Source organism: Ruegeria sp. AA6 (assembly GCF_056542865.1).
In genome coordinates, this window is the sequence record NZ_JBQGAN010000004.1 from 56,054 (window position 1) to 169,346 (window position 113,293).

General features: G+C 58.5%; 110 protein-coding genes and 3 tRNA genes (1 of these 113 only partly in view). 70 read left to right on the forward strand and 43 right to left on the reverse strand.

Annotated elements, in window-relative coordinates:
- Positions 1-60, forward strand: the 3' end of a protein-coding gene (locus ACR0LN_RS07535; RefSeq protein WP_480428790.1) for an 8-oxoguanine deaminase. The gene continues 1,275 nt to the left of window position 1, outside the view; the window shows 60 of its 1,335 coding nt (coding positions 1,276-1,335); the start codon falls outside the window, past its left edge; its stop codon occupies positions 58-60.
- Here the strand turns inward: ACR0LN_RS07535 and guaD are convergent.
- The gene (gene guaD, locus ACR0LN_RS07540; RefSeq protein ID WP_480428792.1) at positions 57-1,346 is read right to left on the reverse strand and encodes a guanine deaminase; all 1,290 of its coding nucleotides are present in this window, start codon (positions 1,344-1,346) and stop codon (positions 57-59) included. The two genes, ACR0LN_RS07535 and guaD, sit on opposite strands and share 4 nt — an antisense overlap.
- Positions 1,347-1,485: 139 nt before the next feature.
- Here guaD and mgtE point away from each other — a divergent pair, with 139 nt between their 5' ends.
- Positions 1,486-2,880, forward strand: a complete 1,395-nt coding sequence (gene mgtE / locus ACR0LN_RS07545; RefSeq protein WP_480429062.1) for a magnesium transporter — start codon at positions 1,486-1,488, stop codon at positions 2,878-2,880.
- Positions 2,877-3,434: a 5-formyltetrahydrofolate cyclo-ligase gene (locus ACR0LN_RS07550; protein WP_480428793.1), complete on the forward strand. Its 558-nt coding sequence runs from the start codon at positions 2,877-2,879 to the stop codon at positions 3,432-3,434. The genes mgtE and ACR0LN_RS07550 overlap by 4 nt, the downstream gene beginning before the upstream one ends.
- Positions 3,435-3,436: 2 nt before the next feature.
- On the opposite strand, the gene ACR0LN_RS07555 is transcribed toward ACR0LN_RS07550, so the two are convergent.
- Entirely contained in the window at positions 3,437-3,664 is a 228-nt protein-coding gene (locus ACR0LN_RS07555) for a putative hemolysin (protein ID WP_480428795.1), read from the reverse strand.
- 88 nt (positions 3,665-3,752) lie between these two features.
- Between ACR0LN_RS07555 and ACR0LN_RS07560 the strand changes: the two genes are divergently transcribed.
- The 3 genes from ACR0LN_RS07560 to ACR0LN_RS07570 all read left to right on the forward strand — a co-directional run bounded on the left by ACR0LN_RS07560 (position 3,753) and on the right by ACR0LN_RS07570 (position 7,258).
- Positions 3,753-4,568, forward strand: a complete 816-nt coding sequence (locus tag ACR0LN_RS07560; RefSeq protein WP_480428796.1) for a TIGR00282 family metallophosphoesterase — start codon at positions 3,753-3,755, stop codon at positions 4,566-4,568.
- A gap of 75 nt (positions 4,569-4,643) precedes the next feature.
- Positions 4,644-6,422 (forward strand): SLC13 family permease, encoded by a 1,779-nt coding sequence (locus tag ACR0LN_RS07565; RefSeq protein WP_480428798.1) that lies wholly within the window; start codon positions 4,644-4,646, stop codon positions 6,420-6,422.
- A 95-nt stretch (positions 6,423-6,517) separates the two neighbouring features.
- Complete coding sequence (locus tag ACR0LN_RS07570; protein ID WP_480428800.1) at positions 6,518-7,258, forward strand: YbaY family lipoprotein; 741 nt, start codon at positions 6,518-6,520, stop codon at positions 7,256-7,258.
- A 10-nt stretch (positions 7,259-7,268) separates the two neighbouring features.
- Here ACR0LN_RS07570 and ACR0LN_RS07575 read toward each other — a convergent pair whose 3' ends face one another.
- The 4 genes from ACR0LN_RS07575 to ACR0LN_RS07590 form a co-directional block, all read right to left on the reverse strand.
- Positions 7,269-8,930, reverse strand: a complete 1,662-nt coding sequence (locus ACR0LN_RS07575; RefSeq protein ID WP_480428801.1) for an FAD-binding dehydrogenase — start codon at positions 8,928-8,930, stop codon at positions 7,269-7,271.
- An 11-nt stretch (positions 8,931-8,941) separates the two neighbouring features.
- On the reverse strand, positions 8,942-9,799 hold the full coding sequence (locus ACR0LN_RS07580) for a bile acid:sodium symporter family protein (protein WP_480428802.1): 858 nt from the start codon (positions 9,797-9,799) through the stop codon (positions 8,942-8,944).
- A gap of 72 nt (positions 9,800-9,871) precedes the next feature.
- Positions 9,872-10,606, reverse strand: a complete 735-nt coding sequence (locus tag ACR0LN_RS07585) for a glutamine amidotransferase (RefSeq protein ID WP_480428804.1) — start codon at positions 10,604-10,606, stop codon at positions 9,872-9,874.
- Between the two features lie 16 nt (positions 10,607-10,622).
- Positions 10,623-12,395 carry an SLC13 family permease gene (locus tag ACR0LN_RS07590; protein WP_480428805.1) on the reverse strand — a complete coding sequence of 591 codons (1,773 nt, stop codon included), beginning with the start codon at positions 12,393-12,395 and terminating at the stop codon, positions 10,623-10,625.
- Positions 12,396-12,505: 110 nt separating this feature from the next.
- On the opposite strand from ACR0LN_RS07590, the gene ACR0LN_RS07595 reads away from it, so the two are divergent.
- Together ACR0LN_RS07595 and ACR0LN_RS07600 are read left to right on the forward strand one after the other, a co-directional pair.
- A complete protein-coding gene (locus ACR0LN_RS07595) occupies positions 12,506-13,246 on the forward strand; it encodes a YebC/PmpR family DNA-binding transcriptional regulator (RefSeq protein WP_480428806.1) in 741 nt (246 codons plus the stop codon).
- A 146-nt stretch (positions 13,247-13,392) separates the two neighbouring features.
- Positions 13,393-14,667, forward strand: coding sequence for a permease (locus ACR0LN_RS07600; RefSeq protein WP_480428807.1), 1,275 nt, complete (start codon positions 13,393-13,395; stop codon positions 14,665-14,667).
- A gap of 10 nt (positions 14,668-14,677) precedes the next feature.
- Here the strand turns inward: ACR0LN_RS07600 and ACR0LN_RS07605 are convergent, their stop codons facing one another.
- The gene (locus tag ACR0LN_RS07605) at positions 14,678-15,562 is read right to left on the reverse strand and encodes a LysR family transcriptional regulator ArgP (protein WP_480428808.1); all 885 of its coding nucleotides are present in this window, start codon (positions 15,560-15,562) and stop codon (positions 14,678-14,680) included.
- Between the two features lie 86 nt (positions 15,563-15,648).
- Here ACR0LN_RS07605 and lysE point away from each other — a divergent pair, with 86 nt between their 5' ends.
- The 6 genes from lysE (at position 15,649) to ACR0LN_RS07635 (ending at position 21,412) form a co-directional block, all read left to right on the forward strand.
- Entirely contained in the window at positions 15,649-16,248 is a 600-nt protein-coding gene (gene lysE, locus ACR0LN_RS07610; RefSeq protein ID WP_480428810.1) for an L-lysine exporter, read from the forward strand.
- 40 nt (positions 16,249-16,288) lie between these two features.
- Positions 16,289-17,197 (forward strand): DMT family transporter, encoded by a 909-nt coding sequence (locus ACR0LN_RS07615; protein ID WP_480428811.1) that lies wholly within the window; start codon positions 16,289-16,291, stop codon positions 17,195-17,197.
- Positions 17,198-17,303: 106 nt separating this feature from the next.
- The gene (gene betI, locus ACR0LN_RS07620) at positions 17,304-17,861 is read left to right on the forward strand and encodes a choline-binding transcriptional repressor BetI (protein WP_480429063.1); all 558 of its coding nucleotides are present in this window, start codon (positions 17,304-17,306) and stop codon (positions 17,859-17,861) included.
- Positions 17,858-19,366, forward strand: coding sequence for a choline-sulfatase (betC, locus tag ACR0LN_RS07625; RefSeq protein WP_480428812.1), 1,509 nt, complete (start codon positions 17,858-17,860; stop codon positions 19,364-19,366). Before betI ends, betC begins: the two co-directional genes overlap by 4 nt.
- Positions 19,367-19,437: 71 nt before the next feature.
- A complete protein-coding gene (gene betA, locus ACR0LN_RS07630; RefSeq protein WP_480428813.1) occupies positions 19,438-21,096 on the forward strand; it encodes a choline dehydrogenase in 1,659 nt (552 codons plus the stop codon).
- Positions 21,097-21,172: 76 nt separating this feature from the next.
- Positions 21,173-21,412, forward strand: a complete 240-nt coding sequence (locus tag ACR0LN_RS07635; RefSeq protein ID WP_480428815.1) for an HP1242/YdcH family protein — start codon at positions 21,173-21,175, stop codon at positions 21,410-21,412.
- A 75-nt stretch (positions 21,413-21,487) separates the two neighbouring features.
- On the opposite strand, the gene ACR0LN_RS07640 is transcribed toward ACR0LN_RS07635, so the two are convergent.
- Both ACR0LN_RS07640 and ACR0LN_RS07645 read right to left on the reverse strand, forming a co-directional pair.
- Positions 21,488-22,888 (reverse strand): helix-turn-helix domain-containing protein, encoded by a 1,401-nt coding sequence (locus ACR0LN_RS07640; protein ID WP_480428816.1) that lies wholly within the window; start codon positions 22,886-22,888, stop codon positions 21,488-21,490.
- A 65-nt stretch (positions 22,889-22,953) separates the two neighbouring features.
- Positions 22,954-24,159 carry a multidrug effflux MFS transporter gene (locus ACR0LN_RS07645; protein ID WP_480428817.1) on the reverse strand — a complete coding sequence of 402 codons (1,206 nt, stop codon included), beginning with the start codon at positions 24,157-24,159 and terminating at the stop codon, positions 22,954-22,956.
- Between the two features lie 183 nt (positions 24,160-24,342).
- Here ACR0LN_RS07645 and ACR0LN_RS07650 point away from each other — a divergent pair, with 183 nt between their 5' ends.
- The 3 genes from ACR0LN_RS07650 to ACR0LN_RS07660 all read left to right on the forward strand — a co-directional run bounded on the left by ACR0LN_RS07650 (position 24,343) and on the right by ACR0LN_RS07660 (position 26,943).
- A complete protein-coding gene (locus tag ACR0LN_RS07650; RefSeq protein WP_480428818.1) occupies positions 24,343-25,875 on the forward strand; it encodes an acyl-CoA carboxylase subunit beta in 1,533 nt (510 codons plus the stop codon).
- Between the two features lie 251 nt (positions 25,876-26,126).
- The gene (locus ACR0LN_RS07655) at positions 26,127-26,459 is read left to right on the forward strand and encodes a DUF6497 family protein (protein WP_480428820.1); all 333 of its coding nucleotides are present in this window, start codon (positions 26,127-26,129) and stop codon (positions 26,457-26,459) included.
- Positions 26,460-26,589: 130 nt separating this feature from the next.
- Entirely contained in the window at positions 26,590-26,943 is a 354-nt protein-coding gene (locus ACR0LN_RS07660) for a hypothetical protein (protein WP_480429064.1), read from the forward strand.
- An 87-nt stretch (positions 26,944-27,030) separates the two neighbouring features.
- Here ACR0LN_RS07660 and ACR0LN_RS07665 read toward each other — a convergent pair whose 3' ends face one another.
- Positions 27,031-28,044, reverse strand: a complete 1,014-nt coding sequence (locus tag ACR0LN_RS07665; protein ID WP_480428821.1) for a DcaP family trimeric outer membrane transporter — start codon at positions 28,042-28,044, stop codon at positions 27,031-27,033.
- Between the two features lie 788 nt (positions 28,045-28,832).
- Between ACR0LN_RS07665 and ACR0LN_RS07670 the strand changes: the two genes are divergently transcribed.
- Both ACR0LN_RS07670 and ACR0LN_RS07675 read left to right on the forward strand, forming a co-directional pair.
- Positions 28,833-29,036, forward strand: coding sequence for a hypothetical protein (locus tag ACR0LN_RS07670; RefSeq protein WP_480428823.1), 204 nt, complete (start codon positions 28,833-28,835; stop codon positions 29,034-29,036).
- A 114-nt stretch (positions 29,037-29,150) separates the two neighbouring features.
- Positions 29,151-31,196, forward strand: a complete 2,046-nt coding sequence (locus ACR0LN_RS07675; protein ID WP_480428825.1) for an acetyl-CoA carboxylase biotin carboxylase subunit — start codon at positions 29,151-29,153, stop codon at positions 31,194-31,196.
- A gap of 76 nt (positions 31,197-31,272) precedes the next feature.
- Here the strand turns inward: ACR0LN_RS07675 and ACR0LN_RS07680 are convergent, their stop codons facing one another.
- Positions 31,273-31,719 (reverse strand): DUF4174 domain-containing protein, encoded by a 447-nt coding sequence (locus ACR0LN_RS07680; RefSeq protein ID WP_480428827.1) that lies wholly within the window; start codon positions 31,717-31,719, stop codon positions 31,273-31,275.
- Positions 31,720-31,850: 131 nt separating this feature from the next.
- Between ACR0LN_RS07680 and ACR0LN_RS07685 the strand changes: the two genes are divergently transcribed.
- The 7 genes from ACR0LN_RS07685 (at position 31,851) to ACR0LN_RS07715 (ending at position 38,092) form a co-directional block, all read left to right on the forward strand.
- Positions 31,851-32,663 (forward strand): hypothetical protein, encoded by an 813-nt coding sequence (locus tag ACR0LN_RS07685; protein ID WP_480428828.1) that lies wholly within the window; start codon positions 31,851-31,853, stop codon positions 32,661-32,663.
- Entirely contained in the window at positions 32,660-34,786 is a 2,127-nt protein-coding gene (scpA, locus tag ACR0LN_RS07690) for a methylmalonyl-CoA mutase (protein ID WP_480428830.1), read from the forward strand. Before ACR0LN_RS07685 ends, scpA begins: the two co-directional genes overlap by 4 nt.
- Before the next feature lie 104 nt (positions 34,787-34,890).
- Positions 34,891-35,493: a VOC family protein gene (locus tag ACR0LN_RS07695; protein WP_480428831.1), complete on the forward strand. Its 603-nt coding sequence runs from the start codon at positions 34,891-34,893 to the stop codon at positions 35,491-35,493.
- Complete coding sequence (locus tag ACR0LN_RS07700; RefSeq protein ID WP_480428833.1) at positions 35,490-35,978, forward strand: N-acetyltransferase family protein; 489 nt, start codon at positions 35,490-35,492, stop codon at positions 35,976-35,978. The genes ACR0LN_RS07695 and ACR0LN_RS07700 overlap by 4 nt, the downstream gene beginning before the upstream one ends.
- 45 nt (positions 35,979-36,023) lie before the next feature.
- Entirely contained in the window at positions 36,024-36,704 is a 681-nt protein-coding gene (locus ACR0LN_RS07705; RefSeq protein ID WP_480428834.1) for a TerB family tellurite resistance protein, read from the forward strand.
- A 4-nt stretch (positions 36,705-36,708) separates the two neighbouring features.
- The gene (locus tag ACR0LN_RS07710) at positions 36,709-37,683 is read left to right on the forward strand and encodes an endonuclease/exonuclease/phosphatase family protein (protein ID WP_480429065.1); all 975 of its coding nucleotides are present in this window, start codon (positions 36,709-36,711) and stop codon (positions 37,681-37,683) included.
- A gap of 37 nt (positions 37,684-37,720) precedes the next feature.
- Positions 37,721-38,092 (forward strand): hypothetical protein, encoded by a 372-nt coding sequence (locus ACR0LN_RS07715; protein WP_480428835.1) that lies wholly within the window; start codon positions 37,721-37,723, stop codon positions 38,090-38,092.
- Between the two features lie 3 nt (positions 38,093-38,095).
- On the opposite strand, the gene ACR0LN_RS07720 is transcribed toward ACR0LN_RS07715, so the two are convergent.
- The 5 genes from ACR0LN_RS07720 to ACR0LN_RS07740 all read right to left on the reverse strand — a co-directional run bounded on the left by ACR0LN_RS07720 (position 38,096) and on the right by ACR0LN_RS07740 (position 43,883).
- Positions 38,096-39,640, reverse strand: coding sequence for a Ppx/GppA family phosphatase (locus ACR0LN_RS07720; protein ID WP_480428836.1), 1,545 nt, complete (start codon positions 39,638-39,640; stop codon positions 38,096-38,098).
- 49 nt (positions 39,641-39,689) lie between these two features.
- Positions 39,690-40,379, reverse strand: coding sequence for a P-loop NTPase family protein (locus ACR0LN_RS07725; RefSeq protein ID WP_480428837.1), 690 nt, complete (start codon positions 40,377-40,379; stop codon positions 39,690-39,692).
- Positions 40,380-41,453 (reverse strand): AI-2E family transporter, encoded by a 1,074-nt coding sequence (locus ACR0LN_RS07730; protein ID WP_480428838.1) that lies wholly within the window; start codon positions 41,451-41,453, stop codon positions 40,380-40,382. It lies immediately after the preceding gene.
- A gap of 91 nt (positions 41,454-41,544) precedes the next feature.
- The gene (locus ACR0LN_RS07735; RefSeq protein ID WP_480428839.1) at positions 41,545-42,519 is read right to left on the reverse strand and encodes an isopenicillin N synthase family dioxygenase; all 975 of its coding nucleotides are present in this window, start codon (positions 42,517-42,519) and stop codon (positions 41,545-41,547) included.
- Positions 42,519-43,883: an FAD-dependent oxidoreductase gene (locus tag ACR0LN_RS07740; protein WP_480428840.1), complete on the reverse strand. Its 1,365-nt coding sequence runs from the start codon at positions 43,881-43,883 to the stop codon at positions 42,519-42,521. The genes ACR0LN_RS07735 and ACR0LN_RS07740 overlap by 1 nt, the downstream gene beginning before the upstream one ends.
- 168 nt (positions 43,884-44,051) lie before the next feature.
- Here ACR0LN_RS07740 and proS point away from each other — a divergent pair, with 168 nt between their 5' ends.
- Positions 44,052-45,392: a proline--tRNA ligase gene (gene proS, locus ACR0LN_RS07745; protein ID WP_480428842.1), complete on the forward strand. Its 1,341-nt coding sequence runs from the start codon at positions 44,052-44,054 to the stop codon at positions 45,390-45,392.
- Positions 45,393-45,537: 145 nt separating this feature from the next.
- Here the strand turns inward: proS and ACR0LN_RS07750 are convergent, their stop codons facing one another.
- On the reverse strand, positions 45,538-45,897 hold the full coding sequence (locus ACR0LN_RS07750; protein WP_480428843.1) for a hypothetical protein: 360 nt from the start codon (positions 45,895-45,897) through the stop codon (positions 45,538-45,540).
- Between the two features lie 367 nt (positions 45,898-46,264).
- On the opposite strand from ACR0LN_RS07750, the gene ACR0LN_RS07755 reads away from it, so the two are divergent.
- Together ACR0LN_RS07755 and ACR0LN_RS07760 are read left to right on the forward strand one after the other, a co-directional pair.
- Positions 46,265-47,560 (forward strand): lipoprotein-releasing ABC transporter permease subunit, encoded by a 1,296-nt coding sequence (locus ACR0LN_RS07755; protein WP_480428844.1) that lies wholly within the window; start codon positions 46,265-46,267, stop codon positions 47,558-47,560.
- Positions 47,553-48,239, forward strand: coding sequence for an ABC transporter ATP-binding protein (locus ACR0LN_RS07760; protein WP_480428846.1), 687 nt, complete (start codon positions 47,553-47,555; stop codon positions 48,237-48,239). The genes ACR0LN_RS07755 and ACR0LN_RS07760 overlap by 8 nt, the downstream gene beginning before the upstream one ends.
- Here the strand turns inward: ACR0LN_RS07760 and ACR0LN_RS07765 are convergent.
- Complete coding sequence (locus ACR0LN_RS07765) at positions 48,223-48,660, reverse strand: DMT family transporter (protein ID WP_480428848.1); 438 nt, start codon at positions 48,658-48,660, stop codon at positions 48,223-48,225. The genes ACR0LN_RS07760 and ACR0LN_RS07765 overlap by 17 nt on opposite strands.
- A gap of 92 nt (positions 48,661-48,752) precedes the next feature.
- Here ACR0LN_RS07765 and ACR0LN_RS07770 point away from each other — a divergent pair, with 92 nt between their 5' ends.
- Complete coding sequence (locus tag ACR0LN_RS07770; protein ID WP_480428850.1) at positions 48,753-49,157, forward strand: c-type cytochrome; 405 nt, start codon at positions 48,753-48,755, stop codon at positions 49,155-49,157.
- Between the two features lie 3 nt (positions 49,158-49,160).
- Here ACR0LN_RS07770 and ACR0LN_RS07775 read toward each other — a convergent pair whose 3' ends face one another.
- Both ACR0LN_RS07775 and ACR0LN_RS07780 read right to left on the reverse strand, forming a co-directional pair.
- Positions 49,161-49,847 (reverse strand): hypothetical protein, encoded by a 687-nt coding sequence (locus ACR0LN_RS07775; protein WP_480428852.1) that lies wholly within the window; start codon positions 49,845-49,847, stop codon positions 49,161-49,163.
- Positions 49,848-49,888: 41 nt separating this feature from the next.
- Positions 49,889-50,551 carry a DNA-3-methyladenine glycosylase I gene (locus ACR0LN_RS07780; RefSeq protein WP_480428854.1) on the reverse strand — a complete coding sequence of 221 codons (663 nt, stop codon included), beginning with the start codon at positions 50,549-50,551 and terminating at the stop codon, positions 49,889-49,891.
- A gap of 156 nt (positions 50,552-50,707) precedes the next feature.
- Between ACR0LN_RS07780 and ACR0LN_RS07785 the strand changes: the two genes are divergently transcribed.
- From ACR0LN_RS07785 to ACR0LN_RS07800, 4 genes are all read left to right on the forward strand, one after another.
- Positions 50,708-51,373, forward strand: a complete 666-nt coding sequence (locus ACR0LN_RS07785) for an NnrU family protein (protein WP_480428856.1) — start codon at positions 50,708-50,710, stop codon at positions 51,371-51,373.
- A 71-nt stretch (positions 51,374-51,444) separates the two neighbouring features.
- Complete coding sequence (locus tag ACR0LN_RS07790; RefSeq protein ID WP_480428858.1) at positions 51,445-51,966, forward strand: DUF2478 domain-containing protein; 522 nt, start codon at positions 51,445-51,447, stop codon at positions 51,964-51,966.
- 87 nt (positions 51,967-52,053) lie between these two features.
- The gene (locus ACR0LN_RS07795; RefSeq protein ID WP_480428860.1) at positions 52,054-53,301 is read left to right on the forward strand and encodes a D-arabinono-1,4-lactone oxidase; all 1,248 of its coding nucleotides are present in this window, start codon (positions 52,054-52,056) and stop codon (positions 53,299-53,301) included.
- Complete coding sequence (locus ACR0LN_RS07800) at positions 53,298-54,416, forward strand: alanine racemase (RefSeq protein ID WP_480428862.1); 1,119 nt, start codon at positions 53,298-53,300, stop codon at positions 54,414-54,416. Before ACR0LN_RS07795 ends, ACR0LN_RS07800 begins: the two co-directional genes overlap by 4 nt.
- Positions 54,417-54,450: 34 nt before the next feature.
- Here ACR0LN_RS07800 and ACR0LN_RS07805 read toward each other — a convergent pair.
- Positions 54,451-54,534, reverse strand: a tRNA-Tyr gene (locus tag ACR0LN_RS07805).
- A gap of 117 nt (positions 54,535-54,651) precedes the next feature.
- Here ACR0LN_RS07805 and rlmB point away from each other — a divergent pair.
- From rlmB to ACR0LN_RS07825, 4 genes are all read left to right on the forward strand, one after another.
- Complete coding sequence (gene rlmB / locus ACR0LN_RS07810; RefSeq protein WP_480428864.1) at positions 54,652-55,425, forward strand: 23S rRNA (guanosine(2251)-2'-O)-methyltransferase RlmB; 774 nt, start codon at positions 54,652-54,654, stop codon at positions 55,423-55,425.
- A gap of 13 nt (positions 55,426-55,438) precedes the next feature.
- Positions 55,439-55,720 (forward strand): hypothetical protein, encoded by a 282-nt coding sequence (locus ACR0LN_RS07815; RefSeq protein ID WP_480429066.1) that lies wholly within the window; start codon positions 55,439-55,441, stop codon positions 55,718-55,720.
- A 105-nt stretch (positions 55,721-55,825) separates the two neighbouring features.
- Positions 55,826-56,278, forward strand: a complete 453-nt coding sequence (locus ACR0LN_RS07820; protein ID WP_480428865.1) for a YHS domain-containing (seleno)protein — start codon at positions 55,826-55,828, stop codon at positions 56,276-56,278.
- Positions 56,279-56,476: 198 nt separating this feature from the next.
- Positions 56,477-56,947, forward strand: coding sequence for a CoA-binding protein (locus tag ACR0LN_RS07825; protein ID WP_480428867.1), 471 nt, complete (start codon positions 56,477-56,479; stop codon positions 56,945-56,947).
- A 3-nt stretch (positions 56,948-56,950) separates the two neighbouring features.
- Here ACR0LN_RS07825 and ACR0LN_RS07830 read toward each other — a convergent pair whose 3' ends face one another.
- The 4 genes from ACR0LN_RS07830 to ACR0LN_RS07845 all read right to left on the reverse strand — a co-directional run bounded on the left by ACR0LN_RS07830 (position 56,951) and on the right by ACR0LN_RS07845 (position 60,987).
- Entirely contained in the window at positions 56,951-57,517 is a 567-nt protein-coding gene (locus ACR0LN_RS07830) for a hypothetical protein (RefSeq protein WP_480428869.1), read from the reverse strand.
- A gap of 73 nt (positions 57,518-57,590) precedes the next feature.
- The gene (locus ACR0LN_RS07835; RefSeq protein ID WP_480428872.1) at positions 57,591-57,908 is read right to left on the reverse strand and encodes a phosphoribosyl-ATP diphosphatase; all 318 of its coding nucleotides are present in this window, start codon (positions 57,906-57,908) and stop codon (positions 57,591-57,593) included.
- Positions 57,905-58,666 (reverse strand): imidazole glycerol phosphate synthase subunit HisF, encoded by a 762-nt coding sequence (gene hisF, locus ACR0LN_RS07840; RefSeq protein WP_117872606.1) that lies wholly within the window; start codon positions 58,664-58,666, stop codon positions 57,905-57,907. The genes ACR0LN_RS07835 and hisF overlap by 4 nt, the downstream gene beginning before the upstream one ends.
- A gap of 107 nt (positions 58,667-58,773) precedes the next feature.
- Positions 58,774-60,987, reverse strand: a complete 2,214-nt coding sequence (locus ACR0LN_RS07845; RefSeq protein ID WP_480428875.1) for a transporter — start codon at positions 60,985-60,987, stop codon at positions 58,774-58,776.
- A gap of 248 nt (positions 60,988-61,235) precedes the next feature.
- Between ACR0LN_RS07845 and ACR0LN_RS07850 the strand changes: the two genes are divergently transcribed.
- Positions 61,236-61,682: a DUF302 domain-containing protein gene (locus tag ACR0LN_RS07850; RefSeq protein ID WP_480428877.1), complete on the forward strand. Its 447-nt coding sequence runs from the start codon at positions 61,236-61,238 to the stop codon at positions 61,680-61,682.
- An 89-nt stretch (positions 61,683-61,771) separates the two neighbouring features.
- On the opposite strand, the gene ACR0LN_RS07855 is transcribed toward ACR0LN_RS07850, so the two are convergent.
- The gene (locus tag ACR0LN_RS07855) at positions 61,772-62,857 is read right to left on the reverse strand and encodes a hypothetical protein (protein WP_480428879.1); all 1,086 of its coding nucleotides are present in this window, start codon (positions 62,855-62,857) and stop codon (positions 61,772-61,774) included.
- Positions 62,858-62,935: 78 nt separating this feature from the next.
- Positions 62,936-63,664: a 1-(5-phosphoribosyl)-5-[(5-phosphoribosylamino)methylideneamino]imidazole-4-carboxamide isomerase gene (gene hisA, locus ACR0LN_RS07860; protein ID WP_480428880.1), complete on the reverse strand. Its 729-nt coding sequence runs from the start codon at positions 63,662-63,664 to the stop codon at positions 62,936-62,938.
- 134 nt (positions 63,665-63,798) lie between these two features.
- Between hisA and ACR0LN_RS07865 the strand changes: the two genes are divergently transcribed.
- Complete coding sequence (locus ACR0LN_RS07865) at positions 63,799-64,200, forward strand: DUF2147 domain-containing protein (protein ID WP_480428881.1); 402 nt, start codon at positions 63,799-63,801, stop codon at positions 64,198-64,200.
- Between the two features lie 3 nt (positions 64,201-64,203).
- Here ACR0LN_RS07865 and hisH read toward each other — a convergent pair whose 3' ends face one another.
- Both hisH and hisB read right to left on the reverse strand, forming a co-directional pair.
- Positions 64,204-64,842: an imidazole glycerol phosphate synthase subunit HisH gene (hisH, locus tag ACR0LN_RS07870; protein WP_480428883.1), complete on the reverse strand. Its 639-nt coding sequence runs from the start codon at positions 64,840-64,842 to the stop codon at positions 64,204-64,206.
- The gene (gene hisB / locus ACR0LN_RS07875; RefSeq protein WP_480428885.1) at positions 64,843-65,430 is read right to left on the reverse strand and encodes an imidazoleglycerol-phosphate dehydratase HisB; all 588 of its coding nucleotides are present in this window, start codon (positions 65,428-65,430) and stop codon (positions 64,843-64,845) included.
- A gap of 154 nt (positions 65,431-65,584) precedes the next feature.
- On the opposite strand from hisB, the gene ACR0LN_RS07880 reads away from it, so the two are divergent.
- Complete coding sequence (locus tag ACR0LN_RS07880) at positions 65,585-65,824, forward strand: Lrp/AsnC family transcriptional regulator (protein WP_170383224.1); 240 nt, start codon at positions 65,585-65,587, stop codon at positions 65,822-65,824.
- Here ACR0LN_RS07880 and ACR0LN_RS07885 read toward each other — a convergent pair.
- From ACR0LN_RS07885 to ACR0LN_RS07895, 3 genes are all read right to left on the reverse strand, one after another.
- A complete protein-coding gene (locus ACR0LN_RS07885; RefSeq protein WP_480428888.1) occupies positions 65,821-66,687 on the reverse strand; it encodes a GNAT family N-acetyltransferase in 867 nt (288 codons plus the stop codon). The two genes, ACR0LN_RS07880 and ACR0LN_RS07885, sit on opposite strands and share 4 nt — an antisense overlap.
- Positions 66,688-66,772: 85 nt before the next feature.
- Positions 66,773-66,847, reverse strand: a tRNA-Gly gene (locus ACR0LN_RS07890).
- 35 nt (positions 66,848-66,882) lie between these two features.
- Positions 66,883-66,957, reverse strand: a tRNA-Gly gene (locus ACR0LN_RS07895).
- A gap of 148 nt (positions 66,958-67,105) precedes the next feature.
- On the opposite strand from ACR0LN_RS07895, the gene ACR0LN_RS07900 reads away from it, so the two are divergent.
- Complete coding sequence (locus tag ACR0LN_RS07900) at positions 67,106-67,258, forward strand: hypothetical protein (protein ID WP_480428890.1); 153 nt, start codon at positions 67,106-67,108, stop codon at positions 67,256-67,258.
- Between the two features lie 14 nt (positions 67,259-67,272).
- Here the strand turns inward: ACR0LN_RS07900 and ACR0LN_RS07905 are convergent, their stop codons facing one another.
- The gene (locus ACR0LN_RS07905) at positions 67,273-67,656 is read right to left on the reverse strand and encodes an MAPEG family protein (RefSeq protein WP_480428892.1); all 384 of its coding nucleotides are present in this window, start codon (positions 67,654-67,656) and stop codon (positions 67,273-67,275) included.
- A gap of 342 nt (positions 67,657-67,998) precedes the next feature.
- Here ACR0LN_RS07905 and ACR0LN_RS07910 point away from each other — a divergent pair, with 342 nt between their 5' ends.
- Positions 67,999-68,910: a hypothetical protein gene (locus ACR0LN_RS07910; RefSeq protein ID WP_480428894.1), complete on the forward strand. Its 912-nt coding sequence runs from the start codon at positions 67,999-68,001 to the stop codon at positions 68,908-68,910.
- A gap of 52 nt (positions 68,911-68,962) precedes the next feature.
- Here the strand turns inward: ACR0LN_RS07910 and ACR0LN_RS07915 are convergent, their stop codons facing one another.
- The 3 genes from ACR0LN_RS07915 to ACR0LN_RS07925 all read right to left on the reverse strand — a co-directional run bounded on the left by ACR0LN_RS07915 (position 68,963) and on the right by ACR0LN_RS07925 (position 75,510).
- On the reverse strand, positions 68,963-72,400 hold the full coding sequence (locus tag ACR0LN_RS07915) for a pyruvate carboxylase (RefSeq protein WP_480428896.1): 3,438 nt from the start codon (positions 72,398-72,400) through the stop codon (positions 68,963-68,965).
- 146 nt (positions 72,401-72,546) lie between these two features.
- Complete coding sequence (locus tag ACR0LN_RS07920; RefSeq protein ID WP_480428898.1) at positions 72,547-73,683, reverse strand: alpha-hydroxy acid oxidase; 1,137 nt, start codon at positions 73,681-73,683, stop codon at positions 72,547-72,549.
- Positions 73,684-73,722: 39 nt separating this feature from the next.
- Positions 73,723-75,510 carry a diguanylate cyclase gene (locus ACR0LN_RS07925; RefSeq protein WP_480428900.1) on the reverse strand — a complete coding sequence of 596 codons (1,788 nt, stop codon included), beginning with the start codon at positions 75,508-75,510 and terminating at the stop codon, positions 73,723-73,725.
- Positions 75,511-75,699: 189 nt separating this feature from the next.
- On the opposite strand from ACR0LN_RS07925, the gene ACR0LN_RS07930 reads away from it, so the two are divergent.
- Positions 75,700-78,093, forward strand: coding sequence for an ATP-dependent helicase (locus ACR0LN_RS07930; protein WP_480428902.1), 2,394 nt, complete (start codon positions 75,700-75,702; stop codon positions 78,091-78,093).
- Here ACR0LN_RS07930 and ACR0LN_RS07935 read toward each other — a convergent pair.
- On the reverse strand, positions 78,090-78,380 hold the full coding sequence (locus tag ACR0LN_RS07935) for a DUF1330 domain-containing protein (protein WP_480428904.1): 291 nt from the start codon (positions 78,378-78,380) through the stop codon (positions 78,090-78,092). The genes ACR0LN_RS07930 and ACR0LN_RS07935 overlap by 4 nt on opposite strands.
- Positions 78,381-78,576: 196 nt before the next feature.
- On the opposite strand from ACR0LN_RS07935, the gene ACR0LN_RS07940 reads away from it, so the two are divergent.
- Positions 78,577-78,810 (forward strand): hypothetical protein, encoded by a 234-nt coding sequence (locus ACR0LN_RS07940; protein ID WP_480428906.1) that lies wholly within the window; start codon positions 78,577-78,579, stop codon positions 78,808-78,810.
- 55 nt (positions 78,811-78,865) lie between these two features.
- On the opposite strand, the gene ACR0LN_RS07945 is transcribed toward ACR0LN_RS07940, so the two are convergent.
- Positions 78,866-79,090 (reverse strand): DUF1127 domain-containing protein, encoded by a 225-nt coding sequence (locus tag ACR0LN_RS07945; RefSeq protein WP_480428908.1) that lies wholly within the window; start codon positions 79,088-79,090, stop codon positions 78,866-78,868.
- Between the two features lie 902 nt (positions 79,091-79,992).
- Between ACR0LN_RS07945 and mraZ the strand changes: the two genes are divergently transcribed.
- The 9 genes from mraZ to ACR0LN_RS07990 all read left to right on the forward strand — a co-directional run bounded on the left by mraZ (position 79,993) and on the right by ACR0LN_RS07990 (position 89,674).
- Positions 79,993-80,496: a division/cell wall cluster transcriptional repressor MraZ gene (mraZ, locus tag ACR0LN_RS07950; protein ID WP_480428909.1), complete on the forward strand. Its 504-nt coding sequence runs from the start codon at positions 79,993-79,995 to the stop codon at positions 80,494-80,496.
- Positions 80,497-80,500: 4 nt separating this feature from the next.
- Positions 80,501-81,493 carry a 16S rRNA (cytosine(1402)-N(4))-methyltransferase RsmH gene (rsmH, locus tag ACR0LN_RS07955; RefSeq protein ID WP_480428911.1) on the forward strand — a complete coding sequence of 331 codons (993 nt, stop codon included), beginning with the start codon at positions 80,501-80,503 and terminating at the stop codon, positions 81,491-81,493.
- Complete coding sequence (gene ftsL, locus ACR0LN_RS07960; protein ID WP_170331589.1) at positions 81,490-81,858, forward strand: cell division protein FtsL; 369 nt, start codon at positions 81,490-81,492, stop codon at positions 81,856-81,858. The genes rsmH and ftsL overlap by 4 nt, the downstream gene beginning before the upstream one ends.
- On the forward strand, positions 81,855-83,642 hold the full coding sequence (locus tag ACR0LN_RS07965) for a peptidoglycan D,D-transpeptidase FtsI family protein (protein WP_480428913.1): 1,788 nt from the start codon (positions 81,855-81,857) through the stop codon (positions 83,640-83,642). Before ftsL ends, ACR0LN_RS07965 begins: the two co-directional genes overlap by 4 nt.
- A gap of 21 nt (positions 83,643-83,663) precedes the next feature.
- A complete protein-coding gene (locus ACR0LN_RS07970) occupies positions 83,664-85,145 on the forward strand; it encodes a UDP-N-acetylmuramoyl-L-alanyl-D-glutamate--2,6-diaminopimelate ligase (protein ID WP_480428915.1) in 1,482 nt (493 codons plus the stop codon).
- Positions 85,142-86,536, forward strand: a complete 1,395-nt coding sequence (locus tag ACR0LN_RS07975; RefSeq protein WP_480428917.1) for a UDP-N-acetylmuramoyl-tripeptide--D-alanyl-D-alanine ligase — start codon at positions 85,142-85,144, stop codon at positions 86,534-86,536. Before ACR0LN_RS07970 ends, ACR0LN_RS07975 begins: the two co-directional genes overlap by 4 nt.
- A gap of 24 nt (positions 86,537-86,560) precedes the next feature.
- On the forward strand, positions 86,561-87,643 hold the full coding sequence (mraY, locus tag ACR0LN_RS07980) for a phospho-N-acetylmuramoyl-pentapeptide-transferase (protein WP_480428919.1): 1,083 nt from the start codon (positions 86,561-86,563) through the stop codon (positions 87,641-87,643).
- A gap of 150 nt (positions 87,644-87,793) precedes the next feature.
- Positions 87,794-89,194: a UDP-N-acetylmuramoyl-L-alanine--D-glutamate ligase gene (gene murD / locus ACR0LN_RS07985; protein ID WP_480428921.1), complete on the forward strand. Its 1,401-nt coding sequence runs from the start codon at positions 87,794-87,796 to the stop codon at positions 89,192-89,194.
- A gap of 105 nt (positions 89,195-89,299) precedes the next feature.
- The gene (locus tag ACR0LN_RS07990; protein ID WP_480428923.1) at positions 89,300-89,674 is read left to right on the forward strand and encodes a glycine zipper family protein; all 375 of its coding nucleotides are present in this window, start codon (positions 89,300-89,302) and stop codon (positions 89,672-89,674) included.
- Here the strand turns inward: ACR0LN_RS07990 and ACR0LN_RS07995 are convergent.
- The gene (locus ACR0LN_RS07995) at positions 89,671-90,849 is read right to left on the reverse strand and encodes a BaiN/RdsA family NAD(P)/FAD-dependent oxidoreductase (protein ID WP_480429067.1); all 1,179 of its coding nucleotides are present in this window, start codon (positions 90,847-90,849) and stop codon (positions 89,671-89,673) included. The genes ACR0LN_RS07990 and ACR0LN_RS07995 overlap by 4 nt on opposite strands.
- A gap of 126 nt (positions 90,850-90,975) precedes the next feature.
- On the opposite strand from ACR0LN_RS07995, the gene ACR0LN_RS08000 reads away from it, so the two are divergent.
- The 16 genes from ACR0LN_RS08000 to ACR0LN_RS08075 all read left to right on the forward strand — a co-directional run bounded on the left by ACR0LN_RS08000 (position 90,976) and on the right by ACR0LN_RS08075 (position 107,950).
- Positions 90,976-91,269 carry an antibiotic biosynthesis monooxygenase family protein gene (locus ACR0LN_RS08000; protein ID WP_480428924.1) on the forward strand — a complete coding sequence of 98 codons (294 nt, stop codon included), beginning with the start codon at positions 90,976-90,978 and terminating at the stop codon, positions 91,267-91,269.
- Positions 91,270-91,437: 168 nt separating this feature from the next.
- Positions 91,438-92,601 (forward strand): putative lipid II flippase FtsW, encoded by a 1,164-nt coding sequence (ftsW, locus tag ACR0LN_RS08005; protein WP_480428926.1) that lies wholly within the window; start codon positions 91,438-91,440, stop codon positions 92,599-92,601.
- Entirely contained in the window at positions 92,601-93,698 is a 1,098-nt protein-coding gene (locus ACR0LN_RS08010) for a UDP-N-acetylglucosamine--N-acetylmuramyl-(pentapeptide) pyrophosphoryl-undecaprenol N-acetylglucosamine transferase (RefSeq protein ID WP_480428928.1), read from the forward strand. Before ftsW ends, ACR0LN_RS08010 begins: the two co-directional genes overlap by 1 nt.
- Complete coding sequence (gene murC, locus ACR0LN_RS08015) at positions 93,695-95,134, forward strand: UDP-N-acetylmuramate--L-alanine ligase (RefSeq protein ID WP_480428930.1); 1,440 nt, start codon at positions 93,695-93,697, stop codon at positions 95,132-95,134. Before ACR0LN_RS08010 ends, murC begins: the two co-directional genes overlap by 4 nt.
- Positions 95,135-95,178: 44 nt before the next feature.
- Positions 95,179-95,427, forward strand: a complete 249-nt coding sequence (locus ACR0LN_RS08020; protein ID WP_480428931.1) for a DUF2484 family protein — start codon at positions 95,179-95,181, stop codon at positions 95,425-95,427.
- Positions 95,424-95,678 carry a DUF2484 family protein gene (locus ACR0LN_RS08025; protein ID WP_480428934.1) on the forward strand — a complete coding sequence of 85 codons (255 nt, stop codon included), beginning with the start codon at positions 95,424-95,426 and terminating at the stop codon, positions 95,676-95,678. Before ACR0LN_RS08020 ends, ACR0LN_RS08025 begins: the two co-directional genes overlap by 4 nt.
- Positions 95,679-95,723: 45 nt before the next feature.
- Complete coding sequence (murB, locus tag ACR0LN_RS08030; RefSeq protein ID WP_480428936.1) at positions 95,724-96,650, forward strand: UDP-N-acetylmuramate dehydrogenase; 927 nt, start codon at positions 95,724-95,726, stop codon at positions 96,648-96,650.
- A gap of 101 nt (positions 96,651-96,751) precedes the next feature.
- A complete protein-coding gene (locus tag ACR0LN_RS08035; protein ID WP_480429068.1) occupies positions 96,752-97,675 on the forward strand; it encodes a D-alanine--D-alanine ligase in 924 nt (307 codons plus the stop codon).
- Entirely contained in the window at positions 97,663-98,664 is a 1,002-nt protein-coding gene (locus ACR0LN_RS08040) for a cell division protein FtsQ/DivIB (RefSeq protein ID WP_480428938.1), read from the forward strand. Before ACR0LN_RS08035 ends, ACR0LN_RS08040 begins: the two co-directional genes overlap by 13 nt.
- A gap of 8 nt (positions 98,665-98,672) precedes the next feature.
- A complete protein-coding gene (gene ftsA, locus ACR0LN_RS08045; protein ID WP_480428940.1) occupies positions 98,673-100,007 on the forward strand; it encodes a cell division protein FtsA in 1,335 nt (444 codons plus the stop codon).
- 28 nt (positions 100,008-100,035) lie between these two features.
- The gene (locus ACR0LN_RS08050; RefSeq protein ID WP_480428942.1) at positions 100,036-100,410 is read left to right on the forward strand and encodes a hypothetical protein; all 375 of its coding nucleotides are present in this window, start codon (positions 100,036-100,038) and stop codon (positions 100,408-100,410) included.
- A gap of 348 nt (positions 100,411-100,758) precedes the next feature.
- Complete coding sequence (gene ftsZ / locus ACR0LN_RS08055; RefSeq protein WP_480428944.1) at positions 100,759-102,375, forward strand: cell division protein FtsZ; 1,617 nt, start codon at positions 100,759-100,761, stop codon at positions 102,373-102,375.
- Positions 102,376-102,588: 213 nt separating this feature from the next.
- Positions 102,589-103,509 (forward strand): UDP-3-O-acyl-N-acetylglucosamine deacetylase, encoded by a 921-nt coding sequence (lpxC, locus tag ACR0LN_RS08060; protein ID WP_480428946.1) that lies wholly within the window; start codon positions 102,589-102,591, stop codon positions 103,507-103,509.
- Between the two features lie 127 nt (positions 103,510-103,636).
- A complete protein-coding gene (locus tag ACR0LN_RS08065) occupies positions 103,637-104,479 on the forward strand; it encodes an outer membrane protein assembly factor BamD (protein WP_480428947.1) in 843 nt (280 codons plus the stop codon).
- 35 nt (positions 104,480-104,514) lie between these two features.
- Positions 104,515-106,164: a DNA repair protein RecN gene (recN, locus tag ACR0LN_RS08070; protein WP_480428948.1), complete on the forward strand. Its 1,650-nt coding sequence runs from the start codon at positions 104,515-104,517 to the stop codon at positions 106,162-106,164.
- Between the two features lie 100 nt (positions 106,165-106,264).
- Positions 106,265-107,950, forward strand: a complete 1,686-nt coding sequence (locus ACR0LN_RS08075; protein WP_480428949.1) for a chloride channel protein — start codon at positions 106,265-106,267, stop codon at positions 107,948-107,950.
- A gap of 77 nt (positions 107,951-108,027) precedes the next feature.
- Here ACR0LN_RS08075 and ACR0LN_RS08080 read toward each other — a convergent pair whose 3' ends face one another.
- The 4 genes from ACR0LN_RS08080 to cobS form a co-directional block, all read right to left on the reverse strand.
- On the reverse strand, positions 108,028-108,369 hold the full coding sequence (locus tag ACR0LN_RS08080) for a DUF427 domain-containing protein (RefSeq protein WP_480428950.1): 342 nt from the start codon (positions 108,367-108,369) through the stop codon (positions 108,028-108,030).
- 59 nt (positions 108,370-108,428) lie between these two features.
- Positions 108,429-110,210, reverse strand: coding sequence for an aminopeptidase P family protein (locus ACR0LN_RS08085; protein ID WP_480428952.1), 1,782 nt, complete (start codon positions 110,208-110,210; stop codon positions 108,429-108,431).
- Between the two features lie 73 nt (positions 110,211-110,283).
- The gene (cobT, locus tag ACR0LN_RS08090) at positions 110,284-112,161 is read right to left on the reverse strand and encodes a cobaltochelatase subunit CobT (RefSeq protein WP_480428953.1); all 1,878 of its coding nucleotides are present in this window, start codon (positions 112,159-112,161) and stop codon (positions 110,284-110,286) included.
- Positions 112,162-112,283: 122 nt separating this feature from the next.
- Complete coding sequence (cobS, locus tag ACR0LN_RS08095) at positions 112,284-113,270, reverse strand: cobaltochelatase subunit CobS (RefSeq protein ID WP_480428954.1); 987 nt, start codon at positions 113,268-113,270, stop codon at positions 112,284-112,286.
- Between the last annotated feature and the right edge of the window lie 23 nt (positions 113,271-113,293).

Genomic DNA, 113,293 nt, shown 5'->3' on the forward strand with positions numbered 1-113,293 from the left:
TTGGACATGCCTCGCGTGATCGAGCGGCAGAACCAGTTGGCTCTTGCTTTACAAGCTTAGATGCTGACGCGTTGACCGGCGATCCAAACTTCGGCGATCGCCCGGTCATCGCCCATCATGATGGTGGGGAAGATGGCCTCCCACAGGTCTTCAGCGCACGCTTCGCGCTGAGCGATGGCCGGGGTTGAGGCCAGATTGAGCACGATCAGATCGGCCTCCATCCCCGACGCGACGTTGCCGATGCTGTCTTCCAGCCGCAGGGAACGCGCCGATCCGACAGTGCCAAGCCACAATAATTGCGCCGCATGCAACGGTGCGCCGCGCAGTTGGCCGATCTCATAGGCTGAGGCCATGGTATGCAGCATTGAAAAACTGGACCCGCCGCCTGTATCTGTCGCCAGACCAACACGATGCCCGTCTCGCATCAGACCGTCCATGTCGAACAGACCCGAACCGATAAAAGTGTTCGAGGTCGGGCAGTGGATCAGCGACGCGTCGACCTCTCGCAACCGGTCGCGTTCTCGCGATTCCAGATGGATGACATGGCCGTAAACGCCATTCGCGCCCAGCAGGCCGAACTTTTCATAGGTGTCCAAATAATCGCGCGCTTCGGGAAAAAGCTCTCTGACCCAGGCAATCTCGTCCGTCTGTTCGCTGAGGTGCGTTTGCATCAGACAATGCGGATGCTCGGCCCAAAGAGCGCCCATCGCCTCAAGCTGTTCTGGCGTCGACGTGGGCGAAAACCGCGGGGTGATGGCGTAGGACAGACGATCGACGCCATGCCATTTCTCCAACAGCGCCTGAGATTGGTCATAGGCCGTCTGCGCTGTGTCCCTCAGCCCTTCGGGCGCGTTGCGGTCCATGCAGGTTTTACCCGCAACCACACGCTGATTGCGCGCTTGGGCGGCGGTGAAAAAAGCATCGACGCTTTCAGGATGGATGGTGCAGAAACTGCACATCGTCGTCGTGCCGTGCGCTGCCGTCAGGTCAAGATATCGGTTGGCAATCTCAGAGGCATAGGCGAGGTCGCCGAACTTCATCTCTTCCGGGAAGGTATAGGTGTTTAACCAGTCGATCAGACGCTTGCCCCAACTGGCGATCATGGCGGTCTGCGGGTAGTGCACATGCGCGTCCACGAACCCGGCCATGATCACATGCTGGCCGTGATCCACAACCTCGGCGTCCGGGTGGTCTGCACGCAGGCTGTCGGCATCCGCCACGGCGGAAATGCGGCCGTCTTCGATCAGAACCGCCTCGCTGATTTTCACGGCCTCGGTCGGCTCACCCTCGAATGGGGAACCGATGAAACTCAGAACACGCCCTTTCAGCAGCGTTTTTTGCGCCATTTTCATTCATCTCCGCCTGTATGGGACTGCGAAACAGCATAGGCGGGCGAAACTTGCGGGTAAATCGCCGCATTGTCATTGTTTTCCGGTAGCTGCTTCTTCTAATTAGGGGACAATGACCGAAGAAACGGGGGCAGACATGACGACAGGCTTTGATGAACCCGTAACCGAGTCGACCAGTGACGAGGACGTCTATGCGCTGGATCGCAAGACAGTCGCGGCCATCCTCTATGCCGTTGATGTAGACGACCGCGACAAGCTGGTTGAGCTGATGGAGCCGCTGCACCCGGCCGACATCGCCGACCTTCTTGAGCAGATCAATCCGTATGACCGCGCGCGCCTGATCCGTCTGTACGACAAGGAGTTCGACGGCGATATTCTGTCGGAACTGGATGAGGCGGTCCGCGAAGAGATCATTGGCATCCTAAAGCCCGACATTCTGGCCGATGCCGTACGCGAGATGGAAAGCGACGATGTCGTCGACCTGCTGGAAGACCTCGAAGAACCGCAGCAAGAGGCCATCCTTGATGCGCTAGAGGATTCCGAACGGATCGCGGCAGAGCAGGCGCTGTCATACCCCGAGAATTCTGCCGGTCGTCTTATGCAGCGCGAAGTCGTCATGGCACCCGAGCATTGGTCGGTGGGGCAAGCCATCGACTTCATGCGCGCCAACGACGATCTGCCCGAGCAATTCTATCACGTCGTTCTGGTCGATCCGCGACTGAAGCCTGTGGCTCAGGTCACGTTGGGCAAGTTGATGGCGACGCGGCGTGAGGTGCCCCTGCACGACATCGCCGAAGAAGAATTCCACTCCATCCCCGTCGATCAGGACGAGGAAGACGTGGCATACGCCTTTAACCAATATCACCTGATTTCGGCCCCGGTGGTGGATGCGGATGGGCGTCTGGTCGGTGTGATCACCATCGACGATGCTATGGTGGTTTTGGATGAAGAACACGAAGAAGACATCCTGCGCCTTGCGGGTGTGAGCGACGAAAGCTCGATCTCGGACAGTGTGGCCGCGACCAGTCGGCGGCGCTTGCCGTGGCTGGCGGTGAATCTGTGCACGGCGATTTGCGCGTCGCTGGTGATCTCGCAGTTCGAGGCGGCGATTGATCAATTGGTGGCGCTGGCGATTCTGATGCCGATCGTGGCGTCGATGGGCGGCAATGCGGGGACGCAATCGCTGACAGTGGCCGTGCGGGCTTTGGCAACGCGCGACCTGACCAACGCCAACGTCATGCGCGTAATCCGGCGGGAATTGCTGGTGGGGATGCTGAACGGGCTGTGTTTTGCCATCGTGCTGGGGACGGTGGGTATGATGTGGTTCGATTCTCCGATGCTGGGTGTCGTGATCGGATCGGCCTTGGTCGTGAACATGGTGATCGCGGGCTTTGCAGGTACGGTAGTACCGGTGGTGCTGGACCGTCTGGGCGTCGACCCTGCGCTGGCTTCGGGAACTTTTGTGACGACCACCACGGATGTCATGGGGTTCTTCATCTTTCTTGGGCTTGCCAGCGTGGTGCTACTGTGACCGATCTGACCGAAATCAAAGCCGCTGCGCGCAGGGCGGCATTCGCGCGCCGTAAGGCTGCGTTTGATACACGCCTGCCCGGAGCAGCTAGGCGTTTGTCAGAGGTTCTGGCCGGACATCGCGGTGTGCCCTTGTCGGGCTATATGCCAATCAGAACCGAGATTGACCCACTGGCAGCGATGGCCGAGGCATCGGCCTATGGCCCGGTCGGTGTTCCGGTGATTCAGGCCGCAGGGCAGCCGTTGAAGTTCTCGCGCTGGACACCCGATGGCGCGTTGAAAGACGGTCCGTTCGGAGCCAAGGTGCCCGAGGTCGATGATTATTTCGATCCTGAGATTCTGATCGTCCCGCTTGTGGCTTTTGATGCGCAGGGCGGGCGGCTGGGCTATGGCGGCGGCTTTTATGACCGCACGCTGGAAGAGTTACGCGCTAAACGCCCGACCCTGGCCATCGGCTTTGCCTTTGACGCGCAAGAGGCCCAAGGGCTGCCGCTGGAACCCACCGATCAGCCGCTGGATATGGTGATCACGGAAAGCCGAGTGTTAAGCTTTTAAGCTCAGCCCATGTTCTCGGCACGGAAATACTCCCACGCGTCCTGAGACGATCCGTCGGGCAGGGTGCAGGTTCCGGTCTGCCCGTCGGCACCGTCGACGATGTCGTAGGTGCCGCCCTTTTCAACGCAGAAGGTTGCGGCGGGGTTGGCAAGCCCGACGGTGTCTTCTGTTGGTTGGTCGCAGGCTGCAAGCGGGGCCAGCAGCGCGGCGGGGATCAAAAAACGGATCATCAAACTCTCCTGTCCAAAGTGTTTTCACGGATTATGGCGGCAGTTTAACCACTTGTGCTTGGCAGACGCCACACTTAGGACAGGTTGGATGAGGATACTTTTTCTGGGTGACGTTATGGGCCGCGCGGGACGCACGGCCATCCAACAACACTTGCCGCGCCTGCGCGACGAATGGCGGCTGGATTTCGTTGTAGTCAATGGTGAGAACGCCTCGAACGGGATGGGGCTGACCGGCGATCATGCCAAGCTGCTGCTGGATGCGGGCGCTGATTGTCTGACTCTGGGCGATCATGCATTCGATCAGAAGGATATGCTTCAATTCATCGAGAAAGAGCCGCGCATCGTACGCCCCGTCAACTTTGCAAAGGGCGCGCCGGGGCGAGGGTATCGGCTGTATAACGCGCCCGGAGGCCGCAAGGTTCTGGTGGTGCAGGTATTGGGGCAGGTCTTTATGAAACGGCCCTTTGATGACCCGTTCTCGGCTGTTGAAACCATCCTGAAATCTCATCCACGCGGTGGTCAGGCGAACGCGATCATCGTCGATATGCATTGTGAGGCTACGTCCGAGAAGATGGCTATGGGCCATTACTGCGACAAACGTGCCAGCCTTGTGGTTGGAACACATACCCATGTGCCCACGGCGGACGCGCAGATTTTGCCTGGCGGCACGGGCTATCTGACAGATGCGGGGATGTGCGGCGACTATGACTCGGTGATCGGTATGGACAAGGTGGAACCGATGCGCCGCTTCATCACCGGAATGCCCAAGGCGCGGTTCACCCCCGCCAATGGCGAGGCGACGCTGAGTGGTGTCTTCGTCGAGACCGATGACCGCGACGGGCAGGCAAAAACTGTGCAAATGGTCCGCATTGGTGGGCGGTTGCAGCAGGCCGGGCCGCAGTAAGGCTTGCTCTGCCGCCCGCAATGCGGGAAACTGCCCGACGGGCGCGCAAGCCAAGGTTCGGACACAAAACCAAGAATGCAATTCCTTCAACTGACAGAAACGGGCAGTGCGATCGTGGCGCTGATGGTCGTTGCGGGCATGTTCTTCATGTTCCTGCGCGAAGTATATCCGACCGAGGTCGTTGCAATCGGTGGTGTCGCAGTGATGCTGGTGACGGGCATTCTGCCGTATCAGAGCGCGCTGGCCGTTCTGTCCAACCCCGCCCCTTGGACCATTGCCGCGATGTTCATCATCATGGGCGCGTTGGTGCGAACGGGGGCGCTGGATGCGTTTACTTCGACCGCGCAGAAGCAGGCGCAGGTGAATCCGCGCTTTGCCATTGGTCTGTTGATGGCGTTTGTCGTGCTGGCCTCTGCCGTGGTGTCGAACACGCCGGTAGTTGTAGTGATGATCCCGGTCTTTGTACAGATCGCGCGCACGCTGAACGTACCGGCCTCGAAACTGCTGATACCGCTGAGCTACGCGGCGATTTTGGGCGGCACACTGACCCTGATCGGGACATCGACCAACCTGTTGGTGGATGGTGTGGCCCGCGCGCAGGGGATGAAGGCGTTCTCGATCCTCGAGGTCACGCCGCTGGGGATTGCGCTGGTGATCTATGGCATGGTCTACCTACGCTTCATCGCGCCGCGCCTGCTGCCGGAACGTGACAGCATGGCTACTCTGTTGTCCGACCGATCCAAGATGAAATTCTTCACCGAGGCCGTCATCCCCCCTGAAAGCAACCTGATTGGTCGGGAAGTGACTGGGGTGCAGCTTTTCAAACGCCCCGGTGTGCGCCTTATCGACGTAATCCGGGGCGACGAGTCGCTCCGGCGCAACCTTAAAGGTGTTGAACTCAAGACCGGCGACCGTGTGGTTCTGCGAACCGAGATGACCGAGTTGCTGAGCCTGCAAAGCAATAGGGAACTCAAGCGCGTCGATCAGGTCTCGGCGGTTGAGACCAAGACGGTCGAGGTGCTGATCACTCCGGGCTGTCGTATGGTTGGGCGGACGCTCGGCACACTACGGCTGCGGCGTCGGTATGGTGTCTACGTGCTGGCGGTGCATCGAAGGAACCAGAATATCGGGCGTCAGCTGGACGAACTGGTGGTGCGGGTTGGCGATACGCTGTTGTTGGAAGGCGCTCCGGGAGACATTCAGAAGCTGGCGGCTGATATGGAGATGGTTGATGTAACGCAGCCTTCGGCCCGCGCGTTTCGCCGTAGCCATGCACCGATTGCGATTGGCTCGCTTGTGGGCATCGTCGCCTTGGCCGCTTTGGGTGTGGCACCTATCTTGCTGCTGTCGGTTCTGGCCGTTGCGGTGGTGCTGCTGACCCGCTGCATCGACGCGGATGAGGCGTTTTCCTTTGTCGAAGGCCGCCTGTTGGCCCTGATCTTTTCCATGCTGGCCATCGGCGCGGCACTGGACAAATCCGGTGCCGTTTCCCTGATTGTCGAGGCCATTGCGCCGAGCCTGAGCTTACTGCCGCCATTCCTCATCATCTGGGCCGTTTACCTGTTGACCTCAGTACTGACAGAACTGGTGTCGAACAATGCGGTGGCCGTGGTGGTGACGCCAATTGCCATCGGATTGGCGCAGGCAGTTGGGATCGATCCGCGACCGCTGGTGGTGGCTGTGATGGTGGCGGCTTCGGCCTCGTTTGCAACGCCAATTGGCTATCAGACCAACATGATGGTGTACGGTCCGGGCGGATACAGATTTACTGATTTCCTGAAGGTCGGCGTGCCGCTGAACCTGACCGTCGGATTGCTGGCGTCATTGCTGATTCCCTTTATCTGGCCCTTGTAAATCTGGCACGGAATCGCCGATCCGGTTTAGTAGGCCTTGTAAATACCGATCCGCACACGATCTTTTCACCAAATCGGACGTGAAAGGATTAATCCATGCCTTTTCCAAAACTCGGTCAGTTCATCGTCGCCAGCGCATTTGTGTTGGCTATTCTGGGCAGCCAAAGCCATGCCGGAACTGTGACGGGTACGGCCTCGTACCGTGAGCGGATCGCGGTGCCGCCGGACGCGACGCTGTATGTTGAGCTTCAGGATGTCTCGCGTGCCGATGCGCCGGCGGTGTCACTGGCTGCGAAACGCTATGCGATGACAGGTGTGCCCGCCCAGTTTGAGCTGACCTTTGACGACGCTCTGATCCAAGAGGGCCACAGTTATGTTGTGCGCGCCACGATCAATCAGGGGCAGAACCTGTTGTTTACGACAGACACGGCCTATCCGGTTTTGACCGGCGACGCAGGGAATTCAGCAGATCTGATACTGGTGCAGGCTCAGGGGGGCGCCATGCTGGAAAATACGCAGTGGACAGCCGCCACCTTGAACGGCGCGCCGATTGAAACTGAACGCCGCCCCGAGATTTCCTTTGCGCAGGGCGGAGCCTTTTCCGGAAGCGGAGGGTGCAATCGGTTCAATGGTCAGGCTGAGATCTCTGGTGCATCAATCGCCTTTCCTGACAACATGGCCGCCACGTTGATGGCCTGTCCGCCAGAACTGGAAGAGGTCGAACGGCAGTTCTTGGCAACTTTGCAGAACGTCACCACCTACGCGATGGAAGGCGATGCGCTGGCCTTTCTGGATGCGGCTGGTGAGCCGGTCATGAAATTCACCCGCACTCAATAAGATAGGGCCGTCACGCGACGGCCCTTGACCGCCCGGCATTGCAGCCCGAAAAGATGCAGCCGCCCAGAAACGAGCCTTCCAGCGCGTTATACCCGTGATAGCCGCCGCCGCCGAACCCGGCGACCTCTCCGGCTGCGAACAGCCCGGGAACGACCTGACCGTCTGCACCGACCATCTGGCTGTCCAGATTGGTTTGTAATCCACCCAGTGTTTTACGGGTCAAAACGTGCAGTTTTACCGCGATCAACGGGCCATTGGCCGGGTCGAGGAATTTATGCGGCTTGGCGGTGCGGATTAGTTTGTCTCCGCGATAGTTCCGCGCTGCCAGAATGGCCGCCATCTGCGCATCCTTGGTAAAGGGGTTGTCGACCTGAGAATCCCGCGCCTCGATCTGGGCACGCAGGTGGGCCTCATCGATCAGGCCGCCGCCTAATTGGTTCATACCGCTGACCAGCTCGGTCAGGGTATTGGCGACGATGAAATCTTCGCCATGTTCCTTGAACGCTTCAACCGGCGCGGTGGCCTTCGATCCGGTCAGCACACGCTGAAACAGCACTTCGCGCCAGCCGCCATCGGTCATGTCGGGGTTTTGTTCCGACCCCGACAGGGCGAATTCCTTCTTGATCACCTTCTGGGTCAACACGAACCAGCTGTATTCATACCCAGTTTTCAGAATTTCCTTCAGTGTACCCAGCGTGTCGAAACCTGGCATGCAGGGCGGCTTCAGTCGGTTGCCGCGCGCGTCGAACCACATGGAACTGGGCCCCGGCAGGATACGGATACCATGCGAGGGCCAAATCGGATTCCAATTGCGCACACCTTCGGTGTAATGCCACATCCGGTCGCCGTTGATTACGTGACCGCCCGCTTTTTCGCTGATGCCGATCATGCGGCCATCCACATGAAAGGGCACGCCTGCGACCATGTTTTGGGGCGGCTCGCCCAGCCGCTCGCGGGGCCAGCTTTTGCGCACCATCTCGAAATTGCCGCCAATCCCGCCCGAGGTGACGATGACCGTGGGCGCGTAGACCTCGAACTCACCAACCTCATCGCGGTTGGTCTTGGCACCATGAGGGGCGGTGTCATCGGCCAGAACCTCGCCCGAAACTCCCTTGGCGCAGCCGTTCTGCATGATAATGTGGCTGACCTGATGGCGGAATTTCATCTCGATCAACCCGGCGCTTACATGTTCACGCACGCGGCGAATGAAGTTCTTCAGAACACCCGGCCCGGTGCCCCATGTGATGTGAAAGCGCGGCACCGAGTTGCCGTGGCCATCCGCATAAGACCCGCCACGCTCGGCCCAGCCTACGATGGGAAACCAGCGCAGGCCCATCTCGTGCAGCCATGGACGCATCTCACCGGCTGCGAATTCCACATAGGCCTCGGCCCATTTGCGGGGCCACGCGTCTTCTTCGCGGTCGAACTGCGCGCTGCCCATCCAGTCGCGCAGAGCCAGTTCGCGGCTGTCCCTGATGCCCATCCGGCGCTGTTCCGGGGTGTCGACCATGAACAAACCACCAAGGCTCCAAAACGCTTGGCCACCCAGAAAAAGCTCGGGCTCCTGATCCAGCACGATCACCTTCTTGCCGCGATCCCCAAGTTCGGCAGCAGCCGCCAACCCGGCCAACCCGGCGCCCACAACGATGGCGTCAGCAGTGTTGTTGGTCATGTCTTGTCCTTTCAGCGACCGCGAAGCCAGGCGATATAAGGCAGGGCGACGACGTACATCATGATCCCGTACACGGCTGCGGGCAGGGCCAGCGGGCTGAACCCGCTCTCGGTGCCTGTAATCAGCGCCGCCAGAGTGATCCCCAGTGTCGAATTCTGAATGCCGGTTTCGATTGAGATCGTTTTACTCTCATCCCACGACAGTTTTGCAGCACGGGCCATGAACAGCCCGATTGCCAGAAGCGCGATGTTCAGTGTGACCAGCCCGGCACCCATGATGGCAAGGTTCTCAATAAGCAGTTGCCAGTTTCCGGCCACGGCGGCGAGGACGATCAGAACGAACAAGGCGGTCGCCAGTTTGGATAGTGGTGCGTTGATCCGTTCCGCAAAAGCAGTAGCAAAGTGGCGAATGGTGACGCCGATGGCGACAGGCAGGGTGGTGATCAGGAACATGGCGATGGCCAGTCCGGTGATTGAAACCTCGGGTGCGTCTTCGCCCATGAAATGATGGATCGACCAAGCCGCCAAGAAAGGCACTGTGAGCATGGACAGCAAACTGATGACCGCTGTTAAGCTGACCGACAGCGCCACATCGCCTTTGGCCAGTTTGGACAAGATATTGCTTGTGACACCGCCAGGGCAAAAGCTGAGCAACATGAAGCCCACCGCAATATCGGGCGGCAAGGCGAACAGTTTGACAGTGATGAAGGCCGCGATAGGCAGCAGGACCACCTGACTCAGCGCGCCGATGGCGAACGGATAGCCGCGGGTCAGAACACGGCGGAAATCAGCGACGTGCAGTCCGATCCCCAGGGACAGCATGATAATGGCAAGCGACAGCGGCAGGCCGACATTTATAAGCAGATCCAAGAACAACTCCTCCCAAAGCCATTCGGATCAGCCTAAGCGAGTGTTGACGGCGCAGGCAACAGCGCCGTTAGGTCACATGTAGCGCTGAGCGAAACGGCGCAAGATTTCGCCGGGCTTTGTCACATCAGCCGCATGGCAGATATCAATCAGGCGCTGGGCGTCTTCGGGCGGGAAATAGCCGAAGTTTTTGTAGATGTTAATGCGCTGTTCGAAATCCCGCGCGTCGGCCTCGGGGTGGAACTGCGTGGCATAGACGTTCTGGCCCCAGCGGATCATCTGAAACGGGCAGGGGTCCGAGGCCAGCAGGTGAACACAGCCATCAGGCAGTGCTTGCACGGCTTCCTTGTGTCCGACAAACGCGTCGAAACTTTCGCCCAGCCCGGCGGTCAACGGGTCACGCGCGCCTTCGTCGGTCAGATGGCAAGTTGAGGGGCCAACGGGTTCTCCGTACTGATCCTTGCTGACGTCTCCGCCCAAATGTGCGGCCAGTATGCCAAGGCCATAACAGCAGCCCATGAACGGGTGATCATTTGCGGTAATCTGCGGCATGAGGCCCATGATGGCCGCTTCGACACGTGCGTCGACCTCGGACTTCGTTTCGGGATCATCGCTGACGCATCCGGGGCCGCCGCCGACGATCACACCGGCGTATTCTTTAACGTCCAGTCCCTCGGGCAGGGATTCGCAATCCAGCCGGATGCGGTGGGTCTGGTCCGGCGACAGGCCGGTCTTGTCCAGGATTGAGGCGTATTCGGCGTCGGACGCCTCGGTTTCCGGGCGCAGTTGCAGGATCAGAAATCGTTTCATGCGCTGCCCTTACCCGTCAAAGTGGCCAGAAGACAAGGATGGCGGGGATGGAAACTGCGACGATGAGGATTTCCAGTGGCAGGCCCATGCGCCAATAGTCACCGAACCGATACCCTCCGGGACCCAATACCAGCGTATTGTTCTTATGTCCGATGGGGGTCAGGAACGCGGCTGAGGCCGCCACGGCGACGGTCATCAGGAACGGATCGGGTGAGACCTCAAGCGTGCGGGCCATCTGGATGCCGACCGGGGCGGCAACGATGGCTGTGGCGGTGTTGTTCAGCACATCCGAAAGGGTCATCGTGACGATCATCAGCACTGTAAGAATGGCCCATGCGGGCAGGCCGTCGGTCAATTGCACCAGCGCATTGGCGATCAGTTCGGTGCCGCCCGATGTCTCTAACGCGCTGCCCAGCGGGATCATCGAACCCAACAAAACCACGACCGGCCATTCGATGTGGTTATAGATGTCGGCGATCGGCAAGATCTTGGTCAGCACATAAGCGACCACGACCAGCCCCAGAGCAATCGGCAGGTAGATCAACCCGACACTGGCCGCCAGGACAGCGGCGGCAAACAGGCCAATGGCCAACCACGCCTTGTCATTAGCGGTGACGTTCAGCCCGCGTTGTGCCAAAGGCAAACAGCCCAGCCACTCGGTTACATCGGCGCTGCGATCACGGGGGCAGAGCAGCAGCAGGATGTCCCCGGCCTCAACCTCGGTCTTGCGGACCTGTTCAGCGATGCGGCGGCCTTGGCGCGAGATACCCATCAACACAGTGCTTTGACGCCAGGCTAAGCCCAACCCCTGCGCAGTGCGTCCGGTAATACGGGCACTTTCAGTAGCGACGACCTCAATCACTTCCAGCCCGTCGCCTTCGGCGGTCAGTAATTCCTGCCGCCGCGTGTCCGAGAAATCGAGGTTCAGCGCGGCGCGAAATTCATCCAGCGCCTCGGGGCGGGCCTCTAGCACCAGCGCGTCGCCTTCCTTGAGCGTCGCATGCGCAGAACGCCCATAGCGCCGTTTGCCGTCGCGGATCAGGCCGATGATTGCGACGTCTGATTTCTCGGCGGCCTCATAAAGCTCACTAACCCGTTTGCCGATATGCGCCGATTCAGGCGGGATGGTGAGTTCGGCGATGTATTCGGCTAACGCCTCAGAGCTTTCCTGTTGCGGCCCCCGGTTCGGGATCAATCGCCAGCCGATCAAGGACACAAAGGCCAGCCCGGCAATGGCTGCCAGCCCGCCGACCGGAGCGAAATCGAACATCTTGAACGGTTCGCCCAGCGTCTCCTGCCGGATCGAGGCGATGATGATGTTGGGTGGCGTGCCGATCAGCGTCGCCATGCCGCCCAGAATGGTGGCAAAGCTCAGCGGCATCAACGTCAGGCCCACCGACCGCCCCGCCTTGCGCGCGGTTTGGATGTCGACCGGCATCAGCAGAGCCAGCGCTGCCACGTTGTTCATAAAGGCCGACAAAACCGCGCCGATTCCACCCATCAGCGCGATATGAGCGCCAAGCCCGCGCGACGCGTCGACAAGTGTGCGCGTGATCAGGAACACGGCCCCGGACCGGACCAACCCGGCAGACACGACCAGAACCAGCGCTACGATAATGGTTGCAGGGTGCCCAAAACCGGCAAAGGCGTCATCCACGGGCACGACACCCAACACGACACCGATCAACAACGCGGAAAAGGCAACAAGATCATATCGAAACCGTCCCCACAGAAGCATTCCGAAAACGGAGGCGAAAAGGGCAAAAAGAATAATTTGATCTGTCGTCATGGGGCCACCATACCCGCAAGGGGGCGTCGGGCAAGCCGCTCTCTTGATCCCATGCCCTGCAAACGTCTATATGAGCGCCGAATACGCAATTACTATCACGAGGACGCACCATGGCAGGCCATTCCAAATGGGCCAACATCCAGCACCGCAAGGGTCGTCAGGACGCCGCGCGGTCCAAGCTGTTTTCCAAACTGTCGAAAGAGATCACCGTAGCCGCAAAGATGGGCGACCCCGATCCCGACAAGAACCCGCGCCTGCGTCTGGCGGTGAAAGAGGCCAAGTCGAACTCGGTCCCCAAGGACGTGATCGACCGCGCCATCAAGAAATCGGTTGCGGGTGAAGGCGACGAATACGAAGAAATCCGGTACGAGGGCTATGGCCCGAACGGTGTGGCCGTGATCGTCGAGACAATGACCGACAACCGCAACCGGACTGCTTCGACCGTTCGGTCCACGTTCTCGAAGAACGGCGGCAATCTGGGCGAAACCGGCTCGGTCGGGTTCATGTTCGACCGTAAGGGCGAGGTTGTTTATCCGGCGGACGCAGGCGACGCGGACACGATATTCGAAGCCGCCATCGAAGCCGGGGCTGAGGACGTCGAAAGCTCGGAAGACGGCCACATCATCTGGTGTGCAGATACCGATTTGAACGAGGTCTCGAACGCATTGGAAGGCGCGCTTGGCGAATCCGAATCCACCAAATTGGTCTGGAAGCCGACGACCACGACCGAGTTGGGTCTGGAAGACATGCAAAAGTTGATGAAGCTGGTTGATGCGCTGGAAGACGACGATGACGTGCAGCGTGTCACGACCAACTTCGAAGCGACGGATGAGGTTATGGCCCAGCTCTGATCTGCGCCAAAATATACCCATAGAAAACCCGGCCATTGGTCGGGTTTTTTCTTTTGCCGATCAAGACTTCTTGGCCGCTCAGCCAGAACCCGATAGGTTTGAAATAGAAACACTTTACCTATCGGGCCAATAGACCACTTGAGCAGATGACGGACAGCCCAGCCAGCGCCCCCAAGAGAAACCTTCCGGTTTTGACCGGCCAGAGCATTCTGTCTCAGGTTGCGTGGACGCTTGGAAGCCCGTCGATCGTTCTGCCGTTTCTTGCGGTGTCACTGGAATTGCCAATGTTCATTGCTGGTGCGCTGGTGTCTATCCGAATGTTCGGCAGCATGATCTCGGACATCTTTCTGGCGCAGCCGATTTCGGCGCGACAGCAAAAGAAACGCGGGATTGCCCTGACCGAGGTCGGGGTGGGCGCCTGCCTTGTATTGGCGGTTATTGTGGCCTCCACCGGGGTTGTGCCTGCAACCGCTGTGGCCTTTGTCGCGGCATTCTTCCTGATCGGTTTGATCGAAGAGATCCAGTCGTTGATGTACACCGATCTGCTGGGCGATCACGTGCAATCGAAATCCCGGATGATCATGCACTACCTTCAAATGGGTGTCGGAGGGTTAGGGGCCATAGGTTTAGCGCTGTTGGTGCATGAAATCACAAGGGAGAATCCGCCTTTTTCCCGCCATACCGCCGTGATTGCGGTTTCGGTGACCTTCTTCGTTCTGTCGGGCCTGTCTATTTTGGCGCTGTCGGAAATTGCGCGTGAAACCAAGGTTAAGGGCACGCCGCACAAGGCGCAGAAACGGAAGTTTTCCGAGAATTTCACCGATATTGTCGCCATGTTCGATGAAGCCTGGTTCCGTCGGTATGTGGTTATGCGGCTGCCTTTGGTTGTGGTGTCCCTGTCGGTCCCGTTCTTTGCCCTGATCGCGGCCGAGGCGCATCACGCGTCGGCCAAAGGGCTGACGGCCATGATTATCTCCTCCGCGTCGGGATATCTGGTATCAGCGCCTCTGTGGCAACTGGTGAACATGAAATCGCACCGTGCGGTCATGGTGACTGGTAATCTTATGGTCGCTGCGACCGGGGCCGTATTGGTAACGGTCCATTTTCTGGGGGTCGATCACGCGGTGCATCTGCACGCCATTGCCCTGTTCATTGTGACCGTTGCCGTGACGGGCATCAGCGGAGCGCGTCAATTGTATTTTCTGGACGTGGCGCCCAAGGACCAGCGGGTCAAAGGGGCGGCGGCAATTAAAAGCATCTGCCGCATCACGGCGGTGATCCTGTCAGCCGCGCTGGCCGGGGTGGCTCATATGCACGAGGTTGCGTGGGCCATTGTGTTTATCGTTCTGCTCAGCCTGTTCGCGGCCATCACTTGTTACCGCGTGGTCTTGCCAATCGCGCAGAAGGCTGCGGCATCCTGATCGTTGGGTGTTAACCCGGATACAGTGCCTGGGCGGCGACACGCTTGACCGCATGCGTCATCGGTGCCAAAGCAGAGCCCAGAGCGCGGCCCACCTGCCACGAGAGGGGTACGTCCAAAGGGGCATCGGGCATTAAAGGGCGCAAACGACCGTCTTCCAGCGCGTTTTGTGCCAGTCCAATCGGGTTCATTCCCCAGCCTATCCCGGCAATCGCGGCGTCAACAAACCCTTGCGACGACGGCAGGAAATGTGAGGGTGGCGACAACTGGCAGCCTATCCGTTCAAGAATCCATGATTTCTGAAGGCCGTCTTTGCGATTGAACGTCAGGCAGGGGGCACGCGCCAGACTGTGTTCATTCACGCCGTCTGCAAACCACTTGTCCACAAAGGCAGGGCTGGCGGTGGCGATATAGCGCAACACGCCCAAAGCCGTGGTATCGCACCCCACAACCGGCTGTCCGCCGACGGTGATTGCGGCGCTGACCTCTCCGCGCCGCAACCATTCTGCCGAATGGTCTTGATCGTCGACCACCAGATCAAACAGCAATCCGTCCACCTGCGCCATGACGTCAATGAACCAAGTTGCCAGAACGTCTGCGGGCACTGCGACGCGCACGCGGGCCGGACCTGTCGCCTGATCCAGCGTCAATTCGCGCGCCAGCTTAGCCTCGAGCAGCCCGATATCCTCGGCGTGCCGGGCGATACGCAACCCCGCTGGTGTGCCGGTGCAGGGCGTGCCGCGATTGATCAATGCAACCCCTACGCGATCCTCTAACGCCTTGATCCGCTGAGAAATGGCCGAGGGCGTCACCGCAAGTTCGGCAGCAGCAGCGTCGAAACTGCCATGCCGCAGGATCGAGGACAGCGCTGACAGGTGATTGGGATCAAGCAGCATTAGCCAAACTTAACTGAGGTCAACATCTTTAATTTGATAGGTTGGCTTGGAACCCTTAGTCAACGCCGCAGACGACAGGAGGTTCCATGTACACACCCCTTATTGCCGGTTTCGTGTTGGGTTTCAGCCTGATCCTTGCCATCGGGGCGCAGAATGCATTCGTACTGCGTCAGGGATTGCGGCGTGAGCATGTATTTCCCCTGTGTCTAACCTGTGCCGTGTCCGACGCCATCCTCATCGCAGCCGGTGTCGCAGGGTTTGGCGCTTTGGCCGAAGCGGCACCGTGGTTTGAAACAGTCATGCGCTATGGCGGGACGATATTCCTGACGTGGTATGGGCTGCGCAGCCTGCAATCGGCGTGGCGTGGTGGGGCTGCAATGGACGTGGACAAAGGCCAGCGCGCCAGTCTTAGGTCGGTTCTTTTGACTGTGCTGGCCTTCACATGGCTAAACCCGCATGTCTATCTGGACACGGTAGTTCTGATCGGTTCGATCTCGGCCCAGTATGAGGATCGGATGGCGTTTGCCGCGGGTGCAATGCTGTCCAGCTTTGTGTTTTTCTTTTCGCTGGGATATGGGGCAGGGGTGCTGTCCCCTGTCTTTGCCCGCCCGCGTGCCTGGCAAGTATTGGACGTGTTGATCGGCGTCGTCATGCTGGGCATTGCACTCAAACTTGTTGCCATGTGAAGGGTTGTTCCTGGCCAGATTTCGGTGTTGAGATTTGGGCATGTCAACGCACGCCACCCCTTACCGTCCCCTTGCGGGCATGTTCTGGATGTTTTCAGCCGGGCTGTCCTTTGTGGTGATGATGGCCCTGGTCAAATCGCTGGGCATGACGATGAACCCGATCCAGGCGGCGTTTTTGCGGTACGTGCTGGGACTTGTCTTTCTGCTGCCGGCGCTGCGTGCGATCCTGACAACGCACCTGACGCGCCGACAGCTGACCCTGTTCAGCGTGCGCGGCGGCGTCCATGCGGTCGGGGTTATGCTGTGGTTCTACGCGATGACCCAAATACCCTTGGCCGAGGTCACTGCCATGAACTACATGACGCCGGTCTATGTGACGCTGGGGGCCGCGCTTTTTCTCGGTGAAAAGCTGGCCTTTCGTCGGATCGCCGCGATTCTTGTGGCCTTGGTCGGAGTGCTGATCATCCTGCGCCCTGGTTTTCGAGAAGTCTCGGCAGGTCATCTGGCCATGCTGGGCGCTGCGTTGACGTTTGGCGGATCGTACCTGCTGGCCAAGCGACTTGTTCGCGATATCCCACCAGCAGTTGTCGTGGCGCATCTGTCGATTTGGGTGACAGTGGCACTGATCCCCTTTGCTATCGCTGTCTGGGAGCCTCCAAGTTGGCACGATTTAAAAGTGCTGTTTCTGGTCGCAATTTTTGCAACCGCAGGTCACTATTTCATGACGCTGGCTTTGCAGGCGGCACCGGTGGCGGTCACACAACCGGTAACCTTTCTGCAACTGATCTGGGCGACGCTGTTGGGCGCGCTGGTCTTTCACGAAAGTGTTGACATATGGGTCGTGGGAGGGGGTGCGCTGATCCTGTCCGCCGTCAGCTTTATTGCCTGGCGTGAGGCCGTTTTGAACCGCAGCAACCTGACCACACCAAGCATTGCATCCAAGCTCTAGCGGATTTTAGCGCTCGGCAATGGTTATTGATTGACGGGTCAATAAAAAATTCGTAGCGTTCCTCCCACCAACTCGTAGGGAGGGGACAGCTGTGCCGAAACTCGGAATGGAGCCAATCCGCCGTGATGCAATCGTCCGGGCGACGATTGCCGAGCTTGGCTCGAAAAAGTCCCTCGACGTGACCGTCAGCCAGATCGCCAAGCGAGCTGGAATGTCCAGCGCCCTGGCGCACCACTATTTTGGCGGCAAGGATCAGATATTTCTGGCTGCAATGCGTCGTATTCTCACCGATTTCGGGAACGAGGCGCGGGCGGAATTGAAGGCGGCCGCGCCGAGTGAACGGGCACAGGCTATTATCCGCGCCTGCTTTGCGCCATCCTGTTTCACGCCCGATGTGATTGCTGCGTGGATGACGTTTTACGTTTTGGCGCAGACCAACAACGACGCGCTGCGTTTGTGGCAGATCTATCAGGCGCGCATCCGGTCCAATCTGATTGACGCCCTGCGCCCGTTGATGAACGACCCGGTCGAAGCGGCTGAGAATATGATCGCTCTGATCGACGGTCTGTATATCCATGCGGCGCTCAGCGCCCCGGAAGAACCGCAACTTGCTGTGAACCACGCGATGCGTGTCCTCAACACTCTGCTCGAGGCTGAAAAATGACAAAACCGAACATTCTGATCCTGATGGTGGATCAGCTGAACGGGACCCTCTTTCCCGATGGTCCCGCTGATTGGCTTCATGCGCCTAACCTAAAGAAACTGGCAGAACGGTCGACGCGGTTCGCAAACGCTTACACGGCCTCGCCTTTGTGCGCGCCGGGGCGGGCCAGCTTTATGTCCGGCCAGTTGCCTTCACGGACTGGGGTCTATGACAACGCCGCTGAATTCCGCAGCGACATTCCCACCTATGCGCACCACTTGCGCCGCGCGGGCTACTATACCTGCTTGTCCGGCAAGATGCATTTCGTCGGCCCCGATCAGCTGCACGGGTTCGAGGATCGCCTGACCACCGATATTTACCCGGCTGATTTCGGCTGGACGCCCGATTACCGCAAGCCGGGTGAGCGGATCGACTGGTGGTATCACAACATGGGTTCGGTGACGGGCGCGGGCGTGGCCGAGATTTCCAACCAGATGGAGTATGACGACGAGGTCGCCTACAACGCCAAGGCCAAGCTGTATGATCTGGCCCGCGGTAAAGACGACCGCCCGTGGTGCGTGACTGTTAGCTTTACCCATCCGCATGATCCGTATGTAGCACGCCGGAAATACTGGGACCTTTACGAGGATTGCGAACACCTGCTGCCCGAGGTTTCGGACTTGGGCTATGACAATCAGGACCCGCATTCCAAGCGCATTTTCGACGCCAATGACTGGCGCAGCTTTGACATCACCGAAGAAGACATCCGCAAGTCACGCCGCGCGTATTTCGCCAATATCTCGTATCTGGACGACAAGATCGGTGAAATTCTTGAGGTGCTGGAAACCACGCGGCAAGAGGCGATCATCCTTTTCGTCTCGGACCACGGCGACATGCTGGGCGAGCGCGGTTTGTGGTTCAAGATGACCTTCTTCGAAGGGTCGTCGCGCGTGCCGCTGATGATCTCGGCCCCCGACCTGCCCGCAGGTCGGATCGACACGCCGGTCTCGACCATTGATGTCACACCGACCTTGGGCGCTTTGGCGGGCGTCGACATGGCGGAAATTGCCCCATGGACCGATGGCGAGGATCTTGTGCCACTGGCGCAAGGGGGCGAACGCACCGCGCCTGTCGCGATGGAATACGCGGCCGAGGCGTCTTATGCGCCGCTGGTTTCGTTGCGCTATGGCAAATGGAAATACAACCGCTGCGCGCTGGACCCGGATCAGCTGTTCGACCTTGAGGCGGACCCGCATGAACAGGTCAACCTTGCCGAAGATCCCGCCCATGCCGGGACGTTGCAAACCTTGCGCGCGAAATCCCAGGCGCGTTGGGATCTGGATCAGTTCGACGCTGAGGTGCGTGCCAGCCAGGCCCGCCGCTGGGTGGTGTACGAGGCGCTGCGGCAGGGTGGTTATTACCCGTGGGATTACCAGCCGCTGCAGAAAGCCTCCGAACGCTACATGCGCAATCACATGGATCTGAATGTCGTCGAGGAAAACGCCCGCTACCCGCGCGGCGAATAACCTCTTCACCAAATGAAAAGGCACCGCCGCAGACCTTTGGAATAGGCGCGGCGGTTCAAGGAGTCGTAAAAATGGAAGCAGATTTCGTCATTGTGGGCGCCGGATCCGCCGGCTGCGCGATGGCCTATCGCCTGAGCGAGGTCGGGGCCTCGGTTCTGGTGATCGAACATGGCGGCACCGATGCGGGGCCGTTCATTCAGATGCCTGCAGCGCTGAGCTATCCGATGAACATGGCCCGCTATGACTGGGGTTATCAGTCCGAGCCCGAACCGCATCTGAACAATCGCCGACTGGCCTGTCCGCGTGGTAAGGTGATCGGTGGGTCTTCCTCAATCAACGGGATGGTCTATGTGCGCGGCCATGCGCGCGATTTTGACACGTGGTCCGAGATGGGCGCGGATGGCTGGTCTTATGCGGACGTGCTTCCGTACTACAAACGCATGGAAACATGGCATGATGGCGGCCACGGTGGCGATCCTGAATGGCGCGGTAAAGATGGCCCGCTGCATGTGTCGCGCGGCCCGCGTGAGAACCCCCTGTTCAAGGCCTTTGTCGATGCGGGCCAGCAGGCGGGCTATGAGGTTACGGGTGACTACAACGGTGAGAAACAGGAAGGTTTCGGCCCGATGGAGCAGACCGTCTGGAAAGGGCGGCGCTGGTCGGCGGCGAATGCGTATCTGAAGCCTGCGCTGAAGCGTGAGAACTGCGATATCGTGCGCGGACTGGCATCCCGTGTGGTCATCGAAAACGGTCGCGCCACGGGCGTAGAACTTGTGCGTGGCGGAAAAAAGGAAATCGTTCGCGCCCGGCGCGAGGTGGTTCTGGCCGCGTCTTCGATCAACTCGCCCAAGTTGCTGATGTTGTCTGGCATAGGTCCTGCGGCCCATCTGGGCGAACATGGCATTGCGGTTGTTGCGGACCGTCCCGGCGTGGGTGCAAACCTGCAGGACCATCTTGAGCTGTATATCCAGCAAGCGTCATTGCAGCCCATCACGCTGTATAAGCATTGGAATCTGGTCAGCAAAGGACTGATCGGGGCGCAGTGGCTGTTCACCAAAACCGGCCTTGGCGCGTCGAACCAGTTTGAAAGCGCGGCATTCATCCGGTCGAACCCGGGCGTGGAATACCCTGATATCCAGTACCACTTCTTGCCCATAGCTGTTCGCTATGACGGTCAGGCGGCGGCCGAAGGGCACGGGTTCCAAGCGCATGTTGGGCCGATGCGGTCTCCCTCTCGTGGGGCAGTCACGCTGCGCTCGGACCAGCCCGAGGATGCGCCGGTGATCCGGTTCAATTACATGAGCCACGAAAAGGACTGGGAGGATTTCCGAAAATGCATCCGCCTGACCCGTGAGATTTTCGGGCAGGATGCGTTCAAACCCTATGCAGGCAAGGAAATCCAGCCGGGCGCTGACGTGCAGACTGACGAAGAGCTGAATGGCTTTATCGCAGAGCATGCAGAAAGCGCCTATCACCCCTGCGGCACTTGCCGGATGGGCCGGGCAGATGACAAAAACGCGGTCGTCGATCCGCAGGGCCGCGTGATCGGAGTGGACGGGCTGCGCGTCGCCGACAGCTCGATCTTTCCGCAGATCACCAACGGCAATCTTAATGCGCCTTCGATCATGGTGGGCGAGAAGATGTCGGACCACTTGCTGGGCAAAGACGCCTTGCCGAAAGCCAATGACCGTCCTTGGATTCACCCGGCATGGGCAACGGCGCAGCGGTGATTTGATCCGCGTCAAAGTGGGGTGTGGCAAAGGTGTATAGACCTGACTCGTAACGACATATTAGGAGCGAACAGGAATGTCCCACACCCCGCATGAACTGGCCGAAGAGTTTCCAGACAAAGTCGAACTGATGAGCCAGCTCAAGCAATCGGATGCGCATTTTGCCCGGCTGGCTGACGAGTATCACGAGATCAACCGCGTCGTGCATCGGGCCGAGACCAATATCGAACCGATGGAGGATCTGGCGGAAGGTGAGTTGCGCAAGAAGCGTGCAGCACTCAAGGATGAAATCTGGGCGATTTTGTCCAAAGCGTAAGGCAAAGGGGCGGGGGCTCTGCCCCCGCCGCGGCAGGCCGCGCCTCCCCCGGGGTATTTTTAGGCCAGGTGAAGATCAGGTGACTTCATAGGGGAGGGTGCCACGGGTATGGGCGTCGATTGAAAGGCGCCGTTCCAACGGTGGGACTGAGCGTTGGTGGCAGCTTTGCCGCTCGCAGATGCGGCAGGAAATACCTATGGGTTCGTAGGCACTGGCGTTGTTAATATCTAGGTTGTCGGCGTAGACTAGCGCCTCGGCATGGCGTATTTCGCATCCGAGGGCGATGGCATACCGGCGCACAGGCGCGCCGTATGAACCACCTGATTTCGAGACATCCCGCGCCAGTGAGATATAGCGGACTCCATCCGGAGTTTCCGCCAGTTGGCGTAAGAAATGGCCGGGGGTTTCAAAGGCACGGTGGACATTCCACAGGGGGCAGGCTCCTCCGAACCGGGCGAATTGCAAACGGGTGGCCGAGTGGCGCTTGGTGATGGTGCCAGCTTGATCGACACGGACGAAAAAGAACGGGATGCCCTTCGCGCCGGGGCGTTGGAGGGTCGAAAGGCGATGCGCGATCTGCTCGATCGACGCGCCGAACCGATTGCTGAGCAACTCCAGATCGTGGCGATACTCCTGCGCTGCGGTCAGGAATGTGTTGTAGGGCATCAGCGAGGCCCCGGCGAAATAATTGGCCAAGCCGATTTTTGCGATTGCGCGCGCCTCGTCACTTTGGAACTTGGCGAAGTCCAAAGTCGCCTCGAGCAGTTTGTCCTGGCTGATTAGGGCGACCTGCAGCAGCAGTTGGAACACCTGTGTTTGCGGCGCAATGCGGGATGAGAGTTGAAGCGTTTTGCTTTCGCTGTCGTATTTCCGGGTTTCGGCAATGTCTACGAACTGTACCCGAATGCCCCTTTCCCCAAGGCTGTTGATGGCAGCGGCACGAATGCCGCCCGAGTCCTCGGCGCGGGTCGAGAACCGTTCGGCTGCGCGGTCGACTGCGTCGATATAGTTGTCGCAATAGTGGAAGAAGTCCCGCACCTCCTCCCACGGGCTGGCTTGAATTTGCGCATCTTCACGACCCAGTGCTTCGTCCAGCGAGGCAAGCCGCTCATGGGTTTGTCGGTAAGTCCTGTGCAAGGCGATGAAGGCGCGGGCCAGCGCAGGTGCGTTCGAGGCCGTCAGACGCAGGTCAGCCAGTGGCGGCATTGCGTCATCGAAAACCGGATCAGCCAGTGCCTCGCGCATGTCCGAGACCAGACGCTCGCTATCGCCGGTGCTCAGCTCGGTCACGTCCATGCCGAATTCTTGCGCAAGCGCTAAAACAACTGTGGTCGAGATCGGCCGGTTGTTGTTTTCCATCTGGTTCAGATAGGGCAGGGACACGCCTAGCTTGGTGGCGAATTCCTTTTGCGTCAGGGTCAGGCGCGTTCGCATTTCGCGCAGTTTTGCACCAGCGTAGAGCTTTTGGGTGGCCATAGTGTGCCTTTGCAAGTTTGCTTTCGACGCAGGCTAACTTTGCAAACCCGTCAATGCAAGCGGTGTTAAAGGCCCAGCTTTCTCTCGCGCTGGATGACGGACACAATGGCGCATATGGCCAAAACCGATGTCGCAAGCATCAGCCACAGTAACGGCATTGCGCCGGTTTCATGTGTCAACAACGCCCCCGCCAGCGCGCTGAGGCCTGCGCCGCCACCCAGCATGATTGCGCCACTCAGGCCCGAGGCGGTCGCGGCCAGGTGGGGCCGCACGGACAGTGCGCCCGAGGTGGCGTTGGGGATCGTCATACCGTTGCCTACGCCCACAAAGGTCATGAAGCCGAAGAAGCTGAGTGCCGTCCCGAAGCCCGCCAGAAACAGCGCGGCCGACAAAGCTACGCCGATGGCGTTTAGCCAGCATCCCCAAAAGACCATGCGGTTCACACCGAAACGGACTGAATACCTGCCGCTGAGGAAATTACCGACGAAATAACCGACTGCCGGAGCGCCGAAATAGACACCGACCTGCGCAGCGCTGAGGCCGAACAGTTCCGTGCCGATAAAGGGTGCTCCGCCCAAATAGGCAAAGAACGCGCCCGAGGACAGCGCAGAGGACAGGGAATAGCCCCAGAACCTGGGTGATCGCAGCAATTCCGGGTATTCGCGGAATTGCTGTAAGAGTGTTTTGCCGCTTTTTCCTGAGGTTTCGCCAAAGTCAAAATATGTTAGCGCCAGTGTCATGGCGCCCAGTGCAAAGGGCAGCCAGAAATTGGCTTTCCAGCCAAAGCTCTCTTCCAGCAGGCCGCCGATCGCGGGGCCGATCATCGGAACAACTGCCGTCCCCATTGTCACGTAGCCGATCATCGAGGCCGCCTGATCCTGATCAAAAAGATCCCTCACAGCCGCTCGGCTGAGAACCATGCCAACGACCACAACGGCCTGACACATGCGGAAGGCCAGGAAGATTTCTGCATTTGGCGCATAGATGCAGCTCAGCGTGGCGATCAGGAATAATGCCAGTCCCCAAAGCAGAACAGGTCGGCGTCCTGCTTTATCCGCAATCGGTCCGATTAGGATTTGCAGGACCGCATTGACCAGCAGGTACAGCGCGATTGACAGCTGCATGACCTTGTAGTCGGTCTGAAAATGCAAGGCCATGTTCGGTAAGCTTGGCAGGAATAGATTCAGGCTGAGTGCGGAAAGTCCGGACAGCAAGACAAGCGTGGTGATTGTAGGGGGCGACCTGCGCGCCTGAGGTGTACTGAACTGCATGGTTCACATGTATAGTGACCGTTTCAATGAATGCTATCCAAGAACGCCTCTCATGGTGATACTTAGCAAATTTACAGTTTTCCAGAAGTTGATTTCCAAATATTTGCAAATTTGCCGAAAGGTGCTTTGGCCTTTGCGTCTGTGCGTATAGTGTCGCGTCAAAATTCACAGGGGATAAGCGCCATGAAAGACATCCTGACCGAGCTTGAAGACCGCCGCAATGACGCCCGGCTTGGCGGTGGGCAAAAGCGTATCGACGCGCAGCACGGACGCGGAAAGCTGACAGCGCGTGAGCGGATCGAGCTGTTGGTGGACGAGGGCAGTTTCGAAGAGTTCGATATGTTCGTCACCCATCGTTGCACCGATTTCGGGATGGAAAATCAAAAGTCTGCGGGTGATGGCGTGGTCACCGGTTGGGGCACGATCAATGGCCGGATGGTCTATGTGTTCAGTCAGGATTTCACGGTGTTCGGTGGGTCATTGTCGGAAACCCATGCGCAGAAGATCTGCAAGATCATGGATATGGCGATTCAGAACGGCGCACCGGTGATCGGAATCAACGACTCGGGTGGGGCGCGAATCCAAGAAGGCGTTGCCTCGCTGGCGGGTTATGCCGAAGTGTTCCAGCGCAACATTATGGCTTCGGGGGTGGTGCCGCAGATCAGTGTCATCATGGGGCCTTGCGCCGGTGGCGCGGTGTACAGCCCGGCGATGACCGACTTTATCTTTATGGTCAAAGACACTTCGTACATGTTTGTGACCGGTCCCGACGTTGTAAAGACCGTCACCAACGAGGTTGTCACCGCCGAAGAACTGGGTGGGGCCTCGACCCACACCAAGAAGTCCTCGGTCGCTGATGGGGCGTTTGAGAACGACGTCGAAGCCTTGGCTGAGGTTCGCCGTCTTGTCGACTTCTTGCCGATGAACAACCGCGAGAAGCCCCCGGTGCGACCGTTCTTTGACAGCCCCGAGCGCGTCGAATCTTCGCTGGACACGTTGATCCCGGACAATCCGAACACGCCCTATGACATGAAGGAACTGATCACCAAAGTGGCGGATGAGGGCGACTTCTATGAGATTCAGGAAGACTACGCCAAGAACATCATCACGGGCTTTATTCGTTTGGAAGGGCAGACCGTGGGCGTCGTTGCCAACCAGCCGATGGTTCTTGCTGGATGTCTGGATATCGACAGTTCGCGTAAGGCGGCGCGGTTCGTGCGGTTCTGCGACTGTTTCGAGATTCCGATCCTGACACTGGTTGACGTGCCGGGTTTCCTGCCGGGCACGTCGCAGGAATACGGTGGGGTCATCAAGCACGGCGCCAAGCTGCTGTTCGCCTATGGCGAGGCAACCGTGCCAAAAGTTACCGTCATCACACGCAAGGCGTATGGCGGCGCGTACGACGTTATGGCCTCAAAGCATCTGCGTGGCGATTTCAACTATGCTTGGCCTACAGCTGAGATTGCTGTGATGGGCGCCAAGGGCGCGACCGAGATCATCCACCGTGCCGATCTGGGGGATGCCGAGAAGATCGCGCAGCACACGCAGGATTACGAAGACCGTTTCGCCAATCCATTCGTCGCCGCCGAGCGGGGCTTCATCGACGAGGTAATCATGCCGCAATCAACCCGCCGCCGTGTTTCTCGCGCGTTTGCCAGCTTGCGCAACAAGCAGCTTAAGAATCCGTGGAAAAAGCACGACAACATTCCGTTGTAAGGGAAGGGGCGAAACGGCTTTCCTGTTGGACAGCGTGCTGGGGGCAAGACATCGCCGGATGATCTTCGGTATGTTTGACTTTGAGACCAAAACTGCTAATGACATGCCTTACGAGATATAGACAAGCGCGGGCCGATAGCCATGCGCGCGCGACCCCGGAGAGAGGAGCCTGCGTCTCGCAGGTCTGGGGTCGCGCCTTTATCTTGGCCTGTCTCGCATGGTCATCCCCAGCTTTCGCGCAATCGGACAACTTGTTGCCGGTCCCGTCGGGGCAGCCTGTGCACTTAAGCGATGTGCTGCTGGACAACAACCCAGGCGAGTTGTGGGTTCGGTTCCGGTTTATTGCGCCCAAGATCGGCTATACCGCCGGGCGGATTGGGTACGACGTGGCATCGGCTGATATGGAGCATTTGTGCCAGACCCTCGCGGTTGCCTATGTCACGAAGTACGAGTTGGAGCCGGCGCGGGTGGTGATTTCGCTGTCTGATCGGCCCATCGAATTCGGACGATCCTCGCCCGATGCCACTCAGTTCTTTGAAGCCTACCGGTTGGAGCAATCCCAATGTATCTGGGAGGGGCTCTGACCATGAAACATCTTCACGACCTCAGGGCATTTCTGAACACCAATGCGGCTTTGGAGGTGCGCGACATGATCCCGTTTGCATTTTGGGGGGGATTTTCCTCTTGCAGACCAACGAAGAAAAAGGTGCTGCCATGCTAAAGCACCGTGGATTTCCCGGACGTTTGCCTGGAACCGATTTTCAATTCACCATCCGCCGTGCCAATCCCAAGGGCGTCACGCCGATCACCCGGCGCGAGCGGTTCCGTGATCGCAAACCCGCTGATCGCCGCGCAGATGCGGCGTTCATGGAGGCGCTGTGGCAGCACTTTGGGGATCAGCCTTTCGAGCGCGGCAATCTGGACGCTGGCCGACTAAGCTGGCTGTTCGAGCGCGAAGTTCTGCCAGCAGAGGACCCGTTTGACGCGGCCAGTTATGACGCGTTGCTGGTGATTGATCCGGATGCGGCGCGGATGTCGTTTCCCGATATCTTCGATGGGGGGCGCTGACCTGTGATGGCCGCTGTCGCACATTTCCATCCGGGGAAAGCTTCGGAAAAAACCCTGCCCGAGAACGGGCAGGGCTGGGATGTGCGGTCAGAAATTCAACTGAGCAGCAACCTGAACACGGTTGCCGTCGAACGTATCGCCGGTCGTCGCGTCGTTCCGCTCGCCAAAAATGTACTCGGCGCTCAGCGTCAGCGTTTCCGTCGCCTGATAGAAGGCATTGACGTGGACCGTCTCAAGTTCGGTGAAGGAGAGCGTGCCGGTGGATGTGGGCAGGTCATAGTCTTCCTTGCCGTAGGCGAAGCCGACATTCCACTTTTCACCCAGATCCTGACGGAGTTCGATGGTGTAACCGTCCACATCGTTGGCTTCACCGCCGACGACCGGATCACCAAGACCGATCAGATAGGGGCCAAGCGCCTCACCGGTGGTGTAGTTCACTTGAAACAGCCCTCCGGCCCAGGGACGAACCGAGCCCGAAAGGGTAAAGCCGGTCTGGTCGACCTCAACACCACCACCCTCGGCTGTGCCGTACAGCAGCGCACCGCGTGCGATATAAGTGCTGTCATTGTATTCAGCCGAAGCCGTCAGCACCGGATCGTTGGAATTGGAACCGCCGACGTTCTCTTCAACGGAAACGCCAAACGACGTGTTGGTTCCAAAACTGTTTGTGTACCGCACCTGCGGCTGGCGCGCGAAGGCGATGCCAACGGGGCCATTGAATTCGACCGACGTCGGGTAGGTATCCAGTGGTTGGAAGTTGGTCCAGTACTGACCAATCAGCCAGTTGTCCCCGATACGGATATTGGCGTGCCGCAGGCGAAGTTCCGCGCTGCCGCCCGAGCCAAACAGGTCCAATTCCAACTGGCCACCGATATCACCAAGAGCACTGGGCGTGGTTGTCAGCAATCCGATCCGCGATTGGCGGGCTGTGGCGCCGAAAGTGCCACTGGTGGCGGCCGACGGTTCACCAATCACGTTAACGAACGCGGTGTCACCCTGATCGAATTCGAAGTCATAAAAGAAGTCGGCCTTGACGTAACCATAGACGTCCAGAGTGGTGTTGCCGATCCTGAAATCTCCGGGGGTGGAGCCCGGTCCCACGGATTCAAGTGCCTCAATCCGGGCGCGCAGAGCATCCAGCTCGGCCTGGGTCTGGGCATCTTGTGCAAATGCAAGCGTGCTAGTCGCACTAAGTGCAGATGCGGCAAGAAGAATTGCCTTTTTTCTCTTTATATTTATATGGGTGGTTCCTTTTGTGCGAGTGTGCGCATGCAAGGTTTCACTCAAATGTCAGTGGGGGAAATCACGAGAACGGCAGATAAAACGCTATTTTTCTCAAGCGAATGTGCGCAAAAAGCCGAGCAATTTCACGACTGGGTGAACAGATCAGTTAACCATAGGTTTGCGAAGAGAAATATCCCTGCGCTCACCGCCTCGGACTGTGATGTTGCACCTGCAGAAATTTGTGCCGGCAAAGGGTTGTGTAACAACAATGTGACGGACACGGGCGCGGAGCCTACCGCACTGGCGGCGCACGATTTCGGCACGAAATTGCGCGGCGATTTGCTGGATGGGCGGTTTCCAGCCGGAAATTTCGGAGAAAACAATACTTTGTTTGCGGAGGCGATATCGCTGTGCAATCTGACCGTGCCGTGCGGCTCTACTTTGCCTGCGCCGCACAAGCACCTACTATTCCGTACCCCTTCCTTTCGCGGGCAGGTTTGTGAAACTCACAAAATCCTGCCCGCGTTTTTCTTTGCGCGTAATTTGCGCTTAGAACGGCGTAAATCTGCGCAAAGTGCAGAATTGTGGGGGCTGTTATTGAATAACACCGCCCGTTTACTCCATTTGCCCGTCAAAGCATCAAGAAACCAAAAGGGGCAGAGCATATGCGAATCTCAAAATTCTTCCTTGCCGTGGCGACCTGCGCGGGGCTTGCGGGCTGTGGCGACTCGTTCGGCGAACAGGCCTTGCTTGGCGGCGGCGCAGGGGCGCTGGGTTCCGCGGTCTTGGGCGCCGACCCGTTCGTTGGCGCTGCGGTCGGTGCCGCGGGTAACGTGCTGTTCTGCAAGACGCAGAGAAACTGCTACTAACGTAAATTTCGGGGCGCCCTTCGCCCCAACCGCCATCATGCAAAACGCCGTCGTTGGGTTCATGCCCAGCGGCGGCGTTTTGTGTTTCCAGAACACCAAGACAAAGGACGTTCCATGTTCAACAAGATCCTGATCGCCAACCGGGGTGAGATCGCCTGCCGCGTCATCAAGACCGCGCGCAAGATGGGTATCGGCACCGTCGCCATCTATTCGGACGCAGACAGACAGGCGTTGCATGTTTCGATGGCAGATGAAGCCGTGCATATCGGCCCACCGCCTGCGAACCAGTCCTATATTGTGATTGACAAGGTGATGGATGCGATCCGCCAAAGTGGCGCGCAGGCGGTTCATCCCGGTTACGGTTTCCTGTCTGAAAACGCCAAATTCGCCGAGGCGCTTGAGGCTGAAGGCGTCGCTTTTGTCGGCCCCCCGAAGGGTGCGATCGAGGCGATGGGCGACAAGATCACTTCGAAGAAAATCGCTCAGGATGCCGGTGTTTCGACCGTGCCCGGCTATATGGGCCTGATCGAAGATGCCGAAGAGGCGGTCAAGATTTCGAACGAGATTGGCTATCCGGTGATGATCAAGGCCAGCGCCGGTGGCGGTGGTAAGGGTATGCGGATCGCATGGAATGACGAGGAAGCGCGCGAGGGGTTCCAATCGTCCAAGAACGAGGCCGCGAACTCTTTTGGAGATGACCGGATTTTCATCGAGAAATTCGTGACCCAGCCGCGTCACATCGAAATTCAGGTTCTGTGCGACAGCCACGGCAACGGGATTTATCTGGGTGAACGTGAATGCTCGATTCAGCGTCGGAACCAGAAAGTGGTGGAAGAAGCGCCGTCGCCGTTCCTGGATGAAGAAACCCGTCGCGCGATGGGTGAGCAGGCCGTCGCATTGGCCAAGGCCGTGAACTACGCCAGCGCAGGTACTGTTGAATTCATCGTAGATGGTGAAAAGAACTTTTATTTTCTGGAAATGAACACCCGTCTGCAGGTGGAACACCCGGTCACCGAGCTTATTACCGGCGTGGACTTGGTCGAACAGATGATCCGCGTTGCCGCAGGTGAGAAACTGACGATTATGCAGGATGATGTGACCCTGACCGGTTGGGCCATCGAAAACCGCCTGTATGCCGAAGACCCGTATCGCAACTTTTTGCCGTCGATTGGCCGTCTGACCCGCTATCGCCCACCGCAAGAGGTTGCGGCAGGCCCTATGCTGGTCAACGGCAAGTGGCAGGGGAATGCACCCGAAGGTGAGGCCGCCGTGCGCAACGATACGGGTGTCTATGAAGGCGGCGAGATCAGTATGTATTATGACCCGATGATCGCCAAGCTGTGCACCTGGGCGCCGACTCGTGAGGCAGCGATTGAAGCGATGCGTGTGGCGTTGGACAGCTTTGAAGTTGAAGGCATTGGCCACAACCTGCCGTTCCTGTCGGCGGTCATGGACCACCCGAAATTCATCAGCGGCGACATGACCACCGCCTTCATTGCCGAGGAATATCCCGACGGCTTCGAAGGTGTTGAGCTGTCCGAAGCTGATCTGCGTCGGATCGCTGCGTCCTGCGCGGCCATGTACCGCGTTGCCGAAATCCGCCGCACGCGTGTTTCGGGCCGCATGGACAACCACGAGCGCAAGGTTGGAAAACGCTGGAACGTTGCCCTGCAAGGGCAAGAATTTGACGTTAAAGTAAAGGCCGACAAGAACGGTGCGACTGTAAAATTTGCGGATGGTGAAACCCTGCGCGTATCTTCTGACTGGACGCCGGGCGATCAACTGGCCGTCGTCGATGTGGACGGTAGCCCGCTGGTCATGAAAGTTGGAAAAATCTCGGGCGGGTTTCGCATCCGCAACCGGGGTGCGGATTTGAAAGTGCATGTGCGCCGTCCGCGTCAGGCAGAACTGGCTCGGCTGATGCCCGAGAAACTGCCGCCTGATACCTCGAAAATGCTGCTGTGCCCGATGCCCGGCCTGATCGTGAAAATCGACGTCGAAGTGGGGCAGGAAGTGCAGGAAGGTCAGGCGTTGTGCACCGTCGAGGCGATGAAGATGGAAAACATCCTGCGTGCCGAAAAGAAAGGCGTGGTTGCCAAGATCAACGCAGGCCCCGGCGACAGCCTTGCCGTGGATGACGTGATCATCGAGTTCGAGTGATCATGACCGCGCTTTCGTCATATCGCCTTAGGTCCCCGGCGTTCCGCTCTGGGGTCATGGGGCGTTGCGAAAGCGTTCAACCACCCTCGCGCCGTTCGCGGATCTCGCGTTCGCGCAGGGGGGTTTTGTCGATGGACCGGCCGATTTCACGCACGCTCCATGGGGAGGGTTTGCGCAGTTTCACCACGCCGTCCTTGTCGACAAACACCATCTGGAACCCGCGCGGCCGCAGCTGTGACCGGATCGGGGATCGCGCGGACGGGTCGGTGTCGGTCAATACGACAACATCGCGGTCCCGCATCGCTGCTTCGCCCTCAACCAACATGTCGATCTGCTGCTGGAAACGCGGGTCGGCGGGTGTGTCTGCAAAGACGACAATGGGCCGGTTGACCCAGAGAAACTCACTTAGGTCGCTGTCGCCCACGGGCCGGACAAATTCGTCTTCTGCCGGTGCGGCACCGTCGGCGGCTAGTGCGGCCAACGGGAATAGTGCCGAGAAAACAAAGGCAAGCGTTCGTGTCATGGGGCCTCCTGTTGAGTCGAATATAGCCTCTGTTCTGGGTAATGCGACCATTGGAATGCAGGTGGCTTTCAAAAAAGTGTTCAAAACGACCGCGTGCGGTCGGGTTTGCGTGTGTGTGGTGGGCTAGACGTATGGACATCACTATTCATTTTGGGGCCCACCGTTGCGCGACCACCAGCTTCCAGGAGTATTTGCGCCACAACGCCCAATTGCTTGCCCAGAAAGGTATTGCGGTCTGGGGGCGCGACAAAACGCAAGAAACGGGTCTGCATGCGCTCAAGTCCATGACGCCCCAGACCCATGCCACGCTGCAGCGTGAACTGGACCGATGCCAAGAACAGGGCGTCAAACACCTGATTGTTACCGAAGAGAATTTTCTGGGTATGATGCCCGAGAATTTCAGCAAGGGTGAGCTTTATCCCAATGCCGGATCGCGCGCGCGGCTGGTGTCCCACGCCTTTGACGGGCGCGTGACCAAGATTGCCCTGAATATCCGGGCTTTGAACACCTATTGGACCTCGGTCGCGGGCTATGCTGTTCGTAATAAGAGAAGATTTGGGGGAAACATGCGCTGGCCGAAGGTCGCGCAGCACCCCCGTAGTTGGCGAGACGTCATCACGGATCTAAACGCTGCGTTTCCGCACGTGCCGTTGTTGGTGTTGCCTTTTGAGGAATTCGCCGGTCAGCCCGATCGGCAATTGGCCCGCATCCTTGATATCCCGGTGCCGTCAGAGGCGGTGAGCGCGTGGATCAACAAGGATGGAAACGAAGACTTTCAAGGGCCAAACAGTGCTCAGGAAATGAGCCTGATGATGAAGTTTGCAGATGATTTGTCCTGGCTGGAATCGGGGGCCGATGGGCTGGCCCGGCTGTGCCTTGGACAGGAAACAGAACGCAGTGTGGAAATGCCCGCTGATAAGATCGACGAGAGGAATACGCTATGACGGACAAAAAGGACTGGCAGGCGCTGGCCGAAAAAGAGCTGCGCGGTCGCCGATTGAATGACCTGACCAAGGAAACGCTGGAAGGCATCGACGTCAAACCGCTCTATACTCAAGAGGATACTGCTGATCTGCCGCATATGGGCTCTCTGCCCGGCTTTGGGCCGTTCACGCGTGGGGTCAAGGCGACGATGTATGCGGGTCGTCCGTGGACGATCCGCCAATATGCAGGCTTTTCGACGGCCGAGGAATCGAACGCCTTCTACCGCCGCAATCTGGCCGCCGGTCAGCAGGGTGTCTCGGTCGCTTTCGATCTGGCGACGCACCGCGGGTATGACAGCGACCACCCGCGCGTGGTGGGCGATGTGGGCAAGGCCGGTGTGGCCATTGACAGTGTCGAGGACATGAAGATCCTGTTTGATGGCATCCCGCTGGACAAGGTCTCGGTCTCGATGACGATGAACGGCGCTGTGGTTCCGATTTTGGCGAGTTTTATTGTGGCAGGGGAAGAACAGGGCCACGACAAGTCCGTGTTGTCCGGCACCATTCAGAACGACATTCTGAAAGAGTTCATGGTACGCAACACCTATATCTATCCGCCTGAACCGTCGATGAAGATCATCTCGGACATCATCGAATACACATCGAACGAGATGCCCAAATTCAACTCGATCTCGATCTCAGGCTATCACATGCAAGAGGCTGGCGCGAACCTGGTGCAGGAACTGGCCTATACGCTGGCGGATGGGCGCGAATATGTGCGCGCCGCGACCGAGGCCGGGATGGACGTGGACAAGTTCGCGGGCCGTCTGTCGTTCTTCTTTGCCATTGGCATGAATTTCTTCATGGAGATTGCCAAGCTGCGCGCTGCCCGGACCCTATGGCATCGCGTGATGACCGAGTTCGGGGCGAAGTCCGAACGGTCGAAGATGTTGCGGACGCACTGCCAGACCTCGGGCGTGTCGTTGCAGGAACAAGACCCCTATAACAACGTGATCCGCACTGCTTATGAGGCGATGAGTGCGGTTCTGGGCGGCACCCAATCGCTGCACACCAATGCTCTGGACGAGGCAATTGCGCTGCCCACCGATTTCTCGGCTCGCATCGCGCGCAACACGCAGTTGGTTCTGCAGGAAGAAACCGGCGTGACCGATGTGGTCGATCCGCTGGCCGGGTCTTACTACGTCGAAAGCCTGACCAATGAACTGGTCGAAAAGGCATGGGCGCTGATGGAAGAGGTCGAGGAGATGGGCGGCATGACCAAGGCCGTTGCCTCGGGCATGCCCAAGCTGCGGATCGAGGAAAGCGCCGCACGCCGTCAGGCCATGATCGACCGGGGCGACGAGGTGATCGTCGGCGTCAACAAGTACCGCAAGGAACAAGAAGACCCGATCGACATTCTGGACGTCGACAACGTCGCCGTGCGCGAGGCTCAGGTCGCGCGTCTGGAACGTATCCGGGCCACCCGCGACGAGGCCGCGTGCCAACAGGCGCTGGACGCTCTGACCACCACCGCCCGTGAGGGCGGCAACCTGCTGGCTGCTGCGGTCGAGGCCGCCCGCGCCCGCGCATCCGTAGGAGAGATCAGCATGGCAATGGAGAAAGAGTTCGGCCGCCACCGCGCCGAGGTAAAAACCTTGGCTGGCGTTTATGGTGCGGCCTACGAGGGTGACGAAGGCTTTGCCGCAATTCAGAAATCCATCGAAGATTTCGCTGAGGCCGAGGGCCGTCGTCCCCGCCTGTTGGTCGTCAAGATGGGACAGGACGGTCACGACCGGGGCGCCAAGGTCATCGCCACGGCCTTTGCCGATATCGGTTTTGATGTGGATGTGGGCTCTCTGTTCCAGACACCTGCCGAGGCCGCGCAGGACGCGGTGGACAATGACGTGCATGTGGTCGGGATTTCCTCTCAGGCCGCGGGGCACAAAACATTGGCGCCTCAACTGGTCGAAGAACTGAAAAAGGCCGGGGCCGAGGATATCATCGTGATCTGTGGCGGTGTGATCCCGCAGCAGGACTACCAGTTCCTCTATGACCACGGGGTCAAAGCAATCTTTGGCCCGGGAACCAATATCCCCGAAGCCGCGCAGGACATCCTGCGTCTGATCGGTGAGGCAAAAGGCTGACGCCAACCAAGTCTTTTTTAGAAAAAACCTTGAGATCCCTAGACTTTGACGAAAACATGCGACCAGATCCTGCGGGGTCTGGTCGTTTTGTTCGGAGGGCGCATATGTTACTGGATCATCTGGCCGTAGCTGGGGAAACGCTCGAGGAAGCTTCTGCCCATATTGAGCAAGCCTTGGGGATGCCGTTGCAGGATGGCGGTAGGCACGCGGCCTTTGGCACGCACAACCGGCTTTTGGGTTTGCGGGACGGGCTGTATCTGGAGGCCATCGCAATCGACCCGCAGGCACCGAATGTGGAACGCACGCGGTGGTTCGACCTTGACCGATTTGCAGGTCAGCCTCGTCTGACCAACTGGATTTGCCGAGTTTCGGACATTGAGGCTTCGCTGTCCGTTTTCCCTGACGGTGTGGGGCAGCCTATCGACCTGGCCCGGGGCGCGCTGCGGTGGCAAATGGCCGTTCCTCCGAATGGTCGGCTGCCGTTTGACAACCTGTTCCCGGCGCTGATCCAATGGCATGGCGATCTGCACCCGGCACGGATGTTGCAGGACAGCGGTTGTCGCTTGCAACGTTTGGTGGTGTTTCACCCTGACGCTTTGGAACTGGCGCGGCTGTTGGGCGATCTGGAGCACGTGGTTTTCGACACCGGGCCAGCCGCGTTGCGGGCAGAGTTTGAAACGCCTCACGGTGCGCGCGTGCTGGAATGATCATCCGACAGGCTCAGATCGCGGACGCCTCCGCAATCGCGGCAATCACCAATACGATCATCCGTGATACGTTGGTTACTTTCACCACGGATGAGCGCAGTGTGGAAAGCATCGCCGCAGATATCGAAACGCGTGGGCCGGGTTTTCAGGTGGCGGAAATAGACGGACAGGTGAAAGGGTTCGCAACCTATAGCCTGTTTCGTGCTGGACCGGGTTATGCCCAGTGCCGCGAACATACAATCCAGTTGGCCCAAAACACGCGCGGTCAGGGTGCGGGGCGGGCTTTGATGGCGGCGCTTGAGTGTGCCGCGCGTGCAGACGGCGTTCACGTCTTGGTGGCCGGGATATCCTCGGCAAACCCCGATGCGATCGCCTTTCACGCGGCATTGGGTTTTAAAAAAGTTGGCCGCATGCCCGAGGTCGGTTTCAAGTGGGAAAAACGGCTCGATCTTGTGCTGATGCAGAAAATTCTTGTCGCTGAGTGATCAGTCACACCTGACAGTTGTGAATTCCGGCGCTAGGGTGCCCTCATGTCGATCTGGACCCGTATATCCGACGCACTAAGCGCGCTTGCTCAAGGCGAAAGCCTGACGGCTGTATTTGAGAAATTGCGCACGCCGCCCGAACGCTCGGTTGCGTTTGCGATTGCCGTGATCGCGTTGGGCGCCAAAATGGCCAAGGCTGACGGGCAGGTGACGCGGGACGAAGTCACCGCCTTTCGTGATGTTTTCCAGATCGCGCGTGAGGATGAGGCGGGCGCGGCCCGTGTGTTCGATATGGCCCGTACCGACGTTGCCGGCTATCAGGACTATGCCCGAAAGATTGCCCGGATGTTTGCCGATGACAGCACGACCCTCTGCGATTTGATGGAAGGTTTGTTTCACATCGCAATGGCCGATGGTTTCTATCATCCGAATGAGAATGAGTTTCTTGAGGAAGTCAGCCGGATTTTCGGCCAGACCGAAGCGCAGTTCATGGCCCTGCGCGAACGTTTCGTGCCGGACGCACCCAAAGACCCCTATACCGTGCTTGGGGTGCCGCGTGACATGCCTTTGCCCGATATCCGCAAGGTCTGGCGGCGGCTGGTGCGTGAAACCCACCCGGACGCAATGATGGCCCGCGGCGTGCCCGAAGAAGCCATCCGACTGGCCGAAAAGAAGATGATCGACATCAACCGCGCCTGGGATGAGATCAACGGCGCGCGGGCCTGATGGGATGCGTCTGGCGACCTATAACGTCGAATGGTTCGCCAACCTGTTTGACCGCAACGACAATCTGATAGTCGATGACAGCTGGTCAGGTCGTCACGACATCACCAAAGCGCAACAGGTTGAGGCCATCGCCAAAGTTCTGACGGCAGTTGACGCGGATGCGATCCTGATCGTCGAAGCCCCCAATTCCGGGAAATCTCAGGACACCATCCGCGCGTTGCAGAACTTTGCCGAGGCGTTCGATCTGCGCACCACCCATGCGGTGATGGGCTTCGCCAACGATACTCATCAGGAACTGGCGCTGCTCTATGATCCTGATGCGCTGACAGCGCGGCATGATCCGGTTGCGGGCGACAGATCGGCCCCGCAGTTTGATAATGCGTTTCATATCGACCTCGATATAGACGCGACTGAAGATCATGTGCGCTTTTCCAAACCTCCGATGGAGTTGGCGGTAGAAACGCGTGACGGCGCGCAGGTTCGCCTGATTGGCGCGCATCTGAAGTCAAAGGCGCCTCATGGGGCAGGCTCACGAGACGAAGCGATCCGCATCTCGATCGCGAACCGCCGCAAACAGCTGGCGCAGGCGGTGTGGCTGTCGCGGCGCGTACGTGCGCATATCGAGGCCGATGAGCAGGTGATCCTGTTGGGCGACCTGAACGACGGGCCGGGTTTGGATGAGTTCGAAAACCTGTTCGGACGGTCCTCGGTTGAAATTCTGCTGCAGGCGGGATTGCTCGATCCGCATGCTGACGGGGCCGAACCGGCACCTTCAACGGCCCGATTTGTCCGTAAAGACGGGCACCTCGACGCCTTGCTGGATTACATCATGGTCAGTGACAACCTGCGTGCCCGCCGCCCGGTCTGGCGTATCTGGCACCCATTCAAGGATGCAGCGTGCCGGAACGAACCGGACCTGCATCAGGCTTTGCTGACTGCATCCGACCACTTTCCCGTCACGCTGGATATTGAGCTGTGACCTTTCATCACTGCGGAGCAGGGCTTATATTCTTGTCATGAAACATCTTATTCCGATCTGCGCGTTATCGGCTGTGTCGGCGCTGCCAGCTCATGCCGAAGAAGATACCGGCAAATCCCTGATGGAGCAGGGGGCCGAACTGTTCTTTGAGGGGCTGCGGCAGGAAATGGAACCCGCGCTGGAGGACCTGCAGGGGCTGGTAAGCCAGTTTGGCCCGGCCATGCAGTCGTTCTTTGAAGAGATGGGGCCTGCTTTGGCTGAACTGGCGGGTGAGATCGAAGATTGGAGCGCTTATGAAGCGCCCGAGATGCTGCCCAATGGTGACATCATCATCCGCAAGAAACCACCGCAGGATCAGCCTGAGACGCCGGAACAGACTGACGAAGACGACGGCGCGACGGAGATCTGACGGCTAGTCCCTGACAATCACGCGAATCTCGGATTTTAACGCGTTCGCCAGCGAGTTCAGGCGGGACTCGGCCACTTCGTTGAACAAGGGACGACCGGCTTTCGGCAGCAGCAGTTCAAGCTCGCGCTTTTTGGGATAGAACCGCAGGGTGCCCATGGCCGCATCGTTTTGCATCCAAAGCATTGCACCGAACCGCATGGCCTTGCCCAGAATTTCGGCCTGTTGCTGGTCTTTTTCGTCCAGAAGCTCATACAGGGGCGCAAATCGGTTGCCTTCGCGTTTGTTGCGGTACCGGTGCTGCAGGGCAAGGCCGATGAAGACCCGCTCGGAATGTTTCAAGCCGCCCAAATTGGCGCGGGTGACATAGTCGAAACAGACCTCAGCGCGGTAATCGGGATGGGCGCGCCAACTGACGTCGTGCAGCAGGCAAGCGGCCTTGATCAGGCGAACGCGTGCCTCGGGGGCGGATTTGAACAGCGGCATGACAAACTCGAACAGGTGTTTGCCAAAGCCCGGCAGGCGAGCATCCTTCGCCTCGGAAAACCGGCTGGATTCTATCAGAGGATCGCGGTCGCGCAGGATTTGCGGCATTTGTTCGTACAGCAATCCCTCGCGGATGCCATAGCTTGAGATCGCGATATCCTTGGGTTTGAAGGTGCGGATCAGCCGCGCCAACACATCCATTGCGTAGGGGATTAGCGACATGCGAGAGCTGGAAACGCCAGCCAGACTGCGCAGCTTGTCCGGATCACCCTTTTCGATGAATTTGATGGTTTCGTGTACCTGTTTTCTGGTCATGCGGTATTCATGCAGCACGTTCAGCGGGTAGCCTCGGCGCAGCATGTCCAGCCGGGCAAAGGCCCGCCAGCTACCGCCCACAAGAAACAACCGGTCGCGCTGCGGCCCCATTTGGGCGCGCAACTCTTCCATCGTTGCCTTGATGTGCGCCTTTCGGGCGCGCCGCCCGCCTTTGATATCGCGCAGTTTCAGTGGACCTAACGCCGAAGTCACACGGCGTCCGACCTCTCCTTCACCAATCTCGGCCAGTTCCATGGACGAACCGCCGATGTCGCAGATCAGGCCATAGGCGCCGGGCCAGCCCAGCAACACGCCTTGGGCTGACAAGCGGGCCTCTTCTCCGCCGTCGATGACCTGTACGGTCAGCCCGGTTTCTGCATGAACCTTGTCACAGAACTCCGGCCCATCCTTGGCTTCTCGTACAGCCGCTGTTGCAACGACATGCAGGCCCGGCAGTCCCAGATCATCGGCAAGCCGCCGGAATCGGCGCAGTGCGGCCAGCGCCCGTTCTTGACCGCGCGGGTTCAGCCGCCCGGTCTCAGAGAGGCCAGCACCCAGTTCGCACATCACTTTTTCGTTGAAGAAATAGGCCGGAGACCGTGCAGCCCCGTCAAAGATCACCATCCGGACCGAGTTTGATCCGACGTCGACCACACCTACCCGCGACAGGGCGCGGGCCTCGGGGTCGTCGAACAACGGTTTTCCGAAAGGCCCCCAGTCCGGGATTTCAGTTGCTGTGGTCTGATCCATGTCTCTTCCAGGTATTCCGGTGCCAGAATGCGAAATCGCCGGGTGTGGGTCAATTACTGGATGTGACATCTGTCATGTCCGGGTTCAGAACCCGGATGGCCAAAGAGCGTGTGATTTCGCGTCTTTCGGACAGGGCCAGATGATCCAGCCGCTCAACCACCTCGGCCGCGGTTTCAAAACGTCGATCCATGTGCTTGACAAGATACGCAATCACGTCCGGGCCGGGGTTCAGCTGGCGGTCAACGAACAGCTTGGCCAGAACAGCCCCCAACAACGCGTCATCGGGCGGGTCAAGCGCCACGTGATGCGCCCCTTCGATCCGGCTTTGCAGGTCGGGCAGTGGCAGCTCCCAAAGCTTCGGAGCCAGCCGTCCGGTCATCAACAGGGCATGCCCCTCGGCCAATACCAGATTGTGCAGGTGGAACAGGGTTTTCTGCTGCTCTGGATCGCTGGCGACCATCGGCACGTCTTCGACTGCAATCGGGGTGCGGGCCAGTTCGGGAACGGCGTCATACCGGACATCACGGGCCTGAATGATGCGACCACCAGTTTCGCCTGCCCAGACATGGGCTAGGTGCGTCTTGCCTGACCCGGCCGGGCCGCTGAGCACCAGTTTGTTGCCGGGCCAGGAGGTCGCCGAGATCATCGCAACGGCCAGCGCATTGGCGGGTGAGACATAGAAATCCTCACGCCCCAGCGCGGTCTTCGCCGGAAGATCAAAGCTCAGCTGTTGGGCCATTTATTCGTCTTCCTGTTTCAGCCCGTCTAGGCCAGTGTAGAGGCGGCTGTCCAGATAGATTGAAGTCAGGAACCGTGCCACCACGCCCAACGCGGCGGCGACGGGTACAGCAACCAGCATGCCTACGAACCCGAACAAAGCGCCAAAGACTGACAAAGCCAGCAGCAGCCAGACCGGGTGCAGCCCGACTGAGTTGCCGACCAGCTTGGGGGTTAGAAAGTTGCCTTCTGTCACCTGACCGAGCGCAAAAATACCCGCGACCAGACCGATGTGCACCCAATCGCCCCAGAACTGGAACAGGGCAAGACCAATCGCCAGCGTACCGCCTATCAGGGCTCCGAGGTACGGTATAAAAGTGACCAGTCCTGCAATGAAGCCGACGATCAGGCCGAATTGCAGGCCAACGATCATCAGCGCGACGGCATAGTATGTGCCCAGGATCAGACAGACGGTCCCCATGCCGCGCACGAACGAGGCTAAAACGTCGTCAATTTCGCCCGCCAGACGTTTGATAGTCGGGGCATGATCGCGCGGCAGCAGCTCTCCTATACGGGCGATCATGCGGTCCCAGTCCAGCAGCAGGTAGACAGCCACAACGGGAACGATCACCATTAGTACCACGACGTTAATAGCTGAACCCAGAGAGGCAGCGAGTGATTGCAGTACGTCTCCGGTTTTGGATTGCAGCGTTTCGCCCAACGACACCAGTGCCTGATGTGAGCTGGATTCACGGTCCAGCAGCGACGGAAACTGCTTTTCGACGAACCCCCGCAGTTCTTTGAACAGGCTGGGCAGAACGTCGAGCAGATCAATCAGCTGCGTCACCAGGGCCGGTACGACCATCAGAATGACCAAAACAAAACCGAGAACACCCGCGATAGTGATGATCCCGGTCGCCGCCATGCGAGATAGGCCAAGGTTCTCCAATCTGTCGGCTATCGGATCAAGGAAATAGGCAATTGCCCCACCGATCACGAAAGGCAGTAAAACATCGCCAAGAGCCCAAAGCAGCAGCACAAAGACCGCTGCGGCAATCCCCCAGTACCTGAGCTGATCCTTCACCGGCAAAGCCATGGCTGTCCTCTTGTTTTTGGCTCTTGCTGGTGTTCTTCGCTTATGCAGCGCTGCGATGCAAGCGCTTCATGGCTCGGGTGAATTCCGACAGCTAGTCGTTGAGCGTACCCAGTTCAGGGGTATTGTCATCGGCTGCTTCGTCCGGCCAGTTGGTGCGCCATATCTCGGCCGACCAATGGCCGCAGTGGACAGAGGGGCGATCAAAGCCGGGCAGGGGCGGCAACAGGGGCGAGACGACAACATCGTGTCGCGGCACTGCGAAGTAGGGAAAGGAATAGCGTTCCCGACCGGAGCGGTTGACCACTCGGTGCGGTGTGGACTTCAAACGCCCGCCCGACCACAGCTCCAGCATGTCACCGATATTGACGATGAACCCACCCTGCGGACAATCCGGCGTGATCCAGCCGCCATGACGGGTTTGTACCTCAAGCCCGCCTACAGGGTCTGGTGCAATGATGGTGAGGGCGTCCGTGTCCTTGTGCGGGTGGATGCCATAGCCGCCCTCATCCGGCGCTTGTGGCGGGTAGTGCAGCAGGGTCATGTTGGTCATCGAGTCACGGAAAGCGTCGCGCAACTGACGGTCAGGCAACCCGAGGCCGATTTCGAGTGCGCCCAAAAGCATGTTCGCGACTCGATCCAATTGGGACCAATAGTCAAGAATAGTGCCGCGGGCGCCCGGCACCTGTGGCGGCCAGATATTCGGGCCATAAAGCGCGCAATCGCTTCGGATCGGTGCGTCTTTGGTCACCTCATAATGCAGCTTGTAACCTTCGTATTTGTCGGCGTTGCCGGACCCATCATTCGGCGTGAAGAACCCCATCGGGATAAACCCACGATAGTTCTCACGCGTGATCGCCTGATCCCATTTGGCACCTTCTTCTATTGCAAAGATGGCCTGCACGCAGGATCGCACCTCGGTGACAGTATCCTGAGAAATGCCGGTTCCGACGATCGACAGAAACCCGATTTCGGTGCAGGCATTCATCACCTTCTGAACTGTCTGACGATAATCCGGGTGCGCCGGGTCGTGCAGAGGGGCGATATCGATAGTGGGAATGTGATCCATCAGTGAATCCTGACACCTTGGCGGTCGAGTTCGGCATGAACCGGGGCGAGGTTCAGTTCATGCAGGTCCTGATTGCTTTTCAGCGACAGCGCCGCCGCGATTCCGGCACCCTGGCCCATAACTGCACAGCACGCCATGTTGCGTGTGGCAGCATGCGCCACCTTGTCCGCTCCGTGCGAGCGTCCCGCGACCAGCAGGCCCTTGATCCCTTTGGGTAGCATCGAACGATAAGGCACCTGCATATACCGTCCCGTGGTCGGCAAAATCAGGATGCCATAGCCGTCAATGAATTCGGGGTAGATGCCGATGGTGTCTTCGAACCGTCCCTGATGGCGGGCATCGTTTTCGGTCATGTTGTAGACCGCGTCGATCTTGCGGGTGTCGCGGACGCCGATGGTCATACCAAAGTTCCGCAGTCGCGCGTTTTCACAACCCGGCATGAAGCGGCGCAGCGCTTCGATGGCCAGCATGGTTTGACGGCGCCCCTCGATCTCACCACGGGTCAGGCTGTCGGGGTCGGTCCCGTCAATCTCGGCCAGGTGGATCAGGTTCATGTATGTCAGCTCACCCGTGTCATGCATCGCGCCCCATGTGCCGGCAATGGTGTTCAGATGCGGTGGGATCAGCCCCTGATCAATCGCCTGCTGGAACGGTTTGTGGACAAAGGGTGAGAACATGTCGTCCTCTTTGCCCGAGGTCTCGATGTTCCATTCACCGCCGCCGCCCCAGTCTTTGTAAGTCTGCGGGTCGGCCTTGACGCCTTCCATAAAGGCGCGTTTGTCGACGCCGGCCAGATGGAACATGACCGAGGCGGCCATCATATCCTCGCGCGGTGTCTTGTGGGTTGGAGCACCAGCGCGGTGGGCGACATCGGCGTCCCCGGTGGCGTCGATCACCACCTTCGCAAGGATCGCCTCTCGTCCCGCCTTGGATTCGGTGATGATGCCGGTGATCCGATCGCCCTCCATGATTGGAGCGACGAACTGTCGGTGCAGCATCGGATGCACGCCGGCCTCTTCGACCAATTTGTCGGCCACCAGTTTGAACCCTTCGCTGTCCAACTCATAGCTGAGTGATTGGCTTTCCGGCACCGCTGCGCCCATGTCCTTGGCGCGGCTTTCGAACTCCATGCCAATGCCCCCGGCCTCAACCGTCTGTTCGTGGCGATACCACGCGAAGCCCTCGACCCCAACGGCGGTAATGTTGCCGCCCATGCAGCCGAAGCGATCGACCAGAGATACCTCGGCCCCTGCACGCGCCGCTGCCAGCGCAGCCGCAAGCCCGGCGGGGCCAGAACCTACGACCAGAACGTCTGTTTGGTGAACGACAGGGATGTGACGGGCGGGTTCCTGAATGGTCTGCATCGGCGCCTCATGGGTTTTACATTTCTGTCACAATTTAAAACCCTGACTGGCGGGTCAATCAAAAATCCGACCGATCCGAGGTCGCAAAATAACCAAAGGCCGATTGCCCCCGGCGGGCCTTTGGCATAAGCACCTTTTAACGTTCAAATTCACCTTTAAAGGTTCAAAATGCGCCTCAGCCGTTACTTTCTGCCCGTTCTCAAGGAAAACCCCTCCGAGGCCCAGATCGTCAGCCACCGGCTGATGCTGCGTGCCGGGATGATCAAGCAGGCCGCCGCAGGGATTTATTCCTGGTTGCCCCTGGGCTTCAAAGTCCTGCGCAAGCTGGAAAACATTGTGCACGAAGAACAGGCCAAGGCCGGTCACATCGCGATCCAGATGCCGGTTCTGCAATCGGCTGACCTGTGGCGCGAATCCGGTCGGTACGATGATTACGGTCAGGAAATGCTGCGTATGCAGGACCGCCACGGTCGTGACATGCTGTATACGCCTACGGCCGAGGAATTGGTGACCGATATCTTCCGCGGCCACGTCAACAGCTATAAAGACCTGCCGCTGACGCTCTACCAAATACAATGGAAGTTCCGTGACGAAATCCGCCCGCGTTTCGGCGTGATGCGGGGGCGCGAATTCCTGATGAAGGATGGCTACAATTTCGACCTGACCAAGGAAGACGCGCTGCACGCCTATAACCGCCATTTGGTCAGCTATCTACGCACCTACGAACGCATGGGCCTGCAAGCCATCCCTATGCGCGCCGATTCCGGTCCTATCGGGGGCGACGATACGCATGAATTCCTGGTGCTGGCCGACACTGGTGAATCCGAGGTGTTCTATGACAGCGCCGTCACCGACCTGACCTTTGGTGACCGCGAGATTGATTTTGACAGCCGCGAGCAGTGTCAGGCTATTTTGGAGGAGTTCACCTCGAAATACGCCCGCACTGATGAAACGCATGACGAGGCGCTATTTAACCAGATTCCCGAAGAGCGTCGCCGTGTGGCCCGCGGGATCGAAGTGGGGCAGATTTTCTATTTCGGCACCAAGTATTCCGAACCGTTGGGCGCAACCGTGCAAGGCCCCGATGGCAAGCCGGTTCCGGTTCATATGGGTAGCCACGGTATCGGCGTCAGCCGTCTGGTTGGCGCGATCATCGAGGCCAGCCATGATGACAAAGGCATCATCTGGCCCGAGGGCGTAACCCCGTTCCATTGCGGTATTGTGAACCTGAAGCAAGGCGATGACGAGGCCGACGCAGCGTGTGACAAAATTTATGGCGCGCTGACGGCGCTTGGGCTTGAGCCGCTGTACGACGACCGGAATGAACGGGCAGGGGGCAAGTTTGCCACAATGGACCTGATCGGTTTGCCGTGGCGTATTACTGTTGGGCCGCGTGGTTTGAATAACGGCGTCGTTGAGCTGACTTGTCGCCGCACGGGCGAAAGCGAAGAGCTGAGCCCTGAGGCCGCAGTTACGAAAGTTGCAAAAATCTATGAGGGAATTGCCTGAACGCTAGGGGCGAGAACCACCTAGGTACTCATCGCAATTTCGACGATCATGGAAACCAGACGCGAGGATTTTTTCTCGCGTCAATTACTTCACGCTAACTCCCGTCAAAGGCTTAGCGACGCAAGATTGAGATTTGGCAGGGCTTTCAGGTCCCTTGCGGGTTCGGACGTTCAACTAAGATGTCACCATCCGCACTGTTGCCGCGTGCCACCACAATCGGACGGCCCAAACGTCTGACCAAATCCCTAAGTTCGAACCCCAAAAAGCGTATCCCACACACCCTTTCGCCGGTTGTACGATCCGTGATGCACAAGCGTCCTTGGCGGAACGCCAGACGGTAGCCTTTATCTTTTAGGATATCGGTCAAACTGGCCCAGCTTGCCGCTGTGTCAAAGGCAGGGCGAATTGTTGCTCGCAACAGCGCCGCAGTCTCACAATCCAGATCGGTTGATGCATTTCGGACCAAAATCGGGTCCAGCATTTTGGTATCACTCTTTACAAACATGAGCGTCTCCCGCTCTTACAATGAAATCCCCCTTTTTCAAGGGTAACAAAATTTCCCATGGTATTCAAAAGGCGAAACAAAGTTGCAGAGTAAATGTTGCATTATAAGTTCAGTTCTACACGCAAAACGCCTATTAACTTCATAGTTGAAACAATAGCGGCTTGTCTGTGAACGATATCACAACCAAGAGTGTAGTTGGGTGGGTTTACCTCACCTCTAATTGAAGTAATCAAGTGAACTCCGGGCGTGATTCGCGCCCCGCATAAGCCTTAGATTTGGGTTTTGCCGCGCATGGACCTCATAACCAACTTGACCATCCGTCGAAATGCCGAAAGGGTCGCGCCAAACCAAAAAAGCCGGAGCAGATATGGCCAAGACGCCCCCGCCCTTTGCCCCATTTGAATGGAAAATCGCCTGGCGGTACCTGCGTGCGCGCAAGGCCGAAGGTGGTGTCAGCGTGATGACATGGATTTCGCTGATTGGGATCACGCTGGCCGTGTTTGCCTTGATAGCAACCTTGGCTGTGCGGTCTGGGTTCCGTTCTGAATTCGTGGGTACCATTCTGGGCGCCAACGCGCATGTCACGGTTTACTCGGCAGGTAATTTCGATGCGCAAGGGCGGCTGGACCGGACGATCGAGGATTACGCCGCTGTCGCCGATCGCATCGCACAGGTGCCGGGTGTCCAGCGCGCCGCGCCCTTGGTGAAAGGGCAGGTGCTGATCACCAATCGCGACCGCAGCAGCGGGGTAGAGGTATTTGGAATCCAACCTGACGATCTGCTGGACTTGCCGGGCGTTGCGGAAAGCGAGCAGGCCGTGGGCGATCTGTCTGAATTCCAGAACGGCGAGGATGTGATCGCCATTGGATCAGGGGTCGCGCGCAGCATCGGGGCAACAGTTGGAGATATCGTTAAACTCACCTCTCCCAATGGTGTAAAGACCGCTTTTGGTACATCTCCACGGGTGAATGCGTATCGCGTGGTCTATGTGTTCTCGGCGGGGCGGTACGATATCGACCGCACGCGCGTCTACATGCCGTTCGAACAGGCGCAGAGCTTTTTCAACCGCGAGGGTGTGGCCGATGAGATTGAAGTGATGGTCGATGCACCCGAGAACCTGACGCCTATTCTGATCCCGATCCTCCAGGCATCAGGCGAGCGGAGCCAGATTTGGACATGGCAGGACGCCTCGGGCGGGTTCCTGCGCGCGTTGGAAGTTGAAGACAACGTGATGTTTATCATCCTGTCGATCCTTGTGCTGATCGCGGCGATGAATATTGTCTCGGGGCTGATCATGCTGGTGAAAAACAAAGGGCGTGATATCGGCATCCTGCGAACCATCGGTCTGAGTGAAGGCTCGGTCCTGCGCGTGTTTTTCATCTGCGGTGCGTTCACCGGGATCATCGGGACCGTGATGGGCGTGGTTCTGGGCTGCCTGTTTGCAATCTATATCGACCCGATTTTCTCATTCGTGAACTTTGTCATGGGCGGCGGTGTGTGGGACCCCTCCATTCGCGGCATCTATGCGTTGCCCGCCGAGTTGCATCTGTCCGATGTGCTGAAGGCGATTGGCCTGTCGCTGGGCCTGTCCTTCTTTGTCACTTATTTTCCCGCCCGCCGCGCGGCGCGGCTGAATCCGGTCGAGGCGCTGCGCTATGAATGATGTGACGATGCGGCTGAGCGGTTTGACCAAGACCTACCTGAAAGGCACTCCCGGAGAGGTTCAAGTGCTGCGCGGTGCTGATCTGGAACTGCGCGCGGGCGAGGCGGTGGCGCTGGTTGCGCCCTCTGGGGCTGGCAAGTCGACCCTGCTGCATATCGCAGGGTTACTGGACATGCCCGATGGCGGCTCGGTTGAAATTGCGGGGCAGAGTGTAAAGGGCAAAGGGGATCGCACCCGCACCGCCCTGCGGCGGCAGGATGTGGGGTTCGTCTATCAGTTCCACCATTTGCTGCCCGAGTTCACCGCGCTGGAAAACATCACCTTGCCGCAGTTGGCCAATGGTGTTTCCGAGAAAGCAGCGCATGACAGAGCAATGTCGTTGCTGGACCGAGTCGGCGTTGCACCGCGCGCGGATCACCGCCCGGCGGCGCTGTCGGGTGGCGAGCAACAGCGTGTGGCCTTCTGTCGGGCGCTGGCCAATAAGCCACGCGTCCTGCTGGCGGATGAGCCAACGGGCAATCTGGACCCGGAGACGTCGGATCAGGTATTCGATGCGCTGATGGCGCTGGTGCGAGACGAGGGGCTTTCAGCGCTGATCGCTACGCACAACATGGATCTGGCGGCACGGATGGACCGGAAACTGCGGTTGGAGGGCGGGGTGCTCAAGCCAGTTGAGTGATGGCTACACCAGCCGCCATAACCGCGATCCCGCCTGCTCGTACCCAAGTCAGAGGAGTGACTTGCGCGCCGAACAGTCCGAAATGGTCGATGGCTGCGGTACTGATCAGCTGCCCCAAAAGTACAAAGAACACCGCATTACCAACGCCGAAATGCGGCGCAACATGTGTGATCGACAGGACGTAAAAGGCAATCAACACACCTGCAAGCAAAAGATGTTTGGGGGCCTGCGCGGCTTTGGCCAGCGCCGCCGTTCCCGGGAAGGCCAGCATCACTAGCGCAGATGCTCCGAACGCGATGGCAAACAAAATGACAGCGGCGGTGGTTGGGGACCCGATCAGCTTCCCGAGGGCCGCGTTCAGTGCAGCAAGGATCGGAACGCCAATCCCGGCGGCCAGCATGATGGCTGCGTATTGTGTCATTGCCCGTATCCTCCTGCTGCGTTGATCTGGATCATTGCGCCAAGCTGTCCGGCGGGCAAGCCTGCAAATGTCAATTGGGGCAGGAGGATACGATGATCAGACCGCTAATGACGGCAATTTCAATCGGGGTGCTCGTGGCTGCCTCGCAGGCCACTGCGCAAGACGTGGATACCGGTGCCGAACTGTATCAACATTACTGCGCGACCTGTCACGGGATCGACGCAACAGGGCATGGGCCGATGGCCGGCGTGTTGGTCATTCAGCCGGTCGACCTGACCAAACTGGCCGATGAGAATGGTGTTTTCCCAACTGCCCGCGTCGTCGCGCGGATCGACGGGCGCGATCCACTGGTCAGCCATGGCAGCCCGATGCCTGTCTACGGGCCGTATTTTGACGGGCAGGACACGTCGATGAAAACGCCCGAGGGGCAGCCGATTCTGACCAGCCAGCCGATTGTGGATCTGGTCGCATATCTTGAGACGCTGCAGGGGCAGTAGAGCCTAGTGGCAGATGCCTTCGATTTCCGCACCAGCCCAAGGGATCACAATATCGCGCTCGCGCGGTTGGGTCGGCAGCGGCGCCACATCGAAATGCGCCCCTAACATGTCGTGCAAGCGCTGCGTACGGGGGGCCTGCGGGTCCAGCGCCCGGCAGCAGATATACTCCTCGACGATGGCACCCTGCTGTTCGAACCCGTAAGACAGAAAATCGGGCGATGTTTCCAGATCAAACAGGTAGGGGTCTTGTTTGCCGCTATGTTCGGCTGCAGCGCGCATCGGGTGATAGCCCGTGATCTTCCGGTTCTGCCACTGCCAGACATGAGTCAGCTCATGTGCCAGCAACATGGCGGCGATCAGGTTCATCTGTTCCGGGAACTCGGACATATAGTCCTCGAGATACCAGTCCTGCGTGAAATAGACCTTGTTGAACAGCGCTACAGCGGCGGGTTTTCCGGTGACAACCCCCTCTTTCGGAGGTGGTAGAATGCGTTCACGGCAGGCAAGGCGTGGGCGGGATTTGCGGTAATAGGTTATCGGCACCACTGGCGCGCCCTCGACCAGGCGTACGCGATCCAGATCCAGCGTGTCGCCCTGAACGGCACTTGCAAAGGCGCGCTCCTGATCCGTCAATGGACGACCGCAGGAGGCCAGCAAGAATAAAAACGTCATCAAAATACGCCAAGCCATACTTGAAGCCTAATGCGAAGCGTTCGCTCTGCAACTGGTTTTCACAAGCTCATCGCCAATACGCGGCTTATCTCCGTCAGCGACCGCCCGGATTGATCCGTCCACGTGTTGAATGCGTCCTGGACGGCCGCCATCGCTTTCTTGGAAGTCGGAGTTTTGTCGATCACCCCTTCGGCAATCAGACGCGCAGTTACATCCTGCGATAGGATGAAACTGTCGCGCCCGGCAAAGCGCATGGCGTATTGGGCCGAGGCCCCACCCAGACGTGACCCGCGTTTCGCCAGCATCGCAAGCAAGCCAATGTAGTCGGTCGAGGGCCAGCCACCCAGAATGTGACCCACGCCACCTTCCTGACGCAGCTCAAGAAGAAAAGCCGCATTGTCCCTAACCGTGGCGATCTTGGTGCCGTTTCGCACAATGCGCTTGTCCTGAAGCAGGGCATCGAACTTTTCATCATCCATGAATGCGCAACGCCCGACGTCAAAACCATCGAAAGCGGTCTCAAACCCGTCCCACTTGTTTTCGATGACTTTCCAATTGAAGCCAGCCTGAAAGATGCATTTGGTGATGATCGACAGCCAACGATCATCGGGCAGGGCGGCCAGCTCGTCCACGCTTTTGGGTTTGGTTAGCTTTGCCTCCAAGGCGTCTGGACCGCCGTGCCGCTTGGCGGCCATGGCGTAAATCTCGTCGAAATGGTGCATCCGAGTCCTCCGCCCGCAGAGTTGCGTGTTCTACGCCCGGTTGCAAGAAGCATTGAGCTTGCGAAGAGCACCCCAGCCCCGTGTTCTACTTGACTTCGGACAAAGACCATCCTGCATGTGGGGCCTAAATCGGAATGAATGCTGACGGAGACCAATATGTTGGGTTGGACCTTATTCCTTGCCGCACTTGTCACGTTTCTACTGACCCACGCCATTCCGGCGCGGCCCGCAATGCGTGGCCGCTTGATCGAAGCGATGGGGCGCAGGGGATATTTTGCCGCCTATTCCGTCTTGTCTCTGTTGGTGTTGGGGTGGCTAATCGTCGCAGCCGCCCAAGCGCCTTATGTTGAGGTGATCCCGCCCTTTGCCATTCTACGCTGGTTTCCGCTGCTGGTCATGCCGGTCGTGTGCTGGCTTGCTGTGGCCGGGCTGACGATCCAAAATCCGTTTTCCTTTGGTGGGCTGGGGCACCGCCCGTTTGACCCGGAAAACCCCGGTATCCTGCGAACCACGCGGCACCCGCTTCTTGCGGCCTTGATGCTGTGGGCGCTGGCGCACCTGTTGGCCAACGGAAGCCTGTCGCATGTCATTCTGTTCGGCCTGTTTGCGGGGTTTGCCGCTTGGGGCATGGTCTTGATTGACCGGCGCAAGGCGCGCGACATGGGGATCGAATGGACTCGCCTGTCGCGAAACACCGCGCGGTTTTCTTTGCGTGCCCCGACCCCTTGGCCCAGCCTGTGGATCGGGCTGGTCGCGCTTGCGGTTTTTGCCGTTCTGCTTCACCTGCACGCCTCTGTGATCGGCCTTTCACCCCTTCCTTAACGCAGGGAGTGGTCGGGCCGGGTCATGCGTGCTATCTGAATCGTCACACTTTAGACTACGAGGGTCTTTCAATGTATCTGGCCTATGTCACAACCACCGACCGTGGCGCGACCGATCGCTTGCTGAGCGCGGTTGCCGAACACCTGTTGTCCAAGGATGCCCGTCTGGCCGGTGTGGTACAGACCAACACCGAATGCGCCGACAGCAGCAAGTGCGACATGGACGTTCGCGTTCTGCCGGACGGTGAAACCATCCGTATCTCGCAGTCGCTGGGTGAGCACGCGCGGGGGTGCCGTCTGGACCCAGCTGCTTTGGAGCAGGCCGTGGGGCTGGTCAGCAGTTCACTGGAAAATGCGCCGGAACTTCTGATCATCAACAAGTTTGGCAAGCATGAATCCGATGGGCGGGGTTTCCGCCCTGTAATCGCCGAGGCGCTGGCGCAGGACATACCGGTGCTGGTTGGTGTGAATGGGCTGAATAGCGAAAAATTCCAGACCTTCACGGACGGTGCTGCCGAGCAGATCGAGCCCGATCTTGAGGCCATCGTAGCGTGGTTCGAACGTGTGAATTCACAGCGCGCGGCTGCGGCCTGAGGTAAAATGCCGTTGCGTAAGTCTCTGTAAACCCATCTTGTTTCAATCCACATGTGCTGCAATCCTCGATCCCGGAGGAGAGTGCAGATGTGGAAAAACTGGGCAGGAAACCAGCAGGCGTACACGCCGATTGTGCAGCCGACCTCTGTCACTGACTTGCAGCAAACTGCGGCCCAATCCGGCAGCCTGCGTGTTGTAGGCGCGGGACATTCCTTTACGCCCATCGTTGCCGGGGGTGACCGGATACTGGATCTTTCGAGCCTGAACCTACCAAACGTGGGAGAGATCAGTGGCGATCAGGTTTGGGTCAACGCCAATGCCCGGCTATACGATCTGTCGCCTGCCTTGGCGGGGCAAGGGCTGGCATTCCGCAATCTTGGCGACATCAACACACAATCGCTGGCCGGGGCGGTCTCGACTGCAACGCATGGCACCGGCAGCACTCTGCCTTGCCTTGCCGCGGAAATCACAGCGGCAAAGATGGTGGGCGCGGGCGGAGAGATCCTGTCCACCGACGACATCCCGCTTGAGATGGCCAAGGTCACTCTGGGGATGCTTGGTGTTCTGACCGAGGCGCAAATCTCGGTCGTGCCTAAATACAATCTGCGCCGTCGGGTGCGATTGGCTGATCTACAGGACAGCATTGCAAACATGCACCAGAACTGGGCCGAGAACCGGAATTTCGAGTTCTTCTATGTCTCTTTCACAGGCAAGACCGTCGAACTACGCCACGAGATAACAGACGAACCCGAAGGCAAAGTACCGCGCGATCTGGACATGATCGCCGTGACGGTAATGAAGCTGGCGCGCAATGCGGGTAAGTTCAGCAGCGGGTTGCGTGCCGCTTTGCTTAAACTGCTGACCATGGCGCAATCCGACGAAGACTATGTGGGCGAAAGCTGGCGCGTGCTGTGCAGCGACCGGCGTATCCGGTTCAATGAGATGGAATACCATCTGCCGCCCGATGTGGCCGGTGACGTGTTGAAAGAGGTCATTACCCGTCTGGAACGCGACCACAAGGACATCTATTTCCCGATCGAAGTACGCCAGACCGCAGGCGATAACGCCTGTCTGTCTCCGTTTCAGGGTGGGCCGCGGGTTTCCATTGCCATCCACACAAACGCGGACGAGGATCACCGTCGATACTTCGGCGCAATGGAACCGTTGTTTGTCGAGGCAGGCGGGCGCCCCCATTGGGGCAAGATGCACAGCCTGACTTACAAAGATCTCTCTACCATGTACCCGGATTTCGACCGGTTCTGCGCGCTGCGGGAAAAACTGGACCCGACAGGCAAATTCCTGACGCCTGAATTGGCAAAGCTGTTCCGCCCATGACGACCTACCTGCAATCGCTGTCGGACACACTGCGGGCTTATGGCGTCGACCAGCCGGTTGCGGTGATTGATCTGGATCGCTTGGACGCGAATTGTGCATTGGCGTTGCAAGCCGCGGATAAGGTGCTGGCTCGCCGTCTGGTCGCCAAATCCTTGCCGAGCCTACCATTGCTGAACCACATTCGTTCGCAAATCCCGGCATCGGGTCTGATGACCTTTTCCGAGCCGATGTTAAAGACCCTGCTGCAGGCCGAGGACAAAACCGATCACCTGATTGGCAAACCGCTGCCGGTCAATTCGGCGGCACGGGTGCTTGGCACATGCCCTGACGCTGCCGCGCGTGTCCAATGGCTGATCGATTCCCCTGAAAGATTGCGGGAGTATTTGAACCTTGCGATGGAACGGCAGTCCGCGCTTCGTTTTTCGCTTGAGGTTGACATCGGCTTGCATCGGGGCGGGTTTCAACCTCATCAGATCAGGGCAGTCGTGCAAGAGATCGAGGCCAACCCCTATGCCCGTCTATCTGGTGTCATGGGGTACGAGGCACATTTGGCCAAGCTGCCGGGTTTCCTGCGCGGACGCGCAGTGCGGAGCAGTTCGGCAAGATATAGTCGGGCAGTGTCTCAATTGCCAAATGATGCAAACGGGTTGTGTCTGAACACCGGGGGCAGCTTGACCTTTCAGTCCTACCGTTCGGGCGGACCCCCGACCGAAGTTGCCTTTGGCTCGGTATTGGTCAAACCCAGCGACTTCGACCATGCCATGACCCAAAACTTTCAGCCCGCGGCCTTCATTGCCACACCGGTCCTGAAAACGATGCCGGGCAATTCCCTGCCTGGGTTGGAATTTCTGCCGCGTCGAAAGGCGGACCTTGCGATTTTCGGGGGATACTTTCGGGCCAAACCGATTTTCCCCGAGGGTTTTGGCTATTCGTCGATCTTTGGGCGATCCACCAATCAAGAGGTCTGGACCGGTTCGCGATCCGCCTCGGCTGCGCCCGGCGATATCGCATTGCTGCGCCCAAGCCAAAGCGAGGCCGTTCTAAACCAGTTCGGGGTGGTGCTGGCCGTGCGGGGAGGGAAAATCGCGGAAGAATGGGGCGTTCTGCAGAACTAGCGGCCCGTTGCACTTTGTAACCATCTGAGGAAGATGGTGGGCGACCCTGGAATCGAACCAGGCGTGCGTCTCCGCGAGGGAGTTACAGTCCCCTGCCACACCTTGCGGCCTGTCGCCCACTGTCAGGCGTTGCACCTGACGTGGAGGCGTGATTACTAGCGCCTTAAAGGAGCGTCAACAGGAAAATTCCGCTTTGACGCAGGAAACCGAATTCCCGGCCCGGAGGCCCAAGAAAATGAAGAAACCCAAGTGGGTCGTCGAAAAGGAACAGGCGCGCAAAGCTGCCGCTGCGGAAACTGTCTGGCTGTTCGGCCTGCACGCTGTGCGCGATGCGCTGATGAATCCCAAACGGCAGAAACTGCGACTGATCGTGACGCGAAATGCGCAAGATAAACTGGCCGAAGCGATTGAATTTGCTGGGATCGAGGCCGAAATGGTCGATCCGCGCAAATTCACGGCGCCAATTGATCCGGGCTCCGTCCATCAGGGCGCAGCGCTTGAGGTGAAGCCGCTGGAATGGGGTGGATTGGCAGAGAATTGCATTGGCCGCGAACATCCTCGTGTGATTCTTCTGGACCGCGTGACCGACCCACACAATGTCGGGGCGATTCTGCGCTCGGCTGAGGTGCTGGGTGCCAGTGCGGTTATTGGCACACGACACCATTCCGCGCCGGAAACCGGAGCGCTGGCCAAGACCGCCAGTGGTGCGCTGGAGCGTCAACCCTATCTGCGCGTTCGCAATTTGGCTGATGCTATTGTAGAGCTTCAGGATATGGGGTTCCTCGTGTTGGGTCTGGACGGTGAGGCAGACCAAACCATCGAAACGGCTTTGGGTGGCAAACTGGATCAGCCGGTGGCTTTGGTTCTGGGGGCCGAGGGGCCGGGATTGCGGCAGAAAACCAAGGAAACCGTTGATCAACTGGTGAAAATCGACGCAGCAGGCGGGTTTGGATCGCTCAACGTCTCAAATGCCGCTGCAATTGCCCTATATGCCTCAAGGCACAGATAAACAGGAGAGCGTCATTCCAAGCCCATCAAAAATCGCCACCTGCTGTTATTGCGGGACTCGCGCCGCGCTGGTTCTGAAAGGGCAGCAGCGCCATGAACTGAGCTGTTCCAGTTGCGGCGCGCCGCTGCACGACCTCAAGATGGTTCCCAAGCGCAAACTGACTGAGGGCAAGGCAAAGCGCGACACGGTTAAAACGCCGGTTTGCCAAAAGAAAAAGAAGCAAAAAAAGAAAAAGAGCATGTTCTCACGCGTGATGGACGAGGCGTGGGATGTGATCGAAGACATCTTTGATTGACGGTCGGAATTGCACCACAGACGTTCACAACCACGTTAATTGGGGTTTCACTCGGCCAGAAATGTTGCATTTTGAGAGCCTGAAGTTTCTGATCCGAATTCTGTGATGCTGACTCGACGTTACCTGCTTGGCGCGATGACCGCCTCTGTATTTGCCCCTACTGCTCAGGCGCAAGTTAAGTCTGTTTTCTACAAAACGGATGGAGCGGCGATAGCTGGGTATGATGCTGTGTCTTATTTCACCGAAGACGCACCCGTCCAAGGGCAGCCAGAGCACGCTATCACGTGGAAAGGGGCCGAGTGGCATTTTGCGTCAGTTGCAAACCGTGAAACGTTCGAGCGCGATCCACGTGCCTTTGCGCCTCAGTTCGGCGGGTATTGCGCATACGCTATGGCGCAGGGCGCATTGCTCAGCACGGACCCGACTGCCTGGCAATTGGTGAATGGCCGTCTGTACCTGACCCACTCGCCCGAGATTGAACGTATGTGGCGCCAGAACACGGCCGCCTATATTCGGATGGCCGAGGCGCACTGGCCCGTGATCCTGTACGAGGAATAGGCGACATTCCGCTTTTTGTGACATGTCATCACAAAAATGCGCGTGACCTCTTTTTTTCTCTCAACTTATGCCTAAATGTCACAGTGACCGCGGAACGGAACTGCCGCGGGTCATTTCACTGTCCCTCGTTCCAACAACTGGCGCTCAGGTCCGACCTGGGCGCTTTTTTCTTTTGGACACAGCGACTAGGGTGCAGGCATGACTGAACACACCGATGCCCATCTGAAAGAGATCCTACAGCGCACCAAAGTGATTGCAGTGGTCGGCGTTTCGATGAACCCAGTGCGGCCCAGCTATTACGTGGCGCGGTATCTGTCGTTGAAAGGGTATACGGTCATTCCGGTCAATCCGGGCCATGCCGGGACAGAGTTGTTTGGTCAGACCGTCAGGGCCTCGCTGACCGAGATTTCCGAGCCCGTGGACATGGTCGATATCTTCCGCCGGTCCGAAGCCGTCCCGCCCATAGTTGATGAGGCCTTGGCTGCATTCCCGAACCTTCGCACGGTCTGGATGCAAATCGGCGTCGAACACCCTGAAGCCGCTGCAACCGCGCAGGCGCGTGGGGTCGATGTGGTGATGAACCGCTGCCCCAAGATTGAATATCAGCGTTTGTTTGGCGAATTGCGCATGGGTGGGTTTGCGACTGGGGTAATCTCGTCCAAGCTTTGAAAACTACCCTCCGGAATAGGGTAGCAATTCACCGTATTGTTCCGCGCGGCGCTTTTCCAGAACGACGTCGCGCGGTACCCATTCATACTTTGTATCTTCTACCAAGAGTGACCAGAACAACACCCCGCCATAGCGCCAAGGATCAAGAACCACGCCATCATACATCGTCTCGCCCTTGCGGCTGATAATGGCGGTGCTGTGGTCTATTCGGAACGGGTTATCCGCATTTGCAATGGCGCGATGCAGTTCAAGCGTCTGGAAGTTTTCTTGTTTCAGCCGACGTTCGATATCTTCGGCCCAGTGCCAACACAGGCCGCGCGGGCGCAGGCCCTTGTTGACCTTGGCATTGTGAATCAGCGGAGGGTCGGTGATCTCATACTCCTGTACCAATTGCGCGGTGTAGGAGTATGCAATCCTCGCGGCTCGATCAGCCTCTTCGGGGTCGATGTCAGGGCCGAGGCTTTGGATTTTGGTCGCCAGTCGCTGAACCTCGTCTCCGGTCGTTGCGGGTGGTGTTGCGCACGCTGACAGCGTCACAAGGGCCAGAACAATGGCCAAAGCTCTGATCATTCTTGCGCCCTTTGATCTGTGGACCGTGAAGCCCGATCATAAAGGCGGACGCGAAAGGACGGAACCCCGTCGGTTACCCTTTGGGGCGCGCAGCTTTTTCGGCTATGCCACTGACGCCTTGACGACGGGCCAATTCGGTCAGCACATCGTCAAGCGCCACGTCGCGTGCGGCCAGCATCACCAACAGGTGATAAAGCACATCCGCAGCCTCGGCCGTCAGCCCCGCCTTGTCATCCTTGACGGCTTCGATGATCGCCTCGACGGCCTCTTCCCCGAATTTCTCGGCGCATTTCTCGGGACCTTTGGCCAACAGTTTTGCGGTCCAGCTGGAATCCGGATCGGCGCCTTTGCGAGCTTCTATGGTTGCGGCCAGATCGTGCAGAATGCTCATGTCAGCCTCATCGGGATGCCAGCGGCGGCCATGTGTTCCTTGGCCTCGCGGATTGTGTATTCGCCGAAGTGGAAGATCGAGGCGGCCAGCACGGCGCTGGCCCCACCTTCGGTGACGCCTTCGACCAGGTGGTCCAGATTTCCGACGCCGCCCGAGGCGATCACCGGCACGTCCACCGCATCCGAAATCGCACGGGTCAAGGGCAGGTTGAATCCCGCCTTGGTGCCGTCGCGATCCATCGAGGTCAGCAGAATCTCACCTGCACCTTTGGCGACAACGGTTTTGGCGAACTCAACAGCGTCGATACCAGTTGGCTTACGACCGCCATGAGTGAAAATCTCCCACTTGCCGGGGCTGACAGTCTTGGCGTCTATGGCGCAGACGATGCATTGGCTGCCGAATTGATCTGCCGATTCTGCGATCACATCCGGGTTGGCCACAGCGGCTGAGTTAAAGCTGACTTTGTCGGCACCTGCCAATAGCAGGGCGCGCACGTCGTCTTTGGTGCGAACCCCGCCACCCACGGTTAGGGGGACAAAGCACTGTTCGGCAGTGCGTTGCACCACGTCAAACATCGTGCCGCGGTTTTCGTGAGTGGCGTGAATGTCCAGAAAACAAATCTCATCCGCACCGGCAGCGTCATAGGCCTTGGCGGATTCCACCGGGTCGCCTGCATCGCGCAGACCGACAAAGTTTACGCCCTTGACCACACGGCCATCGGCGACATCCAGACAGGGAATGATGCGGGTTTTTAGCATGGGGTGTCCTCTATTGAGGGCACCTCTACCGGCAAAGCCCATCCGATGCCAGAGTGGAGAGGTTTCAAATCGCTTAACTGTATTGAATGAGGCTTAGCGCTGCATTTTTAGTGCGCCAATATTCTAAGTGCGGAAAGCAGATTGGCCTTGTCGTCGGTCCAGGCAATGTGGCCATCGGAAGCCATGGGCTTCCACGCACCTGTTTCAATGAACGCACCGGTTTGGTTTTTATCGCGGCTCAGGATTGCGACAAGCGAGTTTGATGCGCCCTGTCGCGCCGCCTGTTCGTCGACTGTGTCCCACTTGATCGCGGCGTGCAGACCAAGAAGTTCCGCAGATCGGGCCAGTTGCGGTGCCAAATCGTAGTACTTGTTGGAAATGTGGAAAACCAAAATCCCATCCCGGGTCAACTGGCTCATATAGGTTTGGATCGCTTCCAAAGTAATCAGGTGCAAGGGAATTGCGTCCGAACTGTAGGCATCCAGAACCATGATATCGAATGCGAATTTCTGATGCGCCAATACTATGCGCGCATCCCCCAAATGGGTGGCCGCCTCGGGGGCGCATTCTGACATGTAGGTGAATAGCGCCGGGTCGCGGGCGATCCGGTCGACGGTCTCATCGATCTCGAAGAAATCCCAGGTTTGGTGTGGCTGTCGATAGCAAGCCAGCGCACCGGTCCCGAGGCCAACGATACCGATGCTATCCGAGGTCCGCCCATATTCTGAGGTCAAAACTTCGGCCATCGGACCGTCCGGATGATAGTAAGATGACCCAATCGGACGGACACCAGACGCGGTCAGCCTTTGCCCGCCATGAATGGTGGTGCCGTTCTTGTAGACCCGAAAGCCGTCCCGATCATAAACCGCGTGTGTTCCGAAAAAGCTGCGGTCGCGGAAGTGAACATCGGTTGTTGGAAGCAAGGTCGGCGCCAGTAAGATAAGAATAGCTGCCACTATCCGTGTCGGTCTGTTTCTGAAGCTCAACAAAACACCGGCGACCAGAATGGTTGATACAATCGTGGGGAGCGTATTTGTATCAGTCGCGGTTCCTTCGTTCAATCTCGCCAACGCGAAAGCTAGAGGAGCGGCCACGGCAAAGCCCAGCATAGCTTGGCGCAGTTTGAAGGTTCCAGTTTGGATCAGGAACAGCCCGCCAGCAGCAAGCAAGGTTAGAGCGAACTCAATCTCTCGGTCGAACAAGGCGGGCGCGATGATAGAATTGAACAACCCGCCACAGGCACCTCCAACCGAGAGAGCAAGGTAGAAGGTCGTCAGATGCTCGGCAGGGGGGCGCATCTCGTAGAGAAGCCGGTGTGCAAACATGGCGACCAGATAAAGAAGCGGAATGTAAACCAACATTGCCGCCAGAGGCAGTTGCGCCGATCCTATTCTGAAAAGCAGGGCCACGCTGATTGCCATGGCAAGTAGAACCGGGATTTTCAGGCTCTCCAAAGTGTTTGGTTGCCGCTTTGCGAAGGCCAGAATGAATGTCAGGATATAGGTGGCCAGAGGCACGACCCAGATCAGCGGGATGGACCCAAGGTCTATGCTGAGCTTGGTTGTGGTGGCCAGCATCAGCGACGAGGGGACAAAGGCAATGAAAACCCAAGTGGCAATTGTCTTTGCATTCAGGGCGCTGCTGGCCCCGCTCGGTTCTTGCGGAAGCGTAGCGCCTGACGGGCCGCGCAACGCAATCACGCCGCTGATCGCCAGCAGAACACCAAAAACGGCAAAGCCGACGGACCAGAACAGGCTGATATCCCGCGCGCCGTAGAAAGGATCGGCAACCAATGGAAAGGCCAGCAGGGCCAACAGCGAGCCGACATTGCTGGCCGCATATAGAAAATAGGGGTCATTGGCCGACGGCCCGCCTGAGCGCGAATACCAAGCTTGCAGCAACGGCGCGTTCGCGGATAACACCGCAAACGGAACACCTACACCAACTGCAAACAACGCAAGCGTTTGCAGGGCGATTGATTGCGAGGAATCAAACCTCCAGCCTTCCTGCGTGGCCAGGGGCAGAAAGCCAAGCGCCAGCACCCATAAGGTCAGATGCGTCACAAGCTGCCAGCGAAGGGTAAACCAGCGGGTCAGCATATGGGCGTATAGATACCCGAGGATCAGCATCAACTGGAAAAACAGCATGGCGGTGGTCCAGACCGCTGGCGTTCCGCCAATCTTGGGCAGAACAAGCTTGGCAAACAGCGGTTGAACAAAAAATAACAGGCTGGCGCTGGCAAAAATTGATGCGCAGAAACTGACGACCGGAGCATAGTGGCGCCAATTTTCCATTGACTGCGATGCCTTCGAATAGGACACGATGAAACTCCGGCATAAGATTGCGATCCAGCCGAATTGGCGAACCTTGACCTTTTTGCGGCTGATCAGTGCAAATTCACCTCGTTCGCCCTTAATTGTTTACGGATTGAGATCGATTGTGGGAGCTTGAACGCTAATCGGATCAATGCTGTGCCGAACCGGCAAAGCCCCGCCGATGCCAGACTTGTGATTGTCACATCTCTTAATCACATGGAAACTGTCCCCAAATTCATTAGGAGTTCAATGAGATGCGTAAACTTTTTCTCACGACCGCTTTCATTTTCGTAGGAACCGTCGCGGCGATGGCAGATGATATCATCAAGGTAAACACGGATAAATCTGTGTCCGAGGCGCTGGATGCGCTTGAGGCTGCGGTTGGAAACGCGGGCGCGACCGTATTTGCTCGGATTGACCACGCGGCTGGAGCTGAAAAGGTCGGACTGACAATTCCCGCCAATCAAGTGCTGATCTTCGGCAATCCGGCACTGGGTACGCCGGCCATGCAGATCGACCCACGCGCCGGGCTGTTCCTGCCACTGAAGGTACAGGCCTATGAGGACGAAAACGGTCAGGTTTGGTTGGCCTATGAAGACCCAAAAGAGACCATGGACGAACTCGACGATGTAGAAAGCTCGCCTGTAGTTGAAAAGATGCGTGGGGCCTTGGCCAAATTGACCAACGCTGCTGCGCAGTAGGACAACGTTATACTTCACGCTGTGAACAACAGATTATTCAGGAAAATCCCTCGCGTCTCGAAGGAACGTAAGTGTTTTCCGACGCTTGTTTAGAAACGCTTGGCGATTTTCATTCGAAGTTCGCGCAGTCTTATGCTGGTCCGATTGTAGGAAGCACGCGCATTACAGATTTCTTGCTTTAAGGCGGCGAGCCTGCATGGATTTACTGGGCAAAGGTCTGAAACATCCTTGATTGCGGCTAGTAATTCATGCGGGTCCTGCCCGGTTGTCAGCGCTGGTTCAGCTTCTGGAAACTCAATTTGTTGGTGTTCGGCTAGCCAATTGTAGTCCGTGGCATAGGCTCGATATGCAGAACGTATTTCTGGATGAAGACTTGGACGCGAAAAACCTTCAATTTTCTTGTCGAAACGGTCAATAAATACTTCCCTTCTTGTCCGCCCCAATTTGCCGAGAAACCGCAGGTCGGGATCATCCCGAAAATGCGCTTGCAATAGCGCCATGGCCTCAGCCGACAGGCTCGTTTTTGCATCATTAGAGACGGACAAATCAGAAACCTTTACCGCAGGCAGAAACTTGCTGCAAAAGTCATCTATGATGTTCTCGTTTTTGAGTGTGTCACGTTGAAATTTGGACGCCTGAATCTTTCCGATTCCAGCTGCGTCAATGATCGTGAGTGTCTTCTCTATTTGATTTGGGCGCGGTATGCGTATGTCGCCCGATTTCTTGAGGTGTTGCTGCACATTGGACAAAAAGGCGGCTGAAGGTTCTCGGATATATACAACGACTTTGCGATCCGCATCTATTGTGTCAAGGACGTTGCGCAGATTCCCGACATTGCCCGGCGTTACCCAAGAATACAGGTGCTCCGAGCTTAAGACCAATTGCCTATAACCCGGTTCCGAGAACTTTCGTCGAATGTCCGTCCAAACCCTCTGGCCGCGCTTAATCTGTTGTTCTAGTGTCCCTAGGTTGACCCTTTCGATGCTTTCCTGTGCCGAACGATGCAGCCACAAAGGTATCAAGAGCTTGTGGCTGTATGCCCGGCTCTGTACCGGATAGAGGACTCCGCATTTTTCCAACGCCTTGGCGCTTTTCTTGAAGGTTTTTTGAAGGGTTGTCGTTCCCGTTTTTGGGTGACCGATATGAACAACTATCTCTTTCGGTTCATTTGCCAAATCCAAGGCACCTTCGTTTGCGCGGTCGGTATAGCCTTTTATTAGGTGCGACGATGTTGAAAGTCCAGTTTCAGGCCGTCAGCGGCCTTGCTTAAGGGTGTTCAAGGCCGCGGCAAGATCAATCGCGCCATCATAAAGCGCGCGGCCAGAGATCGCGCCGTTCAATTCCACGCCGCAATCGCGCAGAGCGATCAGGTCGTCCAGTGAACTGACACCGCCCGAGGCGATCACCGGAATCGATACCGCACGGGCCAAGTCTGCGGTCGCTTCGATATTCGGCCCTTGCATCGCGCCGTCACGGTTGATGTCGGTATAGATGATAGCGGCGACGCCCGCGTCCTCAAAACTGCGGGCCAGATCGGTGACCTGAACGTTGGTTTCTTCGGCCCAGCCTTTGGTGGCGACCATGCCGTTGCGGGCGTCGATGCCAACGGCGACCTTGCCGGGGAACGCCTTCGCCGCCTCGCGCACCAGATCCGGGTTTTCAACCGCGACGGTGCCCAGGATCACGCGGGCCAGACCTTTTTCGATCCAGGTCTCTATGGTGGCCATGTCACGGATGCCTCCACCCAGCTGAGCGGGCACGTCACAGGCTTTCAGGATCGCCTCGACTGGCGCGGCGTTGACCGGCTCACCCGCAAAGGCTCCGTTCAGGTCCACCAGATGCAGCCATTCACACCCGGCTTCGACGAAGACACGTGCTTGTGCCGCAGGGTCTTCGTTAAACACCGTGGCCTTGTCCATTTCACCGCGCAGCAGGCGTACGGCGTTGCCGTCTTTCAGGTCGATAGCTGGGTAGAGGATCATGTCAGGCGGCCCTATATCAGTGTTACACGGGCGGCGTATGGCACAGGCAGGGCAGGGGATGCAACGCGACGCTAAGTCATTCTTGCCCGAGGCCCGTCACCGGGCCAAGGTGAGGGCAAAACAGGGAGAACATCATGAAGAAACTTCTACTCGCAGCAGGGCTTGTTGGAATGGCGACAACCGCGTTTGCGGCTGATCCGGTGGACGGGCTGTGGAAGACCCAGCCGGGTGACACTGGTGGTTACCTGCACGTGACCATTTCGGAATGCGGCAGCGCAATTTGCGGCACTATCGACAGTGCTTTTGACGGCAATGGCGACCAGCAGTTGGAATACGAAAACCTTGGCAAACAGATCATCTGGGACATGGTTCCCGAAGGCGACGGTCAGTACGACAACGGCAAGATCTGGGCACCGGACCGGGACAAGACCTACAATTCGAAAATGACGCTGGACAGCCAGAATGAACTGACCGTCAAAGGCTGCGTTGCTGGCGGTCTGGTCTGCCGTGGGCAGACCTGGACACGCGTTCAGTAACCGTTAGGGCGCCCAGGTCAGGAAGTTCCCGATCATGCGCAGGCCCACATCCTGGCTTTTTTCCGGGTGGAATTGCATGCCAACCATCGTGTCACGGCCAATCACGGCCGTGACCTCTTGGCCATAGTCCACGTAGGCCAGCCGCTGCGCCGGGTCGGTGACACGGAAATGGTAGGAGTGGACGAAATATACGTGGTCGCCTGATTTGACACCGTTGAACACGGGGTGATTGCTTTCCAGCACCAGATCGTTCCAGCCCATATGGGGCACTTTCAGCGCTGCGTCTGACGGCTCGATCCGCACAACGTCGCCCGCGACCCAATCCAGCCCATCCGTTTCGCTGTACTCATGGCCTTTCGAGGCCATCAGCTGCATTCCGACGCAGATGCCCAGAAACGGACGGCCTTTCTGTTCGACCGCCTCGACCATGGCGTCGTAGATACCCTTGTGGCCACGCAACTCGGCGGCACAGGCCGGAAACGCACCGTCGCCGGGCAGGACAAGGCGGTCGGCCCGTGCAACGACATCCGCGTCCGAGGTCACAACGACCTCGCCCGCATTCACCTCGCGCGCCATGCGTTGAAATGCCTTTTCAGCCGAGTGCAGGTTACCGCTCTCGTAGTCAATGATGGCTATCAGCATTTACAGCGCACCCTTGGTGGACGGAATCGCATCCGCCTTGCGCGGGTCGGTTTCCACGGCCAGCCGCAGCGCGCGGGCGACGGCCTTAAAGGCGGCCTCGGCAATGTGGTGGCTGTTGAACCCATGCAACTGGTCGATATGCAGGGTAATGCCGCCATGCGTGCTAAGCGCCTGAAAGAACTCGCGCACCAGTTCGGTATCGAATGTGCCGATCTTTTGCGTCGGCAGGTCGATGTTCCAGATCAGGAACGGGCGGCCCGACAGGTCCAGCGCACAGCGGACCTGAGCGTCATCCATCGGCAAGTGGCACTCGCCGTAACGACGGATGCCCTTCTTGTCGCCCAACGCCTGCGTCAGCGCCTGACCCAGAGCAATTCCGGTATCCTCGACCGTGTGGTGGTCATCAATGTGATAGTCACCCTCGGCGCGGATTGTCATGTCGATCAGGGAATGGCGCGACAGCTGATCCAGCATGTGATCGAAGAACCCGACGCCGGTCTGGTTGTCGTAGGTGCCGGTGCCGTCCAGATTGACCTCGACCGTGATCTCGGTCTCAGCGGTTTGACGGCTGATCTTTGCGCTGCGCATGGGTGAATTCCTTTTGCTACAGGCGCGCTTATAGACGGGGAAGGGTGGGCTTTTCCAGACCACACATGGCATTCAATGCAAACTGTTGCAGGGGATTGCGCCGGGGCGCTGCCCGTGCCAGCCTGCAGTCAAGTCAACCAACAAGGCCCGGCCCATGTCCACCTGCGTTTTCATCCAAATCCGCTGTAAACCCGGCACCACTTACAAAGTGGCCGAGGAAATCGCCCTGCGTGAAATCCACTCTGAGCTCTATTCGACCAGCGGCGAATATGACCTGCTGCTGAAACTCTACATCCCCGAAACCGAGGATGTGGGCCATTTCATCAACGAAAACCTGCTGGTGATTCCCGATATTGAAAGGTCGCTGACGACGATGACTTTCAAGGCGTTCTAACCCAGTTCGAACGTGGTCACGCCAAAGATGCGGTTCAGGTCGATGTCCGGTTCGTGATCCGAATACATCCGCGCTGTTTCGAATACTTTGTCCAGTCCAAGCTCGTCGGCCAGCGCAAAAGCGGCCGCGTTGGGTTGGGGCATGTCGACGAAAATCTCGTGCTCGTTGTGGTCCTCGGGGATTGACGTCAACAGAGAAGCCAGCAGGGCCCGCGCGATGTCGGCCGTATCTGCAAAAAGGGGCCCGACCTTGTACCCCGTGAGGCAGGGGCGCAGCGTTGCATACCCTCTGATCCTGCCGTTCTCGGTATACAGTTTCGACACATGGCTGTAAGCGCTCAGCCAGCTCTCCAGAAACAAGTCGCGCGGCGCAGGAAACAGTTCACGGTCGTAGGCTTTTAGTTCACCCGTCGCGGTTATCAGATCAGAGATGTGATCGTTTGGTCCGCTGCCCAGCTTGGCCAGCATCCGCGTTTTCGTGCCGGCGAAACGATAGTTGTTATAGGCAAAAGTAAAGCCGGACTTGCGGTAATTGTCCTGCTGCTCAACCACGCCATCCAGCCCCATGTTGCGCCCTTCGCAATGGGCCAGCGCATACTGCGAGATCTCAAGCCCATGCCCGTGATGCCGGTACTCTGGCTTAACTATGTAGAACCCGAGGAACGAGAATGCGTCATCGTAGTTCACCGCAGAAACGGATGAGATCATCTCTCCATCCAGAAACCCGCCAAAAAAACCATCCGGGTCCGTTGGACGAAAGCACGCGGCGTCATGCACGCCTGGGTTCCACCCCTCGCGACCGGCCCAATCTACGGCATGCTCGACTTCTTCGGCGGTGAGGGGGCGAATGACACATTCCGACATTGGCGAATTCCGTGCATGATTGAAATCATGGCCAGAATGGCGCAATGCCTAGGAAAGAACCAGTGTGTTCGGAGAGTTTGGTATCTGGAGCGGGCGAGGCGATTCGAACGCCCGACCCTAACCTTGGCAAGGTTATGCTCTACCCCTGAGCTACGCCCGCATCAGATACATATGTTGGCCCTAAAGACCTCTCAATGGAGCGGGCGAGGCGATTCGAACGCCCGACCCTAACCTTGGCAAGGTTATGCTCTACCCCTGAGCTACGCCCGCGCCGTTGAGTGAGGAGGGATGTATAAATTCCCACGCGGGCCTGCAAGCGGAAAAACACAAAAAAGAGGAAAAATCTTTCGACGGAAATCCGGGGGCCGCGCGTTAAAGACAAAGAGCATTACAAAACAATAAGGTTCGAGGTGACGAAATGGCACGTATCGCAGACATGAAAATGGCACTTTTGGCCGTGCTCATAGTATTGACCACAGTTTTTTGCGCCCGCGACGAGGATAGGCTTGTCGAGGTTGAGCCGGTCTTCATGCAAGCTCCGATGATTCAGACACGGGTATTGGCGGGCTAAGCCTGCCAATCGGGTCAGAGCGCCAGCACCAGATTAGCAACTGCAGCCACAAGAATGGCTGTGAAAGTCAGCAACATGCCGATCTGGCGCAGAATCACGATCTGTGGGCTGCGGCCAAAGCCATAGGCATGCAGCAATCGACCACCCAGCAAGGTCAGCCCCAGAAGGTTCAACAACAATCCGCCAGCCCCCTGCAGTTCAACCATCATAATCAAAAGCAAGGCAAACGGCGTGTACTCAACAAAATTGGAATGCGTCCGCATCACCTTGAGCATATCCGTACTGCCGCCATCACCATAGGAAATCTTGTCGGTGCGACGTTGGCTGATGACCTTAAAGCTGAGAGCGACATACAGGATCGCCAGCAAAGCGGCATAGATGGGGGTGATGGTCAGCATACGGGCCTCTGCTAGATAAAGAAAAACCGCGCGAATGCCCACGCGGTGCCTGAAACATTAGCCGGTTTCTCGCGTTGTTCCAGTTGCGTGCATTAAATTGTGGGTGCTTGGGCTATCGGCGGAAAATGGCGTGCGGCGTTTTCCGCCGCAGGTTTGCCATAATTCAGCTCCAGTTTATTCAAATACTTTGTTTTGCACATGCATTTCCTTGGCTTGTGGTGCCAATAGCGAAAGGAAAAGGTGAATACAATGAGACGTGTATTTTTGATATCGCGCGTGATTGCGACCTCTTTGATGCTGGTTGGGGCGGCCAGCTTTGTTGCGGTTGTTGCTGCGCCGGATATGGCTATCGCCAAGAATGGTAACGGCGGTGGCAATGGTGGTGGTAACGGCGGTGGCAATGGTGGTGGTAACGGCGGTGGCAAGGGAAATAGCGGTGATAAAGGCAGTGGCGGTAGCCAAGCCAGCAACAAATCTGGCGAGCACGGCGCAAAAGCCAAAGGCAATTCCGGCAGGAAGTCTGCCGGCACGGGGAAAGGCCTGCTGGGCAAGCTGGGGCTGAAAAAAAACAAAGAGAAGAAAACGGCGAAGTCTAAAAGCACAAACAAGCCGGCTTTTATGACTAAGCTTGAAAACGTCGTTAAGGGCAAAAAACATCAGCCAAAGGCTGTGAAGCCTGCAAAACCCAAAGCGGTTGTTGCGCTGGACGAAGAAACCGTTCCACCCAACAAACATGGAAAACTTGCATCCGAGCTGAAGTCGCTCAATGCGGCGCATGCCAGCCAGACGGCGCTTATGAACGCTGCCCCGAATAGTATGCCGGGCAAGCTGTATTCCTATCAGCAAAGTGTTCTGGGATACCCTGACGTAACTGCGGACTTGGAAGAGAAGCAGACCGAACTGACAGATTTGCAAAGTTTGTCAGACGAGCAAATCCAAGAGCAATTCGCCCCGACCGAAGAAGAGATTGAGCAGGGCATCACCGCGACACACAAGCACGATGAAGCTGTGGCCGATGCTGAGCAGGCTGTTCAGGATGCCGAAGATACCCTTGCAAACTCGGCTGACCCGCAGGAGGCGTATGATGCACTGACAGGCGGTCGTGAATTGTCTCCGGATGCAATGAACGAACTGCATGATCTATTGGGGCTGCCTGAGCCCGAAGAACTCGAAGAAGCCACGGTAGAAACCGAAGCAGAGGCCGCGGAAGCCGAGGCAGACGTAGTGGCAGAAGATGAGGTTGTAGACGGCTGATATTTTCACCCGTTCAAAAAGAAAAAGGCGCGCAATTTGCGCGCCTTTTTTGTTATTCCAGTTCGACCAACAGGTCCTTGGCGTCGATCTGGCCGCCCGGTTGAACATGCACGGCCTTCACCACCGCATCGCGTTCGGCGTGGATGCCGGTTTCCATTTTCATGGCCTCAATGGTCAGCAGCATATCGCCTTCCTTGACCTCTTGGCCTGACGTGACGGCGACAGTGGCGACCACGCCCGGCATAGGCGCGCCGACATGGTCGGGGTTACCCGCCTCGGCTTTGGGCCGCGCCTGGGTGGTTGACGTGACCATGCGGTTCGGCACCCGGATCACGCGGGGCTGGCCGTTGAGTTCAAAGAAAACTTTGACCTCGCCCTTTTCATCGGTCTCGCCGATGGCCTGACAGCGGATTTCCAGCGTCTTGCCGGGGTCAATCTCGGCTGAGATCTCTTCACCCGGCTCCATACCGTAGAAGAAGGTGCGGGTGGGCAGGGTGCGGACTGGCCCATAGATCCGATGACGGCCCATGTAATCCAGGAACACCTTGGGATACATGAGGTAGCCGTTCAGGTCCTCGTCATCGACCTCTTTCCCTTCCAACTGTTGGGACAGTTCGGCGCGGGTGGCTTCCAGATCGACAGCAGGGACATCCTTGCCGGGGCGTTGGGTATTCGGGGCTTCGTCCTTGAGCACCTTTTGGATAATCGTGTCGGGGAACCCGCCCGGAGGCTGACCCAGATTACCACGCATCATGTCGACGACCGAGTCAGGGAAGGCCACATCAGTGTCAGGGCTTTCAACATCGGAACGTGTCAGCCCCTGGCTGACCATCATCAGCGCCATGTCACCGACCACTTTGGATGATGGCGTCACCTTTACGATGTCACCGAACATCTGGTTCACGTCGGCATACATCTGTGCGACCTCGTGCCAACGCTCCTCCAGCCCCAAGCTGCGCGCCTGCGCCTTGAGGTTGGTGAACTGGCCGCCCGGCATCTCATGAAGATAGACCTCGGACGCCGGGGCTTGCAGGCTGGATTCGAATGCCGCGTACTGGCCGCGGACTGCCTCGAAGTAATCGCTGATCTCGCGGATGGCCTTGATGTCCAGACCAGTGTCGCGCTCAGTATGGCGCAGTGCTTCGATCACGGTGCCCAGCGTCGCCTGAGACGTGTTGCCCGAGAAGCTGTCCATCGCGCAATCCACCGCGTCCACACCCGCCTCGGACGCGGCCAGAATGGTGGCGCTGGCGATGCCCGCGGTGTCGTGGGTGTGGAAGTGGATGGGAAGACCGACCTCTTCTTTCAGGGCACGGATCAGGATTTTGGCCGAGGCAGGTTTCAGCAGGCCCGCCATGTCCTTCAGGCCCAACACATGCGCGCCAGCGTCGCGCAGTTCTTTCGCCATGCCGACATAGTATTTCAGGTCATACTTGGCGCGGTCCGGGTCGAGGATGTCACCGGTATAACAGACGGTGCCCTCACAGATTTTGCCGTTCTCGACGACCGCATCCATCGCCACGCGCATGTTCTCGACCCAGTTCAGCGAGTCAAATACGCGGAACACGTCGATGTTTTTCGACGCCTGACGAACGAATTCCTGCACCACGTTGTCAGGGTAGTTGGTATAGCCAACACCGTTCGCACCACGCAGCAGCATCTGGGTCATCAGGTTCGGCATCGCCTCGCGCAGGTCGCGCAAACGCTGCCACGGACATTCCTGCAGAAAGCGGTATGCCACATCGAAAGTCGCGCCGCCCCAGCATTCAACCGAGAATAGCTGCGGCAGGTTAGCAGCATAAGACGGTGCTGCCTTGATCATGTCGATCGAGCGCATCCGGGTCGCCAGCAGCGACTGATGGCCATCGCGCATGGTCGTGTCGGTGATCAGCAACTGACGCTGGGCCTTCATCCAGTCGGCGACCGCCTGCGGGCCTTTCTGCTCCAGCAGATTGCGGGTTCCCATTTTGGGTTCGCCCTTCAACGCAGGAGGCTTGGCCTCCTTAAGGTCGGCGCGAGGTTCGGGACGATCCTTGGTTTCAGGGTGACCGTTCACGGTGATGTCTGCGATATAGGTCAGAACCTTGGTGCCACGGTCGCGGCGGCGCTTGAAGGTGAACAGGTCCGGTGTCGTGTCGATGAATTTGGTTGTGTACTCATTCGACAGGAACGTCGGGTGCTTCAGCAGGTTGATGACAAAGTCGATATTGGTGCTGACGCCGCGGATACGGAACTCGCGCAGGGCGCGGTCCATCCGGGCAATTGCAGCCTCGGGCGTTGGGGCCTTGGCGGTAACCTTGGTCAGCAGCGAGTCGTAATACCGCGTGATCACCCCGCCTGCATAAGCGGTGCCGCCGTCCAGACGGATGCCCATGCCGGTGGCCGAGCGGTATGCGGTGATGCGGCCATAGTCTGGGATAAAGTTGTTCTGCGGGTCCTCGGTGGTGATCCGGGTCTGCAGCGCGTGACCGGTCAGATGTACGTCAGCCTGGCTTGCGGCGCCGGTGGCCTCGGCCAGCGTCTTGCCTTCGGCGATCAGAATCTGAGCCTGCACGATGTCGATACCGGTGACTTCCTCGGTGACGGTGTGTTCCACCTGCACACGCGGGTTCACTTCGATGAAGTAGAACTTGCCCGTCTCCATATCCATCAGGAATTCGACGGTGCCGGCGCATTCATAATTCACATGGGCGCAGATTTTGCGGCCCAGTTCGCAGATTTCCGCGCGCTGCTCTTCGCTCAGATAAGGGGCGGGCGCGCGTTCGACGACCTTCTGGTTCCGGCGCTGGACCGAGCAGTCGCGTTCGTACAGGTGATAGATCTCACCATGCTTGTCGCCGAGGATCTGAACTTCGACGTGGCGGGCGCGGGTGATCATCTTTTCAAGATACCCTTCACCATTGCCAAAGGCAGCTTCGGCCTCGCGGCGACCTTCCAGGACCTTTTCTTCCAGCTCATCCTCAGAATTGATCGGGCGCATGCCGCGTCCGCCGCCGCCCCAGCTGGCTTTCAGCATCAGCGGATAACCGATTTCTTTGGCCTCAGCTCGGATCGCGTCCATGTCATCGCCCAGCACTTCGGTTGCCGGGATGACGGGAACACCGGCAGCGATAGCCACACGCCGTGCGCTGGCCTTGTCACCCAGGGCACGCATCGTTTCAGCCTTGGGGCCGATAAAGGTGATGCCGTTCTGGACACAGGCATCCACGAAGTCCGGGTTTTCGGACAACAGGCCATAACCGGGATGGATCGCATCCGCACCGCATTCCTTGGCGACGCGAATAATTTCGTCAATCGACAGATACGCTGCGACCGGTCCCATGCCTTCGCCGATGCGATAGGCCTCATCCGCCTTGAAGCGGTGCAGTCCCAGCTTATCTTCCTCAGCAAATACTGCGACGGTGCGTTTGCCCATCTCGTTGGCTGCGCGCATTACGCGAATGGCAATCTCGCCGCGGTTGGCGATCAGGATCTTTTTGAAGTCGGTCATTTGAAGTCCCGGTCTTGATGGTTTGGCCGTGTTAATAGGCGGACAATACGGCCACGTACATATGTAGTTCTGGGTAGAACCGGCATGTTAACGCTCGCAAACGCCGTCTGTTGGCGCAAACTTATTAGCCTTTCTGCGTCGCAGCATCAATTGTCGTGCTGATGTGTCGCAATTTGATTCAACTGAGCAACGCCCATCTGGCCCATATTGGCCAATATGTCCTGTCGAAGAATGTCGATGACATGGGCCGGTCCTGATGGACCTAAGGCCGCCAAACCATACATAAATCCGCGTCCCAACATGACAAAATCCGCCCCAAGTGCCAGGGCGCGGAGGATATCGAGTCCACCTTCGATTCCGCTGTCGAAGATCAGCGGCAGGTCTGTGGCTGCGCGTATGGCAGGAAGAACGGAAATGCTGGCCGGCGCACCGTCGAACTGCCGCCCACCGTGATTCGAGACCCAAAGGGCGTCAACGCCGGCCTGTTTCAGCCTATCCGCGTCTTCAGCACGCATTACGCCCTTCACAATGAACGGCCCATCCCACGCATCACGTAACCACTTGACGTAGTTCATGTCCGGCGAGGTGCGCATAAGGTATCCAACGTGCGCCGTTGGGGATAACGCGTTATCCCCGTCGATATATTTGTCGAGCGTCCGCATTCGCGGCATTCCATGTCGTGCCATGGCCAAAGCCCAGGCGGGGCTTTGGGCGATTTGCGCCAGCAGTCGCGGGGTCAGCCTGGGAGGGTTGGTCAGTCCGGAACGGACCTGCCGCTCTCGTCGCGAAGCGACCGGAATATCAACGGTAAGGACCAACGTTGAAAAACCAGCGGTTTTGGCACGTGTCAGAAGATCAGTGCGTATGTCCGGGTCTCTCGGCGGGTAAAGCTGGAACCAGGCATTTTGTCCGATACAAGGAGCCAGATCCTCGGGGCTCTGACTGGCGACGGTCGACAGCGTATATGGCAAGCCCGCCTTGGCGGCGGCGCGCGCCAGCAGTTTTTCCGCATCTGGCCAGATCAATCCTGACATGCCGACGGGGGCTACTCCAAACGGCAGTGGATAGTCCTGACCCAAAAAACGCACGCCTGTGTCGTATTCGATCGGGCCGCGTAGGATCGAGGGCAAGAATTCAATATCATCCAGCGCGGTTCTGTTTCGATGCAGCGCGATCTCGGTCCCTGTGCCACTTTCCAGATACTCCCAGACAAAGTGCGGAATCCTAACTCGAGCGCGGCGTTTCAGATCGGCAATGCCGGGGAATGAGCTGTGCAGGTCCATATGAATTGATCCGACCTGCCGCGCGATTCTGCAAGGTTTTCAGGCCGCTGACGCCGGAGGGCGTTGCTTCGACTGGTCCTTTCCTTCCATCACCCTAGCCGAAACCGAAACTGCCCCATTGGCGACCTGCACCTGGTTTCGCCCTTTGTCCTTGGCCACATACAAGGCGTCGTCTGCTGCGCGCATCAGGTCCTGTAGCATCGTGCCATGCGCCGGATAGTGGGCAACGCCCGCAGAAATCGTAATGCGCGGGAGGGATTTCTCACCGTAGCGAACCGTGACGGCCTCGACCGCCTGACGCATTTGCTCAGCCCGCGTCATTGCGTCATCGGGGGTGTTGTCCGGCAGGATCAGCATGAATTCCTCACCTCCGATGCGGCAGGCCACCTCATCCCGGTCACAGCCCTGCTCAAGGGCAGACCCCACAGCGCGCAACACCATGTCTCCGGCATCGTGCCCATGCGTATCATTGAACTTTTTGAAATGATCTACGTCCACGGCGATCAAGCTCAGCGGGGCGCCGGTCTGCTGGCTGCGGCTGATGGACTTACGCAAAGTTTCCGTCATGTGGCGACGGTTGAACAGGCCAGTCAGCGGATCGCGGACGGATTGGTCGTGCAACTGATCCCGCATTCTAACATTGGCAATCGCCATGCTGATCTGTTCGGCACAAAGCTGGGCCAGCTTCTTACTGGCATGGAAAACCTCATCCGATCCCTCATGTGCGCGCAGGTGCAGCAGGCCGACAGTCTCACCATGCGCGAGGATTGGAAAGCAGAAATAGGGTCGTCCGTCATGTGGTTCGGCATGTTCGCAGACAAAGTCGATCTCGGACGCGCCGTATTCATATGTTCGCCCGCGACGCAGCCCCCAGCAGCCTTCAGGGTGGATATGAGCCTTGTGGGAGCCGCCGTTCCAGCTTGCGCAACCATCCAGCACGTCGCGCGAGTTCGAATAGACGTACACGCTGCCCTCGGCCTCGGGCAGGATATGGGTCATAAAGCGAGAGACCATGTCGAACAGCTCGTCCAAGGATCGGCTGGACTGCAGCCATTCGTTCAACTCACCCAGCAAGCGAACCTCACGCGCCAGGCGCAGTTGGTCGTCCTTCAATTCGCGTTCTTTGGTGGCTCGGGCGCGCAGGCTACGCACCTGCCTTCTGTTGGAGCGGAAGATCACCAATGTCACCACGGATAACGCCAACAGGGCAATGCCACTGAGCGCAGCCAAAGACAACCGAACCCGATTTATGAACAGGTTCCGAACCATTGTGATGTCCGAGTAAAACTCGATCGCCCCCAGAAACTGACCTTCGCGAATGACGGGCGTGTAAATCTCGGCCACATGTCGGGTTTGCGGGCCTGCGGCTTCCAGCAGCTCACCGTCGAAATTGCCTACTTCGGTCAGCGGTTTCTCTTCATGTTTATAGAAGATGTTGCCCTGGCTAAGGATGTCTTCGAAATACGCCTTGGAATTGACTGAACCCACATCCGATGGGCGCGTCGACCAGACCACCCTGCCGGAAGCGTCAAAGAGTTTGAACCGATAGATGTCTGACGTGGCCGGCAGCAGTTCCAGAAATTCTTTGTCATGGCTGCTCAGCGCGCCAATACCGAAGGTTGCGTCAACGTCTTCGAGGTGCGAGACGACTTGACGGTTCAATTGCGTTGCGGCGTGGCGCAGGTCGGATTCCAACATCCTATCGACCACAGGCGCAGGAATCGCGTAGATACCCCATCCCGACAGGGCCGTCAGCGCCGCCATTGTCAAAATGATGACCAAAAATTTCAGGCGAGACTTTACGCCCGCGCCGCTTAGGTTTTTCATGTTCCGCGCTCCCACAGCTTTGGCCTCAGCATCAATGGCAAGCTTTGACAGGTGGTTAATGAGGGTGGTTGATGTTCAGACAAAATTCGTCGAATTGATCAGATCGGATGCGAAGCCATTGAAAATTTTACGCGAACAAGCCGTGAACAAACTCTTTCCCTTGACGCATATCCGGCGTAGTTTGTGGGGATGAGCAGTTTCGACGAAATGGACGCCTTTGAAGGCGCATCGCTGTCCGCGCGGGCCATGGCCGCACGGCCTACGCCCTATTTGGACGAGTTGAACCCGGCGCAACGTGAGGCGGTCGAGCGGTTGGATGGACCGGTCCTGATGCTGGCTGGGGCTGGGACGGGAAAGACCAAGGCGTTGACCGCACGGATCGCGCATCTGCTCAGCACCGGACGGGCGCGCCCGAATGAGATTCTGTCGGTGACTTTCACCAACAAAGCCGCGCGTGAGATGAAAGAACGTGTGGGGCGGTTGCTTGGGCAACCGGCCGAGGGGATGCCGTGGCTGGGAACCTTTCACTCAATCTGCGTCAAGCTCCTGCGTCGGCACGCGGAACTGGTGGATCTGAAATCGAATTTCACCATTCTGGATACGGATGACCAACTGCGTCTGCTCAAGCAGTTGATTCAGGCGGCCAATATTGACGACAAACGCTGGCCCGCACGGATGTTGTCCGGGATCATTGACGATTGGAAGAACCGCGCCCTGACGCCGGACAAGGTGCCTGCGGCGGATGCCGGTGCTTACAATAACAAGGGCATTGAGCTTTACGCGCAGTACCAGACCCGTCTGCGCGAACTGAACGCGGTGGATTTCGGTGACCTGCTGTTGCACATGGTCACGATCTTCCAGACCCATCAGGACGTGCTGGAGCAATACCAGCGCTGGTTCCGCTACATTCTGGTGGACGAGTATCAGGATACCAACGTCGCCCAATACCTCTGGCTGCGGCTGTTGGCCGGGGCGCATAAGAACATCTGCTGCGTGGGCGATGACGACCAGTCGATCTATGGCTGGCGCGGCGCCGAGGTGGGCAACATTCTGCGGTTCGAGAAGGATTTTCCCGGTGCCTATGTGGTGCGGCTAGAGCAGAACTACCGTTCGACCCCGCATATTTTGGCGGCTGCGTCAAATGTGATCCGGGGCAACGAAGGCCGCTTGGGTAAAGAGCTTTGGACCGACGCGGAGGACGGCGAGAAGGTCCGCCTTATCGGCCATTGGGATGGCGAGGAAGAAGCTCGTTGGATCGGCGAGGAAATCGACGCGATGCAACGCGGCACCCGTGGTGTGCGCCCGATGGGATTGGATGAGATGGCCATTCTGGTCCGCGCGTCTCATCAGATGCGGGCATTCGAAGATCGGTTTCTGACCATTGGTCTGCCTTACAAGGTAATCGGCGGCCCGCGATTCTATGAGCGGATGGATATCCGCGATGCCATGGCCTATTTCCGGCTGGTGGTCAGCCCTGGCGACGATCTGGCATTCGAGCGGATCGTAAACACGCCAAAGCGCGGTCTGGGTGACAAGGCGCAGCAGACAATCCAGATGACGGCGCGTGAGAATGGCGTGTCTCTGGTCGATGGGGCGCGGATTGCCGTCGACAACGGATTGATCAAGGGCAAGGGCGGCAAGGCCCTGCGCGAGTTGATCGACGGGCTGGCCCGGTGGAATTCGATGACACGCGGGCAACGGATAGAGGTCGATGATGACTCGGTGATTGATGACGGTGCGCCTCTGCGGTTCGGGGAACCCGAGGTGTCGCACATCGAACTGGCGCAGATCATTCTGGACGAATCCGGCTATACCGCCCATTGGCAGAACGAAAAGACACCCGAGGCTCCGGGACGGTTGGAAAACCTCAAGGAGCTGGTCAACCAACTGGACAATTTCGAAAACCTGCAAGGGTTTTTGGAGCATGTCAGCCTTGTCATGGACAACGAGCAGGAAGGCGACGGGGCCAAGGTTTCGATCATGACACTGCACGCGGCCAAGGGGCTGGAGTTTCCCGCCGTGTTCCTGCCGGGGTGGGAAGACGGGCTTTTCCCCTCTCAGCGGTCGATGGACGAATCCGGGATCAAGGGTTTGGAAGAAGAGCGGCGGCTGGCCTATGTAGGCATCACCCGCGCCGAAGAGGTCTGCACCATTTCCTTCGCCGCCAACCGTCGGGTGTTTGGGCAGTGGCAGAACGCGATGCCGTCTCGGTTCATCGACGAACTACCCGAGGACCATGTGGAGGTACTGACGCCTCCGGGGCTGTATGGTGGAGGTCAGCCGACGGCGGGCATCGAAACCCGCGCAGCCGAGGCGAATGTCTATAATTCGCCCGGCTGGAAACGTCTGCAGGCGCGGCAGGGGCAGTACGGAACGTCTCAGCCGCGCGAAAGCCGCAATACGGTGATCGACGCGACCGCACTGGCCAGTTTCACGCTGGGTGAGCGCGTGTTTCACCAGAAGTTCGGTTATGGCGCGGTGATTGGCATCGAAGGCGATAAGGTCGAAGTCGATTTCGATAAGGCGGGAACCAAAAAGGTGGTTTCGCGGTTCTTGTCAGCCAAGGACGACGTGCCGTTCTAAAGCCCTTCAACAAGAATCATATTCGCCGTCGCCGTGCGGTGACGAATTTTTGCCAATTCGATGTAGTCGGGATCATCCTTCCATGCCTTGGCGGCTTCGAGGGAAGGGAACTCCATCAGAACGATACCGTTTTCGGCCCAAGTGCCCTCGATCACGTCCACGGGTTTGGATGAGACTGTCAAAAGGCGGCCTCCGTGGCGGTCAAAGATCGGCATGAAACCTTCAAGGTATTTCTGATACCCGTCCGGGTCGTGAATGGAAATCTGCGCGATGAAATAGGCGGCCATTGGAAGCTCCTGACTATCCGTTCGGGTTTCTATTCTACATCCAGCTTGAAAAAACAAAAACGGCGGTTCCCAGGGAGGAGGAGGGAACCGCCGTTCTGTTCAACATCAGGGCAGGGAGGAGGAGAGCCCTGATGTATCCGAACCCGGGTTTGACCCCGGTATGTAAGAGTCGCGGCGACACCAGGGAGGAGGAGAGGTGTCGCTGCGCGCTTTCAACATCAGGGCAGGGAGGAGGAGAGCCCTGATGTATCCGCATCCGGGTCTGACCCCGGTATCTATAAGACGCGGCGACGTCAGGGAGGAGGAAGACGTCGCCGCGCGCTTTCAACACCGGGAAAGGGAGGAGGAGTACCCGGTGTGTCAGTGTCCGGCGTTCTGGGCCGGTATAAATCGCGGCGATATCAGGGAGGAGGAGAGATATCGCCGCTGAAATACAGGTCCTAAAGGGAGGAGGAAGGACCTGATCTCGGTATGTCGTTGCGCGCTTACCGCGCTGTGTGTTCTTCGGCCGCTTGCATTGCCAGGCGGCGGATCATCGAGCGGTGCAGGCCCAGATCAGCCAATTCCCGGTTCGACAGATCGGACAATTCGTTTACTGTCCGGCGGTAGATGCGATACCGGACAAACCGTGTTTTTGCGGCCTCGATCAATGAAGTCAGGCCAGTTGCCGTTGCGCCTTTCAGCGCGGTCTGATGTGTTGCTGCAGCCATCTGCGATACTCGATATATTTCGTTGCTGCCGGTGTGTTCCGGCGTTTGCTTGAGGATGAAAATAAGCGAATGCTGCGCTTGCACAATGCCTTGCGTCGTCAATGCCGCTATGCAGCAATTGCATAGATATCAACGTGTTGAGAATTCGGGCGCCTAAAGGCCTTGGAAACAAGGCTTTTGAGTAAGTTTGTTCCAAATTTGCGAGTGCCCAAAATGAGCGGCAGGTCGGTAAGCGCCGCTTCTTTGAGCGCGTAGTTCCGAAAATTGTGCGTTTCGATCATGGCGGCCCGCATAGGAGCCAGATCGGGTTTTTCGGCGCATGGGAAATCATGGGGGGCAGGTGGTGATTGGATCAAACGGTTATCCCAAGCCCATTCAAACAGGTGATTCGGCCAGTGACTTTATAACTTCTTACCCCTTAGAAGGGTGAATTTAGGACCGGTGACGATTATATTTGGGAAATCATGGGACAAAATGGGTGGCCGCCAAGTGTCGATATATAGTGTTCGGGTCGCGGTATATATCTACCAATAGTGTATTTTGGGTGGTTTTCTTTTGATTGGTGTTCGCTTATGTTGCGATTCCCTATGTATGTGCACGAATTTACTATTGATTTCCATGAATTCCCATGGCATCCCTTGTACATCCGATGAGGACGAGGCACATGGGGCGCCAAACGACCCCGAACCAACAAAAACAGGTTTCATACAGGCATCTCGCTTTCATCACTCAAGAGATCCGGCGCGCGGGCGAGCAGACATCCCCCCAGGTGGCGCGCGCAGCTGGACATCCCGCAAGGCGGGTCAATGCGGCGGGTTGATCGGTGGCAGCAGATCAACCCGCCGTTTTTCATCCGGGGGGCGTGAAATTTAGGTGGGGCGCAAGCGAAAGGGACAGTCGTCTTGGCGCGCAGGTTTAGAGGTGAAAGCCACCACAAGGTGGATGCGAAGGGCAGGGTGTCGATCCCGGCCTCGTTTCGCCGTGTGCTCGAAGCCTCTGATCCCAACTGGCAGCCCGGTGACACCCCCGAACTGGTGATTGTCTACGGCGACCACCGCCGCAAATTCCTTGAATGCTATACCATGCAGGCGATTGACGAGGTCGACGACAAAATTGACGCGCTGCCGCGCGGCTCGATGCAGCGGAAGATGTTGCAGCGCATGTTCCATGGTCAGTCCTTCCCTACCACAGTGGACGAAACGGGGCGGCTCGTTCTGCCAGCCAAGCTGCGCAACAAGATTGGGCTTGAGAGCGAGGCGTTCTTTATAGCTGCCGGTGATACGTTCCAAATCTGGAAGCCCGAGACCTACGAATCCGAGGAATTGGCCGCAGCCGAGGAATGGCTGGATGAGCAGCCCGAGGATTTCGATCCTCTGGAGTTTCTAGACGGCGTCGGGGACGCGTAACGGCATGGCCGGCGCTGAGACCCCTTCCGATAAACCACATATCCCTGTTCTGCTGCGCCCGCTGCTGGCTGCGGTGGCGCCGGTGTCCGGCGTCTGGCTTGATGGCACCTTTGGGGCGGGCGGGTACACGCGTGGTTTGCTGGACGCGGGCGCTGACAAAGTTGTTGGCGTGGACCGTGATCCTCTGGCTTTCCAGATGGCGGATGATTGGGCGGGTGACTATGGTGACCGGCTTGTGATGCAACCTGGCGTTTTCTCACGCATGGATGAATACGCGCAGGATCTGGACGGTGTCGTGCTGGACCTCGGCGTGTCCTCGATGCAGTTGGATCAGGCTGAACGAGGCTTTTCCTTCATGAAGGACGGCCCGCTGGACATGCGAATGAGCCAGGAGGGTGAAAGTGCCGCTGATCTGGTGAACTCGGCAACCGAGGTGCAGCTGGCTGACATCCTGTTCCATTTTGGCGAAGAACGCGCCAGCCGACGGATCGCCAAAGCCATCGTCAAGGCGCGGGCCGAGGAGCCTATCACCACGACCTTGCGCTTGGTCGAGATCATCGAATCCTGTCTACCGCGCCCAAAGCCGGGCCAATCGCACCCGGCGACACGCAGTTTTCAGGGGCTGCGGATTGCTGTGAATGCGGAATATGAAGAACTGTTTCAGGGGCTTATGGCCGCTGAACGGGCGTTGAATCCGGGCGGGCAACTGGCTGTTGTGACCTTTCACTCGATAGAAGATCGCATGGTCAAACGCTTCTTTCAGTCCCGTGCGGGCAAAACGGGCCGAGCCAACCGCTATGCGCCCGAATTGGAGCAGGAACTGCCGCAATTTACGCTCAAGACCCGCAAGGCTGTGGGGCCGGATGAGCAGGAATTGCAGGAAAATCCGCGCGCCCGCTCGGCGAAGCTGCGCGTTGCGGTGCGGACTGAGGCTCCGGCGGGGGAAATTGATGCCCGCGCCATCGGGATGCCGCAACTTGGGGGAAGGGCGAAATGAAGAGTGTTTTGTATGTGTTGACCGCTCTGTGCGTATTCGGACTGGCGCTTTGGGCGTATCAGGAGAACTACCGCACCCAGCAAGTCGTGAAGGAAACCCAGAAACTGCAGCGTGAGATCGGCATGGCGCAGGTACGTTTGGCCGTTCTGAATGCGGAATGGGCCTATCTGAACCGGCCTGATCGGTTGCGCGAGTTGGCGGACCTGAACTTTGAGAGGCTGGGTCTTCTGCCGCTACGGGCCGAGCAATTCGGTCGAGCCGACCAGATTTCATATGCCGAGGACCCGGATCTTCCCATCGTCGACCCGATTGAGTTGCAGGCGATTACAAGCACTCAGGCGCTGGGCGAGGTGCAGATTCCATGACCCGCACGCCTCTGCGCCCACTGGCCCGTATCCTCGACGCCCGCGCACGGGGCGAGAATCCCAAGGCTATTGAGCGCGAGAACATCCGCCAGCGCCACGAAGACATGAAAGATCGCGCCCGCGCTCGTGCCGAAGGGCGCCTTTTGGTGTTAGGCCTGTTCTTTTTCTGCGCGTTCTCGGTGGTTGGCGTCCGCATGGGAATGCTGGCCACGTCCGAGGCGCAGGAACCACTGGCCTCAGCGCCGGGCGCAGCGATCGCCATGCAGCGCGCCAACATCGTGGACCGCGAAGGGCGCATTCTGGCAACCAATCTGGATACGTATTCGGTCTATGCTCAGCCGCCTTTGATGATCGACCCGATTGCGGCTGCTGATCAATTGGTGGCGATCTTCCCCGATTTGGAAAAAGAGCGTCTGGTCAAGGACTTCACAGGCAACCGAAAGTTTCTATGGATCAAGAAACGCATCTCGCCTGAACAAAAACAGGCGGTGCACGATATCGGCGATCCCGGCATCCTGTTTGGACCGCGCGAAATGCGGCTGTACCCTAATGGCCGCCTGGCCGCGCATATTCTGGGCGGTTCCGGCTTTGGACGTGAGGGCGTAAGCGCCGCCGAAGTTATCGGCGTTGCAGGTGTTGAAAAGCAGTTTGACGATTATCTGCGCGACCCGGCCAACGGCAACAAGCCGCTGCAACTGTCGCTGGACCTGACGGTTCAGGCGGCGGTAGAGCAGGTGCTGTATGGCGGCATGAAAATCATGAACGCCAAGGGCGCCTCGGCCGTTTTGATGAACGCGCATACGGGGGAAGTAGTCTCGGCCGCGTCTCTGCCGTCCTTTGATCCGAACGACCGGCCGCGCCCACCGACCTCGGGGTTTGATCCATCCGACAGCCCTCTGTTCAACCGCTATGTGCAGGGCGTGTATGAACTTGGTTCCGTGTTCAAGATTTTCACTGCCGCTCAGGCAGTGCAGCTGGGTTTGGTGAACTCTGAGACGATTATCGACACGTCTGGCCCGATGAAAATCGGCCGTTTCCCGATTGGTGAGTTCAACGGCAAGAATTACGGAAAGATCAGCGTGGCCGACGTTATCGTCCACAGCTCGAACCGGGGTACCGGGCGATTGGCGCTGCAGATTGGTGCGCTGCGGCAGCAGGATTTCCTGAAGGCGCTGGGTATGTTTGAACCAACTCCGTTTGAGATTGTCGAGGCTGCCGGCGGCGAGCCCCTCAAGCCGAAGAAATGGGGCGAACTCAGCACAGTGACCATTTCTTATGGTCACGGGCTTTCGACCAGTCCAATGCATCTGGCGGCCGGTTACGCCGCGATTGCCAATGGTGGGCACTATGTCAGCCCGACCATCCTGCGCAAGAACGGAGCGCAATACGGGCCACGGGTGATGTCAGCCAGCGCGGCGACGCAGGCTCAGAAGATGTTGCGAAAGGTGGTGACGGACGGAACGGCCAGCTTTGGCGATGTCGCGGGCTATGATGTGGCCGGGAAAACCGGCACAGCCGATAAACCCAAGCCGCGCGGTGGTTACTATGACGACAAGGTCATTGCGACCTTTGCGACGATCTTCCCGGCCTATGATCCGAAATATGTGCTGATCGTCACGCTGGATGAGCCGTCCATTGTCGCCTATGGCGAAAAGCGTCGGACGGCTGGATGGACGGCCGTTCCCGTTGCGTCAGAGCTGATCGCGCGCATTGCACCGTTGTTGGGGCTGCGTCCTCGGCTTGAGCCTGAAGCGCGCGCTGCTATAACCCTGACCTCAAATTAGGCTGTCCAATCGAGGTGGGGTATGGGCGCAAGAACAAAAACACTCAGCCAACTGGCCCTGACCGCACGAGGCGGCGCGAATCCAAGCATCACTGGTCTGGCCGTTGATAGCCGTGAGGTAAAGGAAGGCTACCTTTTTGCTGCCCTTCCCGGAACCCGCGTTCATGGCGGAGAGTTCATTCAATATGCCCTGCGCATGGGGGCTGCGGCGATCCTGACCGACGCTGAGGGCGCTGAGATCGCCGCCAGCGAGTTGGCTGCATCCGATGCCGCGCTGATCGTGGTCGAAGACCCGCGTCAGGCATTGGCCGGATGCGCCGCTTTGTGGTTCGGCGCACAGCCGCAGACCATTGTGGCCGTTACCGGCACAAACGGAAAAACCTCGGTCTCTACCTTCGTGCGCCAGATTTGGATCGAGCTGGGTCACGCGGCAGTGAACCTCGGAACCACAGGGGTTGAGGGGGCATGGACCGCACCGCTGGCCCATACCACGCCGGAACCGATTACCTTGCATCGCTGTCTGGCTGAGGCCGCTGAGAACGGCGTGACACACGCTGCGATGGAGGCGTCATCACACGGGCTCGAACAGCGCCGGTTGGACGGGGTACACCTGACCGCCGCGGGGTTCTCGAACTTCACGCAGGACCATCTGGACTATCACGAAACATTCGAGGCGTATTTCGCCGCCAAGGCTGGGCTGTTTGATCGGGTTCTGCCGCAGGACGGTACCGTTGTGATCAATATGAGCGATCCCAAGGGTGCAGAGGTGCGCAAGATTGCCGAGGCGCGTGGGCAAAACATCCTGACAGTTGGGCTAGGCGATGCCGACCTGTGCCTGATGAACCAGCGCTTTGATGCGACTGGGCAGGACCTCCGGTTTTCTTGGGAAGGCAAAGTCTTCCAGACCCGTTTGAACCTGATCGGAGGGTTTCAGGCCGAGAATATCCTGCTTGCCTGTGGTCTGGTCATCGCTGCGGGTGAGGAACCCGAGCGCGTGTTCGAAACCCTGCCGCATCTGACAACGGTGCGGGGGCGCATGCAACTGGCCGCCACACGTGAAAACGGCGCGGCTGTGTTTGTCGATTATGCGCACACGCCTGATGCGGTCGCCACGGCGCTCAAGGCGATGCGGCCGCATGTTATGGGGCGTCTGATCGCCATCGTTGGCGCAGGTGGGGATCGCGACGCGACCAAGCGACCGCTGATGGGCAAAGCGGCTGCTGACAATGCAGATGTTGTGTTTGTGACCGACGACAACCCGCGTAGCGAAGATCCTGCCTCCATCCGTGCCGCTGTTCTGCTGGGTGCGCCGGAGGCTACTGAGGTCGGTGACCGCGCCGAAGCCATCCTGCGCGGTATTGATGCCCTGCAACCGGGTGATGCGTTGCTGATCGCGGGTAAGGGGCATGAAACCGGCCAGATCGTCGGCGATCAGGTGCTGCCCTTTGACGACGTAGAACAGGCAAGTATCAGCGTCGCCGCGCTGGATGGGAGGGTGGCATGACGCTTTGGACTGCGGCTGAGGCCGCTGCGGCAACCGGTGGTCGCGTGACGGCCGATTGGGCGGTGAATGGCGTGTCGATCGATACAAGAACTCTCCAGCCCGGTGATCTGTTCGTGGCCCTCAAGGCCGCGCGGGACGGACATGACTTCGTGGCGCAGGCGTTGGAAAAGGGGGCAGGCGCGGTTCTGGTATCCCGCATCCCCGAAGGTGTGTCCGAAGATGCGCCGTTGCTGATCGTCGATGACGTGCAAGCCGGGCTGGAGGCACTCGGCATCGCGGGCCGTGCCCGGACGGATGCTCGTATTGTTGGCGTGACTGGTAGTGTCGGCAAAACCTCGACCAAAGAAATGCTGGCCTGCATTTTGGAAACGCAGGGAAAAACCCATGCCAGTGTGGCCAGTTACAACAACCATTGGGGTGTGCCGCTGACGTTGGCGCGGATGCCACGAGATACCGAATTCGCGGTGATCGAGATCGGTATGAACCACCCCGGAGAAATTGCTCCGCTGGCACGGCAAGCGCGTCCGCATGTGGCGCTGGTGACAACTGTGGCGGCGGTGCATCTTGAGGCATTCGAGTCCGTTGCAGGTATTGCCCACGAAAAGGCTGCGATCTTCGAAGGGCTTGAAAGCGGCGGCGCGGCCATCGTGAACGCCGACATCGAACACGCGAACATCTTGCGCCAAACCGCGAAAGACCACGGAGCCGGGATCGTTGATTTTGGCCGTGAGGCGGCTGATTACAATCTGATCGGCGTGACGCAGGGCAGCAACGCGGTTCATGCAAGCGCCACCGTGGGCGATGCAGCCATCACCTACGACGTGCAGTCTGCAGGTACTCACTTTGCAATGAATGCGCTGGGGGCATTGGCGGCTTGCGTCGAGATGGGCGTTGAACTCGACGATGCCATCGCCGGTCTGCGGCAATGGTCGCCGGTCAAAGGGCGCGGTGTGCGGGAAACGCTGCCGCTGGCAACGGGTGGGCAGATCGAGTTGCTGGACGACAGCTACAACGCCAACCCCACCTCGATGGAGGCCGCGCTGGACGTGCTGGCTGCCGCGCAAAGCAAGCGTAGGGTCGCGTTTTTGGGCGATATGAAAGAGTTGGGTGCGCAGGAAATCGCCATGCACGCCGGGATGGCGGATGTCGCTGCAATGGCGCAGGTCGATCAAGTCCATTGTATCGGGCCGCTGATGAAGGCGTTGCATTCGGCGCTGCCCGAAGAAAAGCGTGGACTTTGGTTCGAGACCAGTGCCGAGATGGCGGAACACCTGCCGGAATTGATCCGTGCGGGGGATACGGTGCTGGCCAAAGGTTCGCTTAGCATGGCACTGGCGCAGATTGTTGACGGTTTGCGGAAAATGGGGCAAGGGAGCGCGCTTGAACCATGATCGCCGCGTTAGAAAGGTTTTGACATGCTCTATTGGCTGACCGCCCTGTCGGATGGAGGGGATTTCTTTAACCTCTTCCGTTATATCACCTTTCGAGCGGGCGGAGCATTTCTGACGGCGCTGGTCTTTGGCTTTATCTTTGGCAAACCGCTGATCAATGTGTTGCGTCGCAAGCAGGGCAAGGGTCAACCGATCCGGGATGACGGTCCAGAGGGGCATTTCTCAAAAGCGGGTACGCCCACTATGGGCGGGTTGCTGATCGTGGGTGCGCTGGTGACGTCGACGCTGGTTTGGGCGCGGTGGGACAACCCCTATGTCTGGATGGTTTTGTTCGTGACACTGGCCTATGCGGCGATTGGGTTTGCGGATGATTATGCCAAAGTGTCCAAGCAAAACACCAAGGGTGTTTCAGGAAGGACCCGGATGGCGCTTGGAGTGATTATTGCCGCTTTAGCGTCGCTCTGGGCGTCGTTGCATCATCCGGAGTTGTTGCAGAACCAATTGGCCGTGCCGGTATTCAAAGACACATTGGTCAATCTGGGCATTTTCTATATTCCGTTCTCGATTGTTGTGATTGTTGGGGCAGCCAATGCGGTGAACCTTACGGATGGCTTGGATGGGTTGGCGATCATGCCAGCCATGATTGCGGCGACAACTCTTGGGATCATCGCCTACGCGGTTGGTCGGGTCGACTTTACCGAGTATCTGGACGTGCATTACGTGCCGGGAACCGGGGAAATTCTGATCTTTACGGCGGCTTTGTTCGGCGGCGGATTGGGCTTTCTTTGGTACAACGCTCCTCCGGCTGCGGTGTTCATGGGCGACACCGGCTCGCTGGCTTTGGGCGGTGCTCTGGGGGCGATTGCGGTGGCGACCAAGCACGAATTGGTGCTGGCCGTGGTCGGTGGTTTGTTTGTGGTCGAGGCGTTGAGTGTGATCATTCAGGTGCTGTATTTCAAACGCACCGGACGCCGGGTGTTCCTGATGGCGCCGATCCATCACCACTATGAGAAAAAAGGTTGGGCTGAGCCGACCATTGTGATCCGGTTCTGGATCATCTCGCTGATCCTGGCGATGATTGGTCTGGCGACTTTGAAAGTCCGGTAACGCTCCCGCCAGGTTCGGCGGACCTTCGGTCCACCTGCCACCTGTTTGGCCCGGCTCGCGCTGTTGCGCGAGCCTCTGGTCGCCCTTGCCATTGGCTGTTTCTTCTGCGCAGTGTGACGGCCAATTGGACGTCGTAAGAAGGTGGGCGGCATGATCCCGGTCAAAGGGTTTTCAGGGCAAAAAGTTGCGGTTCTGGGGCTTGGCCGGTCGGGTCTTGCCACGGCGCACGCGTTGCGGGCGGGTAAGGCTGAACCAGTCTGTTGGGACGACAACCCTGCCGCGCGCGAAAAAGCCGAGTCGGAAGGTTTTACTTGTACTGATTTGCACCGCCATGGAGCGTTTGACGACATCGCCTCGTTGATCGTGTCGCCGGGTATTCCGCATCTCTATCCCGAACCGAACCCGGTGGTCGCAGCGGCGCTGGAAACAGGCGTGCCGGTGGACAACGATATCGGACTGTTCTTCAGGTCTTTTGCGGGGCCTGAATGGAACAACTACGACATCCCTCCGCGCGTGATTGCGGTGACCGGGTCGAATGGGAAATCGACCACAGCGGCGTTAATCCACCACATCCTGACCGAAGCGGGACGTGAGGCGCAACTGGCGGGGAATATTGGGCGCGGTGTACTGGATATTGATCCCGGCGGAGACGGCTCGGTCGTGGTGCTGGAACTCAGCAGTTATCAGACTGAATTGGCGCGCTCGCTGACGCCGGATGTGGCGGTCTTCACCAACCTCTCTCCGGATCATCTGGATAGGCATGGCGGGATGGGGGGTTATTTTGCCGCCAAACGCCGTCTGTTTGCCGAAGGTGGACCGGACCGGGCCGTGATCGGCGTTGATGAAAACGAAGGCGCGTTTCTAGCTGGGCAGTTGGCAGAAGGGCCTGTGGACGACCGGGTGATCCGTGTTTCGGTGGCGCGCAAGCTGACCGGACCGGGGTGGCAGGTCTTTGCCCGCAAGGGGTTTTTGGCGGAATACCGCAAGGGGCGTCAGGCCGGTTCCATAGACCTGCGTGAGATCAAGGGGTTGCCCGGCGCACACAATCACCAAAATGCGTGTGCCGCCTATGCTGCCTGTCGAGCGCTAGGGCTTGCGCCGCGCGTGATCGAGGACGCGCTGCACAGCTATCCCGGCCTGCCGCATCGCAGCCAGATCATCGCTGAAGCAAATGGCGTGACTTTTGTAAACGACTCCAAGGCCACCAATGTGGACAGCGCCCTAAAGGCGTTGAGCGCGTTCAAAAAGATTCGGTGGATCTGCGGTGGGCTTGAGAAAGAGGGTGGTCTGGCAGCGCTGAACGGTGCCGCCGATCAGGTGATAAAAGCTTATGTCATCGGGCGCGAGGCGGCTGGGTTCGCCATGCAACTCGAGGCTGAGGCGGAGGTGTGCACCACAATGGCCGATGCTGTCGCGCAGGCAATGGCAGATGCTCAACCGGGAGAAACGGTGTTGCTGGCTCCTGCTGCGGCCAGTTTCGACCAGTATGACAATTTCGAACAGCGAGGCGAGGACTTCACGAAACAGGTTCGCCAACGGCTGGCGGAATAGTCATTTGCGATAGACCGCCGGTTGCGCCAAGCTGAGACGCTATCGGCTTGACGCGCCATGTTTATTGGTTTTGCCTGCCTGCAAATTCAACACGAGGTAATGACTATGCCATTTCGTAAGTTTTCCCTGATCCTGCCCGCCATTCTGGTGGCGGGTGCTTGCACCAACACTGGGGCAAATTATCAGCCGATCGTCGACGGCCCTGTTGGGCCGAACTACAATGTGGACTTGCAGCAATGCCAACAGTTGGCCGCATCGCAGGCCAGCGTTGACGGCACCACCGCCGGAAACGCCGCTATCGGCGCTGCAGGTGCGGCGGCCGTGACCGGTATCGTTCAGGACAGCAGTGACAATCTGGGCCGTGCAGCTGTAGCGGGCGCTCTGGTTGGAGCTGGCGCGGACGTGATCAACAAGAACCAGAACAAAGAAGTTCTGGTGCGCAACTGCATGCGCGGGCGTGGCTACAACGTTGTAGGTTAACGGGCCGTGATTGCGCTTCCTGCGGCGTGGCCCGAGGACCACGCCCATTGGAAGTTGTAGCCGCCCAGCCACCCGGTGACATCCACCGCTTCGCCAATCGCATAGAGGCCGGGGACATCCCTGGCCTCCATTGTTTTTGAAGACAGGTCATCAGTGTCGATCCCGCCCAGCGTGACCTCGGCAGTGCGATAGCCTTCGGTGCCGGATGGTGTCAGGGTCCAATTTGAAAGTGTATCGGTTAGGGCGTTTAGGGCAGCATCGGACTGGTCGGCCAGATTACCCTGCATCGGGATGTGCTGGCTGAGAAATTCCACCAACCTGCCTGGCAGGTGGCGGGCCAATTCCGTAGTCAGGTCCTTGCGGCCGCCGCTTTGTCGCTGGTCACGCAGCAGGTTGAAAAGGGGCAAATCGGGGATCAGGTTGACCCGGATTTCTTCGCCTTCGCACCAGTAAGAGGACAGTTGCAGCACCGACGGCCCGCTGAGCCCGCGATGGGTGAACAGCAGTGCCTCGGCAAAGCTGGTGCGATCGTTCGACAGACGCACGGGCAGAGAAACGCCGGACAAGTCCTTGAACTTCCCGTCCGAGAAGGTGAACGGCACCAGCGCCGCGCGCGTCTCGGTCATCCGCAAGCCGAACTGTTTTGCAATGTCGTAGGCCAGTCCGGTCGCGCCCATCTTGGGGATAGACTTGCCGCCCGTGGCCAGCACCAGATTGGCGCAGGTCAGGCTAACCCGTTGCCCCTCGCGGTCGACCTCCAGCGCGAAGCCACTCTCGGTCTTGCGCAGAACTTTCAACTCGGTGCGTATCCAAAGCTCGGCCCCGGCGCGGTCCATCTCGTCCAGCAACATCTGGATGATTTGTTTAGAGGACCCGTCGCAGAATAGCTGCCCGAGTGTTTTCTCATGCCACGCGATGCCGTGACGCCCGACCAGATCGACAAAATCCCACTGCGTGTAACGTGCCAACGCGGATTTACAGAAATGCGGGTTTTGCGACAGGAAATTGCCCGGCCCCGCATACATGTTTGTGAAATTGCAGCGTCCGCCGCCCGAAATACGGATTTTCTCACCCGGAGCCTTCGCGTGGTCGATCACCAAAACGCGCCCACCGCAATGGGTGGCGCACATCATACCGGCTGCACCGGCACCAAGGATAATCGTGTCAAAGCTCATGTGCAGCGCATGGCGTGGATTGGCGGGGATGGCAAGGGGTAGCCTATTCAAAGGAAGCCCCGGTTTTGTGATAAACTTATGCCATCAAAGAACTGCAACCTGTCCAAGGCAGAGAAGGGTGCCCCGATGATCATTCGAATTTTCCAAGTCACAGTTCGCCCCGGCAAAGAAGCTGAATTTTCGAAGTTCTTCCATGAGATCGCGATCCCCTTGATGCGAAATACGGAAGGCATCGTTGAGGTGCTGCCTGGTGCCGCGCGGTCCGACACACCGCGCGAATTCAGTTTCGTAATGGTTTGGAGAAACCTGGATGCACTGAAGGCTTTTGTGGGTGAAGATTACAAAAGTCCGCACATTGATCCGGCTGAGGCTGAACTGGTCGAATCCAGAACCATCAAACACTATGAACTTGTTGATTAGTTAACCCGAAAGATCGGGTGGCAGGCTCGTGCTTCGAGATCGCCGCCCCCTGGGGCCAATTTCCGCGAACGCCCTGTCATTCTGCTAGCCGAAACGCCAATTTCACTGTAGACTCTCAAACAGATCCCGAAAACGGGGCGTTAACGAGGCAGAGAGTGGCGGTATCTCATGACTGAGATGGTGTATGGCGCGGTCCAGGACCAGCGCGGCGAACCGATTCTACCAAAGTGGTGGCGAACAATTGATCGCTGGACGATGTCCTGCGTGCTGATCTTGTTTGTCATTGGGTTGTTGCTGGGGCTGGCCTCGTCTCCTCCGCTGGCCGGTCGAAACGGGTTTGACCCGTTCCACTATGTTGAGCGCCAGTCGATATTTGGTGGCTTGGCGCTTATTGCGATGCTGCTGACCTCGATGATGTCACCGACGCTGGTGCGTCGTTTGGCGGTGTTGGGCTTTCTGAGTGCCTTCGTGGCGCTGGCCTTTCTGCCGGTCTTTGGGACCGATTTTGGCAAGGGTGCGGTGCGCTGGTACTCGCTGGGGTTCGCCTCATTGCAACCGTCCGAGTTTCTCAAGCCGGGCTTCATTGTCGTGGCCGCGTGGCTGTTGGCCGCGTCGCAAGAGATTAACGGCCCTCCGGGACGGTTGTGGTCCTTCGCCCTGTGCATGGCCATCGTTGGTATGCTGGTGTTGCAACCCGATTTCGGTCAGGCGTGCCTGATCCTGTTCGGTTGGGGCGTGATGTACTTCGTGGCCGGTGCGCCGATGCTGCTGCTGGTCGGCATGGCCGGGGCCGTTGTTCTGGGCGGTATGCTGGCCTATTCGAACTCGGAACACTTCGCCCGCCGGATCGATGGGTTCCTGAATCAAGAGGTCGATCCAACGACCCAGATCGGCTATGCCACCAACGCGATCCGCGAGGGCGGGCTTTTCGGCGTTGGTGTGGGTGAGGGGCAGGTGAAATGGTCTTTGCCTGATGCACACACGGATTTCATCATCGCTGTCGCGGCCGAGGAATACGGCCTGATCCTGGTCCTGATAATCATCGCGCTGTATTCGATCATCGTGGTGCGCTCGCTGCTGCGCCTGATGAAGGAACGGGATATGTTCATCCGTCTGGCTGGCACCGGTCTGGCCTGCATGTTCGGTGTGCAAGCTATGATCAACATGGGTGTTGCGGTGCGCTTGTTGCCTGCTAAGGGCATGACGCTGCCCTTTGTCAGCTATGGTGGGTCGTCGTTGATTGCGGGTGGCATCGCGGTTGGCATGTTGCTGGCCTTTACCCGAACCCGCCCACAGGGCGAGCTGGGCGATATTCTGCGCGGGCGAGGTTGATGAGCAAACCCTACCTTCTGATTGCGGCTGGCGGTACTGGGGGCCACATGTTCCCGGCGCAGGCGCTGGCCGAGGCGATGCTGCACAACGGTTGGCGCGTGCGCCTGTCCACCGATCCGCGTGGCGCGCGTTACACCAGCGGTTTTCCACATTCGACCGAGATTGTTGAGGCTTCGTCAGCCACTTTCGCACGTGGCGGTTTGGCGTCCAAGGCGATGGTGGGGCCGAAGATCGCGGTTGGCGCCACCAGCATGGCGCTGCAGATGATGCGCGACCGGCCTGACGTTGTGGTGGGTTTTGGCGGCTACCCGTCTATTCCTGCGCTGGGTGCGGCGACGATGCTGAAAATCCCGCGTATGATCCACGAACAGAACGGCATATTGGGTCGGGTGAACCAACTGTTCGCAACCCGCGTGTCTCAGGTGGCTTGCGGTATCTGGCCAACCGATCTGCCCGAAGGAGCCAAAGGCATCCATACCGGTAACCCGGTCCGCGCCGCAGTGTTGGAGCGTGCTGCGGCAGGCTATATTCCGCCCGGCGATTACCCGATGTCAGTCCTTGTGATGGGCGGCAGTCAGGGTGCGCGCATCCTAAGCGATGTGGTCCCCGGAGCCATTGCAGCATTGCCCGAGGCCCTGCGGAATCATATCCGCGTCGCCCATCAGGCGCGCGATGAGGATGGTGAGCGTGTCACTGCGTACTACGCCGATCACGGCATCCGAGCCGAGGTTAAACCCTTCTTTCACGACGTTCCGCGTCGTATGTCCGACGCACAGCTGGTCATCAGCCGTTCGGGCGCGTCCAGCGTTGCCGATATATCGGTGATCGGGCGGCCCTCGATCCTGATCCCTTTCGCCGCCGCCGCTGGTGACCATCAAACTGCCAACGCCCGTGGGCTGGTGCAGGCGGGTGGCGCGATCATGATCCCCGAAAACGCCCTTGACGTTTCCTCGCTGACACAGCAAATCACCACGGTTCTGACCAACCCGGAAGCCGCGCAAAAGATGGCCCATGCCGCTCTCTCAACCGGCGCCCCCGACGCGACTGAGCGTCTGGTCGCACTAGTCCAACAACTGGCGCAGAAGGAGACCACATGAATCCTGCAACCAAACTGCCGCAAGACGTAGGGCCGATCCATTTCGTAGGGATCGGCGGGATCGGGATGTCGGGCATCGCCGAGGTTCTGTTGAATCTGGGTTACCGGGTGCAGGGGTCGGACTTGAAGGCGTCGAAGATAACCGACCGTCTGGCGGGTTTGGGGGCCGAAATATTCGTCGGCCAGCGTGCGGAAAACCTTGAAAACGCAGCCGTTGTTGTGGTGTCCACCGCGATCAAACCGGGTAATCCTGAGCTGGACGAAGCGCGTGCGCACGGCTTGCCGGTCGTCCGCCGGGCCGACATGTTGGCCGAGCTGATGCGCCTGCGCTCCAACGTCGCCATTGCCGGAACTCACGGTAAAACCACCACGACCACGATGATGGCCGAGCTGATGGTGGCTGGTGACTTCGACCCGACCGTGGTCAATGGGGGGATCATCCACGCGTACGGCTCGAACGCGCGGATGGGGCAGGGTGAATGGATGGTGGTCGAGGCCGACGAATCGGACGGCTCGTTCAACCGACTGCCCGCAACCATCGCCATCGTCACCAATATCGATCCCGAGCATATGGAGCATTGGGGTGATTTCGACAAACTGCGCGACGGGTTTTATGAATTCGTCTCGAACCTGCCGTTCTACGGTTTGGCTGTGTGCTGTACGGACCACGCCGAGGTTCAAACGCTTGTGGGCCGTATCACCGACCGCAGAGTGCGCACCTATGGGTTCAACGCACAGGCCGATGTGCGGGCGGTGAACCTGACCTACAAGGGTGGCATCGCGCATTTCGATATTCATCTGCAATACGAAGACACGGTGATTGAGGGTTGTACCCTGCCGATGCCGGGGGATCACAATGTGTCCAACGCGCTGTCTGCTGCTGCGGTGGCGCGTCATTTGGGCATGAAAACCTCGGAAATCCGGGACGCGTTGGCGAATTTCGGAGGTGTCAACCGTCGCTTCACCAAGGTGGGCGAGGTTGATGGCGTCACCATCATCGACGACTACGGCCACCATCCAGTTGAAATTGCTGCCGTCCTGAAAGCCGCCCGGCAAGCGACCGAAGGGCGGGTTATCGCTGTGCATCAGCCGCATCGGTACTCACGCCTATCCAACCTGTTCGATGATTTTTGCACCTGTTTCAACGACGCTGATGTTGTCGCAATCGCCGATATTTTCGCTGCCGGAGAAGACCCGATCGAGGGTGCTGCGCGCGATGATCTGGTGCAGGGCCTGATCCGTCACGGCCACCGCCACGCCCGCGCACTGCTGGATGAAAACGATCTGGAGCGGCTGGTTCGTGAACAGGCTCGCCCAGGCGATATGGTCGTTTGCCTGGGGGCGGGTACGATCAGTGCCTGGGCCAATGGCCTGCCTGTACGGTTGCAAAACAACAAGCCGTCAGACGCGATGGACATTCCGGCAGCGCAACTTTAAAGGGTAGCGTCGCAACTGCTAAGATGACGTCCTCGGAGGGGCAATTGGCAAATTCGGTGGTGATCGCAGCCTTGTGGGTGGTGGCTTCGACGATTGTGGCCATGCTGCCGATGCGCCTGCAATTCATGCCGGGCGTTGTGTTGTTCGTTTCGGCACCAGCACTGATCGTTTGGCTGGGGCATGATTTCGGTTGGTTCTTTTCGGTGCTGGCCTTCGCTGCCTACGCCTCGATGTTTCGCAATGCCATTCGGTTTTACTGGCGTCGCTGGACGGGTGGGGAGGTTCGGGAATGAACTGGTCAATCGCCTTAGCCGCGCTGTGGGGTGTCGCCGCGAATGTGCTGGCAATGATCCCTAGCAAAGACAATCATTGGACCCGCGCCTATATCCTGATCGCGGTGGGCATCCCGATCCTTGGCTATGTGACCCTACAGAACGGCCCGTGGATCGGATTGATTGTTCTGGTGATGGGCATGTCGGTGCTCCGTTGGCCAGTGATTTATCTGGCGCGGTGGTTGCGCAAGCTGATTGGCGTGGTTTCCTGATTGTTGCGACTTGCCTTGACGGTCTAAATCCGCGATCTAGCCCGCATGACAAATCTTCCCACACCACGCGGCAAACTGACTGAAAACCGGTCTTTGAATGACCTGACATGGCTTCGCGTCGGTGGCCCGGCAGACTATCTGTTCCAGCCTGCCGATATTGAGGACTTGCGAAACTTTCTGCGCGAGCTTCCCGCCGATGTTCCGGTCTTCCCCATGGGAGTCGGCTCGAACCTGATTGTCAGGGACGGTGGCATTCGCGCTGTGGTAATCCGGCTGGGGCGTGGGTTCAACGGTATCTCGGTCGATGGGAATACCGTCACCGCAGGCGCAGCAGCACTGGACGCCCATGTGGCGCGCAAGGCGGCGGATGCCGGCGTCGATCTGACGTTCCTGCGTACGATCCCCGGATCCATTGGGGGCGCAGTGCGGATGAACGCGGGCTGCTACGGCAGCTACACTGCGGATGTGCTGCGTAAAGCCACTATTGTCACCCGACAGGGTGAGATCGTGGATCTGACGCCAGAGGACCTGAAATTCCGCTATCGTCAATCCGACCTGCCCGAAGGTGCGGTGTTGGTTTCAGCGACATTCGAAGGCCCGTCCGGCGATCCGGAAGAGTTGCACGCTCGGATGACAGCTCAGTTACAGAAGCGGGACGAGACGCAGCCCACGAAAGACCGCAGCGCCGGGTCTACGTTCCGTAATCCGGCCGGATTCTCCTCGACCGGACACGCTGATGATGTTCATGATCTGAAGGCGTGGAAAGTGATCGACGACGCAGGCATGCGCGGTGCGACGCGCGGCGGTGCGCAGATGAGTCCGAAGCACTCAAATTTCCTGATCAATACAGGCACCGCGACGGCTGCTGACCTCGAGGGGCTGGGCGAGGAAGTGCGAAAAAAGGTTTACGAAACAAGCGGCATCACGCTAGAGTGGGAAATCATGCGGGTCGGTGATCCGTTGAAAGAATAGAGCCCCAACCGTCAGACCATAACAGGCAATTAACGGCGACGGATCAAAGGCATAACGCAATACGGGCCACGACATAAGGTCCGGGGACATTGAGGCGCACATTGGGAATGTCGAGCAGGACAAACCCCAAAGTGGCGGTATTGATGGGCGGCCCCTCAGCGGAACGCGAGGTGTCTCTCAGCTCTGGGCGCGAATGCGCAGCCGCCCTTAGGGGAGAAGGCTTTCAAGTGGTTGAGCTGGACGCAGGTCCTGACCTCTACGCGCGCCTTTCAGAGATCAAGCCAGATGTTATTTTCAACGCCTTGCATGGCCGCTGGGGCGAAGACGGATGTGTGCAGGGCCTACTGGAGTGGATGCGGATTCCCTACACCCATTCGGGCGTTTTGGCCTCGGCTCTGGCGATGGACAAGCAGCGTAGCAAAGAGGTGTATCAGGCCGAAGGTTTGCCCGTTGTTCCCAGCGTGATTGTACCCAAGGTCGAGGTGATCGAGGTCCACGTGATGGAGCCTCCTTATGTCGCCAAGCCCAACAACGAAGGGTCGAGCGTCGGCATCTATATTGTGCACGAGGGTTCGAACGGTCCGCCGCAGTTGTCGGATGATATGCCCGAGCATGTGATGGTCGAGAAATATATTGCGGGGCGTGAGCTGACGGTGACAGTGATGGGCGATCGCGCCCTGACCGTGACCGAGATCATGACCGATGGCGGCTGGTACGACTATGATGCAAAGTACAAGCCCGGTGGATCGTGGCATGTGCTGCCCGCCGACATCCCGCAAGACATCTTTGATCGCTGCATGGAATATGCGCTGAAGGCCCATAACGCTTTGGGCTGTCGCGGCGTCAGCCGGACCGATTACCGCTGGGATGACAGCATGGGCGTGGACGGGCTGTTCCTACTGGAAACCAACACGCAACCTGGTATGACACCAACCTCGCTGGTGCCTGAACAAGCCGCGCATATTGGCATGACGTTCGGACAGCTTTGTGCGTGGATGGTGGAGGACGCGTCATGCGACCGCTAAGGGCCACCCGCGCGCCGGTGATCCACCGCTCAAAACCTCTGGCCGGACCGGATGCGGAATTTGCGTCAGGCGACCGGCATGAGGCCGAACCGAAGTTGCGTCTGAGTGGTGTGAAGCTGTTCGGTCGTAAGTCGCGACGTTTTGATCCCGCGCCGTCTCGGTTGAACTACAGACTACAACGATGGATGCTGACACCGGGTGTGCGCCGGGGTTTGAAGATCGGATTGCCGGTACTGGCGGTATGTGTTGCCACTGGGATCTATTTTGGTTCGCAAGAGCGGCGCCAAGCGGTGGTGGCTTACGCGACAGACATCAAAACCTCGATCCAGCAACGGCCAGAATTCATGGTCAATCTGATGGCCATAGATGGCGCTGGCACCAACTTGTCTGAAGATATACGCGAAGTCGTGCCTTTGGATTTCCCGATCAGTTCCTGGGATCTGGACGTTGAGCAGATCAGGGAAACAATCACAGGTCTGAACCCGGTCAAATCTGCCACCGTCCGCGTGCGGCCCGGAGGTGTATTGCAGGTGGACGTGGTCGAGCGTCAGCCGGCCGTGGTCTGGCGTACCCGCAGCGGGATTGAGTTGCTGGACGAAACCGGCGCCCATGTTGCGCGGATCGCATCCCGCAAGGATCACTCGAACCTGCCTCTGATCGCGGGCAAGGGGGCGGACGGACATGTGACAGAGGCGATGGCCTTGCTGACCACCGCCCGCAGTCTTGGTGCTCGGGTGCGAGGTTTGGTTCGCATTGGTGAGCGGCGCTGGGACCTGGTTCTGGATCGCGGCCAGCGCATCATGCTTCCGACCGAACGTCCTGTGCGGGCGTTAGAGCGCGTGTTGGCGGTGAACGAAGTGCAAGACCTTTTGGAGCGTGATGTGGCCGTGGTGGACATGCGCCTCGGGCAGCGGCCGACCATCAGAATGACCAAAGCCGCCAGCGAAGACTGGTGGAATACAAAAGTGACAGTGAGTAACGGGCAGTAGCGATTATGATGACCGATCTTTATCAGTCCCAACGGGCTATGCGGCAGATGCGCAGACAGGCGATGCAACGTGGTGTTGTCGCGATTCTGGATGTGGGCAGCTCCAAAATAGCCTGCCTGGTGCTGCGGTTCGACGGCACAGGTCGGCTGAGCGAGGATAACAGCATCGGTTCGCTGGCCGGTCAAACCGGGTTCCGGGTGATCGGTGCTGCGACGACACGGTCACGCGGCGTGCAGTTCGGCGAAGTGACTGCAATGCAGGAAACCGAACGCGCGATCCGTACCGCGCTGCAGGCAGCACAGAAGATGGCTGATATTCGGGTGGACCACGTCATTGCCTGCTTCTCGGGTGCAAATCCACGTTCCTATGGCTTGGACGCACAGGTCGAACTTGACGGGCAGGAAGTGACCGAGGCCGAGGTTGGCCGTGTGCTGAACGCTTGCGACGTGCCCGATTACGGCGCAGGGCGCGAAGTGCTTCACGCCCAGCCCGTGAATTTTGCGCTGGATAACCGCTCGGGCCTGATCGATCCGCGGGGACAGATGGGGCAGAGCCTTGCTGTCGACATGCATATGCTGACCGTGGATGCGGTGGCGATCCAGAACATCGTTCGCTGCATCAAACGCTGCGATCTGGAACTGGCTGGGATTGCAAACTCGGCCTATGTGTCCGGCATTTCGGCCTTGGTTGAGGATGAACAGGAGTTGGGTGCGGCCTGTATTGACATGGGTGGCGGCACGACCAGCGTGTCGATCTTCATGAAAAAGCACATGATTTATGCCGATTGTGTGCGCATGGGCGGTGATCACGTAACTGCCGATATATCTATGGGTCTTGGCGTTCCGGCTTCGGTCGCCGAACGGATCAAAACCTTCAACGGCGGCGTACATGCGACCGGCGCGGATGACCGCGACCTAATCGACATTGGCGGCGATACCGGCGATTGGGAACACGACCGCCGAACCGTCAGTCGCGCCGAGTTGATTGGCATCATGCGCCCTCGTGTCGAAGAGATTTTGGAGGAGGTTCGCGTCCGTCTGGATGCTGCGGGCTTTGAACATATGCCTAGTCAGCAGATCGTGCTGACCGGTGGCGGAAGTCAGATTATGGGCCTGGACGGCCTTGCGACCCGCATCCTGGGCCAGCGTGTGCGTTTGGGGCGGCCTCTGCGCGTACACGGTTTGCCGCAATCAGCAACGGGGCCGGGGTTTTCTTCGGCGGTGGGCCTCAGCCTGTTCGCCGCGCATCCGCAGGATGAATGGTGGGATTTTGAAATTCCGGTCGACACCTATGCCGCACGGCCTTTTAAACGCGCCATGCGCTGGTTCCGTGACAATTGGTAAGGCAATTGGGGGCGCGGTGCTTGTCGCCATGCTCCCACTTACCGCACACGCGCAGACGCGAATCTCGCCCGAAGCCTTTCTGGACGCCGTTCAGGGCAAGACGGTTATGTTCCACGATTTTCCAAGTGGCGTGTTGGTGGGAACCGAGGAGTTCCTTAGCCCGACTCTTTCGGTGTGGCGGATGAAGGGGCGCGGCTGCGTCTATGGGCAAATCACCACTCCGGACGGCCAGCTTTGCTTTTTGTACGACGACGACCCGGATGGTGTGCCGGTATGTTGGTGGACCTTCCAGCATGAGGGTCGGTTGATGGTTAGGTTGGCAAGTTTTGACCGCAGTGAAATTCAAGAAGTGCGCAGTATCACTGAGGATGGTTTGAATTGTCCAAGTGTCCCAATTAGCTAAAGAAATGGGTTGCAGCCCGCCTCTGTTTCCAGCAAGATATCCACAAGGCCCGTCAGAGGTCTAGCGGCAGGACCTGAGCAGTTTTCCGCATTTTGAAAAAGGCCGAATCTCTAAGTGACGCGCATGTCAGCTGCGGCGCATGTGTTGCTTGCCTTGTGGTGGATTGAGTTTTTTCCGCAACATATGGCGATCAATGCAAAATACCGCGAGTTGTTGCCTTAATTCCTCCATATTTTGTGGGATTTGGCGATTTTTGGCGTGACGTTTGCGGTTTCGAGCGGTAGGATTGTTGGTGGATAGGTAAGAAAAACACCGCTTTGGCGGGTCAATAAAACAGGCGGACAGAGCATGACATTGAATCTTTCGATGCCCGGGCACGACGAACTGAAGCCTCGGATTACAGTATTTGGCGTTGGCGGTGCAGGCGGCAACGCCGTCAACAACATGATTGAGAAACAGCTGGACGGCGTGGATTTTGTCGTCGCCAACACCGACGCGCAGGCGCTGCAGCAAAGCCAGTCTTCGGCGCGGGTGCAGCTGGGCGTTAAGGTTACTGAAGGTCTGGGGGCGGGTGCTCGTCCGACCGTGGGTGCGGCGGCTGCCGAAGAAAGCATTGAACAGATCGTTGACCACCTTGCGGGTGCGCACATGTGCTTCATCACCGCCGGTATGGGCGGTGGCACCGGGACTGGCGCGGCTCCGATCATCGCGCAGGCCGCCCGTGAGTTGGGTGTGCTGACCGTTGGTGTCGTGACCAAGCCCTTCCAGTTCGAAGGTGCCAAGCGGATGCGTCAGGCCGAAGATGGCGTCGAGATGCTGCAAAAGGTCGTCGACACGCTGATCATCATCCCGAACCAGAATCTGTTCCGTTTGGCCAACGAAAAGACAACGTTCACCGAGGCGTTCTCGATGGCAGACGATGTTCTGTATCAGGGCGTTAAGGGCGTAACCGACCTGATGGTGCGTCCGGGCCTGATCAACCTCGACTTTGCTGACGTCCGCGCTGTGATGGATGAAATGGGCAAGGCAATGATGGGTACTGGTGAAGCCACCGGTGAAGATCGAGCGGTTCAGGCGGCCGAGAAGGCCATCGCCAACCCGCTGCTGGACGAAATCAGCCTCAAGGGCGCAAAGGGTGTGTTGATCAATATCACAGGCTCGCACGACCTGACGCTGTTCGAACTGGACGAAGCGGCCAACCGCATCCGCGAGGAAGTGGATCCTGAGGCCAATATCATCGTTGGTTCGACCTTGGATACCGCGATGGAAGGCGGCATGCGCGTGTCGGTCGTGGCGACTGGTATCGACGCCAGCGAAAAAAGCGAAGAAGTCCCGGTTGCGCGCCGCTCGATGTCGGCGCCGTTGACCCGGACGGTGTCGGCGGAAGAGCCCGCACAGGAACACGTAGCCGCGGATGAGGCCCCCGCCGCGGAGGATGCAAACATCGCCCCAACGCTGTTTGAATCGATTGAGGATGTCGAGCTGAAAGAAGGCTGGCATGAAGATCAACCGGCCGCGCAAGAGGATGACGGTCTGCCACCGCCGGCCTATCAGCCGCGCGTTGCCGAGTTCGAGCCAACGCCCGAGCCTGTCGAACCTGCACCAGAGAGCTTTGTCGCGCCGCAACCGCAGGCCGCCGCTGGCACGCCTTCACCCGAAGCGCTTCAGCGTTTGCAAGCCGCTGTGCAGAATGTTCCCGCGTCCGAGCGTGGCTATGCCGCACCTCGTCCGCAAGCTCCTCAACCGGCCCCAACACCGCAGACAGATGCGCAGGATCGTCCACGTTTTGGCTTCAATCGCTTGATTGATCGGATGACTGGCCACGCTGCAGATACACCGGCTCAGCCGGTACGTCAGCAGCCCCCTATGCGCCAAGCTGACGCTACGGCACCTGCGCATGATGAGGCCGACCCCGAGCAGGATCGGATCGAAATTCCCGCCTTCCTGCGCCGTCAGGCGAACTGAACCTGGTAACAAAATCGTAAGTAAGGGCCACCACCTGGTGGTCCTTTTCTTTTTAAATACAGTCAATTGTCATGTTCTAAGCAGGCTTTTGCCGATCTGTTACATTCATGTTTCATTCAGTTACAAAGAGTGAGTTGAGCCTTGGTGCTTGCTTCCTTAACTGAGTGTCCAACACGGACCGTATAGGCCGGACACCACTCACCGAGGTTCACCTTGCAACATACGCTCAAATCTCCGATCACGTTTAAAGGCGTCGGGCTGCACAGCGGTAAGCCTGCGACAATGATCCTGAAGCCGGCGGCTGCCGGCCATGGGATCTGGTTCAAACGGACGGATATTGAGCTGGGCAATGCGTTGATCCCCGCAATCTATGATGTGGTCGAGCGCACCCCGCTTTGTACCCGTCTGGTGAACGACGCGAATGTGTCGGTGTCGACTGTCGAGCATATCATGGCGGCCCTTGCAGGATGCGGTGTGCACAACGCCATGATCGAGATCGACGGGCCTGAGGTTCCGATCATGGACGGCTCTTCGATCGAATTCGTGCGGGGCATTATGGCCAAGGGCGTACGTCGTCAGGCCAGCCCGGTTCTGGCATTTGAAGTGCTTAAGCCCGTGACTGCCTCACGCGAAGGTGCCAGTGCGTCTATTGCACCGGCAAATGGTCTGATCATCGATTTCCACATTGACTTTGAAGACAGCGCGATTGGCAGCCAGACCAAGACACTGGACATGCGTAACGGTTCGTTTGCGCGTGAACTCAGCGATTGTCGCACCTTCTGCCGTCGCACGGATGTCGAAGCGATGCGCGAAAACGGACTCGCCTTGGGCGGCACGCTGGACAACGCAGTCGTTGTTCAGGGGGACGAGGTGCTGACCCCGGGCGGCTTCCGCCATGCGGACGAAGCAGTGCGCCACAAGATGCTGGATGCTTTGGGCGACCTGTACTTGGCAGGCGGTCCCATTCTGGGTCACTTCACCGGTGACAAATCCGGGCACGCGATGACCAATACGCTGCTGCGTAAGTTGTTCGAAACTCCCGGCGCCGTGCGTCCGGTGCTGTGCACGGCCGAAATGGCCGCACGTCTGCCCGGTCAGGGTCTTGTTTGGGACGAAATTCCCGAAGTTGCCTGATTGGATCAAGTCGGCCGACAATTCCGTCAGGGGGCTTACTAAGGCGTTTTGCACCGGAATTATATATGCTAGACCAAGGGCCAATCCGGGGGTTGCCCCACTAAGCAATACGACAAGGATAGGCGGAATGGTTGGCACCAAAGCGGCAGTCAGGTTCGCAGGCGCGATTCTTCTGACAGCAGTTTTGACGGCATGCGGCGGGCAAGGCGCAGATCGCGATCAGAACCTGGAAGGCTTTACTCCAGAACAGATATTCACGCGCGGTGAGTATGAGTTGTCGCAAAACCGCTCGGATGATGCGGCGTGGTATTTCTCGGAAGTTGAGCGTCTTTATCCCTATTCCGACTGGGCCAAACGCGCGCTGATCATGCAAGCGTTCTCGTATCACACAGACAAGAACTACGAAGAAAGCCGGGCCGCCGCTCAGCGCTTTATCGACTTCTATCCGGCAGACGAAGATGCCGCATACGCGCAATATCTTCTGGCGCTCAGCTATTACGACCAGATTGACGAAGTGGGGCGCGATCAGGGGCTGACCTTTCAGGCACTGCAATCGCTGCGTACAGTGATCGAGGTATATCCCGATAGCGAGTACGCCACCTCGGCGGTCTTGAAATTCGACTTGGCCTTTGATCATCTGGCCGGAAAAGAGATGGAGATCGGGCGCTATTACCTGCGTCAGGATCACTACACTGCCGCCATCAACCGGTTCCGTGTGGTGGTTGAGGATTTCCAAACCACATCCCACACCGCCGAAGCGCTGTATCGTCTGATCGAAGCGTATCTGTCGCTTGGGTTGGTGGATGAGGCGCAGTCGGCTGGCGCCATTTTGGGTTATAACTATCAGTCGTCTGAATGGTACGACGCGGGCTACAAGCTACTGACCTCGCGCGGGTTGGAGCTGAAAAGCCGCGGCAACAACTGGCTCAGCCAGATTTACCGCCAGACCATCAAAGGTGAGTGGTTGTAATCGCCATGGCTACAGGCGTGGGACGCTAAGACCCGATGCTGCGCGCCCTTGATATCCGCGACATGCTGATCATTGACCGGCTGGAACTGACGTTTCAGCCGGGTTTGAATGCGTTGACCGGGGAAACCGGCGCGGGCAAGTCGATTCTGCTGGATTCTTTGGGTTTCGTGTTGGGCTGGCGTGGACGGGCAGAACTGGTCCGTCAGGGCGCCGCGCAAGGTGAGGTTGTGGCTGAGTTCGAGCTCGGCCCTGATCACGCAGCCCACGCGGTTCTGGCCGAGGCGGGCCTGCCCGGTGGTGAGGAACTGATCCTGCGCCGGGTCAACACGGCCGAGGGTCGCAAGACCGCCTGGGTCAATGACCGACGCTGCTCGGGCGAGGTGCTGCGGGCGCTGTCCGAGACTTTGATCGAATTGCATGGTCAGCATGACGATCGCGGGTTGCTGAACCCGCGTGGACATCGGGCGATGCTGGATGACTACGCAGGGGTAGGGGATCACTTGGCCGCTGTGCGTGCCGCATGGACGAATATGTCGCGTGCCCGCAAGGCGTTGGCCGAGACTGAGGCGACACTTGCGGCCATGCGCGCGGAAGAGGAATTCCTGCGTCACGCTGTGGGCGAACTGGACAAGCTGGACCCACAACCGGGCGAGGATGCGGAACTCGATGCGCGTCGACGTATGATGCAGGGGGCCGAACGTATCCGCGACGACGTGGCCCGCGCATATGCCCTGTTGGGGGGCGAGGGGGCCGAAGGTGCGATGTCCGATGCCGTCCGTTGGTTGGAGGGCGTAACGGACAATGCGGGCGGTCAATTGGAAGAACCGATTGCAGCACTTGGCCGCGCCCTGATTGAACTGGGCGAGGCGCAGGATGGCGTGAACGCCTGCCTGCAGGCGCTGGATTTCAACCCGGCAGAGCTTGAAGCCGCTGAGGAACGTCTGTTCGCCATTCGTGCGCTGGCCCGCAAGCATGATGTGGCCCCGGACGATTTGGGCGCGTTTGCCGACACGTTGCGCGACCGATTGAACCGGCTGGATGCGGGCGATGCCGATCTGGCGGAACAACGCGTCGCGGTCGAAGCCGCGCAAGCTGCGTATGACCAAGCCGCTGGCGGGCTCAGCACCGCGAGACAAGAGGCGGCGGGACGGCTGGATACGGCCGTAATGGCCGAACTGGCACCTCTTAAAATGGAGCGTGCGGTGTTCCAGACCGAAATCACCGCCTCTGATCCCGGCCCCGAAGGTATAGACGCCGTAGCTTTCACCGTCGCCACCAATCCGGGTGCGCCGTCTGGCCCGCTGAACAAGATCGCCTCGGGCGGCGAACTCAGCCGCTTCCTGCTGGCGCTCAAGGTCTGTCTGACGGGCGATGACAGTGCGCGTACGATGATCTTTGACGAGATTGACCGAGGTGTGGGCGGCGCGACTGCGGATGCGGTGGGGCGTCGTCTGGCGTCGCTGGCGCAGGGTGGGCAGGTTCTGGTGGTCACACATTCACCGCAGGTCGCCGCTCGTGCGGCGCACCATTGGCGGGTGCAGAAACAGGTTGCTGACGGGCAGACCCTGTCGACCGTGATCCCGCTGGCTGATCCCGACAGGGTAGACGAGATCGCCCGCATGGTTGCAGGCGATACCATAACCGATGAGGCACGCGCCGCTGCCCGCGCTTTGTTGGATGCTTGACGCCATTCTGCCGCTTTCCGTTTCGCAAACCGTCGTGATCTCACTTTTATCAGAGGGCTCCGTGGCTTACTAAGGGATAAGACTTGATCCCCGAGGGCCAATGACCCAATCGACCCGCACCGTTCTGCGCAACCAGCTCAATCAGGCTTTGGCCGCGATGAAGGATGCGTGGCGGGTGATGTTGCGACGTGGGCCAAGCCAGATCCAGTTCTGGTTCATCGCCTTAGCCATCGGGATTGCGGCAGGCTTTATGGCGCTGGGGTTCCGCAAAGCGATCCGCGCGCTGCAGGCCTATGTATACGACACAGGCGATATTCTGCTGCTGCATTCGCACGCCGAAAAGCTTCCCTGGGTCCTGATCCTGATCACACCAATTCTCGGTGGTCTCATCGTGGGCATTATCCTGCACAAGTTCACTGACGACGGGCGGGTGCGCTCGGTTGCGGATGTGATCGAAGGGGCCGCGCTGACCAATGGCCGGGTCGAGGGCAAAGCGGGGATTGCCTCGTTCTTCGCCTCGCTGATTACTCTCAGCACCGGAGGATCAACCGGGCGGGAAGGGCCAGTGGTGCATATGGCCGGGGTGATCTCGACATGGGTGAGCGACCGTATTCACGCTGACGGCATCACAGGGCGTGATCTGTTAGGCTGCGCCGTGGCGGCTGCGGTGTCGGCCAGCTTTAACTCACCTATCGCGGGCGCGTTGTTCGCGCTTGAGGTCGTGCTGCGCCATTTTGCCGTGCACGCTTTCGCGCCCATCGTCATCGCTTCGGTCGCCGGGACGGTGATCAACCGACTGGAATACGGCGACGTGACCGAGTTCGTTTTGGAAACCCCAGGATCGCTGCAATTCTATGTCGAATTGCCCGCCTTCCTGATCCTTGGCCTGATCTGCGGGTTGGTGTCTTTGTTGTTGATGCGCTCGATCTTCTTTGCCGAGGATATCGGCAATCATGTCCAAACCCGCCTGTCTTTGCCGCGATGGCTGCGCCCGGCGGTGTCAGGGGCGATGCTGGGCCTGCTGGCGATCTGGTTCCCGCATATCATCGGCGTGGGGTATGAGACCACGATCCGCGCGCTGACCGGTGACCTGACCCTGACAGTCGCCATCCTGTTTGCCGTTATCAAAACTGTCGCCGTCGCCATTACGATGGGGGGTCGCATGGGGGGCGGGGTGTTTTCACCTTCGTTGATGATCGGCGCGCTGACCGGACTGGCCTTTGGCCTCATCGCAACAGGATTGCTGCCTGATGTGTCGGGCACGCATACGCTCTATGCTTTTGCCGGCATGGGGGCTGTGGCCGCCGCCGTTTTAGGCGCGCCAATCTCGACCACTATGATCGTTTTCGAACTGACCGGAGACTGGCAGATCGGTATCGCGGTGATGGTTTCGGTCTCGATGTCCACAGCGTTGGCTTCGCGGCTGGTGGACCGGTCTTTCTTCCTGACACAGCTGGAACGCCGCAATGTGCATCTGGCGGCTGGGCCGCAGGCTTATTTGCTGGCAATGCTGCGCGCCGGCGCAGTGATGCGACCCATCGGGGATGCCCGGTCTATCACCAAAGAGCAAGCACAGGAACTGATCGAACAAGGGCTCTGCGTGCAGGCGAGCGCCACACTAGAGGCCGCGATGCCTTATTTCGATCATGACGACATACCGTGTATCCCGGTTGTGGAAATCGACGGCGAAGGCAATGAAACTCCGGTCGGGGGGCTGTATCACGTTGATGCACTCAAGGCATATAACCGCGCATTGGCGGCAACGGCGGCCGAGGAGCATTCATAGTCGCTTTAAGTCGCAAGCTGTCAAAGTGACAGGAAGCCCATCACCGGCGCTAGATTAAGTTCAGCAGTGGCAGGGAACTAGATTTGCTCGACCTTGACGGATTCCACTGGATAGAACGCCACATAGCCCTTGATTTCTGCCATTGCTGACACCGGGTTTTCATAGCTCCACGCGGCGTTTTCGGTCACCGAGGATTTGTTGACGATCGAGAAATGCGTGGCGTCACCCTTATGCGGGCAATTGGTGATCTTGTCGGTCGTATCCAGAAAGGCCATGGCGATGTCTGTACGAGGGAAATAGATCACTGGATTCAAATCCCCCTCCGACAGTTCCAGCGCGTTGCTGCTTTCGCCCAGAACAGCACCGCCGGAACGGACGCTCCATTTACCCGGAGCTTTGCGGATCGTGATCTCTACCATTTCTCTTCCCTCGTCTTCTTTGGGCCTCTCCTCTGCCCGGTGTTTGTAACAGTTCGGTGTCAGATCGGCGCGGTTGCGGCATCCAACCACAGTTGAGCGTCTTCGCCCAGCCTTGGTCTGATCTTTTCCGCAACGTCGCGGTGATAAGCATTAAGCCAATCGCGTTCAACTGCAGTCAGCATCTCAATCACAATCAGTCGCCGATCAATCGGAACATAGGTCAATGTCCGCCAGTTCAACATCGCGCGCTCGGCATCGCCGCCGGGCAGGGCCGGGGCCTCTTGTACGACTACAAGGTTCTCGATGCGGATACCGAAAGCGCCTTCGCGGTAATACCCCGGCTCATTTGACAGGATCATACCCGGTTGCAAGGGAACATGGCTGGCCTTGGACAGGCGCTGAGGACCTTCGTGAACGCTCAGATACGCGCCGACGCCATGCCCAACGCCGTGGTTGAAATCCTGCCCTGCTGCCCAAAGTGGTGCCCGCGCGATGCCTTCAATGTCACGCCCGGCCAAACCCACAGGCCAGCGCAGCATGGACAGGTTGATCATGCCTTTCAGTACGCGGGTAAAGCACGCTTTTTCTTCGTCGCCAACCTCACCGATGGCAATCGTGCGGGTGATGTCAGTGGTGCCGTCCAGATATTGCCCACCGCTGTCCAGAACCAGAATGTGCCCATCTTCCAACGTGCTGTCGGTCTCTTCCGTTACGCGATAATGCATGATCGCGCCATTGGGGCCTGTGCCCGCGATCGTGTCGAATGAGATATCCTGCAGCGCGTTGTCTTTGCGCCGAATCTCTTCAAGGCGAGTGACCACCTGCGTTTCGGTCAGGGTTCCGGGGGCTTGCGCGTCTAACCAGCAGAGCGTCTCTGTTACTGCCACCGCGTCGCGCAAATGCGCCTCGGCGCTGCCCGCGATTTCAGCATCGTTTTTACAGGCTTTGGGCAAGGCGCAGGGGTCTCCACCATCGACCATTCGATCCTCAAGTACATCTGCTACGGCTTGCGGCAGGGTTCCCAGATCGACCTGAACACTCCCCTCCAGCGCCGCTACAGCGCTCAGAAAGTCTTTGGGCGCGTGAACACAGACCTGATCTTCCAAAGCCACTTTCAGTTTTTCTTCGGCCATGAACAGATCGACCCGGCCATCGGCGTGCAGGATGGCAAAACCATGCGCCACCGGGTTGTACCCGATGTCCGAGCCGCGAATGTTCAAAAGCCACATGGTGGAATCCGGCAGGGTGATTACTGCTGACGCGCACCCAGAGCCTTGCAGATCGTTGGCGAGACGCGTGATCTTGCTGGTCGCGGCTTCTCCGGCAAACTCAATCGGATGTGCTTTGACCGGGTTCATCGGCGGCGCGGGTTGATCCTGCCATACCCGATCCACCAAGTTGTCAACGCGCACCAAGTCCACGCCGCTGCCAGCCAAATCCTTTTGCGCACTGGCGATCTGACCCGCCGCATGAAGCCAAGGGTCAAACCCGACCTTGCCGCCATCTGGCAGCTGCTCTTTTAACCACGCGCTGAGGCTGACTTCGGGCCACGGAACGGGCGTGAAATCAGATGCAACCTGTGCCTTAACCTGCGTCCGATAGCGACCATCCACAAAAACGCCGGCCACGTTTTTCAGCACTGCACAAAACCCGGCCGAGCCGGTAAATCCCGTCAACCATGCCAACCGCTCATCCCGAGGCGCAACGTACTCGCCCTGATGCGCATCCGCGCGCGGGATAAGAAAGCCGTCCAACCCTTCTTTTGCTATCTCACTCCGCAAGGCAGCCAGCCGTGGCGGTCCCTGTTCCGGGCGTGCGGTTACCGCAAAGGACTGAAACATCACTTACCTCTCCCAATCAGGGCCTGACCCTTCATCTTTCTGGAAAATACTCCCGCCGGAGGCAAGGCCAGCGTTAGCTGGCCCTTTTCATCCCCATCACCCGAGCCCGTGCGCGTGGATCGCTGTCGAACAGGGCTGCAAGTTGCTCGGTCATCGCGCCCGCAAGCTGTTCGACATCAGTGATCGTCACAGCGCGGTCATAGTAGCGGGTCACATCATGGCCGATACCAATCGCCAGCAGCTCTACCATCTTGCGCTTTTCCACCATGGCGATCACGTCGCGCAGGTGTTTTTCCAGATAATTCGCGGGGTTGACGCTGAGTGTTGAATCATCGACCGGCGCACCATCCGAGATCACCATCAGAATCTTGCGCTGCTCGCGCCGGGCCAGCATCCGGCGATGGGCCCATTCCAGCGCCTCACCGTCGATGTTTTCCTTCAGCAGGCCCTCTTTCATCATCAGACCCAGATTGGGTCGGGCACGCCGCCACGGCGCATCTGCGCCCTTGTAGATAATGTGGCGCAGATCGTTCAGCCGTCCCGGCTGTTGTGGGCGGCCATCGTTCAGCCACGCCTCACGCGCCTGACCGCCTTTCCACGCGCGGGTGGTAAAGCCAAGTATCTCGACCTTCACGTTGCAGCGTTCCAGCGTCCGCGCCAGAACATCCGCGCAGATCGCTGCAATGGAAATCGGACGCCCGCGCATCGAGCCAGAGTTGTCCAGCAGCAGTGTCACGACTGTATCGCGGAACTCCGTATCTTTTTCGACCTTGAAGCTCAGCGGCGTGGTCGGGTTGGCAACCACACGCGCCAGACGACCGGCATCCAGAATGCCTTCCTCGCGGTCGAACTCCCAGCTCCGGTTTTGCTGAGCCTGCAATCGTCGCTGCAGTTTGTTGGCCAGTCTGCTGACTGCCCCTTTCAGCGGCTCCAATTGCTGATCGAGATAGGCGCGTAGACGTTCCAGCTCGGCGGGTTCGGCCAGATCTTCGGCAGCGATCTCTTCGTCATAGGTATCCAGATAGACCTTGTAGTCTGGATCTGCTTCTGACGCAGGCTGCGGGGCCGGGGGTTCCAGCGGAGCTTCCCCTTCGGGCATCTCTGCCTCGTCACCCATTTCGTCTTCGGCCATCTCATCCATCGAGACCTGGGCCTGAGACTGGTCTTGTTGTTCTTCCTGAGTCTGTTCAGGCGTGGCGTCAGCGTCCTGTTCGTCCTGGTCGTCCTGCCCGGTGCTATCGGGATCGGGCTGTTCTTCGGCGTCCTCTTCGGCTTGATCTTCCTGTTCGTCGTCCAGCTCATCGGGGTCTTCGCCCAACTGGTCGCCATAGCCCAGGTCCTTGATCACCTGCCTTGCGAATTTCGCAAATTCGGCCTGATCCGAAAGAATCTCGTCCAGGTTTTCCAGCGTCCCGCCAGCCTGTTCCTCGATGAACCCGCGCCACAGGTTCATGATGTTCTCGGCCGCAGGCGGCAAGTCGCGGCCGGTGGCCAGATGGCGGATCAGGTAACCTGCAGCAACAGCCAACGGCGCATCCGCTGGTTGCTTGCACTGGTCATACCCACGCCGCAGTGCTTCATGCCCTATCTTGACGTCGATGTTCGAGGCCGTCCCGGGCATATCCCGCGCGCCCATTGCTTCGCACCGGGCAACCTCCATCGCTTCGTACAAGTCCCGCGCCATATCGCCCGGAGGGGCATAGCGCGCATGGGTCGCGTCGTCGTGATACTTGCGCTGCAGCGCCAGGGCATCGGCCGTTCCGCGCGCCAACAGGACCTCTTCGCGCGTCATTCGACGGCTGACCTGCGGCAGACGCATCGACTCGCCCGTCATGCCCGAAGGGTCGACAGTGTAGGTAACGTTCAGTTCGGGATCGTCGGCCATGACCTTAGTGGCCTCGGCCAAAGCCTTTTTGAACGGATCAGCAGGGTTGTCGTTCTTCTGTACCATGTCCCCAAGCCTTTCACATTGCGAATCCGATTTCCAACAATAGCGAAACCGGATCCGCCTTCATCTGGCCAATAAATATCCCGCCGAAGGCATTGCGCCCGGAAAGGGCGCAATTCTGCGCGTTAGCCCAGGCTGGCGCTGGCCGCGCTTTCCGGCAGTTCCTCGTCGAAACAACGCTGATAGAATTCGGCCACGGTCTGCCGTTCCAGTTCGTCGCATTTGTTCAGGAAGGACAAGCGGAAGGCATAGCCGACATTGCGGAAGATTTCAGCGTTTTGGGCCCAGTTGATCACGGTCCTCGGGCTCATAACCGTGGACAGATCACCGTTCATGAACGCCGTCCGGGTCAGGTCGGCAACGGTAACCATCTGGCTGACGGTCTTGCGGCCCTTTTCGGTATTATAATGCGGTGCCTTCGACAGCACGATCATCGTTTCGGCGTCGTGGCTGAGATAGTTCAGCGTCGAAACCAGCGACCAGCGGTCCATCTGCGCCTGGTTGATCTGCTGGGTGCCGTGGTACAGACCGGTCGTGTCGCCCAGACCAACGGTGTTGGCAGTGGCAAACAGGCGAAAGTTCGGGTTCGGCGTGATGATTTCATTTTGGTCCAGCAAGGTCAGCTTGCCGTCATGTTCCAGAACACGCTGAATCACGAACATCACGTCTGCACGACCTGCATCGTATTCGTCGAAAACAATGGCGACGGGGTTACGCAGAGCCCAAGGCAGGATTCCCTCGTGGAACTCGGTGACCTGCTTACCATCACGCAGCTTGATCGCATCTTTACCGATCAGGTCGATCCGGCTGATGTGGCTGTCCAGGTTCACGCGCACGGCGGGCCAGTTCAGACGGGCCGCGACTTGTTCGATATGGGTCGACTTACCAGTGCCGTGATAACCCTGAATCATCACGCGGCGGTTGTGGGCAAAGCCTGCCAGAATCGCCAATGTGGTTTCGGGGTCGAACTTGTATGTCGGATCAATGGCCGGAACCCGATCACTACGGTCTGCAAAGCCTTTGACGGCCATGTCAGTATCAATGCCGAACACGTCACGGACCGAGATTTCTTCGGTGGGTTTTGCGTTGATATCAATCGATCCGTCAGCCATTTGCCTTGTCCTTATCCTTTGGC

Coding starts and splice junctions, on each gene's coding strand:
- ACR0LN_RS07590 (WP_480428805.1), bottom strand. CDS start 12,395: ATGACGACAGATCAAATTATTCTTTTTGCCCTTTTCGCCTCCGTTTTC.
- proS (WP_480428842.1), top strand. CDS start 44,052: ATGCGCCTCAGCCGTTACTTTCTGCCCGTTCTCAAGGAAAACCCCTCC.
- ACR0LN_RS07600 (WP_480428807.1), top strand. CDS start 13,393: ATGACGGACAGCCCAGCCAGCGCCCCCAAGAGAAACCTTCCGGTTTTG.
- ACR0LN_RS07660 (WP_480429064.1), top strand. CDS start 26,590: ATGCTAAAGCACCGTGGATTTCCCGGACGTTTGCCTGGAACCGATTTT.
- ftsZ (WP_480428944.1), top strand. CDS start 100,759: ATGACATTGAATCTTTCGATGCCCGGGCACGACGAACTGAAGCCTCGG.
- ACR0LN_RS07900 (WP_480428890.1), top strand. CDS start 67,106: ATGGCACGTATCGCAGACATGAAAATGGCACTTTTGGCCGTGCTCATA.
- hisF (WP_117872606.1), bottom strand. CDS start 58,666: ATGCTAAAAACCCGCATCATTCCCTGTCTGGATGTCGCCGATGGCCGT.
- mgtE (WP_480429062.1), top strand. CDS start 1,486: ATGACGACAGGCTTTGATGAACCCGTAACCGAGTCGACCAGTGACGAG.
- betA (WP_480428813.1), top strand. CDS start 19,438: ATGGAAGCAGATTTCGTCATTGTGGGCGCCGGATCCGCCGGCTGCGCG.
- guaD (WP_480428792.1), bottom strand. CDS start 1,346: ATGGCGCAAAAAACGCTGCTGAAAGGGCGTGTTCTGAGTTTCATCGGT.
- ACR0LN_RS07965 (WP_480428913.1), top strand. CDS start 81,855: ATGACCCGCACGCCTCTGCGCCCACTGGCCCGTATCCTCGACGCCCGC.
- ACR0LN_RS07640 (WP_480428816.1), bottom strand. CDS start 22,888: ATGGCCACCCAAAAGCTCTACGCTGGTGCAAAACTGCGCGAAATGCGA.
- ftsW (WP_480428926.1), top strand. CDS start 91,438: ATGACTGAGATGGTGTATGGCGCGGTCCAGGACCAGCGCGGCGAACCG.
- ACR0LN_RS07595 (WP_480428806.1), top strand. CDS start 12,506: ATGGCAGGCCATTCCAAATGGGCCAACATCCAGCACCGCAAGGGTCGT.
- scpA (WP_480428830.1), top strand. CDS start 32,660: ATGACGGACAAAAAGGACTGGCAGGCGCTGGCCGAAAAAGAGCTGCGC.
- ACR0LN_RS07825 (WP_480428867.1), top strand. CDS start 56,477: ATGACTGAACACACCGATGCCCATCTGAAAGAGATCCTACAGCGCACC.
- ACR0LN_RS07800 (WP_480428862.1), top strand. CDS start 53,298: ATGACGACCTACCTGCAATCGCTGTCGGACACACTGCGGGCTTATGGC.
- ACR0LN_RS07785 (WP_480428856.1), top strand. CDS start 50,708: ATGTTGGGTTGGACCTTATTCCTTGCCGCACTTGTCACGTTTCTACTG.
- murC (WP_480428930.1), top strand. CDS start 93,695: ATGAATCCTGCAACCAAACTGCCGCAAGACGTAGGGCCGATCCATTTC.
- ACR0LN_RS07755 (WP_480428844.1), top strand. CDS start 46,265: ATGGCCAAGACGCCCCCGCCCTTTGCCCCATTTGAATGGAAAATCGCC.
- ACR0LN_RS07910 (WP_480428894.1), top strand. CDS start 67,999: ATGGCTATCGCCAAGAATGGTAACGGCGGTGGCAATGGTGGTGGTAAC.
- ACR0LN_RS07850 (WP_480428877.1), top strand. CDS start 61,236: ATGCGTAAACTTTTTCTCACGACCGCTTTCATTTTCGTAGGAACCGTC.
- rlmB (WP_480428864.1), top strand. CDS start 54,652: ATGAAGAAACCCAAGTGGGTCGTCGAAAAGGAACAGGCGCGCAAAGCT.
- ACR0LN_RS07795 (WP_480428860.1), top strand. CDS start 52,054: ATGTGGAAAAACTGGGCAGGAAACCAGCAGGCGTACACGCCGATTGTG.
- ACR0LN_RS07930 (WP_480428902.1), top strand. CDS start 75,700: ATGAGCAGTTTCGACGAAATGGACGCCTTTGAAGGCGCATCGCTGTCC.
- ACR0LN_RS07560 (WP_480428796.1), top strand. CDS start 3,753: ATGAGGATACTTTTTCTGGGTGACGTTATGGGCCGCGCGGGACGCACG.
- ACR0LN_RS07705 (WP_480428834.1), top strand. CDS start 36,024: ATGTCGATCTGGACCCGTATATCCGACGCACTAAGCGCGCTTGCTCAA.
- ACR0LN_RS07700 (WP_480428833.1), top strand. CDS start 35,490: ATGATCATCCGACAGGCTCAGATCGCGGACGCCTCCGCAATCGCGGCA.
- ACR0LN_RS07570 (WP_480428800.1), top strand. CDS start 6,518: ATGCCTTTTCCAAAACTCGGTCAGTTCATCGTCGCCAGCGCATTTGTG.
- mraY (WP_480428919.1), top strand. CDS start 86,561: ATGCTCTATTGGCTGACCGCCCTGTCGGATGGAGGGGATTTCTTTAAC.
- ACR0LN_RS07685 (WP_480428828.1), top strand. CDS start 31,851: ATGGACATCACTATTCATTTTGGGGCCCACCGTTGCGCGACCACCAGC.
- ACR0LN_RS07575 (WP_480428801.1), bottom strand. CDS start 8,930: ATGACCAACAACACTGCTGACGCCATCGTTGTGGGCGCCGGGTTGGCC.
- ACR0LN_RS07635 (WP_480428815.1), top strand. CDS start 21,173: ATGTCCCACACCCCGCATGAACTGGCCGAAGAGTTTCCAGACAAAGTC.
- ACR0LN_RS07760 (WP_480428846.1), top strand. CDS start 47,553: ATGAATGATGTGACGATGCGGCTGAGCGGTTTGACCAAGACCTACCTG.
- ACR0LN_RS08065 (WP_480428947.1), top strand. CDS start 103,637: ATGGTTGGCACCAAAGCGGCAGTCAGGTTCGCAGGCGCGATTCTTCTG.
- ACR0LN_RS07830 (WP_480428869.1), bottom strand. CDS start 57,517: ATGATCAGAGCTTTGGCCATTGTTCTGGCCCTTGTGACGCTGTCAGCG.
- ftsA (WP_480428940.1), top strand. CDS start 98,673: ATGACCGATCTTTATCAGTCCCAACGGGCTATGCGGCAGATGCGCAGA.
- ACR0LN_RS07675 (WP_480428825.1), top strand. CDS start 29,151: ATGTTCAACAAGATCCTGATCGCCAACCGGGGTGAGATCGCCTGCCGC.
- ACR0LN_RS07555 (WP_480428795.1), bottom strand. CDS start 3,664: ATGATCCGTTTTTTGATCCCCGCCGCGCTGCTGGCCCCGCTTGCAGCC.
- ACR0LN_RS07715 (WP_480428835.1), top strand. CDS start 37,721: ATGAAACATCTTATTCCGATCTGCGCGTTATCGGCTGTGTCGGCGCTG.
- ACR0LN_RS07975 (WP_480428917.1), top strand. CDS start 85,142: ATGACGCTTTGGACTGCGGCTGAGGCCGCTGCGGCAACCGGTGGTCGC.
- ACR0LN_RS07935 (WP_480428904.1), bottom strand. CDS start 78,380: ATGGCCGCCTATTTCATCGCGCAGATTTCCATTCACGACCCGGACGGG.
- ACR0LN_RS07925 (WP_480428900.1), bottom strand. CDS start 75,510: ATGAAAAACCTAAGCGGCGCGGGCGTAAAGTCTCGCCTGAAATTTTTG.
- murB (WP_480428936.1), top strand. CDS start 95,724: ATGACAAATCTTCCCACACCACGCGGCAAACTGACTGAAAACCGGTCT.
- ACR0LN_RS07915 (WP_480428896.1), bottom strand. CDS start 72,400: ATGACCGACTTCAAAAAGATCCTGATCGCCAACCGCGGCGAGATTGCC.
- ACR0LN_RS07605 (WP_480428808.1), bottom strand. CDS start 15,562: ATGCTGCTTGATCCCAATCACCTGTCAGCGCTGTCCTCGATCCTGCGG.
- ACR0LN_RS07865 (WP_480428881.1), top strand. CDS start 63,799: ATGAAGAAACTTCTACTCGCAGCAGGGCTTGTTGGAATGGCGACAACC.
- ACR0LN_RS07670 (WP_480428823.1), top strand. CDS start 28,833: ATGCGAATCTCAAAATTCTTCCTTGCCGTGGCGACCTGCGCGGGGCTT.
- ACR0LN_RS07695 (WP_480428831.1), top strand. CDS start 34,891: ATGTTACTGGATCATCTGGCCGTAGCTGGGGAAACGCTCGAGGAAGCT.
- ACR0LN_RS08075 (WP_480428949.1), top strand. CDS start 106,265: ATGACCCAATCGACCCGCACCGTTCTGCGCAACCAGCTCAATCAGGCT.
- ACR0LN_RS07995 (WP_480429067.1), bottom strand. CDS start 90,849: ATGAGCTTTGACACGATTATCCTTGGTGCCGGTGCAGCCGGTATGATG.
- ACR0LN_RS07680 (WP_480428827.1), bottom strand. CDS start 31,719: ATGACACGAACGCTTGCCTTTGTTTTCTCGGCACTATTCCCGTTGGCC.
- ACR0LN_RS07730 (WP_480428838.1), bottom strand. CDS start 41,453: ATGGCTTTGCCGGTGAAGGATCAGCTCAGGTACTGGGGGATTGCCGCA.
- ACR0LN_RS07990 (WP_480428923.1), top strand. CDS start 89,300: ATGCCATTTCGTAAGTTTTCCCTGATCCTGCCCGCCATTCTGGTGGCG.
- ACR0LN_RS08040 (WP_480428938.1), top strand. CDS start 97,663: ATGCGACCGCTAAGGGCCACCCGCGCGCCGGTGATCCACCGCTCAAAA.
- hisA (WP_480428880.1), bottom strand. CDS start 63,664: ATGATCCTCTACCCAGCTATCGACCTGAAAGACGGCAACGCCGTACGC.
- ACR0LN_RS08050 (WP_480428942.1), top strand. CDS start 100,036: ATGCTCCCACTTACCGCACACGCGCAGACGCGAATCTCGCCCGAAGCC.
- ACR0LN_RS07945 (WP_480428908.1), bottom strand. CDS start 79,090: ATGGCTGCAGCAACACATCAGACCGCGCTGAAAGGCGCAACGGCAACT.
- ACR0LN_RS07585 (WP_480428804.1), bottom strand. CDS start 10,606: ATGAAACGATTTCTGATCCTGCAACTGCGCCCGGAAACCGAGGCGTCC.
- ACR0LN_RS07725 (WP_480428837.1), bottom strand. CDS start 40,379: ATGGCCCAACAGCTGAGCTTTGATCTTCCGGCGAAGACCGCGCTGGGG.
- ACR0LN_RS08025 (WP_480428934.1), top strand. CDS start 95,424: ATGAACTGGTCAATCGCCTTAGCCGCGCTGTGGGGTGTCGCCGCGAAT.
- ACR0LN_RS08085 (WP_480428952.1), bottom strand. CDS start 110,210: ATGTTTCAGTCCTTTGCGGTAACCGCACGCCCGGAACAGGGACCGCCA.
- cobS (WP_480428954.1), bottom strand. CDS start 113,270: ATGGCTGACGGATCGATTGATATCAACGCAAAACCCACCGAAGAAATC.
- ACR0LN_RS07650 (WP_480428818.1), top strand. CDS start 24,343: ATGAAAGACATCCTGACCGAGCTTGAAGACCGCCGCAATGACGCCCGG.
- ACR0LN_RS07645 (WP_480428817.1), bottom strand. CDS start 24,159: ATGCAGTTCAGTACACCTCAGGCGCGCAGGTCGCCCCCTACAATCACC.
- recN (WP_480428948.1), top strand. CDS start 104,515: ATGCTGCGCGCCCTTGATATCCGCGACATGCTGATCATTGACCGGCTG.
- ACR0LN_RS07920 (WP_480428898.1), bottom strand. CDS start 73,683: ATGGACCTGCACAGCTCATTCCCCGGCATTGCCGATCTGAAACGCCGC.
- rsmH (WP_480428911.1), top strand. CDS start 80,501: ATGGCCGGCGCTGAGACCCCTTCCGATAAACCACATATCCCTGTTCTG.
- ACR0LN_RS07565 (WP_480428798.1), top strand. CDS start 4,644: ATGCAATTCCTTCAACTGACAGAAACGGGCAGTGCGATCGTGGCGCTG.
- ACR0LN_RS07765 (WP_480428848.1), bottom strand. CDS start 48,660: ATGACACAATACGCAGCCATCATGCTGGCCGCCGGGATTGGCGTTCCG.
- ACR0LN_RS07790 (WP_480428858.1), top strand. CDS start 51,445: ATGTATCTGGCCTATGTCACAACCACCGACCGTGGCGCGACCGATCGC.
- ACR0LN_RS08010 (WP_480428928.1), top strand. CDS start 92,601: ATGAGCAAACCCTACCTTCTGATTGCGGCTGGCGGTACTGGGGGCCAC.
- ACR0LN_RS07750 (WP_480428843.1), bottom strand. CDS start 45,897: ATGTTTGTAAAGAGTGATACCAAAATGCTGGACCCGATTTTGGTCCGA.
- ACR0LN_RS07880 (WP_170383224.1), top strand. CDS start 65,585: ATGTCCACCTGCGTTTTCATCCAAATCCGCTGTAAACCCGGCACCACT.
- ACR0LN_RS07735 (WP_480428839.1), bottom strand. CDS start 42,519: ATGGATCACATTCCCACTATCGATATCGCCCCTCTGCACGACCCGGCG.
- ACR0LN_RS07710 (WP_480429065.1), top strand. CDS start 36,709: ATGCGTCTGGCGACCTATAACGTCGAATGGTTCGCCAACCTGTTTGAC.
- ACR0LN_RS07740 (WP_480428840.1), bottom strand. CDS start 43,883: ATGCAGACCATTCAGGAACCCGCCCGTCACATCCCTGTCGTTCACCAA.
- lysE (WP_480428810.1), top strand. CDS start 15,649: ATGTACACACCCCTTATTGCCGGTTTCGTGTTGGGTTTCAGCCTGATC.
- betC (WP_480428812.1), top strand. CDS start 17,858: ATGACAAAACCGAACATTCTGATCCTGATGGTGGATCAGCTGAACGGG.
- ACR0LN_RS07820 (WP_480428865.1), top strand. CDS start 55,826: ATGCTGACTCGACGTTACCTGCTTGGCGCGATGACCGCCTCTGTATTT.
- ftsL (WP_170331589.1), top strand. CDS start 81,490: ATGAAGAGTGTTTTGTATGTGTTGACCGCTCTGTGCGTATTCGGACTG.
- ACR0LN_RS07775 (WP_480428852.1), bottom strand. CDS start 49,847: ATGGCTTGGCGTATTTTGATGACGTTTTTATTCTTGCTGGCCTCCTGC.
- betI (WP_480429063.1), top strand. CDS start 17,304: ATGGAGCCAATCCGCCGTGATGCAATCGTCCGGGCGACGATTGCCGAG.
- ACR0LN_RS07780 (WP_480428854.1), bottom strand. CDS start 50,551: ATGCACCATTTCGACGAGATTTACGCCATGGCCGCCAAGCGGCACGGC.
- ACR0LN_RS07615 (WP_480428811.1), top strand. CDS start 16,289: ATGTCAACGCACGCCACCCCTTACCGTCCCCTTGCGGGCATGTTCTGG.
- ACR0LN_RS07970 (WP_480428915.1), top strand. CDS start 83,664: ATGGGCGCAAGAACAAAAACACTCAGCCAACTGGCCCTGACCGCACGA.
- ACR0LN_RS07720 (WP_480428836.1), bottom strand. CDS start 39,640: ATGGATCAGACCACAGCAACTGAAATCCCGGACTGGGGGCCTTTCGGA.
- cobT (WP_480428953.1), bottom strand. CDS start 112,161: ATGGTACAGAAGAACGACAACCCTGCTGATCCGTTCAAAAAGGCTTTG.
- murD (WP_480428921.1), top strand. CDS start 87,794: ATGATCCCGGTCAAAGGGTTTTCAGGGCAAAAAGTTGCGGTTCTGGGG.
- ACR0LN_RS08000 (WP_480428924.1), top strand. CDS start 90,976: ATGATCATTCGAATTTTCCAAGTCACAGTTCGCCCCGGCAAAGAAGCT.
- hisB (WP_480428885.1), bottom strand. CDS start 65,430: ATGCGCAGCGCAAAGATCAGCCGTCAAACCGCTGAGACCGAGATCACG.
- hisH (WP_480428883.1), bottom strand. CDS start 64,842: ATGCTGATAGCCATCATTGACTACGAGAGCGGTAACCTGCACTCGGCT.
- ACR0LN_RS07770 (WP_480428850.1), top strand. CDS start 48,753: ATGATCAGACCGCTAATGACGGCAATTTCAATCGGGGTGCTCGTGGCT.
- ACR0LN_RS07905 (WP_480428892.1), bottom strand. CDS start 67,656: ATGCTGACCATCACCCCCATCTATGCCGCTTTGCTGGCGATCCTGTAT.
- ACR0LN_RS07885 (WP_480428888.1), bottom strand. CDS start 66,687: ATGTCGGAATGTGTCATTCGCCCCCTCACCGCCGAAGAAGTCGAGCAT.
- ACR0LN_RS07835 (WP_480428872.1), bottom strand. CDS start 57,908: ATGAGCATTCTGCACGATCTGGCCGCAACCATAGAAGCTCGCAAAGGC.
- ACR0LN_RS08080 (WP_480428950.1), bottom strand. CDS start 108,369: ATGGTAGAGATCACGATCCGCAAAGCTCCGGGTAAATGGAGCGTCCGT.